Genomic DNA, 94,921 nt, shown 5'->3' on the forward strand with positions numbered 1-94,921 from the left:
CCCCCGCCCAGGCAACCCCCTGTCTCACCCGCCGCACGAACGCTAGCGTCGGGGCATGGGACTGCTCCGACGACGACGCTCCGCTCCGCCGACCGCGCGCGCCATCACCGCGCCCGACCTTCCGCCCCTCTCGCCACGCTCCCGCCTCGCCGCGCTGTGGACCGACGGCTTCGGCACGCTCGCGACGCGGGCGCTGCAGATCATCGTCGTGGTGGCGCTGCTCGCGGGGGCGATCTGGGGCATCCGCTCGTTGACGGTGGTGGTCATCCCGCTGCTGCTCGCGCTGATCCTCGCGTCGGCGTTCGCTCCGGTGATGGGTGCGATGCGACGCCGAGGGGTGCCGGATGTCGCGGCCACCCTGATCACGCTGTTCACGATCCTCGTGCTGCTCAGCCTCGTCGGTTGGCTGATCGTCTGGGCCGTGCGGGACCAGTTCGACGAACTGTCGACGCAGGCGCAGAGCGGGTTCGAGCACTTCCTGGAGTGGATCGCGACACTGCCGATCGCGATCGACGCCGCGCAGATCGATGACTGGCTGACCGCCGCGCGCGGATTCGTGACGAGCGCGCAGTTCGGTTCGGGCGCGCTCGCGGGCGTGAGCGCGGTCGCGACGTTCCTCACCTCGCTCGTGCTGCTGGTGGTCGTGCTGTTCTTCTTCCTGAAGGATGGCGCGCGCATGTGGAGCTTCCTGCTGCGCCCCTTCGAGGGAGCGCACTACGCGCGGGCGCGCCGCATCGGCACCAAGACGGTGTCGGTGCTCGGGTCGTACGTGCGCGGCACGGCGGCGGTCGCGGCGGTCGACGCGGTGGGCATCCTCATCGGCCTCCTGATCCTGCAGGTGCCCCTCGCGATCCCGCTGGCGGTGCTCGTCTTCCTCCTCGCGTTCATCCCGATCGTGGGGGCGACGCTCGCGGGCATCCTCGCGGCTCTGGTCGCTCTCGTCGCGAACGGCTGGGTCAACGCCCTGCTCGTCGTCGGCGTGGTGGTGCTCGTGAACCAGCTGGAGGGCAACTTCTTGCAGCCGGTGCTCATGGGGCGCTCCATGAGGCTGCACGCGTTCGTCGTGCTCATCGCGTTGACGGTCGGAACGGTGCTCGGCGGCGTGATCGGGGCTGTGCTCGCCGTGCCGATCACGGCGGTCGTGTGGGGGGCGGTGCAGGTCTGGGACGGCCCGCAGCTGCCCGCCCGGTGGGCGCGGGCGAAGGCGAGGTGACTGTGCGCTACGACGTGCCGGCGCCGATGCTCGCCAAGGGTGTCGATGCGATCCCGGATGCCGCGGACCTCTCGTTCGAGCCGAAGTGGGATGGTTTCCGCGTGCTCGCCGCGTGGGACGGCACCGAGGTCGAGCTGGCGTCACGTGGCGCGAAGCCGCTGACCCGCTACTTCCCCGAGATCGTCGATGCGCTCCCCCGGGTGCTGCCCGGCCCGTGCGTGATCGACGGCGAGCTGGTCGTCGCGACCGGGGAGCCGGGTGCACAGCGGCTCGACTGGGAGGCGCTGAGCGCCCGCATCCATCCGGCGGCGTCGCGTGTCACGCGCCTCGCCACGGAGACCCCCGCGATGCTGATCGCGTTCGACCTGATCGCGGAGGACGACGACCCGCTGGTCGATGCGCCCTTCCGTGAGCGCCGCGCGCGGCTCGAACGGATGCTGGCCGGGGTGGGGCATCCGGTTCATCTGACCCGCACCACCCTCGACGCCGATGTCGCCGGTCGCTGGCTGGCCGAGTTCGAGGGGGCGGGGCTCGACGGTGTCGTGGCGAAGCGGCTCGATGAGCCGTATGCGCCGGGCAAGCGCACGATGCTGAAGATCAAGCATGCGCGCACGGCCGATGTCGTCGCGCTCGGCTACCGCGTGCATGCGTCGGGCGCGGGCGTCGGGTCGCTGCTGGTCGGACTGTACGGCGATGACGGCGAGCTGCGGCAGGTCGGCGGGGTGTCGGCGTTCACCGCCGCGCGCCGGCTCGAGCTCGTCGACGAGCTCGAGCCGCTCGTCGAGCGCGACGCCGACGGAGAGGTCGTGACGGGTGCGGGCGAACGGTCGAGGTTCACCGGTTCGAAGGATGTCTCGTTCGTGCGCCTGCGGCCCGAGCGCGTGCTCGAGGTGCGCTACGACCAGCTCGAGGGAGCTCGGTTCCGGCATACGGTGCAGTTCGAGAGATGGCGTCCCGATCGGGATGCCGCGTCGTGCACCTTCGCGCAGCTCGAGCAGATCGCGGCGTACGATCTCGCCGCCGTTCTCGACTGAGCGCCGCGCGAGCGCTGCCCCCGTTACCGCCGAATCCACGGGTGGGCGTCGAGTCCACGTCATTCCGTCGCAGGTGAAGCAGGGATTCGGCTCGCGCGAGTGGATTCGGCAATAGGGGGCGGGGTGCGCCCGCGGGTCAGTCCTTCTTCGCGCGGCTGGGCTGCACGCGCGGCGGCTCGCCGGGCATCTTGGGGAACTCGGGCGGGAACGGAAGCTCGCCAAGCCCGGCCTCGAGGTCGCGCTGCCACCAGTCGAGAAGCACGTCGATGCGACCCGGCGCGGCCGCGAACCCTTCCCAGGGGTCGCCGACCGCGGCGAGGCGCTCGGGCACGCTCTGCACGGTGAAGGTGTGCGGGTCGAGACCATCGAGCTCGTCCCACCGCAGCGGCGTCGACACCGTCGCGGCCGCCGTCGCGCGCGGGCTGTAGGCACCCGCCATCGTGCGGTCGCGGTTGGCCTGGTTGAAGTCGACGAAGATGCGCTGCCCGCGCTCTTCCTTCCACCACGCTGTCGTGACCTGGTCGGGGAGCCGTCGTTCCAGCTCGCGCGCCACCGCGATGACGGCGTGGCGCACATCCAGGAACTCATGCGTCGGCTCGATGGGACAGAAGACATGGATGCCGCGGTTCCCGCTCGTCTTCAGCCACGCCGTCAACCCGGCGTCCGCGAGCAGCTCGCGCAGCACGGGCGCGACGGCCGCGGCCTCGCGGAAGCCGGTGCCTGACTGCGGGTCGAGGTCGATGCGCAGCTCGACGGGGAGGTCGGGCGCCGCGGCGAGCGAGGCCCACGGGTGGAAGACGACGGTGTTCATCTGCGCCGCCCACACGACGGCCGCGGGCTCGGTGAGCACGAGCTGCGGGTGCACCCGTCCGCTCGGGTAGGTGACGTCGACCGCTTCCACGTACGCGGGGGCGCCCTTGGGCGGATTCTTGGAGAAGAAGCTGTCGCCGTCGATGCCGCCGGGAAACCGCTCGAGCGACACCGGGCGCTGCCCGTTCGCCTCAAGGAAAGGCCCCGCCACGGCGATGAGGTATTCGGCGAGCTCCCGCTTGGTGATGCCCGATTCCGCCCAGATGACGCGGTCGGGGCTCGACAGCGAGATCTCCCGATCGCCGTGGGGCCCCGGGACGATGAGGGTCAGTCTGTCGCCGGACATGGCCTCACCTTAGGGCGCATCGCGCGGGAGCGCCGGGACCTTAGGGCGCATCGAGCGCGAGTACGGCGGCGAGGTCGGTGCGGGTGAGGGAGATCCACGGTCCGGCCGGATCCACAATGACTCCGGTGATGCCGTCGTCACTGCGCAGCGCGGCGCCGAGCTGCGGGCCCGTGATCTGCACGGGCTCGTCGCCGCGGCCGAGCGCGATGAGCTCGAGCGGGTGCGAGAACACCTCGATGTAGCGGGTGCCGTCTTCGGTGTGCACCTCCGCGATGCCCATGTCGCCCGACTCGGTGGTGCGGGCGGCGAGCCACAGGGGCGCGCTGACGAGCACACCGGCGACGGCGGCGGGGGTGGCGGCATCCCGAGCACCGAGCAGCAGGGTCTTGACGGCGAGCTCGGGGTCGAGGTCGACCAGCGCACGCTCGAGCAGCTGCCGCGGCAGGATCGCGGAATGCGGAGTGGAGGCGTGGTCGATCGCGATGCCCGCGAAGTCATCGGTGAGCACCTCGTTCAGCACCTCGATCGCGGGCTTCGAGACGGCGGATGTGTCGGTGTCGCCGTCGGCATTCACGGCGTCTCGCAGCGCCTCGCCGCCTGAGAAGACGAGCGCGAACCGCTCGTCGCCGCGGGTCGCGATCGACAGCGGCAACTCCTTGCCCGCGTCGACGAGGGCGCGGGCGTCGCCCTTGACCCGCAGGTAGAGGTGCCCCTGCAGCAGCTGACGGGCGACGTTCATGAGCTGGGGCGCCGGCGCGTCGGCGACCAGGGCGGCGAGCGCCGCCTTGAGCAGCACGTTGTCGGGCATGCCGGGCACGGCCTCGGTGACGGCGGGCATCTCGGGCGAGGGCAGCGTGAAGGGTGCCGGCGCCGGAACGGCGGCCGGCGCGGCGCCCGGCCCACCGAACGTGGAGATCGAGATCGACACTTCGGGAACGGCGTCGGCGATGGAGGCTGCTGCGGCGGCCGCGGTGATGTCGCCCTCACCGGAAGCGGTGCCGTCGGTGGTGTTGCCGGCAGCAGTGCCGACAGCCGATGCGGCGGCGATCTCGCCCGTCGGCGCGGGGGCCGCGACATCCGTCGATTCGGAAGCGGCGTTCGGCGCGGGGCGTCGGGAGAAGAGGGCCATGGGCACAGCCTACGTCGGGGCTCGGACGGGCCCTATCGGTGGTGTGGACAGTTGTGGGCGCGGCGGCCGACGGCCGGTGAACGCGTCAGATCTTCTCGATCGGCGCGATCTTGACGAGCAGCTTCTTGGCCGCCCCCGAGTCGAAGCGCACGTGCGCGATGCGCTTCGCGCCCTCACCGGTGACCGCGTCGACGCGTCCCTCGCCGAAGTCGTCGTGACGGATGCGGTCGCCCGCCGCGAGTTCCATGTCGCCGTTGTCACGCACTTTCGCGGGCACCTTGTTCGCGAAGCGGTCGAGCGAGGTGGACTTCGGCAGGAGCGCGGGGGTGTCGTTGCGGAATCCGCCGCGGGAGCCCGAGCCGCCGCCGAACCGGGGCGGAGCCTGGCGCACGAGGTCGGCGGGCGATTGGCGCCAGTCGACGAGGTCGGCGGGGATCTCCTGCAGGAAGCGGCTCGGCACGGCGGAGGCGATCTCGCCGAACTGCGCGCGGGTCATGGCGAGGGAGAGGTAGAGCCGCTTGCGCGCGCGGGTGACGCCGACGTAGAAGAGGCGGCGCTCTTCGGCGGGGCCGCCGGGCTCGCCGGCCGAGATGCGGTGCGGCAGCAGGTCTTCCTCGACGCCGGTGATGAAGACGGCGTCGTACTCGAGACCCTTGGCGGTGTGCAGGGTCATGAGCGAGACCGAGCCGGAGGCGTCGTCGAGGTCGTCGGCGTCGGAGACGAGGGCGACCTCGGCGAGGAAGTCGATGACGGTGCCGTCGGGGTTGTTGCGCGCGAACTCGCGGGCGACGGCGACGAACTCGTCGAGGTTCTCGACGCGCGCCTCGTCTTGCGGGTCGCGGCTCATGCGCAGCGCGTCGAGGTAGCCGCTGCGTCCCAGCAGCAGCGAGAGCCCGTCGGCGACGGCGGTGGGCGGGGCCACTTCGCCGGTGGCGGGCAGCATGATCTCGGATGCCGCACCCAGCACGCCGTGCAGATGGGTGATGGCGGTCTGCAGCTTGGGGCCGACGCCGAGGTCGCCGGCGTGGCCGAGTGCCTCGCGGAAGGTGATGCCGCGGTCGGCGGCGAAGCGGCTGATGGTCTCGATGGAGACGTCGCCGATGCCGCGCTTGGGCTTGTTGACGATGCGGCGCAGCGCCATCTCGTCGGCCGGGTTGGCGACGGCGGTGAGGTAGGCGAGGGCGTCCTTGATCTCGGCGCGCTCGTAGAACTTGGTGCCGCCCATGATCTTGTAGGGCACGGCAGCGCGGATGAGGATCTCTTCGAGCGCACGCGACTGGGCGTTGGTGCGGTAGAAGACGGCGACCTGGGAGTAGTCGACGCCGCTGCGGTGGATGGCCTCGATCTCGTCCGCGACGAACTGGGCCTCGTCGTGCTGCGAGTAGCCGGTGTATCCGACGATGCGCTCGCCGGCGCCGGAGTCGGTCCAGAGGTTCTTCGCCTTGCGGTCGAAGTTGTGGCCGATGACCGCGTTGGCGGCGGAGAGGATGTTCTGCGTCGACCGGTAGTTCTGCTCGAGCAGCACGACGCGGGCGCCGGGGAAGTCGCGTTCGAACTCGCTGATGTTGCGGATGTCGGCGCCGCGGAACGCGTAGATCGACTGGTCGGAGTCGCCCACGACCGTCAGCGACGCGCCCTCGAGCTCGGGCGCGTGCTCGGGTTCGAAGATCATCATGCCGCCACTGGAATACGCCTCGGCGGCGCCGACGACGGGGCGGGTGAGCTCGTGGATGAGTGCGTACTGGGCCGCGTTGGTGTCCTGGTACTCGTCGACGAGGATGTGCCGGAACCGCTTGCGGTAGGCGTCGGCGACCGCCGGGAACGCGCGGAAGAGGTAAACGGTCTGCGCGATCAGGTCGTCGAAGTCGAAGGCGTTTGCCCGCTGCAGCGCGCGCTCGTAGTCGCCGAAGAGCTCGGAGAAGAGGCGTTCGGCGGGGTCGGAGAGGTTGGCCTGGCGGGCGAAAGCCGCGGCATCCGTCAGTTCGTTCTTGAGGCGGGAGATGCGGCCCTGCACGCCCGCGGGGCTGAGTCCGAAGCGCTCGGCCTCGCGGTCTTTCACAAGGCGCTTGATGAGCGCGCGGGAGTCGCCGGAGTCGTAGATCGTGAACGACGAGGTGAAGCCGAAGTTCTCGGCCTCGCGCCGCAGGATGCGCACGCACGCCGAGTGGAAGGTCGAGATCCACATGCCGCGGGCGCTCTCGCCGACCAGCTGGCCGACGCGTTCGCGCATCTCGCCGGCGGCCTTGTTCGTGAACGTGATCGCGAGGATCTGACTCGGCCACGCCTCGCGGCGACGCAGCAGCGACGCGATGCGGTGCGTGAGCACGCGGGTCTTGCCCGACCCTGCCCCTGCCACGATCAGCAGCGCCGGTCCGCGGTAGGTCACGGCCTCGCGCTGCGGGGGGTTGAGCCCCTCGAGCAGGTCGTCGTCGACGCCGCCGGTGCCGCCGGGAACGACGACGGGAACGGATGACTCGACCATGGGCTCCCAGTTTAGAGGGGGCGGCGGACAGGCGATCCGGTCACGCAGGGTCATCCTCGGCAATAGTGCGAGACACGCCTTCCGGATGTCGCGGCCCCGGGTTAGCGTGAGGTCATCGCGGCGATCCGGGCGGTCCCGGGCACCGGCTCATACCCGGTCGTGTTGCGGGTTCGACTCCCGCCGTCGCGTCTATGCCGCCGGGCACCTCAGTCGGTGTCGACCGACCCGCCGCTGAGCACGTAGTAACGGTCGAAGAACTCCGTCAGCCGTTCGATGACGCGCTGCTTCTTGTCACCGTGGCCTCCGGCAGCGGCGAATCGCGAGAGCGGCGGAAGCAGCACCGTGAGCGCGGTTCCTCCCGTGCGTATCTCGCCGTCCCGGAAGGCGGCCCGCATGAATTCGCGCGTCTCGTCGGCGCGAAGGTGCTCTTCGTCGATGATCTTCGTCAGGTCTTCGTCTTTGCGCGCGACGATGAACTCCGCCCACTGGTCTTGCACCGAGGTCTGCAGCGAGACCCGCGCGACGAAGTCTTCGATGAGGTCTTTCTTGTTCCTGAGGGTGGGGCTCGCGTCGACGGAACGGAAGATCTCGGCACGGATCTCCTTGTCGTCGCCGTCACCGCGTTCGTCGCGGTACTTCTGCACCAGCAGCAGGATGTAGTCAACGTTGATCTCGACCTGCTTGATGAGTTCGATCTCGAACACCACATCGTCGATGATCGATTCCCGGTCGGCGCGGCGTTCGCGCCGCAGGTCGGCGTAGAGGTCGAGGTAGATGCTGCGGTAGTCCTGGTTCTGTCGGGGTGTGAGGATCTCGTTGCCGGCGAACTCGTCGAACGACGTGAGGATGTTCAGCAGCCGCAGGATGCCTCCGAACAGCGTGATGAAGTCTTTCTGCGCCGCTTCGCCGACGATCGGCGAGCCGAGCGGGAAACGCGCCAGCAGCTCAGACACCTTGTCTGCGTAGTCGGTGTGGTACTCGCCGTACGGCTTGAGCACGACGGTGCCGCGAGCCGTCTTGTTGCCGAAGAGGGCGATGGCGTCGTTGGTCTCTTGCTCGAGGTCGCGGAAGCTCACGATGTTGCCGTAGGTCTTCACCGAGTTGAGGATGCGGTTGGTTCGCGAGTACGCCTGAATGAGCCCGTGCGTGCGCAGGTTCTTGTCGACGAACAGGGTGTTGAGGGTCGTCGCGTCGAATCCCGTGAGGAACATGTTCACGACGATGACGAGGTCGATCTCCCGCTGCTTGAGGCGCAGTGAGAGGTCTTTGTAGAAGTTCTGGAAGCGGTCGGCCGACGTGTCGAACGAGGTGCCGTAGGTCTGGTTGTAGTCCTGGATGACGTCCTCGAGAAACGCCCGCGCGTCGCCACTGAGCGCGCTGGTGTCGAAGCCTTCGTCGTCGAGCACGTCGTCGACGGCCTCGTTCACGCCGTAGGAGTAGATCATTCCGATCTTGAGTCGGCGATCGGGAGGAAGTTCTTCCTGTCGCTTCTTGAACGCGTTGTAGTAGATGCGCGCCGCGTCGATGGATGCTGTGGCGAAGAGGGCGTTGAACCCCTTCACACGCCGCTCGCCGAGCGAGTAGAACTCTGACCGCTTGGTTTTCTGGTCGAAGTGTTGCAGCGTGTAGTCGACGACCTGGGTGATGCGCTCCTGCGCGAGCAACGCCTTCTCGGTGTCGATCGCAGAGACCTGTTTGTCGACGATGGCGCCGACCTTGACGGTGTTGACGTAGTCGATACGGAACGGCAGCACGTTCTTGTCGGTGATCGCGTCGACGATCGTGTAGGTGTGCAGCTTGTCGCCGAACGCCTGCTCGGTGGTCTTGAGTTTCGGGTTCCCGCCCGAGCCCGCATTGACCGCGAAGATCGGCGTGCCGGTGAATCCGAACAGGTTGTACCGCTTGAAGGCGCGGGTGATGCCGGTGTGCATGTCACCGAACTGCGAGCGGTGGCATTCATCGAAGATGATCACGACGTGGTCGTTCGTGACCGCATGGCCCTTGTTCGCGGTGATGAAGGTCGACAGCTTCTGGATCGTCGTGATGATGATGCGCGCGTTGGGGTCTTCAAGCTGCTTCTTCAACACGGATGTCGACGTGTTGGAGTTCGCTGCTCCCTTCTCGAACCGGTCATACTCGCGCATCGTCTGGTAGTCGAGGTCTTTGCGGTCGACGACGAAGAGCACCTTGTCGACGCCGGCCATCCGTGAGGCGAGTTGCGCCGTCTTGAAGCTCGTGAGTGTCTTGCCCGATCCGGTGGTGTGCCAGATGTAGCCGCCGGCGGCGATCGTGCCGAGCGTCTTCGAGTTGGTCGCAATGTCGATGCGCTGCAGAATGCGTTCCGTCGCGACGATCTGATAGGGGCGCATGACCAGAAGCAGCCGGTCGGCGGTGAGCACGCAGTAGCGAGTCAGCACGTTCAGCAGCGTGTGCTTGGCGAAGAAGGTCTTCGCGAAGGCGGTCATTTCCTGGATCGGCTTGTTCTGCGCGTCGGCCCACCACGACGTGAACTCAAACGAGTTCGACGTCTTTCGGTCCTTCGTCCGCTTACCGCTCTCGCTGATGTGCTGCGTGCGGGTGGTGTTCGAGTAGTACTTGGTGAGGGTGCCGTTGCTGATCACGAACAGCTGCACGTACTCGAAGAGGCCTGAGCCTGCCCAGAAGCTGTCACGCTGGTAGCGGTTGATCTGGTTGAAGGCCTCACGGATGTCGACGCCTCGCCGCTTGAGCTCGATGTGCACCATCGGCAGCCCGTTCACGAGCAGAGTCACGTCATAGCGGTTGGCAAACTGTGCGCCGCCCTCGCCCTTGCCGATCTCGTACTGGTTGATGACCTGCAGGCGGTTGTTGTGGATGTTCTGCTTGTCGATCAGCGTGATGTTCTTCGTTGAACCGTCGTCGCGCTTCAGGAGCTGAACGTGGTCTTCCTGGATGCGTACGGTCTTCTCGGCGATGCCATCGTTCTTGCCGGCGATCTTGGTGGTGAAGAAGTCCGCCCACTCGGCGTCGGAGAACGAGATGCGGTTGAGCGTCTCGAGCTGAGCGCGCAGGTTCTCGACGAGCTGAGCCTCTGAGGTGATCGGAAGGTACTCGTACGCTTGAGCCTCCAGGAGCCGGATGAGCTCGTGCTCGAGGGCGGACTCCGATTGGTACACAGCCGACGTGTTCGCGTCGGGCGTGTACTCGGCGACGACGGTGGATTCGGCGGAGACTGCGATCGGTTCATACTTGCGAGGTAATGCTTCGCTCATGCCGCCGCCTCCTTAAACATGAGCAGCCTGTCGCGGTAGTACTCGTACTGCTTTCGACGCACGTGAATCTCGGCGGGCAGTCCGGACCTCAAGCTGTTTGCAAGCGCATCAAAGCGGTCGAGGAGCGCAATCACGCGTTCCTGCCTGTCGATCGAAGGCACAGGGACCTTGATCAGTTCCAGTACGTTGGCATTGAACTGCGGTTGCCCTCCGGTGCTCACGAGCGCATTCGCCTGGTCCCAGTACGCATCGCTCTGCGTGAAGTGCCAGTAGAAGGCCGGGAGAAGTGTTCCTGCTTTGAATCGGATGCGGATGAGGAATGACGCATAGACGGCGGGTTCTGCAGATTCGTAGAGCATTGTTTTCCCGAACGTCGCGCCAGTTCGTGCCATGAAGATGTCTCCGGGTCGTGCGACATATTTCTCGGCCGACGCGTCAACATCGACGTACTTCGGTGCTTCAGGGGATAGCTTCCCCCATGGCGTTATGTCGGTGATCCGTAGGAACCGATGGCTTCCTGTAGCAGCCGCCTTTTCCGTGTACCCGTACTTGAAGTCGGCGATCTCTCGAAGTGCCACGACGGGCGCATCGCCATCGGCTGCGAGAAGTGTGTCTCGGTAATACCCAAACTGGCGTCGCCGCGCTTCCAGCTCCGCTTCCAGCTCCGCTTCCAGCTCCGCTTCCAGCTGAGCGAACTGGTCCAATATTCGCACGATCTCTCGCTGCACCTCGAGCGGCGGTACCGGAATTCGCGATCGCTCCAATTCACGAGAGGAAAGGTGTTTGACCGTTGAACCCATGATTGCGGCATGGATCCGGTCGAGTTCACCTTGAATCTGATAGAACACGAAGTCGGGCAAAATCGAAGCATCGAAATCTTCAATGCGACATACGCGCTGATTTAACAGTGCCCGGCCATGAGTCCACCTCGTGACGCGGAAGTCGCCATCCATCCCTACGAGAATGTCACCATTGGCCACAAGCCATCGATCATCGAATTTGCCAGAATAGAACGTGTTCGAAAACCCGGAGTTCACATCACGGATGCGAACAATTGGAACACCCTTACTGTCAGTGTTGAACCACTCTGAACGGAACGCATAACCACTGAAAACCCGGCATAATTCCCCCAGCGCCCTATATTCCACACCACCCGGCGCGAGCTCCGCCAACAGCTCATCAACCCGACTCACTCCGCACCCCCTGCAATCATGCGCACGATCAGAGCGATCATGAGGTCCTTCTCCTTCGGATCACTCATCGCCACCATGAGGGTGATCGCGGCAAGGGCGTTGTTGGCGATGCGCGGGCGGCCCGTGGCATCCGTCAGCGCGCCATTGCGTGCGAGAAAGGTCACGAACAGGGCCGCGGCGCTGCGCTTGTTGCCGTCGGACAGTGGGTGGTCCTTCACGACGAGGTAGAGCAGGTTCGCGGCCTTCGCCTCGACCGTCGGATAGATCTGCTCTCCGCCGAAGCCCTGATAGATCGCGCCGATCACCCCACTCAAGACTTCGCCACGTTCGTTTCCGAGCAAGCCGTCACCGGGGAACTCCGCGGCCACCCTCGAGATGACAGCGCGGGCCTCGTCGATGGTGAGCGTCCAGCCCGGCAGCACACCGGCATCGGTCTCGATGCTGCCTTCGTCGTAGTCACGCAACAGGGTGAGGCCGGGCACGTACTCGGCCAACACATCTGCGACGCCGGCGACAAGCTCGTCGCCGGAGCGCGCGAGAATCTGCACGATCGCGCCAAGCTGTTCGAGGCGCTGCTCGTTGAGCGCATACCCCGTCACGAGGTAATCCCGCAGGCGCTCGGTCGCCCAGATCCGGAACTGGGTGGCCACCTTGCTTTTCACCCGGTAACCGACAGAGATGATGAGGTCGAGGTTGTAGAACGGCAGCTCGCGGGCGACCTGCCGCGAACCCTCGAGGCGAACCTGTCGGAAATTCCGACAGGTTGCCGACTCCTCGAGTTCACCCTCGTCGTACACGTGCTGGATGTGCTCGACGACGTTCGAACGCGACGTCTCGAACAGCTCCGCGATCTGCTGCTGGCTCAGCCAGACGGTGTGCGCGTCGAACCGAACGTCGACCGCCGGCGAACCATCGGCCCGCTGGTAGAGAACGACCTGCCCTGCGGGCTCATCTGCCATCGGCGTCGCCCTCGAGGTCGGCGACGATCGCGTCGATGGAGAGGCGCAACTCTGCCTGCCGAGCGACGATCCGCGCGATCTCCGCGTTCAACTCGCGGATGTCCACGACCTCTCTCGTGTCTTCCTGCTCGACGTACGACGACACTGCGATGTTGTAGTCGTTGGCGGCGATGTCTTCGGCGGAGACCAGAGTGGCGAAGTGATCGACGTTCTCGCGGGCATCGAGTGCGGAGACGATGGCCTGCTGGTTGTCGGGGGTGAGCTTGTTCTTGTTGCCGACGCGAGAGAACTGATCGGACGCATCGACGAACAGCACCGCGTTGTCGGCCTTCGACTTCTTGAGCACGATGATGCACGTCGCGATCGTCGTACCGAAGAAGAGGTCGGGCGGCAACTGGATGACCGCGTCGACGTAGTTGTTGTCGACGAGGTACTTGCGGATCTTCCGCTCGGCTCCCCCGCGGTAGAGCACGCCCGGGAACTCGACGATCGCGGCGGTGCCGTTCACCGCCAGCCAGCTGAGGATGTGCATCGTGAACGCCAGGTCGGCCTTCGACTTCGGCGCGAGCACACCTGCGGGCGCGAAGCGCTCGTCGTTGATCAGCAGCGGGTTGGCGTCGCCCTCCCACTTGATCGAGTAGGGCGGATTCGACACGATCGCCTCGAACGGCTCGACATCCTCATGCTGGGGATCGAGCAGCGTGTCGCCGAGCGCGATGTCGAACTTCTCGTAGTTCACATCGTGCAGGAACATGTTGATGCGGGCGAGGTTGTACGTGGTCAGGTTGATCTCCTGGCCGTAGAACCCACCGACGTTGTCGACGCCGAGCACCTTGGCGAAGGTAAGCAGCAGCGACCCCGAGCCGCACGCCGGGTCATAGACCCGGTTGACCCGCGTCTTGCCGCTTACAGTGATTCGGGCGAGCACCTCCGACACCTCCTGCGGCGTGTAGTACTCACCACCGGATTTGCCGGCCTGCGAGGCATACATCTGCATCAGGTACTCGTACGCGTCACCGAAGAGGTCGATCGTGTGATCGTCGAAATTGCCGAGCGGAAGCTCGCCGATTGCGTCGAGCAGCTTCACGAGTTTCTCGTTGCGCCGCGCAACCGTGTTGCCCAGCTTCGAGCTGTTCACGTCGAGGTCGTCGAACAGACCCTTGAGGTCGACTTCGCTGGGGGTGCCGACAGCAGACCCTTCGATGTTCTTGAAGACGCGTTCGAGGGTCTCGTTGAGGTTGTCGTTGCCGACCGCTCGCGCGCGCACGTTCGCGAACAGCTCGGACGGGAGAACGTAGAAGCCCTTCTCGGCGACCGTGTCGGCCCGGCCGTACTCGGCTTCCGCGTCGGACAGGGTGGCGTAGTCGAAGCCGTGTGCGCCCGCGTCGCGCTCTCCCCGGTTGATATAGGCCGTGAGGTTCTCCGAGATGAACCGATAGAACAGCATGCCCAGCACGTAGCTCTTGAAGTCCCACCCGTCGACCGAGCCACGCAGGTCATTCGCGATGCGCCAGATCGTCTTGTGCACCTCGGCGCGCTGCGCTTCCTTGGTCCCCACCATTCCTCGAGCGTACCGAGGGCGGACGGCGCTCCCCGCTAGCCCCGCGCGAACCCCACCCCGAGATCCGCGTGGTCGACGAACACCCCGTCGACCCCGCTCCCCCAGATCTCGCGCCACTCGCCGCGCCAGTCGCCGAACGCCGCGTCGCCGCCGCCGCGCCGGAACCGCTCCGACAGGAACGCGTTCTCGGGCCGCGCGGTCCAGGTGAACACGGCGAGGCCGCGGGCGTGCGCGTCGGCGACGACCTGTCGGCGCGCGGGGTCGAGCAGCAGCGCCTTGTCGACGCTGATGCCGTCGAGCTGACCGGCGAGCGCGGCGAGACCGTCGGGGGTCAGCTGCGACGCGTAGGTGGCGGCATCCTCACCGTCGGCGGCGATGAGATCGGCGGCGGCGCCCTCTGCCTCGACGAGGTACACGTACGACGCGGCGACACCCCGTTGCTGCAGCGCCGTGAGCACCCCCTGCTCGAACGACTCGATGACGACCGGGCCGGAGAACCCCGCCGCGGCGAGATCGCGGGCGACGAGCGCCGCGAGGTCCCACCCGCGCGCGGCGAAGTGGGCGGCGTGCTTGACCTCGATCACGATGCCGACCTCGCGACCGACACGATCGGATGCCGCGGCCACCAGCGCGAGAAGATCAGGCAGCCGCAGCATCGGCTCGGCGCCGTCGAACCGCGCCGACGCCTCGCGCAGCGCGGGGATCCTCTCCCGGCACCGCAGCGTCGCCAGCTCCGCCCACGTGAAGTCATCGGTGAACCAGCCGTCGAGCTCGATCCCGTCGATCACCCGCCGGGTGCGGCGGTCGGCGAACTCGGGGCGGGTGGCGACATCCGTCGTCTCACCGATCTCGGCGTCGTGACGCACCACGAGCGCGCCGTCGCTCGAGACCACCACGTCGGGCTCGACCGCGTCGACGCCCGACTCGATCGCGAGCAGGTACGACGAGCGGGTGTGCTCGGGGCGATAGCCGGGGGCGCCGCGGTGCCCGATGATGATCGGCCCGCCCTCGGGGGTGCGGTCGAAGGCGGCGAGCAGGCGTTCCCGGGGTGACACGCGCTCAGGGTACTCGTCGCACGTGTCGCGCGAGCGCTCAAAGCGCACTCACAGGGTCTCCCTTCGACCCGCGAGATTCCGGGCGTTATCGTGGAAGTGCGGCACCGTGCCGCCACCTGACATTGGAGTGTGATCCGGCGATGGCCTCGTCCAACCCCGCGTTCAACAACCCCGCCTTCCAAGACCAGAGCGCCGTGCGCGCTCGCGGCGGACAGCCCGCCGGCGGTGTGGGTCTGACCCCGCCCCCCGCGACGACGGATGCCGCGACCACCGCGCACCTCGAGGGCGTCTACGCCTCCCCGTCCGCCGACGCGGTCGCGACCGGGCGCATGACGATCGAGGACACCGTCCTCAAGACGCTCTCGCTCTTCGCGATCCTGCTGGTCGCCGCCGTCGCCGGCTGGATCTGGACGATGGCCCCCGTCACCGCCGCGAACCCGGCGCCCTCGATGGCCCCGTGGCTCATCGGCGCCCTCGGCGGCTTCATCCTCTCGATGGTCGTCATCTTCACCTCGCGCAAGAAGGTGCGTCCGGCGCTGATCTTCGCCTACGCGGCGTTCGAGGGTCTGTTCGTCGGCGGCATCTCGGCCTACTTCGAGTTCATCTGGCCCGGCATCGTGCTGCAGGCGACCCTCGCCACCCTCGCGGTGGTCGGCGTCACCCTGGCGCTGTTCGCGAGCGGCAAGATCCGCGCCTCTGCCCGCGCCACCAAGATCTTCCTGATCGCGATGGTCGGCTACCTGGTCTTCTCGCTGCTGAACGTGCTGCTGATGGCGTTCGGCGTGCTGAACTCCTCGAACGGCGGCGGCTTCGGCCTGCTTTCGAGCGTGCACATCGCGGGCATCCCGCTCGGTCTCATCATCGGTGTGTTCGTCGTGATCCTCGCGGCCTACTCGCTCGTGCTCGACTTCGACTCGATCCAGCAGGGTGTGCGCAACGGCGCTCCCCGCCAGTTCGGATGGCTCGGCGGCTTCGGCATCATGGTCACGGTCGTCTGGCTCTACCTCGAGATCCTGCGCATGCTCGCGATCCTGCGCGGCAACAACTGACGCGAGTCTCCACGAAGGGGTCGTCCCGCGGGACGGCCCCTTCGTCATGTCCGGATGCCGCGCCGCGCCGCCTCTCCGCCGGCCTCGGCGTGAGCCCGCGGTGGCCTCAGCCCGCCCAGCCGTCACGCTGCCTCGGCGTCAGTCCGCGGCACGCTCCAGCGCCCGCCGCACGATGTCCGCCCATCGCGGCATGACCGCCTCGGGCGTATAGTCCGCCGCGACCTCGCGCCCGCGGGCGGCCAGCGCGGCGCGACGCGCGGGGTCGCGCAGCAGCGACGCGACGGCCTCACCGAGAGCCGCGGCATCCGCATCGTCGACGAGCACCCCGGCGCCCGTGCCGAGCAGCTCCCGCGGCCCGTACCGCACGTCGTAGCTGACCACCGGGCAGCCGTGTCCGAGGGCCTCGAGGGCAGCGAGCCCCTGCCCCTCGAACGCCGTGGCCTGCACGAGCAGCGCGGCCCGCTCGAGCACCGCGCCGGGTTCGGTCGTCGCACCGTGGAAGACGACGGATGCCCCGTGCCCGAGCTCGTGCGCGAGGGCCTCGAGCTCGGCACGCAGCGGGCCGTCGCCGACGACGTCGAGCACCGCGCCCGGCACCGCCTCGCGCACGATCGTCCAGGCACGCAGGATGTCGGCGACCCGCTTGCCGGGCGCCAGCCGCCCGAGCACGACGACGTGGTCGCTGGCGCGGTCGGCGTCGGAGGCATCCGCCACGGGCACGGCGTTCGGCACCGCCGCGTCGCCCGGCCGCGACCCGAACCGGGCCGTCACATCGGCGAGCTGGCGGGCTGTCGGCCAGACCACGGCGGCGAAGCGCGGGGCGACGGCGAGCCAGCGCCGCCACAGCGCGTTGACCGGGGCGTCGGCGTCGTAGGGCGGCTCGAGATGGGCGGTGTGCACCGTGTGCACGAGCGCGACACCCGCGGGCAGCCGGTCGACCAGCAGCTCGCCGAGCTGCCGGGACTCGCACACCAGTACGACGGGCAGCCCGTCAGCGGCTCGCACGCCGGCGACGACATGGGCGATCCACGCCGCGTACAGCGCGCCGAACCCGTCGACGATGCCGGCGCCCGGCACCACGATGGGCGCGGTGCTCAGGTGCCAGTCCGGGTCGTGCACGACGGGCAGCTCGGCGACGACGGCGCCGTCGGGGGCCGTCACCGCCCGGTACTCGAGCACGTCGTCGCGTTCACCGGGGCGTGCCGCGGCGCGCAGCCACGCGGCATCCGCCACGACATCGTCGAACAGGTTGCGGAACAGATCCGCGGATGCCGCATCCCCCCGCGCCACGAACGTCGCCCGCTGCGCGGCGTGGTCGGCCACCGTGCCGGGATCGACGGTGAGCAGCAACGGCGGGCGCGCGCCGGCGGCCGCGAACTGCCGGGCCCGGGCGAGCGTCGCCACCGTGTAGCCGCCGTCGAGCCCGGGGATCAGGCGCGACGACAGCACGAGGTAGTGCGCGTCGGGGAACTCGGCCACGGCTCAGCCCGCGGCGGCCAGTCGGAACACGGGGAACCCGGGCGCGATCTCGGCCAGCTGCGCGTCGGTGGCGTTCTTGTCGACGCCCTCGAAGAACCGGCCGACCTCCCAGCCCCACGCCCGCAGGTACTCCCGCAGGACGGGGGTCTTGTCGGCGTCGGCGACCTCGCTCGCCGTGAACGGCTCGACCCGCCGGCCGTGACGCAGCTCGCCGGTGCGGGCGACCCGCAGGTTGCGCACCCACTGCGCCTCGCCGCGCGGCGCGACGAGGTAGCGCTCACCGCCGACGCGCAGCGGGTTCACGGGGGTCGTGCGCCACTCGCCCGACGAGCGCCCGCGCACCGCGAGCACGCGGGAGCCCGCGAGCGGCAGCCCGATGCGCGTGAAGAAGCCGACGGTGCGGTTGAAGACCTCGTCCGACGCGGTCGGCTTCACATAGCGCACGAGCCCACTCCCCTTCAGCCGCCGACGCGTCGGGCGGCCACACGGCGCACGCCCGCAGGCGCGCGCCTCACTCCCACTCGATGGTCCCCGGCGGCTTCGACGTCACGTCGAGCACGACGCGGTTCACGTCGCGCACCTCGTTGGTGATGCGGTTCGAGATGCGGCTGAGCACGTCGTACGGCAGACGCGTCCAGTCGGCGGTCATCGCGTCCTCGCTCGAGACGGGTCGCAGCACGATCGGGTGGCCGTAGGTGCGGCCGTCGCCCTGCACGCCCACCGAGCGCACGTCGGCGAGCAGCACCACCGGGCACTGCCAGATCTCGCCGTCGAGGCCCGCGCGCGTGAGCTCCTCGCGAGCGATCGCGTCGGCGTCCCGCAGGATCTCCAGACGCTCGCGCGTCACCGACCCGACGATGCGGATGCCAAGCCCGGGGCCCGGGAACGGTTGACGACCGACGATGACCTCGGGCAGCCCCAGCTCGCGCCCGATCGCGCGCACCTCGTCCTTGAAGAGGGTGCGCAGCGGCTCGACCAGCTCGAACTCGAGGTCGTCGGGAAGCCCGCCCACGTTGTGGTGGCTCTTGATGTTCGCGGTGCCGGTGCCGCCGCCCGACTCGACCACGTCGGGGTAGAGCGTGCCCTGCACGAGGAACTTCACCGGCTCGCCCGACGACTCGGCCTCGGCGACGAGCGCCGCCGCGGCCTGCTCGAAGGTGCGGATGAACTCGCGCCCGATGATCTTCCGCTTCTGCTCGGGGTCGCTCACGCCGTCGAGCGCCGCGAGGAACGTGTCGGCCGCGTCGACCGTCACGAGCCGCACGCCGGTCGCCGCGACGTAGTCGGTCTCGACCTGCTCGCGCTCGTTCTTGCGCAGGAGGCCGTGGTCGACGAACACGCACACGAGCTGCTCGCCGACGGCGCGCTGCACGAGCGCCGCCGCCACGGCCGAGTCGACACCGCCCGACAGGCCGCAGATCACGCGGGCCGAGCCCACCTGGGCGCGGATCTTCTCGACCTGCTCGGCGATGACGTTTCCGCTGTTCCAGTCGGCGGGGAGGCCCGCCGCGGTGTGCAGGAAGTTCTCGATGACCCGCTGGCCGTAGTCGGAGTGCTTGACCTCGGGATGCCACTGCACACCGTAGAAGCGGCGCTCGTCGCTGCCGAACGCGGCCACCGGCGTCGCCGACGTCGAGGCGAGCACCGTGAAGCCCTCGGGGGCGCGGGAGACCTGGTCGCCGTGACTCATCCACACGTTCTGCTCGACCGGCTGACCGGCCAGCAGCACGCCGCCGTCACCCGTGACCGCGGCATCCGTCGCGCCGTACTCGCGCAGTCCCGTGTTCGCGACCTCGCCGCCGAGCGCCTGAGCCATCACCTGGAAGCCGTAGCAGATGCCGAGCGTCGGCACCCCGAGGTCGAACACGCCCGCGTCGAGGCTCGGCGCCCCCGGCTCGTACACCGACGACGGGCCGCCCGACAGGATGATGCCGACCGGGTTCTTCGCCGCGATCTCGGCGGCCGACGCGGTGTGCGGCACGATCTCGCTGTAGACCCCGGCCTCCCGCACGCGGCGGGCGATGAGCTGGGCGTACTGGGCGCCGAAGTCGACGACCAGCACGGGGCGCTGGTCGGTGGTGGTCGAGTCGGTCACACGGTGCCTTCCGGAAGGGGCGAGGATGCGTCGGCGGCGGCCTTCTTCGCGGCGGCGGCGTCTTCGCGGGCGACGAGATAGTGCTTCACATCACGGGCGACGATGGCCTCCATGATGAACGAGAGGAACGGCACCACACCGCCCGCGGCGAGCATGAGGAAGCGCCAGAACGGCCACCGCATGAGGCTCCACACGCGGAAGCAGCTGAAGAGATAGACGACGTAGAACCAGCCATGGGCGATGAGGATGCCCAGCGACAGGTTGAGTCCGGTGCCGGTCGACTTTCCGAAGGCGTCGAGCGGCTGGAAGGAGAGGAAGCCGGCGTTGCCGCCGGCGAACAGCTCGAGGCCGAATCCGTACTTGATGATCATCTCGGTCACCAGCAGCAGCAGCATCACACCGGTGATGGCCGAGCAGACCTGGTAGAACACGAGCGAGCCGCGGATGGCCGGGAACGAGGCGAGCTTGGGTCCGGCGGGCATGAGCCCATCCTACCCGGGCGGGATCAGGCCTCCGCGGGCAGCTCGTCGTCGTCTTCGCCGCCGCCGGTGAGCTCCTCGACCTCGCGCTCCCAGGCATCCTTCGCGAGGCGATACCAGAGGTAGAACGCGAAGCCGGCGAAGATCGCCCACTCGGCGGCGTAGAAGATGTTGAGCCAGTTCACCGAGGTGCCGCTGTCGACGGCGGGCGAGTGGATGGCATCCAGCCCCGCCGACGGCGTCTGGGCCGTGATGTAGGCGCGATACACGTTCAGGCCCGCGACGTCGTGCCAGCGCCCGAGCAGGGCCGCCGGCGACATACGGCTCAGCTCGAACGGGTCGCTCTTGGTCGCCGAGACGACCGGTCCCTCGTCGGCGATCACGCGCCCGGTGACATCGACGCGCGCCGTCGGATCGGCGGTCGCCTGGGCGTTGAGAGCGGATGCCGCGGCATCCGCCTGATCCTTCGACGTCGTGAAGCCGAGTGCCACCGCGACCGACGTGGGCTGGGCGACGTCGGCGATGCGGAGCTGCCCGGAGACCCAGTAGCCCTCGGTCTGGTCGTTCAGCCGCGAGGTGATGACGATGAAGTCACCCGGCACGTACGAGCCCGATACCTCGACGCGCTGACCCGCGAGCGGGTCGGGCAGGGCGACGCCCGGCTTCGTCACATCGGCGAGGGGCTGCACCTGCTCGCTCGCGCCCGGTGCGACCGGGCTGGTCGACAGCGCCCGTCCGAGCTGCCACTGCCCGAGCCACGCGAACACGCCCGCCACGACGAGGCACAGCAGGAGCATCGCGATCCACCGCGGGCGCAGCATGACCTCCCGCAGCGTCGGCGGGAAGACCTGCGGCGCATCGGCCTCGGCGGACGGGGTGACGGGTGCGCTCATCAGCTGCCGTACGGCGCGACCACGACCTCGACGCGCTGGAACTCCTTGAGGTCGGAGTAGCCGGTGGTCGCCATGGACTTCCGGAGCGCTCCGATGAGGTTCGTGGTGCCGTCGGCGACCGAGGCCGGGCCGTAGAGGATCTCCTCGAGGGTGCCGACCTGCGCGACCTTCACGCGGTGGCCGCGCGGGAGCTTCGGGTGGTGCGCCTCGGGTCCCCAGTGGAAGCCGAGCCCCGGGGCATCCGTCGCGCGCGCCAGCGCGACCCCGAGCATGACCGCGTCGGCGCCCATCGCGAGCGCCTTGACGATGTCGCCCGAGGTGCCGACACCGCCGTCGGCGATGACGTGCACGTAGCGGCCGCCCGACTCGTCGAGGTAGTCGCGACGGGCGGCGGCCACGTCGGAGACCGCGGTCGCCATGGGCGCGTGGATTCCCAGGGTCGCCCGGGTGGTGGATGCCGCGCCGCCGCCGAAGCCGACGAGCACGCCGGCCGCACCCGTGCGCATGAGGTGCAGGGCCGCTGTGTAGGTCGCGGCGCCGCCGACGATGACGGGCACGTCGAGGTCGTAGATGAACTTCTTGAGGTTCAGCGGCTCGGCAACGCTCGAGACGTGCTCGGCCGAGACCGTCGTGCCGCGGATGACGAAGAGGTCGACGCCGGCCGCGACCACGGTCTCGTAGAGGTCCTGCGTGCGCTGCGGGGTGAGGGCTCCGGCGACCGTGACGCCGGCCGCCCGAATCTCGGCCAGCCGCGCGCTCACGAGCTCGGGCTTGATGGGCTCGGAGTAGAGCTCCTGCATGCGGCGGGTGGCGTCGCACTCGTCGAGCGCCGCGATCTCGGCCAGCAGCGGCTCCGGGTCGTCGTAGCGCGTCCACAGACCTTCGAGGTCGAGCACGCCCAGCCCGCCGAGCTGTCCGAGCATGATCGCCGTGCGGGGGCTGACCACCGAGTCCATCGGGGCGCCGAGCACCGGCACCGTGAAGGGGAAGGCGTCGATCGTCCAGGCGGTCGAGACATCCTCAGGGTTGCGGGTGCGCCGCGACGGCACCACCGCGATGTCGTCGAAGGTGTAGGCGCGACGCGCACGCTTGGAGCGACCCAGCTCGATGTCCATGCTCACCCCCACAGCCTACCGGCGACGCCCGCGAGCGCCGATGCCGGTGCGCGCGCTGTCGCCGGGCAGAACGGGTGCCGCGGCCACCTCGGCCGCGACGGCATCGACGAAGACGCGGGCCGCACGGCTCGCACCGGGGCGCACCGCGATCAGCAGGCGCCACTCGATGCGCTCGTCGAGCGGGCGCAGGGCGAACCCCGCGCCGCGCGGCGCGTCGGGGACGAGGTAGCGCGGCATGGCGGCGACGCCGAGCCCGGCCGCCACGAACTCGGGGATCTGCGCGACGTCTCCCACCTCGACGATCGTGCGACGCGCGAGACCGCGGGCGGCGAGCGCGGCGTCGAAGACCGACCGCTGGCCGAACCCTGCGGGCGAGTCGACGAAGTCCTCCTCGGCGAGGCGCGCAAGCGGCACGGTGCGGGACGCGGCGAGGGGGTGGTCGGCGGGCAGCACGGCGACGAACTCGGACGCGATGAGGCAGGCCCGGTCGGCCACAGCCTCGGTCGGCTCGGCGCCGAGGAAGGCGACGTCGATGCGCCCTGCGGCGAGGTCGGCTCCGAGACCGGCGGAACCGGTCGCCGACGGCGAGAGGTGCAGCTGCACGCCGGGGTGTCGGGCGCGGAACGTGCCGAGCACGCGGGGCAGCGCCCCACGTACGAGCACGTTGGTGAGGATGCCGATGCGGAGCGTCCCGCGCAGCTCGCCGTCGTCGGCGACCTCATCGCGCAGCAGCGCCCACTCGTCGAGCAGGCGGCGGGCGCGCGGCAGGGCGACCTCGCCCGCCGGGGTCAGCGCGACCCGATGGGTGTCCCGCTCGAACAGGCTCGCGCCGACCTCGCGTTCGAGGGCGCGCACCCCCGCCGACACCGTCGACTGCGCGGCGAACAGGCGCGCCGCCGCCCGACCGAACCCGCCCTCGTCGACGACGGTGACGAAGTACTCGAGCTGACGCAGGTCCATGGCGGGAGCCTAGCGCCGTCATCGTTCAGAACGATCACCCTCATCGGGAACGTTCGTTTCCATCGATGTCCGATCGCGGTCACACTGGAGTCATGACCACGACCGCCGACATCCCCGTCATCCGCCTGCGCACGCCCGGCGTCTCGCACCGCACCGGGTTCTGGGTCGTGGCGCTCGGGTTCCTCGCGACGATGGCCTTCACGACCATCCCCACCCCGATCTACGCGTTCTACGCACGCGCCGACGGCTTCGCGACCTGGGTCGTGACCGTCATCTTCGCCGCCTACGCCGTGGGCGTCCTCGCCGCCCTCTTCCTCGTCGGGCACATCTCCGACTGGGTGGGACGGCGCCGGATGCTGCTCCTCGGCGTCGCGCTGCAGCTCGTCGCCGCGGGGCTCTTCCTCGTCTTCCCGCACGTGGCGGGCCTGATCATCGCCCGCGTGGTGTCGGGCTTCGGGATCGGCGCGATCACCGCGACGGCCTCGGCCCACCTCGTCGAGCTCGACGCGGCCGCCCGGCCCGGAGCCGGCCCCGCGCGAGCCACGACCGTCGCCACGGTGCTCAACACCGGCGGCCTGGCGCTCGGCCCGCTCATCTCAGGTGCCCTGGTCACCTGGCTTCCGGGCCCGACCGTGACGCCCTACCTGCTCTTCGCCGGCCTCCTCGTGCTCGCCGTGCTCGGCATCGCGCTCGTGCCCGAGACCGTGGTGCGCCAGAGGGAGCGTCCCGCGTACCGCCCGCAGCGGGCGGCCGTGCCGCCGGAGGGACGCCGCGACTACACGGCCGCCGCCATCGCGGGCTTCGCCGGCTTCTCGGTGTTCGGGCTGTTCACCTCGCTCGCCCCCGTCGTGATGACCCAGGTCATGCACGAGCCCGCGCCGCTCGCGGGGGGAGCCGTGACCTTCGCGGTGCTCGCGGCATCCGCTCTCGCCCAGCTGGTGTTCGGACGCCTGAGCTCGCTGCGTCAGCTGGTGCTCGCCCTCGTGCTCGTCGTCGCCGGGCTCGCCGCCCTCGCGGTCGGCGTGCTCACTGCGACACTCGCGGTCTTCGCGGTCGGCGGCGTCGCCGCGGGCGCGGGCGTCGGACTCGTGTTCCGCGCCTCGATGATGACGGCGGGGCGCCTCGCCGCCCCGGAGCGCCGCGGGGAGGCGCTCGCAGGCATGTTCCTGGCGTCGTACCTCGGACTCGCGGTGCCCGTGCTCGCGATCGGCGCCGCGCTCGTCTTCGCCCCGATGACGCCCGTGCTCGTGGTGTTCGCCGCGGCCGTGGCCGTGCTGGTCGTGGTGGCCTCGTTGCCGCTCGTGCGGCGCGCGGCTCAGGCCTGACGACCCGCGCGGGTCACCAGGCCTCGTCGACGCGCGGGGCGAGGCCCAGCACCCGGGCCTTGTCGGCCGGGAAGCACGCGTCGAACAGCTCGGTCACCCGCGAGTCCACGTCGTAGTCGTCGGCGAGGCGCATGCCGATCATCGTGTTGATGAGCATGCCGTGCGCGAGGAACCCCTGCGCCTGCTCGGCGGTGAACCCGAGCGAGCGCAGGTACTCCCACACCTGGGCGAAGCCGTCGCGGGCGACCGGCCCGATGACCGGGTGCGCGCCCAGGAGGAACGCGTGCGTGAGGGTCTGGTGCAGGCCCCGCACCTCGAGCAGGTCGATGTAGGCGCGGCCGAGCCGGTGCTCGAGCGTGTCGTTGGTGACCTCGGCCGCCGCCCGGAACCCCGCCAGAAGCTGGTCGAGCGCGGCCGTGCAGGCAGCGACGAACAGATTCTCCTTGCTGCCGAAGAGCCGCACGACATAGGGCTGAGAGACGGATGCCGCGCGCGCGACATCGTCGGTCGTGGCACCGACGTATCCCTTGGCACCGAAGACGGCGAGCGCCGCGACGATGATCTGCGAGCGCCGCTCCTCAGAGCTCAGGCGCCGTTCGGGCTCATCTGTCGGGGTCACGCTTGACAGGTTATCAGTCGATTACTACAGTCGGCCGTATCGAAGTAATCATTCGATTACAAACGCGGGTTCTCCGGGTGCCACGCGCGCCGGAACAGCCCTCCACGCACCTCCCCCACCGCTCCCCGACCAGAAAGGCCGCACCATGAGCCTCGCCCCCGCCGTGCGCCGCCGCCCCGCCGCACTCGTCATCGCCGCGGCATCCCTGCCCATGTTCATGGCGACCCTCGACAACCTCGTCATGACCAACTCTCTGCCGGTGCTGCACAAGGATCTCGGCGCCAGCGTCGAGCAGCTGCAGTGGTTCGTGAACGCGTACACCCTCGCATTCGCCTCGACGATCCTGCTGGCCTCCGCGCTCGGCGACCGCTACGGCCGCCGCACCGTCTTCACGATCGGCATCGCCGTGTTCGGTATCGGCTCGATCTTCGCCGCCCTCTCACAGGACCCCGGTCAGCTCATCGCCGCGCGAGCCCTGCAGGGATTCGGCGGCGCGGGCGTCATGCCGCTCTCGCTCGCCCTCATCACCGGCGGCGTCGCCGACCGGCTGCGCCCGCTCGCGATCGGCATCTGGGGCGGGATCGCCGGTCTCGGCGTCGCGGTCGGCCCCCTCGTCGGCGGGGCGGTCATCGAGGGCTGGAACTGGCAGACGATCTTCTGGATCAACATCCCGGTCGCCGTCATCGCCCTGCCGCTCGCGATCTGGGCGCTGCCGAACCAGCGCGGCGCCCGCGCCCGCATCGACGTCGTGGGCACCGTGCTCGCCGGCGCCGGGGTGCTCGCCCTCGTGCACGCCATCGTGCGCGGCAACGACGACGGCTGGTCGACGTTCTCCGTCCTCGGCGAGATCGTGCTCGGATCGCTGCTGGTGATCGCCTTCCTGGTGTGGCAGTGGCGTTCGCGGAGTCCGCTCGTGCCGCTGCGGCTGTTCCGCGACCGATCGTTCTCCCTCACCAACGCGGTCGGCTTCGCGTTCAGCTTCGGTACGTTCGGCTCGATCTTCATCCTCATCCAGTACATGCAGGTCGTGCGCGGCTCGACCCCGCTCGAGGCGGCCGTGCAGACCACGCCGTGGACGCTCGCCCCGATGGTCGTCGCACCCCTCGCCGGGCTCATCGCCCCGCGGGTGGGCACCCGCATCCTGCTCGTCACCGGACTCGCCGCCCAGGGCGTCGCCCTCGGCTGGCTCGCGCTGATGATCTCGACCACGACGCCCTACATCGACATGGTCGCGCCGTTCGTGCTCGCCGGCGTCGGCATGGGGCTCGTGTTCGCGCCGTCGGCGACAGCCCTGCTGTCGACGCTCGGCATCGCCGACCACGCCAAGGCGTCGGGCGTCAACTCCACCGTGCGCGAGATCGGCGTCGCCCTCGGCACCGCCGTCATGACCGCGATCTTCGTCGGCGCCGGCGGTCAGCTGCGCCCGGACATGTATGTGGATGCCGCGCGCCCCGCTGTCCTCACCGGGGCGGCCGTGCTGCTGGTCACCGCCGTGCTCGCCCTGTTCCTGCCCGCCGGCCGCGGCACGCCGGCGACGGCCGCGGAGAGCAAACGGGAACTCGCGCACGCGGCCTGAGCCGCGGCATCCAGCCCCTCATCGAGGCGCCGGACGCAGGAAGTTCACTTCTTGTAGTTCGGCGCCTCGACGACGATCTGCACGTCGTGCGGGTGCGATTCCTTCAGGCCCGCCGCCGTGATGCGCACGAAGCGGCCCTTGGTCTTGAGCTCCTCGATCGTGCGCGCCCCGACGTAGAACATCGACTGACGCAGACCACCGACGAGTTGATAGGCGACGGCGGCGACCGGGCCGCGGTAGGCGACCTGGCCCTCGATGCCCTCGGGGATCAGCTTGTCGTCGCTGGGCACGTCGGCCTGGAAGTAGCGGTCCTTCGAGTACGACGTCTTCTTGCCGCGGGTCTGCAGCGCGCCGAGCGAGCCCATGCCGCGGTACTGCTTGAACTGCTTGCCGCCCTGGAAGACGATCTCGCCCGGCGACTCGTCGGTGCCGGCGAACAGCGACCCGATCATGACGGTGTCGGCGCCCGCGACGAGCGCCTTGGCGATGTCGCCCGAGTACTGCAGACCGCCGTCGGCGATCACCGGCACGCCCGCCTCGCGGGCGGCGAGGGACGCCTCGTAGACGGCCGTCACCTGCGGCACGCCCACACCCGCCACGACGCGGGTGGTGCAGATCGAGCCCGGCCCGACGCCGACCTTCACGGCGTCGACACCGGCGTCGATGAGCGCCTGAGCGCCCTCGCGGGTCGCGACGTTGCCGCCGATCACGTCGATGTGCGCGAACGTCGGGTCGGCCTTGATGCGCCGCACGATGTCGATGACGCCCGCCGACTGGCCGTTGGCCGTGTCGACCACGAGCACGTCGACGCCCGCGTCGCGCAGGGCCTCGGCGCGCTCCCACGCGTCGCCGAAGAAGCCGATCGCGGCGCCCACGCGGAGGCGACCCTGCTCGTCCTTGGTGGCGAGCGGGTACTTCTCGCTCTTGTCGAAGTCCTTGATGGTGATCAGACCCGCAAGACGCCCGTCGGCGTCGATGAGGGGCAGCTTCTCGACGCGGTGCTTGGCGAAGGCGGCGATCACGTCGCCCGCACTCACGCCCACCGGGGCCGTGATGAGGCCCTCGCTGGTCATCACGTCGCGCACGAGGGTCGAACGGCGCTCGAAGCCCGACACGAACCGCATGTCGCGGTTGGTGACGATGCCCACGAGGCGGCGGTCGTCGTCCACGACCGGAAGGCCCGAGATGCGGTAGGTCGCGCAGAGCGCGTCGACCTCCTCGATCGTGGCGTCGGGAGTGGTGGTCACCGGGTCGCTGATCATGCCCGACTCGCTGCGCTTGACCCGGTCGACCATGGCCGCCTGGTCCTCGATCGAGATGTTGCGATGCAGGATGCCGAGACCCCCCTCGCGGGCGACCGCGATCGCCATGCGAGCCTCGGTGACGGTGTCCATCGCGCTCGAGATGAGCGGGGTGGCGACCGTGATGCGGCGCGTGACCCGCGAGGACGTGTCGGCCTCGCTCGGGATGACGTCGGTGTGCCCGGGCAGCAGCAGGACGTCGTCGTAGGTGAGTCCGACGAAACCGAAGGGGTCGTGCTGCTCCATGCGTGCTCCCATGCGGCGCCCGGTCGGGGCGCGATCGTGGCGGCGAGGGCGGAGGGTCATCCCGCCTGATGATTCTAAGCGGCGCGGGACGGGCTGTATTCCGCTCGCGCGCGTGTACGCGCCCGCTCGCGCGCGCGAGCGGCGACGGCACTCGGGTGTCGCGAGTCGCGCGATCGGCCAACGCGAGTCATACTGGGCGGCACGCGACGACGAGGCCGCGTGGACGGAGATATCGGTTCGGTGACGATGCCGGACCGAAACACCCCTGACATATGCGACTCCTAGTCTCTCGGACGTGCATCCGCGCCACCCGGCGCGCCTGCCCAGCTACGACCCGTGGAGGACGATGACCGTGCAGTTCGCGCACAGGTTGCTCTCATCGCGACGACGACTCGCCGGCATCGGCGCGCTCGTGCTCGCGCTCGGGGTGCTTCTCACCCTGCTGATGCCCGCCCCGGCCGCCCACGCTGCGACCACCTGCTCCGCCGATGCGACGACAGCCTGCATCCAGGGCACGATCCGCACCAGCGACGGCAAGCCCGCGAGCGGTGTGAAGCTGTCGATCGCCGGGCCCGCGGCATCCACCCCCGACACGACCACGGATGACTCGGGCCGCTGGGTGTTCGAGGTGACCGCCGCCGGTTCCTACACGGTGACCCTCGACAAGACCTCGCTGCCCGACGGCCAGTACGTCTCCGGCGCCGACACCCGCACGGTGCAGGTGTCGCTGCACTCGGACTTCTCGGCGATCTTCTCGCTGAGCGATTCTGCGGACGGCGCGACCACGACCGACACCGGGTTCGACTGGCAGCGGTTCTGGCAGCAGTTCGTGCAGGGCGTGCGCCTGGGCCTCCTCCTCGCCCTCGCCTCCCTCGGCCTGTCACTCATCTTCGGCACGACCGGCCTCAGCAACTTCGCCCAGGGCGAGATGGTGAGCCTCGGCGGCGTGCTGGCCTGGTTCTTCATGTCGATCCTCGGCAACAACCTGTGGCTCGCGGGGCTCGCGGCCGTCGTGGTGATGGCCCTGTTCGGCTGGGCGCAGGACGTCGTGCTGTGGAAGCCGCTGCGACGCAAGCGGCTCAGCCTCACACAGCTCATGATCGTGTCGATCGGTCTGTCGATCGCCCTGCAGTACGTGCTGCAGCTGTGGATCGGCGCCGGCACCGTGCGCATCGACCTCGCCACACCGGCGACCGTCACGATCTGGGGCATCACCCTCACGATCCAGTCCTACGTGTCGATGGGCATCGCGATCGTCGCGATCGCCGCGGTCGGGCTCGGCCTCATGTACACCCGCTTCGGCCGCGCGACCCGCGCGGTGTCCGACAACCCGGCGCTGGCGTCGGCGTCGGGCATCGACGTCGACCGCGTCATCCGGGGCGTGTGGATCATGGGATCCGGACTCGCGGGTCTCGCGGGCGTGCTGCTCGGCCTCGTGCTCAACGGCGTGAACTGGCAGACCGGCGGCCAGCTGCTGCTCCTCCTGTTCGCCGCTGTCACCCTCGGCGGACTCGGCACCGCGTTCGGCGCCTTCGCGGGTGCCATGGTCATCGGCCTCATCGTCGAGCTGACCAACATCTGGCTGCCCGGCGACCTGAAGTACGCGACCGCCCTGGCGCTGCTCATCATCATCCTGCTGTTCCGGCCGCAGGGCATCTTCGGCCGCCGCGAGCGGATCGGCTAAGGAGGGTTCTGATGGACTTCTGGGTTTCCCTGCTGCAGCAGCTCACCGAGAACGCGATCGCGCCGGTCACCGCGGCGTACGTCATCGCGGCGATCGGTCTCAACATCCACTTCGGCTTCACCGGTCTCATGAACATGGGCCAGGCGGGCTTCATGCTCCTCGGCGCCTACGGGTTCGCGCTGACGATCATCTACGGCGGCGGGTTCTGGCTCGCCGTGCTCGTCTCGATCCTCGCGTGCGTCGCGTTTGCGGCGATCCTCGGCATCCCGACGCTGAGACTGCGCGGCGACTACCTCGCCATCGTCACGATCTGCGCGGCCGAGATCGTGCGCATGGTGGGCCGCCTCGCTGCGCTCGCGCCCATCACGGGTGGCTCGACGGGCCTCGTCGGACCCACCTACCGCGGGCCGTTCACCGACCTGTCTCCGCTGGGCACCGGGTCGACCACCATCCTGTGGTTCACGTACCCGAACACCGACCCGGGGTCGGGCAACGACTGGTGGACGCGCATCGTCTCCTGGGGCCTCGTCGCCGTGCTGCTCGCGCTCACCTGGCTCGCGATGCGCAGCCCGTGGGGTCGCGTGCTCAAGGGCATTCGCGAGGACGAGGACGCCGTGCGCAGCCTCGGCAAGAGCTCCTACGCCTACAAGATGCAGGCGCTCATCATCGGCGGTGTGCTCGGCGGGCTCGGCGGCATCCTGACCGTGCTCCCCGCCTCCGTGCAGCCCGACGGCTTCAGCCGCACCCTCACATTCAACCTGTGGACGATCATGCTGCTCGGCGGCGCCGCGACGATCTTCGGTCCGCTGCTCGGCGCGATCATCTTCTTCGTCGTGCGCATCGCGATCGTGCAGATCATGGGCGAGTTCATCCCGACCTCCATCCTCAACACGCAGCAGACGCAGGCGCTGTCGTGGGTGTTCATCGGCGTCGCGCTCATGCTCATCGTGATCTTCAGACCACAGGGCATCCTCGGAAAGAAGAAGGAGTTGAGCTTCAATGCCTGACCTCGGCCCCGTCACCACCGCGATCCGCACGCAGCTCGGCGGCGTCGAGGAGACCCCCGGCGCCACGAAGCCCGACCCGATCCTCGTCGTCGACAACATCGTGCGCCGATTCGGCGGCATGACCGCCGTCAACGTCGACCACCTCGAGGTGCAGCGCGGCGCCATCACGGCCCTCATCGGTCCGAACGGCGCGGGCAAGACGACGTTCTTCAACCTGATCACCGGGTTCGACCGCCCCTCCACCGCCAAGCGGCTCATCGGAGGTCCGTCCTCGGATGCCGCGGCCCGCTGGTCGTTCGACGGTCGCACCCTCGGCAACACCGCGGCATCCAAGGTCGCCCGTGCCGGCATGGTGCGCACCTTCCAGCTCACCAAGGCGCTCTCGCGCATGACGGTGCTGGAGAACATGCTGATCGGCGCGAAGGGCAACCCCGGCGAGAACCTCGCCGTCGGGCTCATCCCGGCGCTGTGGTCGAAGGCCGAGAAGGCGAACATCGCCAAGGCCGACGAGCTGCTCTCCCGCTTCAAGCTCGACGCGAAGCGCGACGACATGGCCGGCAGCCTCTCGGGCGGGCAGAAGAAGCTGCTCGAGATGGCGCGGGCGCTGATGAGCGACCCGCAGATGATCATGCTCGACGAGCCGATGGCGGGCGTGAATCCCGCACTCACCCAGAGTCTGCTCGAGCACATCCAGGCGCTGCGTGAGGACGGCACGACGGTACTGTTCGTCGAGCACGACATGCACATGGTGCGCCACATCTCCGACTGGGTCGTCGTCATGGCCCAGGGCGAGGTCGTCGCCGAGGGCGCGCCCGACAAGGTCATGAAGAACCCCGCCGTGATCGACGCCTACCTCGGCGCCCACCACGACACGGACCTGGGCGACGACGACGCGCTCACGACCGGACTCATCGAACAGATCGAGCAGGCCGCCGAAGCCGAGGCCGAGGCCGAGGAGGAGTCGCGATGAGCGAGACCACCGCCACCCCCGTCGTCAAGGCGGACAACCTCATCGCCGGCTACCTGCCGGGGGTGAACATCCTCAACGGATGCACCCTCGAGGCCTACCAGGGCGAGCTGATCGGCATCATCGGCCCGAACGGCGCCGGCAAGTCGACCCTGCTGAAGGCACTGTTCGGACTCGTGAACGTGCGCAGCGGCTCGGTGACCCTCGAGGGTCGCGACATCACCAACAACAAGGCCAATCAGCTCGTGCAGGCCGGCATCGGGTTCGTGCCGCAGACGAACAACGTGTTCCCCTCGCTCACGATCGAGGAGAACATGCAGATGGGCATGTTCCTGCGCCCGAAGCAGTTCGCGAAGCGCGTGGCCGAGATCTGGGAGCTCTTCCCGGTGCTCGGCGAGCGCCGCAAGCAGCGCGCCGGGTCGCTCTCGGGCGGTGAGCGCCAGTCGGTCGCCATGGCCCGGGCGCTCATGATGAACCCGAAGGTGCTTCTGCTCGACGAGCCGAGCGCCGGGCTGTCGCCGGTGCGTCAGGACGAGACGTTCATCCGCACCCGCGAGATCAACAAGACGGGCGTCACGATCATCATGGTCGAGCAGAACGCCCGCCGCTGCCTGCAGATCTGCGACCGCGGCTACGTGCTCGATCAGGGCCGCAACGCCTATGAGGGGACGGGTCGTGAGCTCGCGAAGGACCCGAAGGTGATCGAGCTGTACCTCGGCACCCTCGCCACCGATGTCGAGGCCGCCGGCAAGTAGGCGAGTCGACTCAGCGCGGGGTCGCGCGGCGGATCACCAGATAGCCGCCGAACGCGCAGGCGAGGGCAAGACCCAGCAGAAGGGTGAACTGCCCGACGATCCCGATCGCGGCGAGCCAGCCGAACAGCTCGGCCCAGCCCTGCAGGAGCGTGACGACCGTTCCGGCCACGAGCAGCGCCGCCGTCGCGCCGAACGCAAGCACCATCATCCCCGGGATGCGCCAGCGCATGTAGACGGTCGTCGCGCCGGCGCCGATCGACAGGACGAGGAGCTGGAGCGCGAAGGTCGTGTAGAAGTCGGTCAGCCAGCCGTTCTGCCCGTACCAGAGCGCGTCGAACATGTGGACGCCGAGCCACCAGCCGCCCGTCGCCTTCTCGACCTGCACGAGGGCGGCCGTGAGCGCCGCCATCTCCGCGGACACGAGCACGAACATGACGAGGGTGCCCATCCAGTAGTCACGCCGGGTCGAGCCGATGCCGAGTGCGAAGGAGAACGTGAGCCCGACGGCCTGCACCCCGACCACCACCAGGTACCACTGGGGCGACAGCACGGCCCAGCTGTAGCGCATCCCCTCGATGTCGATCCCCCCGGCCACGCTCCGGATGATCAGGCCGACGACCATCGAGACCACCCAGGCGCTGCCTGCGATGACCCATGGCATGCCGAAGAACACGGCGGGGTTCACGGCGTGCAGACGTACGGTGCGCCAGATCGGATTGCGCCGCATGCGACCGGCGCGAGGCAGCGCCGATCCGACGACGGTGAGCGCGTTCATGCGGCTTCCCTCCGGTTCGGGGCGTCGGGGCTCGCGAGATCGTCTCCGGTGAGGTGCACGACGAGCTGCTGGAGCGACACCGGGGCGAGCTCGAGGCCGGAGTGCGCGGCACGGGCTCGCGCGGCCGCGTCGAGGCGGCCGTCGATCGTGACCGACGCGAGCCCGCCGAGACGCTCCCGCCCGATGATCGTGTAGTCGGCGGCGAACGCGTCGACCGCGGCGGCCGGCCCCGCCACCGCCGTTGCGGAGCCGCGCAGCTCATCCGCGTCCTGGTCGAGCAGGATGCGCCCGCGATCGATGAGGACGACGTGTTCGAGCATGCCGGCGACCTCGTCGATCAGATGGGTGGAGAGCACGACGGTTCGCGGGTGCTCGGCGTAGTCCGTCAGCAGCCGGTCGTAGAAGATCTGTCGCGCCACCGCGTCGAGACCCAGATACGGCTCGTCGAAGAACGTCAGGTCGGCACGGGAGGCCAGCCCGACGACGACGCCGACGGCGGACAGCTGCCCCCGCGACAGCTTCTTGATGGGCCGGCGGAGGGGAAGCGCGAAATCGGCGATGAGGCGGCTCGCGAAGTCCGCGTCCCAGTTCTCGAAGTACCAGGGAGCGACTGAGAAGACATGCGCCGGCGTGAAGCCCTCGGGGTACCGCTGCGATTCGGCGATGAAGCACAGACGACGCAGGACGTCGCCGCGTTCGACCGGCGAGCGGCCGAAGACCTCCACCGAGCCGCCGTCGGCGAAGATCTGCCCCGTGAGCAGTTGCATGAGCGTCGTCTTGCCGGCGCCGTTGCGGCCGAGGAGGCCGTAGATGCGATTCTCGGCGAACTCGACGTCGACGCCGTCGATCGCCGCGAGCTTTCCGTAGCGCTTCACCAGCCCGCGGGTGCGGGCGACTGCGGCGGTCATGAGGCGATCCTTACGTCGGTGTTCGCGGCGGCGGCGCACTCGGCGCGCACCAGGTCGATGAGCTGGTCGGCCTCGATGCCGAGTGTCGAGGCCTCGACGATCAGGGGACGCACGAATTCGTCGGCGAACGATCTCCGCCGACGGCCCGCGACCCGTTCGCGGGCTCCACTCGTCACGAACATCCCGATCCCGCGACGCTTCTCCACGATCCCGGCGTCGACGAGCATGTTCACTCCTTTGAGCGCGGTGGCCGGGTTGATGCGAAGGAACCCGGCGAGCTCGTTCGTCGACGGGATCTGCGCGTCCTCCGCGAGCAGGCCGGCGAGGATCTGGTTCTCGATCTGCTCGGCGACCTGCACGAAGATCGGGCGCGTCTCATCCATCCGGTACCCGCCCTCCCGACGTGCTCACATGGTTCATTACTTGAGTAACTAACCAATCATGCAGAGCTCCGCGTGTCAAGCGTGGCGCGGCGACGGCGGGCACGCGAAAGGGGCGGGTGCTCGCGCACCCGCCCCTTCGCTGTGATCAGGAGATCAGTTGGTCGAACCCTGGATCGACTTCTGGAACACCGGGACGTTGGTCGCGTCGAACTTGTAGATGCCGATGAAGGCGCTCGACGGGTCGTTCTCGGAGTTGAACGGGCCGATGCCCGCCTTGCCCGTGTACTGGATGTCCTTGCCGGAGTTCAGCAGGGCGAGGCACGAGGCGTAGTCGGCGCACTTCTCGCCACCGTTGACACCCGAGACCGCGGCGAGGTTCGCCTGGATCGTGGGGCCGTCGGTGCCCTTGCCCTTGTCGGCGGCGAGCGCGGCGAGCACGATCGCGTCGTAGGACTCGGGAGCGTAGGAGAAGTCCTTCAGGTCGGCGTTCGCCGAGGTCTTGTAGAAGTCCACGAGACGCTGCTTGAAGGTGGCGTCGGGCTGAGCACCGGGGATCGTGCCCTGCGCACCCGTCAGGGTGTCGGCCGCGAAGGTGGTGCTGTAGTCAGCCGTGTTGCCGTCGACCATGTAGACCTTCGACATGTCCCAGCCCTGAGCCTTGAGCTCGGGGACGATCGACTTGGTCTCGTCGAACGCGAGGATGGCGATCGCGTCGGGCTTGGCGGCCAGAACCGCCGAGACCTCCGACGAGAAGGTCGTCTGACCGGGAGCGAACTCCTGGCCCTTGCCCTTGGCGCCATAGACGATCGAGCCGCCCGCCTTGGTGACGGTGTCCTCGACGACGTCACGCAGGCCGGTGCCGTACGCGTCGTTGAATACGAGGAAGCCGAGCTTCTGCACGCCGTCGCCGACGATCAGGTTGCCCAGCGCGGAGCCCTGCACGGTGTCCGGCGGAGCGGTGCGGAAGTAGTAGCTCGAGTAGCCGGACAGCGCCGTCGCGGTGTTCGCGGGCGAGAGCTGCACCTTGCACTTGGAGGTGATGGTGTCGACGAAGTTCAGCGTGACGCTGGACGACTCGGCACCGAGCACGACCTGCGCGTCGGAGCTGGCGATCTGGGCGGCCGAAGCGGTCGAGACGGAGAGGTCGCTCGACGCGCCCGAGTCGGTGATCGGGCCGACCTGGACAGGCTGGCCGAGCACGCCACCGGCGGCGTTGATGTCCTGCACGGCCAGGCCGTAGCCGGCCTCGGCGGGCGGGTTGAGGTACGCCAGCGAACCCGTCTGGGGCAGGATCGTCGCGATCTTGAGCGGGCCGGTGCTCGGGGTGCCCGGCTTGCACGCCGCAGCGGGGTCGGCGTGCGTGGAGGCCGAGGCGCTGGCGCTGGAGGTCGGCGTGCTCGAGCTCGAGCACCCCGCCAGCACGAGCGTCGCGGCACCCGCGAGGGCCGCAGCCGCCACGAGGGCCTTCTTGGGATGAACCATGGTGGCTCTGTCCTTTCGTGTGGGCGCGGCGCACGGGAGCCTCTCCCCCGCGTCCGCTTGCGCGAAAACGTATCCCCGTTGTGTCACGAACATGTTTCACTCATGAAGACGTGATCTTTCCGCGACGAAATCGTTATGAAAGGCGTGTGAGAGGCACGATCTCGTCGGTGAAGAGCCGCGGGGATGCGGCATCCGCTCGTCTGCGGTGTGCCGCCGTTCAGGTGAGCTCGGCGACGTCCGAGGCGCCGCGAGCGCGCCGCGAACGGCGCCCGGCGACGACGGAGTCGACCGAGAGCACGGCGAGCGCGAGCCACACGATGCCGAACCCGACCCAGCGCTGCGTCGTCATCTGCTCGCCCATGAGCAGCCACCCGGTGAGGAACTGCAGGATCGGCGCGATGAACTGCAGGAGGCCGACGAGAGTGAGGGTCGCACGACGGGTGCCGGCGGCGAACAGGAGCAGCGGCACGGCCGTGACGATGCCCGCCGAGACGAGGAGCAGGGTGTGACCGACGCCCGCCGTGCCGATCGTCAGACCCGACGTCGCGGACACGATCGCGAGCTCGACGACGGCGATCGGCACGAGCCAGAGGGACTCGAAGGTGAGTCCGCTGACGGCGTCGACGCTCGGGCCGATGCGCTTCTTCACGAGGCCGTAGACGCCGAAGGACAGCGCGAGGGTCACGGCGATCCAGGGGAACTCGCCGTAGCCGGCGACGATCACGCCGACGGCCACGACCGCCAGACCGATCGCCGCCCACTGCACCGGACGCAGCCGCTCGCGCAGCACGATGACGCCGAGCAGCACCGTCACGATCGGGTTGATGAAATAGCCCAGGCTCGTCTCGATGATGTGGTGGCTGAGGGTGCCGATCAGGAACACCTGCCAGTTCACGAAGATCAGCAGACCCGCGAGGGCGGTGAGGGCGAGCAGACGCGGCTGGCGGGCGATCGCGACGATGCGACCCCACGACCGCGTGACGAGGATGAGCAGCGCGCAGAAGACCAGCGAGAAGACGATGCGCCAGCCGATGACCTCCCACGCCGACGCCGGCGCGAGCGCCGCGAAGTACAGCGGCAGGAAGCCCCACATGAGGTAGGCCGCGGCCGCGTAGAGGCCGCCCACGGTGTTGCGGCGGGCGGCGTCGGCGGGGCTCTCGGGGGTCACCGATCCACCCTATTCCCGCCCCTCGACGTGGCGACCGCGCCGGCCGCGCGCAGGGCGCCAGGCTCCGCACGATTCCCGCCACGGTTCACCGCGCGTGCGGCGGGAACGACGAAGGGTCCGGATGCCGCGGCATCCGGACCCTTCGGAAAGTCGATCAGCGAACGACGACGGCAAGGACGTCGCGAGCCGAGAGCACGAGGTACTCGTCGGCGCCGAACTTGACCTCGGTGCCGCCGTACTTGCTGTAGATCACGCGGTCGCCGACGGCGACGTCGAGCGGGATGCGGTTGCCGTTGTCGTCGATGCGACCCGGGCCCACAGCCACGACCTGGCCCTCCTGGGGCTTCTCCTTGGCGGTGTCGGGGATGACGAGCCCGCTGGCCGTGGTCTGCTCGGCCTCGACCTGCTGGATGACGATGCGGTCCTCGAGCGGCTTGATGGAAACCGACACGGTGTACCTCTTTCTTGGACGGAAGACTCGTTAGCACCCACATACCGAGAGTGCTAACGCCAGTGTAGGCAAGTGCTGGCACTCATGCAACGCGAGTGCCAGAAGACGTCATACGCCGTCGCGCTCGTCGCGGGACGCTCCGGCCTAGGCTGGCGGGATGCGGATGGACCAGCTGCGCGCCGTGCTCACCCCCGAGGGGCTGCGCCGGCTCGACGAGCTGGGGCCCCTCGCCACGACCGACGACACCGCCCGCGCGGTGAGTCGCCTGCGGACCGAGGGCCTCGACCCCGACACCGTGACCGCGCTCGTCTCGCAGGCGCACCTGCGCGCCCGGGGCGCCGCCAAGTTCGGCGACCTCGCCGCCGGCATGCTCTTCACCCGCGCGGGCCTGGAGCAGTCGACACGCCCGGTCGTCGCCGCCCGCCATGCCGCCCGATTCCGCGACGCCGGCATCGGGCGCGTCGCGGACCTCGGCTGCGGCATCGGCGGCGACAGCCTCGGCTTCGCCGGGCTCGGGATGTCGGTCCTCGCCGTCGACGCCGACGAGGTGACAGCGGCTGTCGCCGCGTACAACCTCGCCCCGTTCGGCGATGCCGTCGAGGTGCGTCACGCCCGCGCCGAGGACGTGGACCTCGGCGGCGTGGACGCCGTGTGGCTCGACCCGGCCCGCCGCGTCGCCGGTCACGACGCGCAGGCGCGGGTCGCGGCATCCGAGTACACCCCCTCGCTGGAGTGGGTGTTCCCGCTCGCGGCGCGCACGAGCGCCGGCATCAAGCTCGGGCCCGCGCTCGATCGGGCCGAGATCCCCGCGGATGCGGAGGCGCAGTGGATCTCGGTGGACGGATCGACCGTCGAGCTCGTGCTCTTCACCGGCACGCTCGCCCGCGACGGCGTGCGCCGGGCGGCACTCGTGATCCGCGGGGAGCGCGTGCACGAGATCACGGCGGCCGGGGACGCTCCCGACGTCGACGCGCGCCCGGTCGGCGCCTACCTGCACGAACCCGAGGGGGCCGTGATCCGCGCGCGCCTCATCGGCGACGTCGCGCGGGCGCTGGAGGCGGGCACGATCGACCCGCACATCGCCTATCTGACCTCGGATGCCGCGCTCACGAGCCCGTTCGTGCAGAGCTTCCGCGTGCGGGACGAGCTCCCCGTCGCGACGAAACCGCTCGCGAAGGCGCTGCGCGCCCGCGGCATCGGCCGCCTCGAGATCAAGAAGCGGGGCGTCGACGTCGACCCGGCAGCGCTGCGTCGCGCGCTCGCGCTGCGAGGCGATGAATCGGCCACTCTGTTCGTCACGCGCATCGGCGACCGGCGGGTGGCGCTGCTCGCCGACCGCGTCGGCGACTGAGCCGCGGGCGCCGGTCGCGACGTCGGCGGGCGAGGGGACCCTCGGCGAGGGACCGTCAGCCGAGCGCGCCGGAGGCGACGACCGCCCAGGTCAGCCACGCCGCACTGTAGAGGATCGACCCGGCGCCGAGCGCGATCGCCCAGATCGCCATCGCATGCCCCGGGGACGGACGCCGCCGGGCCGCGATGCCGAATCCGACCGCGAGCACGCCGAGCGGCAGCATCCATCCGACGACCAGGGAGGCGCCGAGCGCGATGATCGCGGTGGCCAGGCCGAGCGCCGACAGCGGCACCGGATGACGCACCGCCGGCGCCGGCGCCGGCACGTCGAAGACCGTCTGCTCGTGCACGGGCTGCAGGGCGGCGACATCGACGGGCGCCGTGAGCTCGCGCGAGAAGCCGCCACGGTGAGCGCCCGGAAGCGCCGCACTCGCCGGCGGTGTCACCACATCGGGCGAGGGCGGTTCGACCGCGTCGGCACCGTGTGCCGGGAGCGGCCACGCCCCGCCGGCCGTCGCGGCGGACCGGTCCTCCGGGGCCCCCGCGCGCTCGCCGCTCACGCGGGCACCCCCTCGGCCACCTGGATCTCGGTCACCGGCAGCGTCGAATCCGCGCCGAAAGCGAGGGTCGAGGGTGCGCGGCCCGAGGCGATGAGCTCGGCGGCCAGCGCCGCGATCATCGCGCCGTTGTCGGTGCAGAGGCTGAGCGGGGGGATGCGCACGGTGACCCCGGCAGCCTCGGCCCGCGCCGTCGCGACCTCGCGCAGCCGCCGGTTGGCGATCACCCCCCCGCCGAGCAGGAGCCGGGGCACGTCGAACCGGGCGCAGGCGTCGAGGGCCTTCGTCACGAGGACATCGACCACCGCTTCGCGGAAGGATGCCGCGATGTCGGGCACCGAGGCATCCGCTCCCTGCTGCTCGACATAGCGCGCGACGGCCGTCTTCAGCCCCGAGAACGAGAAGTCGTAGCGGTGCTCGTGCAGATCGGACGCCCGCGACAGCCCGCGCGGGAAGCGGATGGCGTCCGGGTCTCCGGATACCGCGGCCCTATCGATCTCGGGACCGCCGGGGTAGGGCAGCCCGAGGATGCGGGCGATCTTGTCGAACGCCTCGCCGGCCGCGTCGTCCATCGTCTCGCCGAGAAGCTCGACGTCGCTCGTGAGGTCGCGCACGAGCAGCAGCGAGGTGTGCCCACCGCTGACCAGCAGCGCGACCGTGGGGTACTCCAGCGGGGCCGCGTCTTCGGCGAGGATGTCGGCGGCGATGTGCCCGACCAGATGGTTCACGGCGTACAGCGGCACGCCGAGCCCGGTCGCGAGCCCCTTCGCGGCCCCGATGCCGACCATCAGCGCACCCGCGAGGCCCGGGCCGCTCGTGACGGCGACCGCGTCGAGGTCGGCGAGCGTCACGCCCGCCTCGGCGAGCGCGGCGGCGATCGAGGGCTGCAGCGCCTCGAGGTGGGCGCGGGCCGCGACCTCGGGCACGACGCCGCCATAGCGGGCGTGCTCGGCCATCGAGCTCGCGATCGTGTTGCTCAGCAGGGTGCGGCCGCGCACGATGCCGATGCCGGTCTCGTCGCAGCTCGTCTCGATGCCGAGCACGAGGGGCTGGTCCCGGTTCACGTGCACCACGCTCCCCGGGCGGTATCGGCGGGGCCCTCACCGGCGGCGGGGCTCTGTGCGGCGGCCGTGTCCTCTGCGGCGCCGCGCCAGGCGGCGACATCCAGGCTCATCACGATCGCGTCGACGTCATCGGGCTGGTAGTAGCGGGGGCGCCGACCGACCTCGACGAAGCCCTCCGAGCGGTACAGCGCCTGTGCGACCGGGTTGTCGTCACGCACCTCGAGGAACACCTCGGCGACGCACCGCGCGGCGGCCTCCGCGAGCAGGTGCCGCAGCAGCGCCCGCCCCTGACCCCGCCCGCGCGCCGCGCTCTCGAGCGCGATGGTCTGGATGTCGCCGTCGCGCCCGCCCTTCGGCGCGCGCAGCCCCGCGTAGCCGATCAGACGGCCGGCCTGCTCGACGACGTAGTAGCGCCCGTGCGGCGAGCGCAGCTCCTCGCGCATCATCGGCTCGCTCCACGCGTCGGTGGGGAACGCCGCGTGCTCGAGTGCCATGATGGCGGCGAGGTCGTCGAGGGTCGCGTCGCGGATCACGCCGTCACCCGCTTCGGGGCGCCCGGCAGCGTGACATCGGGCGAGCGCAGGTAGAGCGGCTCGTCGCCCGTGAGCACGCGCGACGCGGCGACCGCCCGGGAGCCCGCGAGCGCGAGCAGCGCCGCCGGGATGGATGCCGCATCCTCGCGTCGCGCGCCCCGCTCGGCGAGGGTCGCGTCGAGGTCGTCGCGCGGCGCGAGTGCCGCGTCGCCGAGCCGCACCGGCAGCCCGTCGTCGTCGAGTCCCTCGTAGACCGAGTAGGCGAACTCGCGGCGGCGCGCGTCGGTGACGACGGCGAAGCGGCCGGCATCGTCGCCCGCGATCGCGGCGCGCAGCAGGATCGACAGGGCGACCGCGTCGTGACTCGGAACCGCGATCACGGGAAGGTCGCGGGCCAGCGCGAACGTGCGCGCGGCGGCGATGCCGATGCGCAGGCCGGTGAAGGGCCCCGGTCCCATGCCGGCGACGACATGCGTGAGGGCGGTCGGCGCAGGCGCGTCGACCCGCGCGCCGATCGCGGCAGTGACGGATGCCGCGGCCAGCGCTCCGGCGAGCAGATCGCCGATCACCTCGGCATGGCCGAGCGGATTCGCACTCGTCGCCTCGGAGCGCACCACCCCGTCGGCGTCGACGACGGCGACGGCCGTGCCGAGCGAGGTGTCGATGCCGAGGATCACCTCTCTAGGGTATGCCGCCACCGGCACGTCCCGGGGATCGCGGCCCGTCGCACGGCCGGGCGGGCAGACGGGCGGGCGCCGCGATCAGGGACGGCGGGAGATCGTCACGGTTCGCGGGGCGTCGGCGTCGAGCTCGTCGGTGCGCCTTGATGCGTCGCCGCACATCGTGTCGGCGCCGCGGCCGCCGGTCGGACGCTCGATCTCGACCTCCCACCAGGCGTCCGTGAGGGCCTCGACCATCCCGCGACCCCATTCCACGATCGTCACCGACGAGGCGAGGTCGAGGTCGAGGTCGTCGAGCTCGGCGGCCGAGCCGAGGCGGTACGCGTCGACGTGCACGAGGGGGGCACCGCCGACGAGGGAGGGGTGCGTGCGGGCGACGACGAAGGTCGGCGACTGCACCGGACCGCGAACGCCGAGGCCCGCGCCGATCCCGCGGGTGAGGGTCGTCTTGCCGGCGCCGAGGGGGCCGGTGAGCACGACCACGTCGCCGGGGCGCAGCGCCTCGCCGAGCGCGCGGCCGAGCGCCTCCATGTCGGCGGGCGCCTCGATGCGGCGTGCACCCAGGAGTGCGTCGGGAACGCTCATCGCGTCGCCGTTCGCCGGGGAACGCGCGGGCCGATGCGGGTCACGACCTCGTAGTTGATCGTGCCGGCGGCCTGCGCCCAGTCGTCGGCGAGCGGGGCGCCGTAGGTCGGATCCCCGAACAGCACCGCCTCGTCGCCCACCGCGACCGGGTGGTCGCCGACATCCACGACGAACTGATCCATCGCGATACGCCCGGCCACCGGGAACCGGCGGTCGCCGATGACGACGGGACCGACGCCGCTCGCCTGACGCGGCACCCCGTCGGCGTAGCCGAGCGGCACGAGGGCGAGGGTCGTCTCGCGGTCGGTGCGGTAGGTGTAGCCGTAAGAGACGCCGTGCCCCGCCGGCACCCGCCGCACGGCCGCGATCGCGGCGCGCAGCGTCATCGCGGGCCGCAGCCCCAGCTCGGCGGGCGAGCGGTAGCTGAAGGGCGACAGTCCGTAGATCCCGAGCCCGATGCGCACGGCGTCGTAGCGCGACTCGGGGAGATCGATCGCCGCCTGCGTCGCCGCGAGGTGGCGCACGCGGGGGGTGAGACCGGATGCCGCGGCCACCGCGAGCGACTCGTCGAACCGCGCGATGGCCTCGCGGTCGTCGTCGGGCGACGTGTTGGAGATGTGGCTGAAGATGCCGACGACGTGCACGCGCCCGATGCGCTCGAGGCGCTCGGCCTCGGCGAACACGCTGCGCTGCGCCTCGGGCGGGATGCCGTTGCGGGCGAGTCCCGTCTCGACCTTCAGGTGCAGGCGGGCGGGGCGCTCGCCGGTCGCCGCGGCCGCGGCCCGGTTCAACTGGTCGAGATCGGAGATGCCGAGCTCGATGTGCGCCTCGACCGCGCGGCCGAACGACAGTCCCGGGGCGTGCAGCCACGCCATGAGCGGCGCATCGATGCCACCGCGACGCAGGGCGAGCGCCTCGTCGACGTCGACGACGCCGAGACGGGTCGCCCCGCCGTCGAGCGCGCCCTGGGCGGCGCGGACGGCGCCGTGACCGTAGCCGTCGGCCTTCACGACCGCGATCACGTCGACGCCGGTGCGGCGCCGGAACGCCCTCACATTGTCGGCGATCGCCTCGGTGTCGATCACCGCCTCACGCATGGTTCCCGCCGGCAGCGTCATGATGCCCCCTCCCCCGGCTCTCCCCAGCCCTCCGCGACCACGTACGCGGTCGCGAGTCCCGCGTCGTGCGACATCGACAGGTGCACCGCGGTGATGCCGCGTGCGGCCACCGTCCGCGCGGTGTCGCCGGTGAGCGCGAACACGGGTTTGCCGGAGGTCTCCGACGCCACCTCGATCTCGGTCCAGTGCACCCCGTCCGAGCCGCCGAGCGCCTTGATCAGCGCCTCCTTCGCGGCGTACCGCGCCGCGAGCGAACGCGGCTTCAACACCCGCTCGGCAGGCGAGAAGAGCCGCTCGAGCAGCCGCGGGGTGCGCGAGAGGGATGCCTCGAACCGCGGCACGTCGACCAGGTCGACGCCGATCCCCACGATCATCCCCCGCGCCTCGCGCTCACTCGACCGTGACGGACTTCGCGAGGTTGCGCGGCTGGTCGACGTCCAGTCCCTTGGCGCTCGCGAGCCCCATCGCGAAGATGTGGAGCGGGACCACGGCGAGCAGCGGCTCGAACAGCGGACCCGCCAGCGGGATGTGCAGCACCTCGTCGGCGAACGGGAGGACCGCGGCATCCCCTTCTTCGGCGATGACGATGACCCGGGCACCGCGGGCGCGGATCTCCTGGATGTTGGAGACCACCTTGTCGTGGATGACCGACGAGCCGCGCGGGGAGGGCACCAGCACGAACACGGGCTGGCCGGGCTCGATGAGCGCGATCGGGCCGTGCTTGAGCTCGCCGGCGGCGAAGCCCTCCGCGTGGATGTAGGAGATCTCCTTGAGCTTGAGAGCGCCTTCGAGGGCGATCGGGTAGCCGACGTTGCGGCCGAGGAACAGCACCGAACGGGTGTCGGCCATCCAGCGGGCAAGCTGCGTGGTGCGGTCGTGCTCACGGTCGAGCACCCGCTGGATCTTCTCGGGGATCGCCTCGAGCTCGAGGACGTGCTGGGCGATCTCGGTCGGCGAGAGCGACCCGCGCACGCGCGCGACGTGGAGGGCCAGCAGGTAGAGGGCCGTGATCTGGGCGGTGAACGCCTTCGTCGAGGCGACGGCGACCTCGGGGCCGGCGTGCGTGTAGACGATCGCGTCGGACTCGCGCGGGATCGTCGCGCCCTGCGTGTTGCAGATCGACAGGGTCTTCGCCCCGCGCTCGCGGGCGTACTTGACCGCCATGAGGGTGTCCATCGTCTCGCCGGACTGGCTGATCGAGACGACGAGCGTGTTCGCGTCGAGCACCGGGTCGCGGTAACGGAACTCGTGCGACAGCTCGACTTCGACCGGCACGTTCGCCCACTTCTCGAGCGCGTACTTGCCGACCTGCCCGGCGTAGGCGGCCGTGCCGCAGGCGATCACGACGATGCGCGACACCGAGGCGAACAGCTCATCGAGACCGTCGAGCTCGGGGATCTCCACCGCGCCGTGACGGATGCGGCCGCGGAGCGTGTTGGCGACGGCCTCCGGCTCCTCGGAGACCTCCTTGGCCATGAACGACGACCAGCCGCCCTTCTCGGCAGCCGAGGCGTCCCAAGTGACCTCGAACGGCTCCACCTCGACCGGCTCGCCGTGGAAGTCGGTGACAGTGACGCCCTCGGGCGTGATCGCGACGATCTCGTCCTGGCCGATCGCGAGGGCGTGACGGGTGTGCTCGACGAAGGCCGCGACATCCGACCCGAGGAAGTTCTCGCCCTCGCCGAGTCCGATGACGAGCGGGGAGTTGCGGCGGGCGCCGACGACGAGCCCGGGCTGGTCCTGGTGCATCGCGAGGAGGGTGAAGGCGCCGTCGAGCTTGGCGACCGTCGCGCGGAACGCCTCGACGAGGTCGCCCGTGGCGCGGTATTCGCGGCCGAGCAGCACCGCGGCGACCTCGGTGTCCGTCTCGCTGCGGAACGTGTAGCCGTCGGAGAGGAGGTCGGCCTTGAGGGCGGCGAAGTTCTCGATGATGCCGTTGTGGATGACGGCGAGCTTGTCGTCGTCGGCGAGATGCGGGTGTGCGTTCGCGTCGGTTGGGCCGCCGTGGGTCGCCCACCGGGTGTGGCCGATTCCGGTCGTGCCGTCGGGCAACGCATGAGCGGTGAGGTCGTCGCGCAGCACGCTGAGCTTGCCGGCCCGCTTGCGCATGCCGAGTGTGCCGTCCTCACCGATCACGGCGACGCCGGCGGAGTCGTAGCCGCGGTATTCGAGGCGGGCGAGACCCGCGATCAGGATGTCCTGGCTCGGCCGCGGGCCGACATAACCGACGATTCCACACATGCCGACAATCCTAGGGTCGCCGGCATGTGCGGAATCCGTCAGCGCGGCTCAGCCGCCGGTGCGCGAGGACGACCCGCCGGTGGTGCCGCCCGTGCGGGTTCCGCCCGTGAACGAGCCGCCGCCGAATCCGCCGCCCGAACCGAAACGGCCGGTCGAAGTGCTCGAGTTGCTGGGCAGCGTCGCCTGGTTGTCGGCGAGGACGACCTGCTGTCCGATCTGCAGCCCGCTGACGATCTGCGCCCAGCCGTCGCCCACGGCGCCGACCTGCACCGATACCGACGAGGTCGAGTCGGATCCGCTGAGCACGATCGCCGTGGCCGTGTTGCCGGCCAGACCGCTCAGCGCCGACGTCGGCACCCGCAGCGCGTTGGTGGCGGATGCCACGGTCAGCGCGACGACCGCCTGGGATCCGGTCGCCAGCGCGATCGGAGGGTTGGCGACCGTCACGACGGCGGGATAGGACGGCGTGGAGGCCGTGGACGAGACGGGGAGAAGGCTCACGGTCTCGACGCTGCCCGTGAGGGCCGTCTGGGCACCGTCGGGCGTGACCTGCGCGGCGAGACCCGACTTCACGAGCGACATGTCGGAGATCGGCACGTCGACGGTGATGTCGGCGTCGCCCGCCGCCGAGATGATGACCGCCTCGCTGGTGGTGGCGGTGTCGCCGACCGAGAACGGGATGCTGGCGACCACGCCGCCGACCGGGGCGACGAGAGTCGCATCGGCGAGGTTGGCCTGCGCCGTCGAGACGGCCGACTGATCCTGCAGCACGGCGACGGCGGCGGACGCGACGCGACTCGCCTGCGCGGCGGCCTGCGATGTCGAGGACGTGGTCGACGTGGTCGACGTGCTCGAGCCTGTCGCGCCGTGGCTGGACGTCGAGGACGTCCCGGCGCTCTTCGACGCCTGCACGATCGTCGCGGCGGCCTGGGAGATCGCCGCGCTCGCCTTCGCGATGGCGGTCGTGCACTGCTGGATCTCCGCCGGCGTCGGGACTGAGGGCGATGCCGAGGGGCTGGGGGTGGGCGTCGGGGAATCGGTGGGCGTCGCCGACGGGCTCGGGCTGTCCGTGGGAGCGGGCGTGGCGGTCGGGGAATCGGTCGGCGCCGGCGAGCTCGACGGGTGCGGCGCGGCCGGGGCGAGCAGCGCGGCGCACGCTGCTCCCTCCGCCTTGACCGCGGCATCCATCGCGGTGATCGCCGCCGTGAGCGCGGACGTCGATCCGGACGATCCGCCCGCCGCCGATCCGCCGGAGGAACCCGACGACGATCCGCTCGCGGTGGTGCCACCGGAACCACCCGAGGCGCCGCTCGTCGTGGTGCCCGACTGCGCAGACTCGAGCGTCACCTGGTCGTTGGCGAGCTGCGCCTGCGCGGCCAGCAGCGCCGACTCGAGCGGCGCCGGGTCGATCGTGGCGAGGGTCTGCCCCTCGGTCACCGTCTGGCCCACCGCCACCGGAATGCTCGTCACGGTGCCCGACGTCGCGAAACCGACCGAGGTGTCGCCGAGCCGCTGCACCGTGCCCGTGAGGGTGAGCACCTGCGACACGGCACCGGTGGACACCGCCGCCGTGCGATAGCGGTCGGAGCCGGTCGAGGCCTGCACGGCCACGACCGCGCCGCCCGCGGCCACGATCACGATCACGGCACCGACGGCACTGCCGATGATCCAGGTGAGACGTCGACGCTGTCGCGTGGGAGACATGGGGAATTCTTTCTCGTCAGGCCCGCCGGATCCGACGCGCGGGATGCGCGATCGGGCCGGCGGGCTGTGTCATCGACGGCGAGGTCAGGAGTTCGAGCCGGAGGAGCCCGAGGAGCCGGACCCCGAACCGGAGCCGGAGCCGGAGCCGGAGCGACCTCCGAAGCCGCTCGAGCACGTGCCGTTGACGGGCTGGCTGACGGTGAGCGATGTCGCCGTCAGGGCGCCGGTGTCATCCTTCGTTCCGGTCGCGGTCACGCAGACGCCGACCGCCACATCGCTCGCGGTCCCGGATGCCAGCTGGGTGTAGGTCGTCGAGGAGGACGTCGTCACCGTCACCTGGGTCGACGAGCCGCCGCCCCGCGCCGCCTCGGTCACCACGAACGATCCGTTCGAGAGCGACGCGATCTGTCCGAACGCACCGAAACCACCGAAGCCGCCGGTGCGCGGGGTCGCACTGCCCGATCCGGATGCGGGGCCGCCCGACCCGCCCTGTCCGGCTCCGCCGCCGGCGCCGCCACCGAACCCGGCGGTGCAGGTCGACCCGCCGCTGGAGGTGATCTCCACCGAGGCCGCGGCGACCTGCGTCGCCGGCGTGGCGGACCCGCTGGACCCACTCTGATCCGCACGGACGACGACGCAGTCGCCGGTTGCGAGAGCCGTGGCATCCGCGCTCTTCTGCACCTCGAAGGTGGTCGACCCCGTCCACGTGACCGCCGTCTGCGCGGTGCGCGTCTGCACCTGCGCCGTGCTTCCGTTCAGCGCCGCGACCTGCCCGCTGACGCCCGGGATGCGGGCCGCGCGGCTGCTCGAGGGAGCGGGGTTGGGGGCGGCGTTGCCCGAATCGGTGGCGCCGGCGGCCGAGCAGGCCGACAGCACGATGGCGGCGCCGGCGAGAACCGCCAGCAGACCGGTCTTGGAGTACCTCATGTCATTCGCTCCTCAGCGCGTCGATCGGCGCAAGGCGCGCCGCTCGTCCCGCGGGGTAGACCCCCGCGACGATTCCGATAATCAAAGAGACCAGCAGGGCGCCCAGCGCGACCGGCAGGGAGAGCAGCACGGGCTGGCCGAGCACCGCAGGAAGGGTGAGCGCGCCGATCGTGCCGAGCGCGATGCCCAGGAGCCCGCCGATGAGGCCGAGCACGCTCGCCTCGACGAGGAACTGCCGCAGGATGGCTCGCGGGGTCGCACCCAGCGCCTTGCGCAGACCGATCTCGCGCACCCGCTCGGTCACCGACACGAGCATGATGTTCATCACGCCGATGCCGCCGACCAGCAGCGAGATCGCCGCGATGCCCGCGAGGAGGATCGTGAGGATCTGCGTCGTGGAGGTCGCGGTCTGCAGCAGCGAGGCCTGGCTCGCGACCTGGAAGTCCGCGTTCGAGGCAGTCACCCCGTGCTGGGTCAGCAGCGCATTGTCGGTCTCCTGGTAGGCCGCCGACAGCGCCTGCGTGCTCGCCGCCTCGACATAGATGGAGGAGATCGTCGAGCCGCCCGAGCTGGAGAAGATCGACGCCCACGTGGTCGACGGCACGACCAGCTGATCGTCCTGGTCGCCGCCGACGGTCGAGCCGGCGGTGTTCAGCTCGCCGATGATCGTGAACGGGATGTTCGCGATCGTCACCTGCTGGCCGACCGGATCGCGGAACCCGAACAGATCGGATGCGGTCGTGGACCCGATCACGGCGACGCGCGAGAGGTTGTTCAGATCGTCGTTCGTGAAGAACCGGCCCGACACCACCGACCGGGCGCGCACCGTCAGCCACGTCGGCGTGGTGCCGACGATCGAGGTGGTCCAGGTCGAGGTTCCGGCAACCGCCAGCTGAGAGGTCGTCGACACGGGCGCGACGGCCCCGATGTCGGGCGCGACCGTGGTGTTGGCGAGCAGCGCGGCATCGGCGGAGGTGAGCGTCGAGGCCGAGCCGGCACCGCCGCGCACTCCGCCGACACTCGTCGTGGAGCCGGGAGTGACGACGAGCAGGTTCGAGCCGAGAGAGTTGATCTGCGCGGCGACCTGCTGCTGCGCGCCCTGTCCGAGGCCGACCGTCAGCATGACCGCGGCGATCCCGATGAGGATGCCGAGCACGGTCAGCGCGGAGCGCATCCGGCGGTGCCGGATCGCGTCGAGCGCCGTGCGCAGCGTCTCCGCCCAGTTCATCGTTCGTCTCCGATCGAGGTGGGGTGGTCGGGCAGGTCGGTGGGGGACGGAGCGGATGCCGCGTGCGCGCCCGCCGCGGGGACGATCGCCGCCGCAGCCAGCACGCCGTCCGGGTCTTGCAGCTCGCCGTCGCGGATGCTCACGGCGTACGCGGCACGGTCGGCCACCTCGTGCTCGTGGGTGATGACGACGACGGTGCGCCCCTGCTGATGCAGCTCGTCGAAGAGGGCGAGGATGTCCTCGGTCGAGACGCTGTCGAGGTTTCCGGTCGGCTCGTCCGCCAGGATCAGGCTGGGCTTCGTAACGAGCGCCCGGGCGACCGAGACGCGCTGCTGCTGGCCGCCGGAGAGTTCGTTCGGGCGGTGGTCGATGCGACTGCCGAGCCCGACGCTCTCCAGCGCCTCGATGGCCCGCCGCTTGCGCTCCTCCCGCCCGACACCGGCGTACACGAGCGGCAGCTCCACGTTGCGCCAGGCGGTGAGGCTCGGCAGCAGGTTGAACTGCTGGAAGACGAACCCGATGCGCCGGTTCCGGATCTCGGCCAGCTGCGCCTCCGTGAGGGTGGACACATCGTCGCCGGCCAGACGGTAGGAGCCGGAGGTCGGGATGTCGAGGCATCCGAGGATGTGCATCAGCGTCGACTTGCCGGAGCCCGACGGGCCCATGACGGCGAGGTAGTCGCCCTCGCGCACGGTCAGGCTCAGGCCCCGCAGCGCCTGCACCTCGATGTCGCCGATGACGTACGACTTGCGCACGTCGTCGAGCTCGATGATCGGTTCGCCGAGCATGTCAGTTGCCGCCCGAGGTCGAGGATCCGGATCCCGAACCCGCGCGGCCGGAGCCACCCGTGCCGGAGCCGCCCGCGCCGCCCGAGCGACCCGAGCCGCCGGTGCCGCCGAAGATGCTGGAGCCGCCCGATCCCGATCCGGTGCGGAACGACTGCGTGACCGGCACCACGACCTCCTGACCCTCCGCCAGACCGTTGGTGATCTGCGTCTGGGCCCCGAAGATCTGGCCGAGGGTGACCTGCACGGTCTGCTGCGACCCGTTGTCGCTGACGGTGACGACCGTCTGGCCGTTCTCGGTGCGCACGGCCGCCGTCGGGACGGTGAGCACGTTGTCGAGCTCCTTCGTGATGATGTTCACGCTCGCCACCGTGCCGGCGTACAGCCCGGTCGGCGAGCCCGTCAGCGCGACGGTGACCGGGAACTGGGCGACACCCGCGGTGCTCGAGGTCGACTGCACGCCGATCGACTGCACGGTGCCGAAGATCGCCTGGGTGGCGCCCGTGGGCGTCACCTGCGCCTGCATGCCTGTCTTGATGTTCGCGAGGTCCGCGTTGCTGACCGTGGTGGAGACGACCCATGAGGCGGGCGAGATGACGGTGATGGCCGCCGCCGAGCTCGTCGGCGTGCTCGAGGTCGACGACGTCCCGGTGCTCGTCGAGGTGCGCGACGCCGACGAGCTGCTGGAGGCCGAGGAGGTCCCGCTCGACCCGATCTGGGCACCGACCGACACGTTCACCGCGGCGACGACGCCGGCGATCGGAGAACTGAGCGTCGCCTGGCTGACGGCGGTCTGCGCGAGCTGCAGCTTCGCCTGCGCCGAGGCGACCTGAGCGGATGCCGCGGCCACCTGCGCCGAGGTGCCGCCGGCGGCGGCCGTCTGCTGGGTCTCGGCCTGGTTGAGCTCCGCCTGGGCGAGGGTGACCTGGCTCTGCAGCTGAGTCGGGTCGATGGAGGCGAGCGCCTGACCGGCCGTGACCGTCTGCCCGACCTGCACGTCGACGGCCGTGACGGTGCCGCTGGAGGAGAAGGTGAGGTTCGCGACCGTCGCCGGCTCGATCGTGCCCGACGCCGAGACGCTCTGGTCGTACGTGCCGACGGCGGCCGCGACCAGGCGCTGGGTCGCCGCCTTCGGCGAGAGGAAGAACACCGCAGCCGCGGTGCCCGCTCCTGCCACGACGACGACGGCCACGATGGTGATGATGACTGCCGGCCTGCGCCACCAGCGACGCGAGCGCGGAGAGCGCTTCTTTGCCATGCCTCGGTCCTTTCGAGTGAATCCTCGACGAGGCTAGGAGTGCTCGGCTGGGCTGGCGGGCGGTTGCGCTATGCCGTCTCTATGGATTCGCCTCGCGGGCGAGATCCGCGTGATGACGCGGATCTCGCGGCATCCTGCCGTGTTTTTCGGCACCGTCAGCGCGCATTGCTATGAGATCTTCAGAGTTCTCAGTGCGTCGCCCCACCGCGTGTCGGACGGCGCCCTCAGAGCTTGCGCAGCAGCACCGACTCGACCGCGTGCGAGCGATCCTTGCGCAAGACGAGGCTCGCCCGGTGACGGGTGGGGAGCACGTTCTCGATGAGGTTCGGCAGGTTGATCTCGGTCCAGTACCCCATCGCGCGCTCGACGGCCTCCGCATCGGACAGGGACGCGAACACGTTGAAGAACGAGGACGGGTTGCTGAACGCGCCGCGACGCAGGGCGAGGAAGCGGTCGGTGTACCACTGGGCGATGTCGTCGGGTTCGGCGTCGACGTAGATCGAGAAGTCGAACAGGTCGCTCACCGCGACGTCGTTGGGCGAGGGCGGGGGCTGGAGCACGTTGAGACCCTCGACGATGACCACATCGGGTCGGTGCACGGAGATGTGGGCGTCCGGGACGATGTCGTACCGCATGTGCGAGTAGAACGGCGCCTTGACCTCCTCGGCGCCCGACTTGACGGCGCTGAGGAAGTCGACGAGGCCGCGCCGGTCGTACGACTCCGGGAAGCCCTTGCGGGCCATGAGGCCGCGTCGCTCGAGTTCCGCGTTCGGGTAGAGGAACCCGTCGGTGGTGATCAGCTCGACGCGGGGCGTTCCCGGCCACCGGCTCATGAGCTCACGCAGAAGGCGCGCGATCGTGGACTTGCCGACCGCGACGGAGCCGGCCACGCCCACGACGAACGGCGTCGTCGTGTCGGGCTCCCCGAGGAAGGCGCTCTCGTCGGCGCCGAGCCGCTTCGTCGCTGACGCGTAGAGCGAGAGCAGCCGGCTCAGCGGCAGGTAGACCTCGCGCACCTCGGTGAGGTCGAGGCGGTCGCCGATGCCGCGCAGCTGCACGACCTCCGCCTCGGTCAGCGGCTGCTCCATGCCCGCCGCGAGTCGCGACCAGTCCGCGCGACCGATCGCGCGGTAGAGCGTGGGCGCGAGGGTCTCGGGCGAGGCATCGTCGACGGGCACGGGGTCAGCCTAGCGGCGCGGGCCGGCGGCCCCCGCTGCGCTAGCATCCGTGACAGGAGCGCACCGGAGCCGCCGAAGGGAGGCTATCGATGCGTGAACGGCGGGTGGTCGTCATCGCGGCCATCGCGATGGGCGTGGCGGTCGCGCTCGCCCTCGCCGGGTTGCCCCTCTACGTCTTCCCCTCGCACCCGGCGGTAGCGCGGGCGGACCTCGTCTACGTGATCGGGCCGCCCACTCCGGCCCGCATGGCGGACGCCCAGAAGCTGCTCGACGAGGGCGTGGCATCCCATCTGCTGGTCTCGGTCGGCGGGGGGATGCCGGCGTCGACCGTGCCGGAGTGCGCGCGCCCCGACGTGACCTGCGCCACGCCCGAACCGTTCACCACGAAGGGCGAGGTCGCCCTGCTGCAGGCCTACGCGCGCGATCACGCCGCGCAGAGCGTCGTGGTGCTCACCTTCACCCCCCATGTCGCCCGTACCCGCTACATCTTCGGACGCTGCTATGCGGGCGACGTGACCGTCGTGCCCGTCGAGGAGCGCCTCGATTTCGGGCAGTGGGTGTATCAGTACCTCTACCAGTCGACGGCGTTCGTGAAGGCATGGCTCCTCCCGTGCGCCGAGCCGATGAGCGCGGTCCCCACGCCGGTCGCGACGGCGGGGTAGAGTCTCGGCGCTCCGCGACGGCGGGCGGGCGCCGGATAGGCTGACCGCGTGCGACTCGGCGTTCTCGACATCGGCTCGAACACCGTCCATCTGCTCGTCGCCGACGCCCACCCGGGCGGCCGCCCCTTGGCGTCGACGAGCACGCGCACGGTGTTGCGACTCATGCGCTTCCTGACCCCCGACGGATCGATCAGCGAGGAGGGCGTCGCCGCCCTCGAGCAGGCCGTCGCGGACGCCGCCCGGGTCGCCCGGGAGCAGGGCGTCGACGAGCTGCTGGCGACCGCGACCTCCGCGGTGCGCGAGGCGACCAACGGCGACGGGGTCATCGCCCGCATCGAGGCGGCCCTCGGACAGGAGCTGCAGGTGCTCGGGGGCGAGGTCGAGGCGCGGTACACCTTCCTCGCCGTGCGCCGCTGGTTCGGCTGGTCGGCGGGACAGGTGCTGCTGTTCGACATCGGCGGCGGGTCGCTCGAGATCGCGGCGGGCGCCGACGAGCTGCCGGAGGCCGCGGCATCCGTGCCCCTCGGCGGCGGACGCATGACCGTCGAGTTTCTGCACGACGACCCGCCCGGAGAGGACGCCGTCGAGCGGCTGCGCGCACACGCAGAGCAGACCCTCGACCCCGTGCTCGCACCCTTCCGCGCCCTCGCGCGCCCCGACCACGTCGTCGGGTCGTCGAAGGCGATCCGCTCGCTCGCGAAGCTGGCCGGCTACCCCGTGCCGGGCTGGTCGGGCATCGAGCGGATGCTGCTCCCCCGCGCCGCGCTCGGCTCGTGGATTCCGCGGCTCGCGCGCATCCCCGCGTCCGCCCGGCAGGAGCTGCCGGGCATCACCGCCGACCGCACGTTCCAGATCGTCGCGAGCGCCGTCGTCGTGCACACCGCGATGCGTCTCATGGACGTCGACGAGCTCGAGGTGAGCCCGTGGGCACTGCGCGAGGGCGTGCTGCTTCGCTACATCGAGTCGATGGCCTGGAGCTGAGCGGGACTCAGTTCTCGAGGCGCTCGCGCACCACGTCGGCGAGGGTGGCCGCGATGCGCTCGGCGGTGGCGGCATCCGCCGCTTCGACCATCACGCGTACGAGCGGCTCCGTACCCGACGCCCGCAGCAGCACCCGGCCGGTGTCGCCCAGCTCCGCCTCCGCAGCCGCGACCGCGGCCGCCACCTGCGCGTCGGCCACGCGGGTGCGATCGACGTCGCGCACGTTCACCAACACCTGCGGGTAGACCGTCATTGTCGATGCGAGCTCGGCGAGCGAGCGTCCGGTGCGCGCCATCTCGGCGACGAGGTGCAGACCGGTCAGGAGGCCGTCACCCGTCGTCGCGAAGGCGCTCATGATCACATGGCCGGACTGCTCGCCGCCCAGCGAGTAGCGGCCCTGGTTCATCGCCTCGAGCACGTAGCGGTCGCCGACCGCGGTCTGCAGGACTCGGATGCCGCGATCGGTCATGGCCCGATGCAGGCCCAGGTTGCTCATCACGGTCGCGACCAGGGTGTCGTCCGCGAGCGCGCCGCGTTCCTTCATCGCGACCGCGAGGATCGCCATGATCTGGTCGCCGTCGACCACACGCCCCGCCGCATCGACAGCGAGGCACCGGTCGGCGTCGCCGTCGTGGGCGATGCCGATGTCGGCGCCCAGCCGCACGACCTCCGCCGCGAGCGAGTCGAGGTGGGTCGAGCCGACGCCCTCGTTGATGTTGAGCCCGTCGGGGTCGGCGCCGATCACCGTCACACGGGCGCCCGCGTCGCGGAACGTCTCGGGCGAGACTCCGGATGCCGCGCCGTGCGCGCAGTCGAGCACCACATGGAGGCCGCCGAGGCGATGGGGCAGCGAACGCAGCAGGTGCAGGACGTAGCGGTCCTCCGCGTCCGCGAAGCGGCGGATACGACCCACGCCGGCGCCGGTCGGCTGCAGCTTGGGGCCTGCGAGCGCGAACTCGATGCGCTGCTCGACGTCGTCGGGGAGCTTCACACCGCCCCGCGCGAAGATCTTGATGCCGTTGTCGGGCGCGGGATTGTGCGACGCGGAGACCATCACGCCGAAGTCGGCGTCGGTGTCGGCCACGAGGAACGCGGCCGCCGGGGTCGGCAGCACTCCGGCGTCATCGACGTCGACGCCGGAGGAGGCCAGACCGGCCGCGATCGCCGCCGCGAGGAACTCGCCGGAGATGCGCGGATCGCGCGCGAGCACCGCGCGTGGGCGTCGCCCCGCGGCACGCCGCGCCTCGGCGGAACGGCCCTGGCCCAGGACGACCGCGGTCGCCTGGGCCAGGGTGAGAGCAAGATCGGCGGTGAGGGGGCCGTTGGCCAGCCCCCGCACGCCGTCCGTGCCGAACAGCGCCATGGAGCGGATCAGCGCTTCGAGTACTGAGGAGCCTTGCGCGCCTTCTTGAGACCGGCCTTCTTGCGCTCCTTGACGCGAGCGTCACGCGAGAGGAAGCCGGCCTTCTTGAGGGTCGGGCGGTTGTTCTCGGCGTCGATCTCGTTGAGCGCGCGCGCGATGCCGAGGCGCAGCGCGCCGGCCTGGCCCGAGGGGCCACCGCCCTGGATGCGGGCGATCACGTCGTAGGCGCCCGCGAGGTTCAGCACCGTGAACGGGTCGTTGATGAGCTGCTGGTGCAGCTTGTTCGGGAAGTAGTCCTCGAGCGTGCGGCCGTTGACCGTGATCGAGCCGGAGCCCGGCACGAGACGGACGCGGGCGATCGCCTGCTTGCGGCGGCCGACGGCCGCACCCGGCACCGAGAGAACGGGGCGGGGGGCGTCGACGACCACGTCGGCCGGGGTCTCGGTCGAGTAGTTGTTGTCGGTGGAGTCCTGGATGTTCGCCACGAGTGTGTCCTTTGGGTGAGCGGCGCTTACTGGGCGACCTGGTCGAAGGTGTAGGCCTTGGGCTGCTGCGCGGCGTGCGGGTGCTCGGCACCCGCGTAGACCTTCAGCTTGGACAGCTGCTGACGACCGAGGCTGTTCTTGGGGAGCATGCCGCGGATCGCCTTCTCGACGGCGCGGACGGGGTTCTTCTCGAGGAGCTCGGAGTAGGCGACCGCCTTGAGACCGCCCGGGTAGCCCGAGTGGCGGTAGGCGAGCTTCTGCTGGAGCTTCTGACCGGTGAGGGCCACCTTCTCTGCGTTGACGACGATGACGAAGTCGCCGGTGTCGACGTGGTTCGCGAAGGTGGGCTTGTGCTTGCCGCGGAGGATCGCGGCAGCGTGCGAGGCGAGGCGGCCGAGCACGACGTCGGTGGCGTCGATGACCAGCCATTCACGCTGGATCTCGCCTGCCTTGGGGGTGAAAGTGCGCGTCACAGTTGTGCTGCTTTCTGTATCGAACGGAGAGGTTCGTGAATCCCGCTCCGGGGTGCTTGTGCGAGGGATGTTCGCGCAAGACGCCAGTGGAGGGCTCACGTTCGCGGTGACGCCCAGCAAGGCGCACCAAAGGGAGAGTCTACGTCATCGGGATGCCGCGGCCAAATGCCGGTGCGCAGATCGCTGCGCACCGGCATCCGGTCATCAGGCGCTGCGGCGCCTGCGCACCCACAGCAGGAGCCCGCCGACGAGCAGCAGCAGTCCGCCGCCGATCGGCACGAGCACGTTCATCGCGGCACCGGTGTAGGCCAGCGGCGGCTCGAACTCGTTCTCCACGACGATCGACGAGTCGTCACCCGTGAGGGTGATCTGGGCGCTCGCCGACGTGGTCACCGTCGTGCCGACATGGATGCGGGTCGCCGTGGCACCGCCCGTGTCGGTCTCGGTCAGGTCGCACACGGTGCCGATCGGGACATCCGAGATGGTCAGCGTCGCCGCCGCCGTCCCGCCGATCTGCGCGGTGACGTCGCGCAGTGTGACGCCCGCCGGATACACCGTGCTCGTGTAGGTGCACACGACATGCACCGGGAAGGTGCGGGTGATCCCGATCGACCCGAGTCCGCTCAGCTCCTTCGAGATGACGACCGGGGCGACGTCGAAGGCGTTCGTGAACGCCACCGTGCTCTGGTCGGCGGCCGACACGTCGGGCAGCGGCGAGAGGGTCGCCGTCGTGCCCGTCACCGCGGGCTGCGTCACGCCACCCTCGGTGACGGCCACCGTCGTGCGCGCGGCGCCGGCGGCATCCGTCTCCGTCACGCGGCAGTCGGCGCCCTCGGGAAGACCCGTCCAGGTGAACGAGCCGCCTGCGGCGATGCTCTGCGTCAACGGCTCGGTCGCAGCCACCGCGGCCCCGTTGAACGTGCAGGCGAGCGCGACCTGGAACGGCCCGTAGGTGAGCGGATGCCCCGTGGCATCCGTCGCCTGCGAGTCGACCGTCTTGGTGACCGTCACCTGCGCCAGTCGGAAGGTGTTCTGCACCTGGAGCGCGGGCTGCGCCTGATCGCCGACCGAGAGCACGGTCGGGTCGGTCGCGACGGTGAAGGTGTAACCCGTCGCCGCGTCGGCCAGCGGCGCGCCCGTCGCGGACTGGATCTCACTCAGTCCCGCGCCGCCCGCGTCGGTCTCCCGGAGGATGCAGGAGGATCCGCTCGCGATGCCCGTGTAGTCGGCCACGGGGGACGCCGCATCGACGATGCGCGTCGCCCCGCCGGGCAGCACGACCGACTCGCCCCCGCGCGTGCACGCGAGGTCGAACGTGAACTGCGCGGTGCCGTACGTCGCCGCCCCCGCACCGGCGAAGGTCTTCGTGACCTGGACGGAGCCCGTCAGGTACCAGTTCGTCAGCGCGACGGTGGCCAGACCGCTCGTGGGGATCGTGACGACGCCCGTCGTCGTGTCGGTTCCGTCGTTCGGCGTGATGACGACCGCGTCGGCGCCGAGGAGCGCGTTCTCGGTCACATCGCACGTGGAGCCCGCGAGGATGCCGGTCACGGACGCCGTCCACGCGCCTGACGCGCTGAGCGTGCGGGTGGTGTCGACGAGCGTCTGCCCGTTCAGCGCGCACACCACGTGCGCGGTGAAGGACTGAGTCTCACCGAACTGAGCCGCGCCGCCCCCCTCGAACGACTTCGTGAGCGTGAGCCCGGCGACGTCGTAGAGGTTCTCGAACGACACGGCGTTCTGGGTCGCCCCACCGGCGCCGTTCGGGCTCAGCTCGGGGATGTCCGCCGTGCGCGTGGCCTGGTCGGTGGTCGGGGTGACCGTCGGGTTCGTGACGTCGACACTCGTGACCGTGCTTTGCGCCGAGAGCGGGTCGGTCTCGGTCACGGTGCAGTGCGCACGGGCGGGCAGGTTCGTGAACGTGCGCGATCCGCCGTCATCGAGCGTGAAGGTGGTGCTCAGCACGCTCGCGCCGTTGAAGGTGCAGTCCACCGAGAAGCCGAAGCCCGTGGGGATCGGGAAGCCGGTGCTCGCGGTGACGGTCTTCGACACCGTGAGGCTCGCGTAGTCGTAGACGTTCGTCACTGTCTGCAGCTGCAGGGGCGTCGTGCCGGAGACAGCGGTGATCGACGCGGGACTCACCGAGGACGCCGCCCCCGAGTTCGACTCGACGAACGCACAGTCCGCACCCCACGGGAGCCCGCCGACGGTGACCGGAACGTTGGCGGTCAGAGCCGGCACCGTCGGCAGCGACGCCGAGGCGACGCTCACGCCGTTCGATGTGCACTGCAGCGAGCCGGAGAAGGTCGTGGGCACCCACGACTCCCCCGCGGCATCACCCGTGACGGTCTTCTCGATCGTGATGCTTCCCGAGGCGAGCGCCGCGCCGACGACAGGCACCTCGAACGGCAGCAGCGTGACCGAGGAGCCGCCCGCGGTGTAGGTGGCCCCGGTCATCGCCGAGTTCCAGGCGATGGGGTTGGTGCCGCTGTTGACCGCTGCCGGCGGGGCATCCGTCGGGAAGCTGAGGGTGAACGTCTCCCCCGGTCGCAGCGCGTGTCCGCCGCCGGCGAAGTCGACGACCGCGTAGATCGCCGTCACCGTGCTGAGGTCGACCGACGAGTCGAGCGGCTTCCAGTACCCCGGCGGGCAGCTGCCCCCCGGGTTGAGCACGTCGTCGCAGAGCGCGGTGCCGGGCGTCACGCTCGAGTAGTAGTAGGTCGCCGTCGCGCCCGGCGCGACCGCGGCCTGCAGGGTCGGCAGCGCGCTCAGGGTCGGGTGCCATTCGGTCGTCGCGGACGGCAGCGTGATGCCGCTCGCGCCGGAGTTGGGCAGGTACAGGATGCTCGAGACGGTGTCGAGCGAGTAGGTGCCCTGGTTCGTGTACTGCCCGCGCCAGGTGTTCACGGCTCCGGGCTTGGTGATCGGCGCACAGTGCCCGGAGTAGAAGCCGTCGCTGGTCGCGTCGGCGCTCGAGCAGGGCGTGGAGTTCGACGAGGTCACGCCGAGGCTCGCGTCATCGGCACGAACCTCTTGATACATCCCGAGGTTCGCGAGCGGCAGCACGCTGACGGCGGCCGACGTCGAGCAGGTGTCGCTGGGCGGACCGGTCAGGTTGCACTGGTCGAACTGGCGCTGGCCGTCGAGCGAGTAGGTGTTCGTGATGACCTGGCCGGCGAGCAGACCCGGGCGCAGGCGCATCGGGAAGCTGATCGTGTACGTCTCGCCGAGGCCCAGCGCGGTGCCGGACGCGAACGAGAAGCGGATCGCGATCGGCTCCGGCGTCGAACCCGTCGAGTACGTCACGTGCACGGTGACCTGCGACGGATCCACCGGCACCGACGTGTACGGCGCGCCGGGGGCGGTGCCGCCCGTGCGGGCGAAGGTGTAGGACGACGCGTTGGTCGGATCGACGCCCGCGGGGAACACGTAGTCGGGGGCACCCGCCACCGCCGTTCCCACCGGCAGCGTGTCGGTGATGACGGGGTCGATGATTGGATACTGACCGTTGTTTGTGGTCGCCAGTCCCACCGTGAAGGTGGTGGCGGGCTGCATCGTGCCGGACGGGGTCTTCACGAGGCGGGCTTCGGTGGGCAGATGCAGGAAGTGCATGGTCGCCGATGCGGTGTCGACCGCGTCGACTCCGTTGCCGGGCACGCCGCTGGCACGGGCCTCGACACTGTTCGGGAAGCTGCCCGCGGCGGTCGTGCCCGGCGCGGGGCTGTTGCCCGCCAGATCGGTCGGCACGGGACCGCCCGTGACGAGCGCCGTGCGGCGCTGGATCGAGACGGCCGCTTTCAGTGTGGGCGTCGCGGGGTTCTCGAACAGCAGCAGGGCGGCTGCCGGGTCGTTGACGGATGCCGCGGCGACCCGCTGATACGTGAAGCGCACGCCCTGGATCGCGCCGTAGGTCACGAGGCCGCCGCCGGCGAGGGTGGCCGTGCTCGATGCGGTGCCGCCCGGGAGGGCGGTGCGTGCCTGCGCGGCGGACTTCCACGCGGTGCTGGCGGTGCCGACCACGGTCTGCCAGGTGCCGCCGGTGAGCGTCAGGGAGTTGTCGGGGGCGACCGCGTAGGTGCCACCGGTGAGCACCTCGACCATGACCCGGTTGGCCGGGCTCGCGATCGCGAAGGTGGAGGCGAGACCGGCGAACGAGTACGCGTTGAAGAACGCGGGCGACTGGTCGGTCAGCTGCACCTGGTTGCTGCGCGCGGTTCCGCCCGGCGTGCCGGCGATGTTCATCGTGAACGTGTCGGACTCGTTCTCGTACTGCTGGCTGTCCGGGGCGAAGCTCTTCGCGGCCGTCACGGTGCGGGTCTGGGTGTTGGTGATCTGCATCGCCGCGCTGTCGCAGTCGATGACCGTGTTCGGTGCCGGGCTCGGTGTGACCGGCGAGTCCGCGCAGGTTCCCGCGGTCTCGATCGACGGGTCGGCGAGCTGGCCGATGAGCGTGTTCGGCACGCTGCCTGCGGCGACCGCGGTCGCCGGGTCGGAACGGTACGTCTCGCGCAGCTGCAGGTCGATCACGATGCGCAGACGCCCGTTGGTGTTGCCGGAGGTCGTCGGCTGGATGCGCCCGGTGCTGGTGGCGGAGATGCCGACCACGTTCACGAGATCGGCGGCGGTCAACGCGGTGGCCTGCGCGATCGTGTACGGGGACGAGGTCGTGCCGTCGGCGTAGGTGAGGATCAGCTCGGTCGCGGTCGCGCCCTGCGGTGCGGTCACTCCGGCGATGTCCGTCAGCGTGAACGCGTCGAACGCGCTGCCCGCGAAGGCGGCGTCGCCGGGCAGCACTCCGGGTGACGGCTCCGTCGCGGTGATCGAGTTCACCAGCTGCGGGCCGTTGTTGGTGACGTCGAGGGTCGCCCGCGTCGACGGGTAGTCCGCGGCGGGCGTTCCCGACGGCGGCACGCCGATCGGACCGCCCGACCAGGTCTTGGTCGTCGTGATCGTCGCCGTCGCGTTCAGCAGTGCGATGTCCGCACCGTCGGTCGTCGAGAAGCCGTCCGCACAGACGCCGGCGACGAAGTCGGTGAGGCAGGCGTCAGAGGTCACCGTGTTGTGGATCTGGCCGGGCGTCGACGTGTTGTACAGGTCGTTGTAGAGCACCGGCGTCGTGCCGTCGGAGCGCAGCACGTCGCGCAGCTGGAAGGTCAGCGTGATCGGGCGCCGGTTCTGCGTCGCCGTCACCCCGCTGCCCACGGCAGGCTGGGTGAGCGAGCCCGGCGTGAGCACAGACGCCCGGTTCGGGCTCTCCTCGAACAGGAAGCGCACGCCCGTCGTGGTGGAACGCTCACTCGCACTCAGCGTGTACCCGGGGAAGACCGTCGAGCCCGACGTGGGGCCGTCCCACGAGGTCGCGCCGGAGATCGTGACGGGAGTCCACACCCCCGTCTGGCCGTTGAACAGCTCCACGGCGGCGAGCGTGTCGTAGGCGATGGCCGGGTCGGAGGTCTTCGTGATCGGCGCGATCCGGGTGAGATCGAACGTGTTGAAGAACGAGGTGCCCAGCGACGCCGAGGTCGCGGGCCCACCGGCCGCGCCGGTCTCGGTGACGTACTGCTGGGCGATGCCGGTCAGCCCCCCCGTCGACCAGTTGAGGGTTCCCGTCGCGGTGGCCTGCGTACGCTCCGTCAGCGCGATCGGGTTGAGCGACTTGTCGACGAGGTCGGGGCCTGTTCCGCTCCCTCCCCCGAGCGGAACCAGGTTCACGACGGCGCACGGCGAGGTGTTCGCCGTCGTCGCCGAGAGCGCGGGGCTCGTCGCCGAGGCATCCGCCGATCCGCAGTTCGCGCGCTGCACGACGTCGGTCGTGCCCGATCCCGGTCCGGGGATGGTCGCATTGGTCGGCACCGACCCGATCGGGGTCGAGCTGGACCGGGTCACGGCCCGAGTGGTGAAGGTGATGTTCGGCTGGAAGGTCGAACCCGGGGCGAAGCTCTGCCCACTCAGCGCGTCGTAGACGAAGCGGAGCCCGGTGATAGACCCCGACAGTGAGGAGGGGATGTCGATCGTGCGGTACTGCGGCGGAGCGGTCAGGCCGATCGCTCCCGGCAGGTTCGTCCACACGCCCGGCGCAGTCTGGTACTGCACGGTGAGGCTGGCGTTCCCGGGGATGCCGAGCTGCGTGAGCTGGGTGGCGTCATACAGGTCCCACCAGTCGGCCGACAGCGCGTCGGAGTCGGTCACGACGACCTGGGTGGGGTTCACCGTCGTCGCCGGGAATCCGGCGACCGTCGCGGGAATCTGCGCGATGAACTGCTGGCCGGCGGTGAGGTATCCCTGACCCGGCGTGATCGTCTTCGCGACGGTCACGCCGAGACGGTCACCGTAGATTGAGAGCGTGTCCTGCGCGTGGGCCGTCGCCGTGCGAGAGGGGTCGTCGACGGCGACACCGGTCACATCGACGGCGTTGACCACGTCGGTGCGGTCGGGAAGCGGCGTGGGACGCGAGGTGTTCGCGATGAACGGCAGCTTCGCCTCGGCGCCGGGGACGATCCCGCCGGTGGCCGTGGAGGAGAAGGTGACCGTGAAGCCGACGACACGCGTCGCGACATCGGGGGCGGGGATCGTGTCGGCCGTCGTGGTCGAGAGGGGCGCCGAGGTCGTGTTGTCGGAATACGTGTAGACGATGGTCGCCGAGGTGGCGCCGTCGGGCCACTGCACACCCGTCGTGCTCGTGCCGACCTGCCCGAAGCCCGCGAAGGTGAGCTCGTCGGCGAGCGGGTTCGGGCTCGTCGTCGCGGCGCCCGGCTCGGTGATCGACAGGGAGCGGAGCCCGACGGTCCCCGCGTTCGTCGCGCCGAGGCGCACCGTGGTGGGGTCGCCGGCCTTGACCTGGTCGGCGTCGAAGGTCTTCGCCGCCGTCACCTGCAGTCCGTACGGGACGATCTGGTAGTTCTTGCTCACGAGCGGCGAGTTCGCCGTGAGCGTGCCGAGCGTCGCGCTCGCGGTGATGCTGTTGCTCACGGTCGTCGCCGGCAGGCCCGCGACGTTCGCGCGCTGGGCGAGGGCGATCGCGGCGACTCCCGCAGCGCCGCGCTCGATGGCGGCCGCAGTCGCGCCGGTGTAGGTGAAGCGCACGCCGTAGACGTCCGCCGGGTCAGGCGCACCGGTGGCTGGGTAGACCGGCGGACCGGCGCCGGTGTAGACGGTGTGCCACTGGCTGTCCAGCGACGAGTAGACCTCGGCGGTGACGCCGGTCGCGCCCGCGGGCAGGGTCATCGCGCCGAACCCGGTGAAGGCGAGGTAGTGGAACGGGCTCGTCGCGCCGGTCGGCGGGTTGCCGGGCCCGGCCGGATCCTGCACGACGAGGCTGTCGGCGGGGCCGTTGGTGGTGTTCGTGCCGGTGAGCGTCAGGGTGGTCGTGAGCCCCGGGGTGTTGAAGTTCTGGGTCGGGGAGAACGACTTGTCCGCCGTGGCTGCAGGGGTCTGCGGCACGACGGGAGTGACGGTCGCGGTGCTCGACTTGGGGTCGGCGTTCGCCGAGGCGATGTTCGCGGTGTTCGGAATCGTCGTGCCGTCGATGGTCCACGGCGCGTTCGGCGACACCCGCACCTGGATGTCCATCTGGTACGACCCCAGCGGCAGTCCGGTCGACGCCGATGGAGTCTGCACGGCGGCGGTGAAGGCCAGCACCACCTGGGTGCGGTCTCCGACCGCGGAGGTCGTGACGGTTCCGGCGGCGGTGCCCGGGAACGAGCTCACACCGACGTAGTCGATCCACTCGGGCAGCAGGTCGGTGATGGTCGTGGTGTCACATCCGGTGACGCCCGTGATCGAGGTGCCGCAGCTGAAGTCGAGCCGATACGAGAACGACGTGCCCGGCGTGAGCGGCGTGCTCGGGAGGATCGCCGTCTTGACGATGCCCTGCGAGGCGTTGATGGTGGCGGCCTGCGCGGGCGCGGCGATCGCGACGAGGCCCGCGGCGATCACGACGACACTGACGGATGCCGCGGCCACCGCGACCACACGACGACGGAAAACAGAGAACAGGCGCACCGAGACACCCCCCCAATAGGCGCGACGGCTCGCGACACACATCGTCGCTCGTCATCACGTACGGCGCACGCCCGTCTCGGGTGACGAGCGGCGAAGGCCCCCGACATGCGTGAGCCGACCCCCCTGAGCAAAGTTGCGGCGCCCGGAGGGGTACCCCCTCACTATCGCACAGGTTTGCCGGATCGGCACGTGCGCTCAGGTGTGCCGGATCGGCACGTGCGCTCAGGTGTGCCGGATCGGCACGTGGCGGCGCGTCGGGAGGCGTCATGCGGCGACCGGGCGCCATCCGCCATCGCTAGACTCGCGTCGGATCGCGGCGGGAAGGGGCGGCTGCAGTGATCGAGATCCTCGTGGTGTGCACAGGCAACGTGTGCCGTTCGCCGTACGCGCAGCTGGTGCTCACCGAGCGGCTGCGGGGGCTGGACGTCGTGGTCTCCAGTGCAGGCGTTCGCGCGCGCACCGGCGCGACGATGACCCCTGAGGCCGTCGACCTCGCGGTCGCCGCGGGCGTGCCCGAGGAGGCCGCCGCGGCGCACGCGGCGGTGTGGCTCACCGAATCGCACCTGCGCACCCCGGACGTCGTGATCGGGATGTCGCGGGAGCACCGCCGTGCAGTCGTGGAGCTGGCGCCGTCTCGGCTGCGGTCGAGCTTCACCGCTCGGGAGCTCGCTCGGCTGGCCGCCGCCGTGGGCGACGACGGCCTGCGCGCCGCGGCGGCCGCCGCGGGCTCCGTCCCCGCCCGCCGTGTCGAGGCGATGCTGGCGCGGCTCGCGACCGCGCGCGGTGAGGTCGAGCCTCCGGTCGATCTCACCGAGGACGATGTGATCGACCCCATCGGGCGGTCACGCGCGACCTACGAGCGGGCGGCGGCGGAGATGGGCCCGGGGATCGACGCGATCGGCCTGCTCGTCCGTCTCGCCCTCGAGGCCTGAATGCTCACACCGATGCGCCGAGCGAGCGCTCGACCGCACGCCAGCCGTCGGTGAGCACGGCGAAGCCCGCCTCGCAGACGCCGACGGGGTCGTCGCTCTCGCTCGCGAGGATCTGGATCTGCAGCACGAACCTGCTGTAGGCGCGTACCTCCGGCGACGGTTCGTCGACGCCCGCGTCGGCGGCGATCACGGCTGCCAGTGCGTCTTCATGGCGCAGCCACATGCGTGCCGCGTAGTCGCGCAGAGCGGGGGTCGCGTTGAGGAACTCCATGAACCGGCGCGACACCGCATCGCCGTGCTCGACGACGTTCGCCGCGATCTCCGCGAGGTAGAAGTCGTGCAGCGCCGTGTGGACGGAGACGCCGGGGCCTCGGTCCCGCACCGAGGCGATGAGCTTGTCGCGCTGCTCGTCGTCCTCGTCGAAGACGAGCGCCTCCTTCTGCGGGAAGTGTGCGAACACCGTCGTCGGCGAGACATCCGCGGCATCGGCCACTTCGCGGATGCTGACGTTCGCGAACCCGCGCTCGAGGAACAGCATGGTGGCGGTGTCGGAGATCAGCTTGCGCGTCGCGCGCTTCTTTCTTTCGCGCCGGCCCTCCGGCGCAGGGGAACTTTCGCGCCGACCCCCCGGCGCAGGGGAATTTTCGCGCCGACCCTCCGGCGCAGGGGAACTCTCCTGCCGACCGTCCGGCGCGGGGGAACTCTCGCGCCGGCCCGGCTGCTCAGACGTGCTCATGCCGCCAGTCTAGCCAGATCGAGTTCGAAACTGTATTGACAACAAAACTGGTATCAATACAGTTATCGCATGACCTCCTCCTCGACCAGCCCGAGCAGCGACCGCCGCGCCTGGATCATGCTCATCGTCCTGACGATGCTGACCACCGCCGGCATGACCGTCGTGCTCCCCGTGCTCCCCTTCGTCGTCCTGCGCTACGTGTCCAACGAGAGCGACCTCGCCGTGTGGGTCGGCGTGCTCGAAGCCGTCAACGGCCTCTGCGCCTTCCTCATCGCACCCTTCCTCGGTCGCCTGTCCGACCGCTTCGGTCGCCGACCCGTCATCATCGTCGCCGCGCTCGGCGCGGCCGTCAGCATGATGCTGTTCGGCATCGGCGGCGCTCTCTGGGTGCTGCTGTTGGCCCGCGTCATCCAGGGCGCCACCGCCGGAGACCTGCCCGCTCTGTTCGCGTACCTCGCCGACATCACCCCGCCCGAGAAGCGCGCCCAGCGCTTCGGCCTGCTCGGCGCCCTCTCCGGCATCGGCACGATGGTGGGGCCGGCCGTCGGCGGCCTGCTCGCCGCGATCAGCGTCGAGCTGCCCGTCTTCCTCACCGCCGCGGTGTCGTTCGTGATCGCGCTGCTGTGCATCTTCCTGCTGCCCGAGAGCCTGCGCCCCGAGAACCGCATCGCCTCGATCCGCGTCGCCGACCTCCACCCGTTCGCCGTGTTCCGCGAGGCCTTCGGCCGCCGCGAGCTGCGCGGCCTCATGATCGGCTTCGCGCTGCTCGCGCTGCCGTTCGGCATGTTCGTGAACAACTTCAGCGTGATGGCCTACGACTCCATCGGCTGGGGTCCGACCGCGATCGGCTTGCTCATCGCCGCGGTCGGCATCGTCGACATCATCGTGCAGGGCGCCCTGCTCGGCGTGCTGCTCCCCCGCATGGGCGAGCGCGCGGTCATCGTCAGCGGCATCATCGGCCAGGCACTGGGACTCGCGGCCCTCGCGCTGGTCGCCTCGGTGCTCGCCCAGCCGTGGGTGTTCATCGCCGGATCGCTCCTGCTCGCCGCGGGGCAGGGTGCCGCGCAGGCCGCGATGGACGGCGCGATGTCCAACGCGGTCGGCGCCGACGAGCAAGGCTGGCTGGGCGGCGCGACGCAGTCGCTCAACGCCGCCATGAGCACGGTGGCGCCGCTCCTCGCCGGCGCCCTCTACGCCGTCGTGAGCCACGCGGCGCCCTACTGTCTGGGGGCGCTGCTCATGGTCGTCGCCGCGGTCGTCATCGCCCGGGCCCGCTTCACCGATGCGGCTCGCCTCCCGCGTGCGGCGTCGCCGAGCGCCGTGGATGCCGCGGCCTGACCCGCACTCCTGACGCCGGCGCCCACCCGCGGTGACGCGGCGACGGGCGCCGCGACTCAGGCGGCGATGCGCGCCGGGTCGGGCTGGGCGGTCACGAGGATCGGGAGGTGATCGCTGAGCCCCTGCGGGAGTGTGCGGATGTCGGCGATCGTGAACCCCGACGAGGTGGCGAAGTCGTAGTGCCCGCGGAAGAACCGGTAGCGCGTGTAGGTGCGGGAGTCGCTGAGGCTCAGCTCGTAGCCCTGGTCGCGCACGCGCTCGCCCAGCTTCTCCTTGAAGACGGGGTAGTTGTAGTCGCCGACCATGAGCGTCGGCAGTCCCGGGCCGAGGTCGGCGAGCTCGGCGAGCGCCGTGCGGATCTGATGGCGTCGCAGCGAGTTCAGCGCCGTGAGGGGGGCGGCGTGGAACGAGGCGACGAGCAGCTCGCTGTTGTGGTCGATGTCGCGCAGGCGCACCCCCAGCATCCGCTCTTCGGCGGGCTTGAGCACCATGTCGTGCAGCGACTTCTTCAGCGAGATGGCGCGCACCTCCTGCAGCCGGAACGTGCTCTCGCGGAAGTAGACCGCGAGACCCAACCGGTTGCGCTGGGTGGCGTCGGCGAGCACGAGGCCGCCGAGGCGATCGGGGAGGTCGGTGGTGTCCGCCTCCTGCAGGCACAGCACGTCGGGGTCGTGCTCCGCGACGCGGTGGATGAGCTCGCCGGCGGCCCGGTGCTTGCGCAGGTTGTAGGAGATGACCTTCATCGTGCTTCCACGATAGGCCGGTGCCGGCGCGGCGCCGGGCGCACGGTGGATCTCACAGGGTTCGCTCATGCGTCGCCGAAGGACGCGCTCAGTCGAGCTCGCGGCGGGCACGCGTCTGGTCGGCGCGCGCGGCGAGCAGGTCCTCGGCGGGGTAGCCGACCTCGGCGAGGGTGAGCCCGTGGGCAGCCAGCACGGGGAACGCGCTCGTGCGCACCGCCTCATCTCGCAGCCGCACGAGGTCGTCCGGCGCGAGGCGCCCCTGCCCGACCGCGACGCAGGCGCCGACGAGGGCGCGCACCATGCTGTGACAGAAGGCGTCCGCGCGCACGTGCGCGACGAGCGTGCCGGTCTCGTCGCGCCGCCACGAGTAGTCGAGCAGCGTGCGGATCGTCGTGGCCTCCTCGCGCGGCTTGCAGTAGGCGGCGAAGTCGTGGAGCCCGATGAGGGCGCGGGCCGCGGCATCCATCGCCTGCTCGTCGAGGCGTGCCCGCACGAAGGTGGTGCGCGTGCGCTCGAGCGGGTCGTAGCCGGTGACCTCGTCGGCCACGCGGTACGTGTAGCGGCGCCACACGGCCGAGAAGCGGGCGTCGAAGCCGTCGGGGGCGATCGAGGTGCGGTGCACGACGACATCGGGGGAACGTCCGAGCACGCCGGTGATCTTGCGGGCGAGCTGGTCGACATCGCCCCGCCCGGCGTCGAGCCGGCGGTGCTGGATCTCGTCGAGGTCGAGGTGCGCGACCTGTCCGCTCGCGTGCACGCCCGCGTCGGTGCGTCCCGCGACCACGAGGCGCGGCTCGCCGCCGAGCACGCGCGCGACCGCACCCTCGAGCACGCCCTGCACCGTGCGCAGACCCGGCTGGCGCGCCCAGCCCGAGAAGTCAGCGCCGTCGTAGGCGAGATCGAGACGGATGCGCACGCCGAAATCCTAACGAGCGGCTGCAGACACGCCCCGGCGCCCGCTCGGGCCGACACGCCGACGCTCGAACCCCGTCGCACCGCCGACGTAGACTCGGTGGCCGACCCCGGAACCCCACTCCTGATGTCTGTCACACCTCCCCCCGCCCCCGCAGGCCGTTTCGACGGTCTCGACGGCATGCGCGCCCTCGCGGTCGCGCTGGTCGTCGCCTATCACGTGTTCCCGGGCGGGCCGTTCGTCGGCGGCTTCCTGGGCGTCGACGTCTTCTTCGTCATCAGCGGCTTCCTCATCACGTCGCTCCTGACGAGAGAGAAGGATGCCACGGGCCGCATCTCGCTCGCAGGGTTCTGGCGCCGTCGCGCCCGCCGCCTGCTGCCCGCGCTCGTGCTGGTCGTCGTGGTGTGCGCAAGCATCGCACTGGCGGTGGGGGGCGACATCCTCACCGACCTCGGTCGCCAGGTGCTCGGGGCGGCGACGTTCAGCTACAACTGGCTCGCCGTCGCCGCGGGAGGCGACTACTTCGCGCAGACGGCCCCCGAGCTGTTCCGCAACCTGTGGTCGCTCGCCGTCGAGGAGCAGTTCTACGTGCTCTGGCCGCTCGTGCTGCTGCTCGGCGTGCTCATTGGGCGACGCGCGGGCCGGTTCGCGATCGGGCGTCGCCGTGCGGGCATCGCCGTCGTCATGGCCGCGGCCGTGGCATCCGCGGTCTGGATGGCGGTGCTCGTCGCCTCGACCCCCGGGGATGCGGCCGGCGGAGCCGGCGACGCCGTCACCGGCGGGGCCAGCGGCGGGGCCATCACCCGCGCGTACTTCGGCACCGACAGCCACGCATTCGGGTTGCTGCTCGGCGCCGCGCTGGCACTCGCGCTCCCCGCCGTGCGCGCCTCGGCACGGCCGTGGGTGCGGAGGCGGGCGACGCGCGGCATCCTTCTCGTTGCGGGATCGGTCGCCGCCGCGGCACTCGTCGCGCTGGCGCTGCTGCCGGAGACCGCCACGGCATGGACCTTCCCTGGGGTTCTCATCGCCGCGAGCGCGCTGACGGGTGTCGTGATCCTCGCGTGCACGTGGCCGGGCGCCGTGCTCGGACGCGCCCTCGACATCCCGTCGCTGCGCTGGATCGGCGTGCGATCGTACGCGATCTATCTCTGGCACTGGCCGATCATGGTGCTGCTGACGGCGTCGCTCGCCCGTTCGGGCACGGGCGGCGCCGACGCGAGCATGCCGTGGCAGCTCAGTGTCGCCGCGCTCGTGTTCACCCTCGTCGCCGCCGACCTCTCCCTGCGCCTGGTCGAGACGCCGGTGCGTCGCGACGGATTCCGCGCGAGCATCCGCAGATGGGGCCGCGCGCTGAGGGGCACCGCGTGGCGGCGGGCGGGGGCGGCACTCGGCGTCGTGGTCACGGTCGCACTCGTGGCGGCGACATCCACCGCGGTCGCCGTCGCACCGACGCGCTCCAGCGCCGCCGACGCGATCGCCGCCGGCGAAGCCGCCGTCGACGCGGGCACCCCGACGCCCGGCGCGAGCGCACCCGCGGGTGCCGATCCCGCCGCGGCGACGGTCTCCCCGGTCGCCCCGAGCGTGGCCGCGACGAGCCCGCCGATCCCGGGCAGTCAGATCACCGCGATCGGCGACAGCGTGATGCTCGCCTCTGCGCCGAGCCTCATGGCGACGTTCCCCGGCATCTCCGTCGACGCGAAGGTCTCCCGTTCGATGTACGCCGCGCCGGGCATCCTCTCGCAGCTCGCCGCCGACGGGGAGCTGCGTCCCTACATCGTCATCGGACTCGGCACGAACGGCGCGATCAGCCAGAACACCCTCGACGAGATCGTGCGGATCGCCGGACCCGACCGTGCCGTCGTGCTCGTCAACGCGTTCGCGCCGCGATCATGGATCCCCGGCGTCAACGACGAGCTGCGCGCGTTCGCGCGCCAGCATCCGGGCGTCTCGCTCGCCGACTGGTACGACGCGATCTCGCCGCACGTCGACCTTCTCGCGGGCGATCAGATCCACCCCGGCGGAGCCGGCGGGCGCATCTTCGCCGGGGCGGTCGAGGACGGCCTGTCCCGCGCCGACGCCGAACGCCAGCAGCTGAAGCGGCTCGGGGCGCTCCGCGAGCTCGCCGGGGTGCTGTGCGCCGGCGCGTGCGACCTCGACAACGGCTGAGCGCGTCGCGGCGCCGCATAGACTGGCCCCGCGACGGCAGCACCGTCGCGGAGAGGGGACACCGTGCAGGCGACGGCTCGACGTGCGACCGGGGCGATGATCGCCCTGACTCTGGCCGCGGGGCTCACGGGCTGCGGCATCGCACCGTGGGCCGGCCAGCAGAACAGCACGCCCTCCCCCACGATGACGACGCCGTCGGCCGTGCCGACGCCGGTGTCCAACGACCTCTCGAGCGGCTCGACGCAGCGCACGGTGAAGAGCGGTTCGGTGACGGCCACCGTCAACTACTGGTCGACACTGTCGATGGATCGCTGGAAGGCCGGCGCGCTCAAGCCGATCTCGCTGTCGCTGACCACGACCGTCGACCCGAACGACGGCCAGAAGGTCTATCTGCAGTCGGCGACCATGACCGCGATCCCGCAGGGCTCGAACGGCGAGACGTTCCCCGCGCTGAGCCCGCAGTCCGACACGTCGACGGTTCCGCCGGGCTACCTCGCGCTCTCGCCGTACAGCTACTCTCAGACCTTCACGATCGGCGAGGTCCCGCAGGGAGCGACCTCGGTGCAGATCCAGTTCACGTACGACTTCCTCGTGCAGACGACGCCGACCTCGAGCGAGTACGCGAAGCAGACGGGCAGCGATCTGCTCTCGGTCGCCATCGCGCAGGGCTGAGTCAGGCCACCGGTTCCGTCACGCGGACCCATCGGTCGCCGCCGTCGGCCGATGCCCGTGCGGCACCCGCGCGGGCGTCGCGCAGCAACGCTTCCATGTCGTAGCCCGAGACGTCCACGCTCGACCATCCGACACTGACCGACAGCTGCACGGCGAGTGGTCGCGACGTGTCGAGACGCGACACCTGTGCGCGCAGGTCGTCGAGCGCCGACTCGATCGCGATCGGCGGGCGCATCAGCAGCACGTACAGGTGCCCGGGCGAGGAGACCGCGATGTCGGCCTCGCTCGGGATGCTCGCGCGCACATCGCGTTCGACCGTGTCGACGATGCGCCAGAACAGGCTGCCGCCGGCGGCGATCCGCAGGTCGTCGACGTCGTCGAGGCGGATGGAGAGCACCGACCAGGCCCGCTCGCCCCGGTCGGCCGCCCGCGCGAGCTTGTCGCCGCCGCCGGCGATGAACGCGGCGAGCCCCGTCGGGACACCGGATGCCGCGGCCCCGCGCCCGACCGCGAGCCACAGCAGCGTCACCAGGGCGCAGACGATGTAGATCATCGCGCCGACGCTGTCGAGCACCCGCAGGATGCCGAGGTCTTCGGGGCCACGCGGGCGGGCGATGATGCTGTGCACGAGGTTGCCTGCGGCCACGACGGTCACGGCGCCGGAGATGAGGGCGAGCGGGAGCAGCATCCCATCGGCACGTTCGGGAATGCGGCGAAGCTCGATGATGCTCAGCAGCGCGAACACCCCTGAGACGGCGTAGGCGGCGGCGAACGCGAGGCCGAACCACTCGTCGGGCACGACCGCGAGCACGGATGCCGCGAGCGCCACGTAGAGCACGGGCACGGCCCAGCCCGAGCGCACGCCGCGCCACGAGCGCAGCCCCGACCAGATGAAGATGCCCGCACCGAGGGAGATGCCGAGCGAGAGCCGCCGCAGCGACTCCTCACCGGCACTCTCGGCGTACATCCCGAGGTAGACGCCCGCCGCTCCCGCGACGAAGACCAGCATCCATTGCAGCGTCGCGGGATGGGGACGACGCACGTAGCCGAGGCCCGTCATCAGCACGAGAGCGAGGGTCGCGAGGGTGGCCTGGCCGACGGCGAGTCCGTAGGCGACCGGGTCGTTCATATGAGCACCCAGGCGTCGGAGAGCGGGATGCGCATGCGCACCAGCGTGCCCTTCCCCACCGTGCTCTCAAGACCGATCTCGCCGCGATGGGCGACCAGGATCTCCCGCACGATCCCCATGCCGAGCCCCGTGCCCCCGACCCCGCTGTCCTGCGCGGAGCGGGCACGGAAATACGGCTCGAACACGTGCCCGAGGTCGTCGGCGTCGATGCCCATGCCCGTATCCGAGACCTCGATGAGCGCGGAGTGCTCGACGGTGCGCGCCACGAGCCGCACCGATCCGTCGGCGCCGGTGTACTTGATCGCATTGCTGAGCACGTTGTCGATGACCTGGCGCAGCCGGAACGCGTCGCCGTCGACGAGGAGCCCGCTCTCGATGTCGGCGGTCAGTCGCACCCCGCGGGCCTCCGCCGTGGGAGCGAACGACTCCAGCGAGAGCCGCAGCAGCTCGGTGAGATCGACCGCCGTCCACGCCGGTTCGGCCGAGAATCCGCCGCGGGCGTGGGTCAGCAGCTCGGCGATGAGCGCGTCCATCCGGGTGGCCGCGCCCGAGATGACGCGCAGATGCTCGGCGAGCTGGGGCGCGTCATCGACGTCGTCGAGGGCGAGCTCGGTGTGTCCGGCGATCACGGTGAGCGGGTTGCGCAGCTCGTGCGAGACGACGGTGGCGAGCTTCTCCCGCGTGCGCTCGGACTCGATGAGCGCGGTGACGTCGTGCACGAGGTAGAGGATCGTCGTGTCCTCGTCGAGACCCGCCGGGAGCACCCGGGTCGAGACGCTGAGCGCGCGCCACTCGCCCTCGCCGTCGAACAGCCAGACGCGCTCGTCGTCGAGGGTCTCGCCCCGGCGCGCGCGGGTGAGGGGGCGCCGGCTCTGCGGGATGGCCGTGCCGCCCTGCTCGTCGTATTCGACCGCCGCACCCGGCTGATCGATGTCCTCGGGGTCGAGTCCGTACAGACGCACGAGGGTCTCGTTGAGGGCGAGCACCTGGCCGCGCGCCGACAGACGCGCCACCCCGATGTCGAGGGCGTTGAACATCTGCGAGACGCGGCGCCGCTGCGCCGAGACCCCGTGCAGCGAGTCCTGCAGCTTCGCCGTCTGGCGGCGCAGCAGCTGCTTGAACGCGCGGGTCTGTCGGGCGCTGATCGAGGTCGCGAGCGCGAGGAAGGCGAGCGAGAGGAAGGCGACGATGTAGGCGACCATCGTGCGGCTGTCGGCGTCGGTGAGCATCGCCGACAGCAGCATCGTCGCGCCGATCCCGCCGACACCGAGCATGATCGCCCAGATCGAGAAGAAGGACCCCAGCCACACCACGGGGAACGCCCACAGGAAGTCGAGCGCGAAACCCGCATCCCACTGCATGACCCCGATCGCGAGGATGTCGAGGAACGGAACCAGCACGACGATCGGCCGGCCCACCCGATGCCAGGGGAACACCAGGGTGACGACCGTGAGGCCGATGACCCCGCCCGCGCCGATCGCGAACGTGCCCGTCGAGAACTGGGCGGGCTGCAGGGCCAGCATGACCAGCACCACGACGAGGACCACGGCGCACAGCAGCAGCTGCGACTGCCAGATCGAGCGCGTCCGCGCGCCAGTCACGACCCGAGGCGCGCCGACAGGCACCCTCAGGCGGCGATCGGGTTCACCGTCCCCAGCGGACATGTGGTCGAGTGTAGCCATGGCCATTGCGTATACTCGTGACGCCCGGGGTGGTACCGAACGATTCGTCCCGAGCGTGGTTGCGATCTTTTCGCCCGGAGAGAGCGATCCCCATCCCCACGGTCCGAGAGCTAGGGAGTGTCATGGGTCGTTCGTTGCGTCGCTCCACTCGGCTGGCCGTCGCCGTCGCCCTCTCCGCCATCGTGGTCGCCTCTGCGACGGGGTGCGCGCAGATCGTCGATGCGATCAACGCGCTGTCCGGTCGCAGCACCACGACCGTCGTGCCGACCGCCGGACCCTCCTCGAGCCCGTCGGCGTCGCTGCTCTACAACTCGGTGTTCACGAGCGACGGCTCGGTGCAGCTCGATACCGATCTATCCGACAGCCTGGTGCTCGAGCTCAACGTCTGGGCTCAGGACCCGAAGAAGACGCAGGAGTGGACGCCGAGCAACGACAAGCACTTCGGGTTCGCGGTGAACGTCTACGACAAGCGCGTCGACGACAAGGCCGTGCTCGCGCAGAAGCGCAGCGTCTACCTGTCGTCGATCACGATCTCCTCGCAGACCGCGCAGACCTCCGGACAGGTTCAGTCTCCGTTCCAGTTCAGCACCGACCCGCGCACGATGGTGCCGAGCGACACGCTCCGCTCCGACAAGGGCCTGCTGCTGAACACCTACCAGGGCGGGTTCCTCGTTCCCGACACGGTGATCCACCAGCTCCCCGGCGACACGTACGGGCTCACCCTGTCGTTCACGATGAACGTGTGGGTCGAGGGGCAGGCGAACACCGACACCTCGTTCGGCCAGCAGTCGGTGTATGAGGCCGTTCCGATCGCGATCTTCCAGCAATAGCCCGCCCTAGACGGCGGCAGAGGAACGCGAGCGCGGATGCCCCACCGCGGCGTCTTGCGGAAATCTTGCGGAAAGTCTCTGATTTCCGTGCCCACGGGCCCTCCCGACCTTGCGGATCGCGGGGCATGATGGGTTTTACACGGCGTGAGTCGTGCATTCCCCCATCGCGAGAAAGAGGTCCCGTTGGCTGAGTACCGGCCCACGCCCGCGCCACAGTCGACCGCTGTGACCGGTTACGACCCGACCTACCCCTACCCGGGTGGCGCCGGCTACGCGCCCGCCCCCGGGTACGCTCCGGCCCCCGGCTACGGAGCACCCGCCTACGGCGCGCCCAGCTACGCACCGGCACCGGGCTACCCGGCCGACGCCTCGTACGGAGCCGACCAGTTCTCCGAGGACTTCACCGCCGTGCTCGAGGACGGCCAGACGCGTCGCTCCACGATCGGCTGCGTCATCCCGGCGTACAACGAGGAGGAGTCGATCGCCGACGTCATCGAGGGTCTCCTCTCGCAGACGCGCGTGCCCGATGTCATCCACGTCGTGATCAACAACACGACCGACCAGACGGCGAAGATCGCCGCGGAGTACGCGGGACCCCACGAGATCACGACCGACCTGGGCGAGCAGTTCACCGAGGTGTTCGTGCACGACATCGGCAAGAACCCCGACAAGAAGGTGGGCGCCCTCAACTACGGCTACTCGCTCGTCGAGGGCTGCGACTTCCTCCTGGGCGTCGACGGCGACACGATCGCCCACCCGAAGGCGGTCGAGTACCTCGAGACCGAGGCGATGGGCGACTCCCGCATCGGCGGCATCTCGGCGATCTACACGATCGACGACCGGCCGATCAAGGGCCTGCTGGCGAAGTTCCTCATCGCCGGTCAGCGCACTCAGTTCGCCGCCTTCAATCTGCAGAACCTGCTGCGCGGACGCAACATGGCGGTGCTGGGCGGTCAGTTCTCGATCTTCTCGACGAACGCCCTCCGCGACGCGATGAAGGCCAACCACCAGTCGACGCCGTGGGTGAAGGACAGCGAGGTCGAGGACTCGCTCCTCTCGCTGCAGATCAAGAGCGCCGGCTACCTGACCAAGATCAGCCCGTACGCGCGCGCGTACGTGGGCGGCATGACGACGCTGCGCGGCTACGACGCGCAGCAGGTGAAGTGGACGTACGGCGCCATCGAGCTGATGTGGCCCGGCCAGCGCGGCGACACGAAGGGACAGCCCTTCCACCCCAACCTGCGCCTGCGCTGGTTCGAGAACTTCGGCATGCTGACGAACCTGTTCGTGCGCGTCGCGTTCATCACGCTGCTCGCCGCGTCGCTGTCGATCAACGCGTTCGTGTTCTCGGCGTTCTGGCTCATCCCGCCCGTGGTCGCCATGCTGCTGAACCTGCGCATCGCGCGCACGATGAAGTACTGCGACAACCGCGACGTGCTCTTCGCGGTGCTGTTCTTGCCGGCGGAGATGTTCATGTGGGTACGCATCGGCCACTTCCTCCGTTCCTGGAGCCGCTTCCTCTCGAAGAAGAAGGTCGACAACTGGGCGATGCAGGCCAAAGCGGAACGCGGCGGCGGCTCGCTCGGCTACTGGGTGCCGGCGATCCTCCTGATCGCGGTGCTGATCGCCTCGGCCGCGATCTGGAGCATCCTGGGCCCGGTCGCGCAGTCGTCGATCCTGTGGGTGGGATGGCCCATCGTCGGTGTGGTGACCGTGCTGCAGACGCTCCTCATGTTCAGCAAGCTCGTGCGCCGTCACCACGGGTACAAGGTCTGACATCCCGCGAAACGCGCGGGGGCGGCATCCATTCGGATGCCGCCCCCGCGCGTTTCTCTGCACGTCAGGGCGCGAGCAGCTCGGTCGTGAGGCGGTAGCCGACGCCGCGGACGGTCTCGATGTAGCGGGGGTTCGACGGGTTGTCGCCGAGCTTGCGGCGCAGGTTCGTCATGTGCGCCTCGACTGCGCGCTTGTCGGCCTCGCCGACGTAGTAGGAGGTCACGTACGACTCGCCGCGCAGCACGAGGGTGAGGTCGGCCTTGCTGCGCACGCGACGTTTCGACTCGAGGAGGGTCGCGAGCAGGTCGAATTCGGTGCGGGTGAGCTCGACCTGCTGCCCGCCGATGAGCACGATGCGCGTCTCGGGGTTCAGCTGGAGGTCGCGGTGGGTGATCCAGTAGCCGCCACCCGGCGCGGGCATCCCCGGACGGGCGAGCTCCTGCGACGGGTAGACGGGGACGATCGCCTGCGTGGGCGGTGCCGCCGGCACGACGACGGGATATGCCGGGGGCTCCGCCGGGTAGGGCTGTGGTTCGGCGTAGGGCGGCGCTTCGACCGGTTGGGGCTCGACGTAGACCGGCGCGGCCGGCTGGGGCTCGACGTAGGCCGGAGCCACCGGCTGGGGCTCGACGTAGGCCGGGGCGGCGGGCTGCGCCGGGGCGGCGGGCGTCGCCCACGAGGCCGGGGGCAGGTCGCCCTCGGGTGCGCCGGGCGGGGTCGGGAAGGCGGACGCCGCGGGCCGGGCGCCGGGGAACGACGGGCCGACGCTCTCCTGCCGGATCGCCGGGGGCGTCGCACCGTCGGGGCGCGGTCGGCGCAGGAGCGCCTCGATGCGCGCACGGAACTCGCGCGGACGGAACGGCTTGACGATGTATTCGTCGGCGCCCGCGCCGAGGCCCAGCACCACGTCGGCCTCGTCGGCGAGGCCGGTGAGCATGATGATGTAGGAGTTGCTCTTCTCGCGGATGCGACGGGCCGCCTCGAACCCGTCGATGCCCGGCATGTTCACGTCGAGCGTCGTGATGAGGGGCTGGTAGGCCAGCACTGCACGCACACCGTCGATGCCGTTTCCGACGGAGACCGTCGAGAATCCCGCGGCCTCGAGCACCTCGACGAGGAGGTGGCGGACGTCGGGGTCGTCCTCGACGATGACGGCGGTCTTCTGCCCGCCTTCAGGTGTGCTCATTCAGGTGGCCTTCGCGTGGAGGAACCGGAGGGACACGCGTCGGTCACCCCGCGGGCCCCCGAGCGCTTCGTCATTGTTCCACAGTTCTGTTACAGCCCTGAGAAGCCGGAGCGTGGGTCCGGCGACACGGCGTGCGTCATTTCACCAGCCCCTGCGTGAGCGCGACCGCTCCCGCAGGCCACCAGACACCCGCGTCGGGTCCGCCGTTGCACGTGCCGTCGCTCTCGCCGGGGGGCTTGATCCAGAGGTTGGTGTCGACGACGTCGTCACCGTAGGTTCCGCCCTTGTCGCCAACGAGGCGACCCGCCGGGTTGCACCACTGGTTGTCGCTCGTGGGCCCGGCGCCGTTGCGCGAGGTGTCGACGATCGCGTGACCCGTCCCGAGGGCGGCGGCGACGGCATGGGCGTAGCTGAACTCGTTCTGGGTGGTGTTGAAGTTCGACACGTTCGTCGCGAACCCGCGCACCTTGTCGAGCACGCCGACGCTCTTGATCAGGTCGGCCATCTGCGCCGCCGGAAGCCACGACGAATGTCCGCCGTCGAGGTAGATCCAGGTGTTGGTGCCCGCGATCACGTCGACCGCCCCGCGCAGTTGGGTGTCGCGGTCGCTGAGGTTGCCGCATTGCGGCGCGAGCGCGAGGCTGTCGGGTTCGAGGATGACGATCTTGCGCAGGTCGGATGCCGCGGCGAGCGCCTGACCGATCTGGGTCGTCCAGGTGACATAGTCGGCTTCGTCGAGACCGCCGGCGGAGTGGTTTCCGCAGTCACGGCCCGGGAGCCCGTAGACGACGACGGCGAGGGACGCCTTCTGCGCGCGCGCCTCGGTGGCGAGGTGGGCGACACGGTCGTAGACCTCGCCGATCGGATCCTGTTCGGGGGTGAGCCAGTAGGCGGTGGGCTGGGCGGCGAGGTAGGCGGCTGCCGCCTGTTCGGCCGAGCCGGGCGTCTCGGCGGCGGCGGCCTTGGCCGCCTTGGACTCGTCGGGAGCGACGATCGTGGTGCCCACGCGGGGCGGCTGTGCAGACACGGTGTTCACCAGGGTGGTGACGGCGATGCCGGCGATCGCGAGGCCCGAGAGCACGACGACCACGACGAGCGCGATGGCGGCGATGATCAGGCCGCGGATCCACTTCTGACGTCGCGTGCGGGGAGCACGGGGCGCGCGTGTCCGGCGCGGGGCACGGCGACCGCGCGGAGCGGCGGCGGGGGCATGCGACGCAGAGGCGTTCACCGAAGCGGCGTTCGGGGCAGGTGCGTCCGGCGCAGCGGCGTCGGACACGAGGGCGTGCTCCGGCGCCGATTCCGCGGCGTCGCTGGAACGGCTCGATGCGCTGTCGTCGACGGCCGGGCCGGTGACCGGCACGGCAGCGGTGTCGACGCGCAGCACATAGGCGTCGCGGTTCGCGACGATGCGCCGAGCGTCCTCGTTGGTCGCGGCGTCGGCGGAGGCGGAGGGGGCATCCGCGGGGGCGCTCTCCGCGGCCGGCGCCGACCCCGCGGCTTCCTGCAGACGTCGTGCCGGGTGGGACGCGGGATGACGCGGGGGCTTCGGCGCGCAAACGATCGGTGTCGGGTGCGCGGCGTCGGGCGCGTCGACCGGATCTGACGCGTCGGAGCCGTCGTGCGGCGGAGTGCTCACCTGGCGACTCTATCGAGTGATCCCCGGCGGGCGCCCGGGACGCTGCGATCACCCGACACGCGGGGGCCGCTCGCACCGGGGTTTACCCGGTCATCGACCTCGCCCACCGCCGGTGCCGGGGATACGCTGAGGGCACGAGCGAAGGGGCGGCCATGACTGGTGCGATCGTGGTGGGATTCGTCGATGCGACGGTGTCGGGACATGCCGGCGACTGGGCGGTGGCCCGAGCGGCGGCGACGGGCGGAGCGGTCGAGCTGCTCGCGATCGTCGGCGGCGCCGTCGGCGCGGTCGGCGAGCAGCAGGTGCTGGACGCCGCACTCGCGCACGCGACCGACGCGGTCGCCGCGGAGGCGGCCCGGCTCGGCGCAGGCGGGGTCGCCGTGTCGACGCGCGTCGACCACGGGAATCCGGTCGCCGCGCTGGTGGAGGCATCCGCTCATGCCGCGCTCGTCGTGATCGGCGGCGAGTCGCGGGGATCCGGTCGGCGCGGACTGCACGGGGCGCGCATCGCCGCCGCCGCGCACTCCCCCGTCGTGGTCGTTCCCGCCGCCGACGCCGCCGGATCGGGTGTCGTCGTCGGTGTCGACGGCTCGGATGTCTCGGATGCCGCGATCACGTTCGCCGCCGCCGAGGCCGCGCGGCTCGGCGAACCGCTGCGCGTCGTGTCGGCGTGGACGCCGGTCGCCGTGCCCGGCGATTTCGGGGTGTACCCCGACCTCTACCTCACCGATCTCGCGGCGATCGCGACCGCGAACGTCGACGCGGTGGTGCAGCGGGTCGCGTCGGCCCACCCCGACCTCGCCGTGACCGGCGACGCCCTCGAGGGCGACCCGGCGACCGCGCTCGAAGAGGCCGGCGCCGGTGCGGCGCTGCTCGTCGTGGGCTCTCACGGGCGGGGCGCGTTCGCCCGTTTCGTGCTCGGTTCGGTGAGCGAGCACGTGGTCGGCGCCCTGCCGACGGTCACCGCCGTCGTGCGCTGAGCGTCGTCATCCGTCATCGGACACATTCTGGACACACCGCGTCAGTAATATCCGCGGTATGGGGATCCCTGACGAAGGTCGGAAGCGGCCGCCGGTGCGGCCGGCGACCGTGCTGATGTATGTCGGTGTTGCGCTGCTGGCCGTGGGCGTCGCGGTGCTCGTGTGGGCGGCGTTCGCCTACTACGGCAGCTACGTGCGGTGACGCGCGCACCCGCCGGGCCCGCCGGCCGCGCGGAGCCTCAGTGCCCGCGTGCCGCGAGGTGCGCGCGCACCCGGTCGAGCACGTCGTCGGCCACCGGGTAGGTGTGCTCGGCGCTCGGGAACTCCCCCGCGCGCACCTCGGTCGCGTACGTGGCGATGCCCTCGGCCATGGCGTCACCGAGCGCCGCATACTGCTTGACGAACCGTGCGGTGCGCCCGGCGGTGATGCCGAGAAGGTCATGGTGCACGAGCACCTGGCCGTCGGCGGCACCCGCGCCGATGCCGATGAGGGGGATGCCGAGGGCTCCGCGGATCTCGGCGACGACCGCCGCGGGCACAGCCTCGACGACGAGAGCGATCGCCCCGGCCGCCTCGACGTCGAGCGCCTCCTGAGCGACGCGGAGGGCGGTGTCGACCGTGCGGCCCTGGGCGCGCAGTCCTCCGAGCGCGGTCGCGGTCTGCGGCGTGAGACCGATGTGCCCGACGACCGGGATACCGGCCGCGACGATGGCGCGGATGCGCGACAGCCGCGCCGGCTGCCCGCCCTCGAGCTTGACGGCGTCGGCGCCCGCCTCCTTCACGAGCCGGAGCGAGGAGGCCACGGCCTGCTCGTCGCTGAGCTCGGTCGCCCCGAACGGCAGGTCGACGACGACGAAGGCCGTGCGCACGGCACGGCGCACGGCACGCGCGAGCATGAGCATCTCGTCGAGCGACACGGGCGCGGTGCCGTCGTAGCCGAGGACGACCTGGGCGGCCGAGTCGCCGACGAGGATCATGTCCACCCCGGCGCGCTCCGCGGCACGCGCGGACGGATGATCGTAGGCGGTCACCATGACGATCTGCTCGCCGGCGGCGTGCATCTCGGCGATGCGGGCGAGGGTGACGGGCGGGCGTTCGGTCATCGAGGGCTCCCGGTGGGTGCGGCGACCGGACGGTCGTCGAGGATGTCGCTGCTCACCGTCACGGGCGCGAGCACGACGTTGTCGAGCAGTCGCACGGCCCCCACGCGGGCTGCGACGACGAGCACCGCGTCGCGGTCGAGACGGTCGAGCTCGGCGAAGCCATCGCTGTCGACGACGGCGAGATAGTCGGGGGTGAGACCGGCGGCGTCGAGCTCGTGCGCCGCGATCGCGCGGAGAGCCGCGGCATCCTGCTCACCGTCGGCGACGGCTCGAGCGGCGGCGGCCAGCGCGCGGGGCAGGGCGAGGGCACGGACCCGGTCGGCGGGAGTCAGCCGCACGTTGCGGCTCGATCGCGCGAGGCCGTCGTCGTCGCGCGACGTGGGCACGACGACGATCTCGGTGGGGATGCCGAGGTCGCGCACGAGCCGTCGGACGACGGCGACCTGCTGGGCGTCCTTCTGCCCGAAGTACGCGGTGTCGGCGAGCACGGCGAGCAGCAGCTTGCTCACGATCGTGGCGACGCCGTCGAAGTGGGCGCGGCCGCGCACGGCGCCCTCGAAGGTCTCGGTGAGGGGTCCGGCGATCGACACCGTGGTCGCGAAGCCGGTCGGGTACATCTCGGCGGCGGTCGGCGCGAAGACCACGTCGACGCCCGCGGCGCCCGCCTTCGCGAGGTCGTCGTCGAGAGCGCGGGGGTAGGCGTCGAGGTCGGCCTGCTCGGTGAACTGGGTCGGGTTCACGAAGATCGTGAGCACGACCGTGGCCGCACGCGCGCGGGCTGCCGTGACGAGCGACAGGTGACCTTCGTGCAGGGCGCCCATGGTCGGCACGACGGCGATCGGGGCGTCGCGGCGCGGGGCGAGGGCCGACCGCAGCTCGGCGAGCGTCGTCGCGACGATCATGCCGGGGCCGCCGAGGTGCGCGAGCGCTCGGCGAGCGCGCGCGTGGCATCGACGAGCGCATCGAACAGCGCGAGCTGCTCGGGGGCGCGCTCGGCGATCGCGGCACGCTGGCGGGCGACGGTGTCGTCATCGCCCCGGGCGACGGGACCGGTGAGGGCGGCCGGCGCCCCCAGCGCCGACCAGTTGTCGACGGCGGCGCGCACGAGGGGTACGAGGGCGGCGCGGTCGATGCCCGCGGTCGACGCAAGCTGCTCGGCGAACGCCTCGACCGTCACGAGGAAGTTCGCCGCGATCGACGCGGCCGCGTGGTACGCCGCCCGGTCGTCGGGGGCGACGGCGACCGGCGACATCCCGAGCTTCGCGGCGAGCCGATCGGCGACGGCGAGGGCGCGCGGAGTGCTTCCGGCGAGCGCCGCGGTGACGCCGGTGAAGCGGGCACCGGCGGAGGTGACGGTCATGAGGGGGTGGATGCTGAACGACTCGTGCGGGGTCAGCGGAGCCAACCCCAGCGCACCGGAGAGGTGCCCGACGAGCGGGCCGGGGGCGATGGCGGCAGCGGCCTCCGCGATCGCGTGGTCGGGCACCGCGAGGAGCACGATGTCGGCGCCCGACCCGGTGGCACCACGGGGTTCGGGGCCGGCCGCGGTGACCCCGATCTCCGCGAGAGCGGCGATGAGCGCCCGGCCCATTCTGCCGTCGCCGACGACGGCGATGCGGCCGAGGGCGGCGTCGCCTGCGGGGTGCGGGTGAGTGCGGGACATCCGCGTACACCGTACCCCTCGCACACCGGGGCCGGGCCGTGAGGCTAGTGCCCCGTCGTCACCGCCCGGTCGCCCCGGGTCTTCACCAGGCTCGCGACCGTCGCGACGGCGATCGTGGCGGCGATGAACAGCAGCGAGAACCAGATGGGGATCTCGGGGATCCACTCCACGGGGTGGCCGCCGTTGATGAAGGGCAGCTCGTTGACGTGGAGCGCGTGGAAGACGAGCTTCACGCCGATGAAGGCGAGGATGACGGCGAGCCCCTGCGCGAGGTAGACGAGGCGCTCGAGCAGTCCGCCGATGAGGAAGAACAGCTGCCGCAGGCCCATGAGCGCGAACGCGTTGGCGGTGAACACGATGTACGCCTCGTTGGTCAGCCCGTAGATCGCCGGGATCGAGTCGACCGCGAAGATCAGGTCGATGAAGCCGATCGCGATGATCGTGAGAAGCATCGGGGTGACGAAGCGCTTGCCGTCGAGGCGCACCGTGAGCCGGTCGCCGTGGTAGTCGTCGGTGACGGGAAGGTGGCGGCGCACGAAGCGCATGAACGCCCCGTTGGCGGGGTCGGACTCGTGGTTGCCGAACGCCTGCTTCCAGGCGAGGAACAGCAGCAGCGCACCGAAGATGTAGAACACCCACGAGAGGTTCTCGATGAGCGTTGCGCCGATCGCGATGAAGCCGCCGCGCAGCACGAGGGCGATGACGATGCCGATCATCAGCACCTTCTGCTGGTACGCCTTCGGCACGGCGAAGCCGGTCATCACCAGGAGGAAGACGAAGAGGTTGTCGATCGACAGCGCCTTCTCGGTGAGGTAGCCGGCGAAGTACTCCCCGCCGTATGTCCAGCCGGAGACCACGCCGATGCCGACGCCGAACAGGAGTGCGAGCCCGATGTAGAAGGCCGACCAGCGGGCGGATTCGCCGATGGTCGGCTCGTGGGGCTTTCGCACGTGGGCGAAGAACTCGTACACGAAGAACGCGATGGTGACCGCGATCGTGATGATCCAGACGAGGGGGGTGACGTTCACAGGGAACTCCAGAGGGTAGGGCGGAACACGGATGTCGCCAAGGTCTCCTCCACCCCGGGTGCGGGGCCGACGGGCCGGGATGCGTCTGCGCATCCGTATTGACGGGTCCGTCGCGTGGGAGTACTCCCCCTGTCGTGGTCGAGTCTAGGGCACCCGGCCTGAACGGATGCCACGGCCGCTCGCGTGAAATCTGTGTGACGGGACCTCGCCTCGGGTTGACCGTCGCCGCGCGGCCGGGTGAGTGTGGAGCCATGGCGGGGGGTACGGCGGAGCACTGGCGATCGGGTCGCCTCATCGCGGTGGCCGTATGGGTCGCCGCTGTCGCGCTCGCGGCGGAGACCGCGTGGCGGCTGTTCGCCGGCGTCGTCTACGTGCATCGCTGCGCGGGCTGCGACGGAGCCGCGGTCGAGCGGGCGGCGAGCTCGTACGCGATCGCCGTCGTGCTTCTGCTCGCTGTCGGCGCGTCGGTGCAGACCTTCGTGCGACGGTTCCGGACGGTGCGGCTGTGGGTCCCGCCCGTCACGCTGGCGCTCGTGATCGTCGCCTCGTTCATCGCCTACGTCGAGTCGAACGGCGGATTCGATGCGTCCAACTTCGGTGTGCGGATCGGACTCGCGCGCAGCGCGGTGTGATCGGGCGGAGGGCTCGCGCGGACCCCTCCGGCCCCCAAGATCGCCTCGCGGAGGGATCCGCGCGAGGCGGAACGGTCGCACATCTCCCCGCGTGACGTCAGCGGCAAGGTTGCGGGGCGACCCACGCAGTGAAACCTCTGCCATCTCAGCCCGCGGGCACCGCGTTCCGTCGTCCGGTTTCGTTCGGATTCGACCGGATCGTTCCGTTCCTCGGTGGCTTCTGGGCGGCGGCGGTGCGATTGCTGTGGACGCGCAGCCACAGGGCGAACGCCTCGAGGCGGGCCCGCTCGGGACCCGCCTCGAGGCGTTCAGGTCGGACTTACGGTGCGGGCGTCGTGGTGAGCGCGCCGTAGAGGGCCGGGGTGGTGCGGGCGTGGGTGGCCTGCTCGAACGCATAGGCGAGTCCGAGCAGAGGACCCTCGGTGAATGCCGGGCCGACGAACTCGAGGTTGACGCCGGCGCCGGGGATCGACTCCGTGCTCGACGCCTGACCCATCGGAACCGTGACCGCCGGCAGTCCCGTGTTGGGGCTCAGGCGCATGTTGGTGCCCTGCGTGCCGTAGGGGTTGCCCGACGGGTAGATCATCGCCGACAGGTTGTTGTCGGCCATGAGCTGCGTGACGTAGGTCTTGCCCGTCGCGAGCGCGACCGTGTGCGTGCCGGTCGGGCCCGCCCAGTCCTGGTAGGTCTGCTCACTGATCGCGGCGCGCTGCACGTACGTCGACCGGCGCGATGTGACGTAATTGCCGCCCGTGATGATGTCGTTGAGCGTGCGTGCCGCGACGCCGGGTGCGAGATGCGTCGCGATGTAGGTGTTGAGGTCGTGGGTGAACTCGTTCGTCGACCCGCTGCTCTCGTTGAGCACGGCACTGAACTGCGACGTGGACGCGATCGGGACGATCGTCGCACCCTTGCTGCGCAGCACGTCGAGGGCGTTGTTCCAGAGGCGCACGGTGGTCGCATTGGAGCCGACCATGCTCGCGACGTAGCCGATGCGCACACCCTCGAGGGAGTCTGCGTCGAGGTACGACGTGTAGGAGTCGGGCACGAGACCCACCTGGGCCGAGGTCGCAGGGTCGGCCGGGTCGACGCCGGTGACGGCGTCGAGGGCGATCGCGGCATCGGTGACGGTGCGGGCCAGCGGGCCGCCGGTGTCCTGCGAGAGCGCGAGCGGGATGATGCCGTCGCGGCTCGTGAGCCCCACCGTCGGGCGCACCCCGACGAGCTGGTTGTAGGTCGAGGGCACGCGGATCGATCCGCCGGTGTCGGTGCCGAAGCCGATCGCCGCGAGGTTCGCCGAGATCGCCGCGCCGGTGCCGCCGCTCGAGCCGCCCGCGGTGCGGGAGGTCGAGTAGGGGCTGGCGACGAGGAGCGACGAACCGGGGTTCTGGAAGGAGGAGAACTCCGACACGAACCCGTAGGCGAACTCGTCGAGGCTGGCCTTGGCGAGGATGACGGCGCCGGCGCTGCGCAGGCCGGTGACCATGGCGGCATCCGCCGTCGTCTGATTGTTGTTCCAGCAGCCACAGCCACCGGTCGTGACCATGTCGGTCGTGTCGTAGTTGTCCTTCAGCACGATCGGGATACCCAGGAGCATGCTCGTCATGCCGTGCGCGGCGCGTTCGGCGTCGGCCGCACGGGCGGCGTCGAGCGCGACGGTGCTGGTGGTGATGATGGAGTTGAGCGGGCGCCCGTTGCCCGCAGGGTCGACCTTGACGCGGTCGTACGCCGCGATGCGGTCGAGGTAGTCCTGCGTGAGCTTCACCGAGGTGAGCACGCCGGCGTTCATCGCAGCCTGCATGTCGACGGTGGTCGCCTCGACCAGTGTGAAGGGCCCGTCGTCGTAGATCATGCGCTGCGAGAGGCCCGCGAGGTCGGCGACGGTGATCTTGTCGTCGTGGTCGAGGTCGATGACGGATGCCTCGGCCCAGCCGGCGTCGGTCGAGGTGCGGCCGAGCCACCCGGCGGCGACATCGAGGTCGGCCGTCGTGACCTGCTCGTCGCCGGTCAGGTCGAGCACGGAGTAGAAGGGCGCGAGGAGCAGGTGACCATCGCTGGTCGTCGGAGCGGGGGCGGCCGTCGCGGCCGGAGCGACGAGGAAGGTCGCCGCGACGCCGACGAGGGCGACCCCGACGAGCGACGCGCGGGACGTGTGACGCACGCGGGAACTCCTTTGATCGAGGGGGATGTGGGTCGAGGGGGTGCTCACGCTCATCGCTGCACCGCCTTGCGGCGGGCGGCGAGGACGACGCCGAGGGCGACGAGGGCGAGGCCGCCCGCGCCGAGAACGATCCAGGCACCGGTCGTGCCGCCGGTGTTGGCGAGGTCGTCGTCGGTCGATGCGGCCGACCCGGCGACCGACGGGGTCGGGGTCGGGGTGGCCGTGGCGGTCTCCGACGGCGTGGGCGTCGGAGTGGGTGCCGGCGTGATCGCGGTGACGACCGGGGTGACGGCGGTCAGCGAGGGCGAGTCGGTCACTGCCGCGGTGCCGACGAGGGTGAGCGAGGTCAGGGCGATCGTCGCTGCGCCGCCGGCGCGGGCCGTGAAGGTGAAGGTCACGAGCGTCTGCGCGCCGGAGAGGGCGGGGGACGTGCCGAGTCGCGTCGAGGTGAAGGTCACGACGCCACCGGATGCCGCGGAGGTGCCGTAGCCGCCGGCCGGGAAGACGGCCGACGACCCGTCGTAGCTCAGCAGCGTCGGGTCGTAGGTGATGCCGAGGTCGTAGGCGAACAGGTCGGTCGATGCGTCGACCGCGACGCTGACAGTGACGGTGTCTCCCTCATCGACCGTTGCGGGGGCCGTGAGGGTGATGACGCCGACGGTCGGCACGGATGCGGCGTTGGCTGCCGGGGCGATGCCGAACGCGACGCCGAGGACGGCGGCGAACGACATCAGGAGTGCGGTCGTGCGCGCGAGGCGCCGAGAACGCACGGCTGCTGTGGTTGCAGGCATGGGTGAGCGAACCCTTCAGTGGAGTGATGTGCGAGTACGACGCGCTCACCCCCAAGATCGGCGCGCTCAGTTGGTGCTGAGGTTCCCCATGGGGATCTTTCAGGTTCGAGATTTCTCGGACGACACTGTCCGGTTTCGGAATTGTTTCCGATGAATGGAATGCCCGATCAGAGGCCGGTGGCGAGCTCCTTGAGCCAGGCGGCGAGGTCGGGGCCGAGGTCGTCGCGGTCGAGGGCGAGCAGCAGGTTGGACTTGAGGTAGTCGAGGCGGTCCCCCGTGTCGTAGCGCCGACCGCGGAAGATGACGCCGTAGACGGGTCCCGCGATGCTCTCGTCGGCGGCGAGTGCCTTGAGGGCGTCGGTGAGCTGGATCTCGCCGCCCTTGCCGGGCGTGGTCTCCTCGAGCACCTCGAAGATCTCGGGCTTGAGCACGTAGCGGCCGATGATGGCGAGGTTGCTGGGTGCGTCGGCGGCGGCGGGCTTCTCGACGAGGTCGACGACCTTGACGAGGTCGGCGTCGTCGGTGGCCTCGACGGCGGCGCATCCGTAGAGGTGGATCTGCACCGGGTCGACTTCCATGAGGGCGATGACGGTCGCGGACTTCTGGGCGGATGCCTCGATCATGCGGGTCAGCAGCGGGTCCCTGGCGTCGATGAGGTCGTCGCCGAGGAGCACGGCGAAGGTCTCCTGTCCGACGTGACGGCGGGCGCGCAGCACGGCGTGCCCGAGGCCGAGCGGGTCGCCCTGCCGAACGAAGTGGATGTCCGCGAGACGACTGGCCTCCATGACCTTCGCGAGTTTCGCGGCGTCGCCCTTGCGCTCGAGGGTGTGCTCGAGCTCGGTGACGCGGTCGAAGTGGTTCGCGAGCGCGTTCTTGTTGCGACCGACGACGACGAGCACGTCGTCACTGCCCGCCGAGACGGCTTCCTCGACGACGTACTGGATGGCCGGCTTGTCGACGACGGGCAGCATCTCCTTCGGCATGGCCTTGGTGGCCGGAAGGAAACGCGTGCCGAGGCCGGCGGCCGGAATGACGGTTTTGATCCCCATGAGCGCGAACCTAGGGGGGCCATGTGAACGGGCTGTTACGCGGGGCGAACGATGACGCGAGGATGCCGCGGCCCACCGCTCAGAGGTCGATGAGGTCGAGTCTCGTGGCGATGGCCATGGCCTCGGCGCGACCGCGCGCGCCGAGTTTGCGGTAGACGGAGGACAGCTGCGACTTGACGGTGCTGGGGGTGACGAACATCGCCGCGGCGATCTGCGAGATCGAGTCGAAGGTGAACAGCGCCTGCAGCACCGCCGATTCGCGGGTGGTGAGGACCGGTGGTGTGGCGGTCATCGGGCGGTACGGGGCGAGGTCGACGGTGGCACGGGACATCCGCTCACGGGAGGGCTCGTCGAGGGCGGCCGCGATCTGCGCGATGAGCCAGGTGGGCACGAGGGCGAAGAGTCGGCGGAGCGAGCTGAAGGTGGCGAGGCGAGCGGCGATCGTGCACTCGCGGGGATCGAGCTCGTCGCCGAGGGCGACCGCCCAGAGCCGCAGGAGGAGCGCTTCGCCTCGTTCTGCCATGGCGGTGCCGGGTCGGGCGAGCACGGCGCCGGTGATGCGCAGCGCATCGGCGCGGGCGTTCTCGTGCAGGGCGAGGCGCGCACGGGCGAGGTCGACGAGGGTGGTGGGGGGAGCCGTGGCGACGACCGCGTGGGCGCGGGGTGCGTCGTCGAGGTCGACGAGGGCGGACACCATGAGCCAGGTCATCGCGGACGCGGCGAAGGGGGTGGTGGCGTCGTGGCAGTCGAGCGCGAACTCTGCGGTCTCGAGCGCTCGGAGCGGTGCGCGGGCGACGAGGGCTTCGCGTCCGCGCACGAGGGCGACGAGCGGCCACAGGTCGGTGGCGCTCTCGATGGGTGGCAGGTGGAGGCCGGCGGTGAGCTGCGGGTGCGAGACGGATTCGACGGCGATGAGTCCGCGGGCGACGTCTCGCCACTCGCCGGTGACGGCGCCGGCCAGCGGGGCGGCGGGGATGGCTTCTCCGACGGCGAGGTAGTGGCGGGCGTCGCGCAGGTTGCCCCGGAGCGCGTGCGCCACGGCCGATTCGAACTGGATGCGCTGTACGAGGGTGGGCGCGGCGGTCGCGTGGGCTCCGGCGGCGGCGAGGGCGCTGAGCGCGGCGGTGGTCTCTCCGGAGGCGAGGTGGACGAGCGCACGTTGCTCTTCGACGATCGCGCGGGACAGCGGCAGCGGGGGCTCGGGGTCGCTCAGGGCGGTGTCGATGTGGTGGAGGGCGGCCGCGGCATCCCCTGCTCGCCGGTGTTCGATGAGGCCTCGAAGCCGTCGGATGCTGGGGCTGGGTTCGTCGCCGGCGCGCGCGGGTGGGGCGCCGGGGATGTCGTAGAGCAGGTCGGCGCCGATCACGTCGATGGCGAGGGCGCGGAAGCCCTGGGCGAGCGGGAGCGCGTCGGGCTGGGAGCGGATGAGTGCCGCGAGGTCGGTTCTCAGGCGAGCCGGGTCTTCGAACAGCAGGCGCCATGCATCGTGCCGCAGGCGGGTTGCGAGATCGTCGGAGGTGGTGCGCGCGTCGACGGTCATGCCGACGCGTCGACGTGACGGCGCGTCGCCGGTAGAGAGAGGGGGAGGTCCATGCCACTACAAATCTGGCGCGCTGAGACGCGACCATCAGGTCCATTACGACCCGAACCGGTCCAAATGTGGACGAATTCGGTTGAAATCCGTTCCCCGTGCACGGGTGAGCCCGCCCCCGCTCCCAGACTAGGTCCCACGTGCGGTCCTTTTCGTCACGGCATCCGATGAATTCGACGGATGCCGCGGCCCGGGCCGTGACGCATCACTGATTCCGCTGGGGAGGGGGCTCGGTGGTCGACATCGTGGCCTCGGTGCTGGATGCGATCAACGCGCGTGACGAGCGTGCGTTCGTCGCGTGCTTCGTCAGCGACGGCGCGATCGTCGATGGCGACGACCGGTTCGCGGGCGCCCGCCAGTTGCGGCTCTGGTTCGACACGGAGGTGCGCCGGCCGGATGCGGTCGTGTCGATGCTGTCGCGGTCGCGGTCGGATGACGTGGACGTGCTCACGTGGGAGTGGGACTGCCGCTCTTTCCATGACGAGCGGGTGCAGTTCTGCACGCTCGCCCTTATCTCCACCCGGCGCGACCTGGTCGCGTCGATCGAGTTCCGCGCTGCGCGCTCATGGCCGAGCGACCCGTCGCGACCGCGACCATTGGACGGATGACTGGAGGACCCGCTGTGACGTACGACCCGATCGTCGGTATGACTCGAGGTTCCCGGCGGGGTGGCCCGCCGCGCCGGCCCGGCCACTCGTGGTGGGCGTATGTGATGGTGGCGGTGATCGCGGTGGGGGTGGCGGCGCTGGTGTATCTCGCGGTGACGCACGACTACACGTTCAGCCCGGAGGGTGACTCGGCGACGTCGGCGCCGGTGCACTGACGCGCGCGTTCTGCGGGGTGGCGGTCAGAACGGTGCGGCGGATTCGTCGTGTCGAGGATGCGCGCGCGAGCCAGTGTCGCCGGGTGGATCGGGCGTGAAGGTGACGGCGTGCGCGCCGGCGCCGGCGGGGTGGTCGAGGTAGGTGCGGCCACCCGGTGAGGTCCATTCGAGGATGCCGCCGGGGTGCTGTCGCACTGTCCATGGGGTGAATTGCTTCATCGAGTGGTGCCGTTGGCAGAGGTGGGCGAGGTTGGATGCCTTGGTTTTGCCGCCGAGCGCCCAGTCGGTGGTGTGGTCGACTTCGCAGCGCACGGCGGGGACGCGGCATCCGGGGAATCGGCAGTGCTGGTCGCGGGCGCGAAGGTAGCGGTCGAGGGCGGCCGGTCGTTGGTAGGTGTCGACGGCGAGCACCTGCCCGGTGATGGGGTGGGTGAGCACGCGTTCCCACGGGCAGCGGGTGGCGCCGGCGAGCCGGCGGGCGGTGTCGGCGTCGAGGGGGCTGCGGCCGGCGAGTTCGGCGGAACGGTCGTCGTCGCCGAGCAGGGTCGCGACGGGAACGACGACCTGCACTTTGGCTCGGATGGCTCCGAGCGCGCCGGGGCCGTCGTCGGTGCGGGTGGGGTCGGCGCTCGGCGCGGCGGTGAGCAGCATGTCGGTGACGAGGTCGGCGCACACCTGGTCGATGGAGCGGGTGTCGGCGGCATCGACGCACGAATGGGCGTCGACGTCGGCGCCGGCGTCGACATGCGCCCGCGTGTCGATGAGCATGCGGGCCTGCTGGGTGAGCCGGTCGTACACGGCGTCGGCCAGCAGCGTCGGTGTCGTGACGATGAGGTCGGACATTCCTTCGCCGCGCGCGACCACGCGCACGCAGCGCTCGGCGCGCGCGTCGACGTGGCGTTCGACGAGTGATCGCGGGTGCATGTCGTCGGCGAGCTGTTCGAGCAGTCGGCGGAGCCGACCCGGGCTGTGGTGCGTCGCGAGGGCCGCGGCATCCGTATCGAAATCGGCGCGTGCGTCGATCGGAACGATGGCGCCGCAGTCGACGATGGTGCGCACGTGAGCCCGGGTGATGTCACCGGCCTCCCACCGGGAAAGGGTGGCCGGGTAGTGCTCGACGAGTTCGATCGCGTCACCGATATCGCGCTGCACCGAGCGGTCGGAGCGCCGGGCGACGGCGCCGATCTCGGCGGACAGCGACCGCAGCACCATGTCGTGCTCGCGCACACGAGTGGGGGTGTCGGCCGTGAGGTCTCGCACCAGACGGCCCGCGGCGGCGAGCGCCCGCATCCGCTCGGCCTCGGCACGGGCGACGATGCGCTCAGCGAGGTCGATCGCGCCCACCACGTCGTTCCACGCGCGCTGATCAGCGGCGAGAAGGGTGGTGGCGGATGTGGAATGCATGTTCCCATTGTCGCGTGGGGGTGCGACATTTCATTCGGTTTTGTCTTCGAATGGGAAAACTTCTCGACGCCGGGCGATTGTGGAGGAAGCTTCGTTTCGAGCGCCTCTGAGCGACGCCCCGGGCCAGAACCTTGCGCGTGATCTCCGCCCCGAAGAGATCAGGAATCCGCCTCGTGTCGCCCGACATCCCGAGGATCACAGCCTCGCCCGCACGAACACCGTGGAGCCGCACCCCGGGAGGGAGCGGCATCCGCTCAGTCAGGTTGCGGGCGCGGTGCGACGATGCCGGCGCGCAACGCGGTGGAATCTGGAGCCGGCGGCGGACAAGGGCTCGGAGTCAGCGCGGTGCGGTGCCGAAGCGGACACAGACGGCACGCCAGTCCGCGCGCGGGTACACGCGCGCGACGCGGACCCCTCCCCGCGGAAGGCGCCGCACACGCTCGCCGATGCGGTGGCGACGCGACGCGGGATCACGGCTCGGGCGTCGAACACGAGAACGCTGCGCGGCATCGGTGCGCACCGTCGAACCTCGCGACGGGTCGTCGCTCGGCGGGGTGTTGACTCGGGGCGCCCTGTGACACCCACGCGCCGCCCTCCGGCGACGCGACGCGTGACTGGGACGGCTACGGCCGCCCCATCCCGTAATACGTCCATCCGGCCGCGCGCCAGACCGCGGCATCCAGGCACTTGCGGCCGTCGATGATGATGCGGCCCTCGGTGAGAGTCGACACGAGCTCGGGGGCCATCTGCCGGCGATATTCATCCCACTCGGTGACGACGATCACCACGTCAGCGCCGCGCAATAGGCAGGAGCCGATTCGCGACGCCGACAGCCCGCCCGCTGCTCGCGCCGCTACTAAGTCCCGCTACTGTGTGGGCGGGACTTGCAGACCGATGACGTCACGAGAATCGCCGGACTGTCGCGCGTCAGACTTAGTGGCAGGGCTGTTAGTTGAGTCCTGAACGGAGAGTCCGACATGGGAAGACCACCAGTGATCCCGGTGGAGAAGAAGACGCGGATCGTGTTGAGC

General features: G+C 70.5%; 81 protein-coding genes and 1 tRNA gene. 24 read left to right on the forward strand and 58 right to left on the reverse strand.

All coding sequences use genetic code 11. From position 1 onward, the window contains the following. Positions 1-55: 55 nt before the first annotated feature. Positions 56-1,213: an AI-2E family transporter gene (locus tag FFS51_RS09640; protein WP_137878201.1), complete on the forward strand. Its 1,158-nt coding sequence runs from the start codon at positions 56-58 to the stop codon at positions 1,211-1,213. Positions 1,214-1,215: 2 nt separating this feature from the next. After that, positions 1,216-2,247 (forward strand): ATP-dependent DNA ligase, encoded by a 1,032-nt coding sequence (locus tag FFS51_RS09645; protein ID WP_249352706.1) that lies wholly within the window; start codon positions 1,216-1,218, stop codon positions 2,245-2,247. Positions 2,248-2,383: 136 nt separating this feature from the next. On the opposite strand, the gene ligD is transcribed toward FFS51_RS09645, so the two are convergent. The 3 genes from ligD to FFS51_RS09660 form a co-directional block, all read right to left on the reverse strand. Beyond that, entirely contained in the window at positions 2,384-3,403 is a 1,020-nt protein-coding gene (gene ligD, locus FFS51_RS09650; RefSeq protein WP_045246635.1) for a non-homologous end-joining DNA ligase, read from the reverse strand. Positions 3,404-3,443: 40 nt separating this feature from the next. Continuing rightward, positions 3,444-4,532, reverse strand: a complete 1,089-nt coding sequence (locus FFS51_RS09655) for an SseB family protein (protein WP_048809335.1) — start codon at positions 4,530-4,532, stop codon at positions 3,444-3,446. Positions 4,533-4,617: 85 nt separating this feature from the next. After that, positions 4,618-7,014 carry an ATP-dependent helicase gene (locus FFS51_RS09660; RefSeq protein ID WP_045246634.1) on the reverse strand — a complete coding sequence of 799 codons (2,397 nt, stop codon included), beginning with the start codon at positions 7,012-7,014 and terminating at the stop codon, positions 4,618-4,620. Between the two features lie 116 nt (positions 7,015-7,130). Between FFS51_RS09660 and FFS51_RS14700 the strand changes: the two genes are divergently transcribed. After that, positions 7,131-7,203, forward strand: a tRNA-Met gene (locus FFS51_RS14700). 17 nt (positions 7,204-7,220) lie between these two features. Here the strand turns inward: FFS51_RS14700 and FFS51_RS09665 are convergent. From FFS51_RS09665 to FFS51_RS09685, 5 genes are read right to left on the reverse strand one after another with little or no spacing between them, the layout of a single operon-like run. Continuing rightward, entirely contained in the window at positions 7,221-10,265 is a 3,045-nt protein-coding gene (locus FFS51_RS09665; RefSeq protein ID WP_137878202.1) for a type I restriction endonuclease subunit R, read from the reverse strand. Beyond that, positions 10,262-11,458 carry a restriction endonuclease subunit S gene (locus FFS51_RS09670; RefSeq protein ID WP_137878203.1) on the reverse strand — a complete coding sequence of 399 codons (1,197 nt, stop codon included), beginning with the start codon at positions 11,456-11,458 and terminating at the stop codon, positions 10,262-10,264. Before FFS51_RS09670 ends, FFS51_RS09665 begins: the two co-directional genes overlap by 4 nt. Then, positions 11,455-12,417, reverse strand: a complete 963-nt coding sequence (locus tag FFS51_RS09675) for a virulence RhuM family protein/type II toxin-antitoxin system death-on-curing family toxin (protein ID WP_137878204.1) — start codon at positions 12,415-12,417, stop codon at positions 11,455-11,457. Before FFS51_RS09675 ends, FFS51_RS09670 begins: the two co-directional genes overlap by 4 nt. Then, a complete protein-coding gene (locus tag FFS51_RS09680; protein WP_137878205.1) occupies positions 12,407-13,978 on the reverse strand; it encodes a type I restriction-modification system subunit M in 1,572 nt (523 codons plus the stop codon). The genes FFS51_RS09675 and FFS51_RS09680 overlap by 11 nt, the downstream gene beginning before the upstream one ends. Positions 13,979-14,013: 35 nt before the next feature. Continuing rightward, a complete protein-coding gene (locus FFS51_RS09685) occupies positions 14,014-15,033 on the reverse strand; it encodes a glycerophosphodiester phosphodiesterase family protein (RefSeq protein WP_249352699.1) in 1,020 nt (339 codons plus the stop codon). 140 nt (positions 15,034-15,173) lie between these two features. Between FFS51_RS09685 and FFS51_RS09690 the strand changes: the two genes are divergently transcribed. Continuing rightward, the gene (locus FFS51_RS09690; RefSeq protein WP_137878206.1) at positions 15,174-16,082 is read left to right on the forward strand and encodes a Bax inhibitor-1/YccA family protein; all 909 of its coding nucleotides are present in this window, start codon (positions 15,174-15,176) and stop codon (positions 16,080-16,082) included. Positions 16,083-16,220: 138 nt separating this feature from the next. On the opposite strand, the gene FFS51_RS09695 is transcribed toward FFS51_RS09690, so the two are convergent. The 7 genes from FFS51_RS09695 to FFS51_RS09725 all read right to left on the reverse strand — a co-directional run bounded on the left by FFS51_RS09695 (position 16,221) and on the right by FFS51_RS09725 (position 23,103). After that, the gene (locus tag FFS51_RS09695; RefSeq protein WP_137878207.1) at positions 16,221-17,561 is read right to left on the reverse strand and encodes a glycosyltransferase; all 1,341 of its coding nucleotides are present in this window, start codon (positions 17,559-17,561) and stop codon (positions 16,221-16,223) included. Positions 17,562-17,564: 3 nt separating this feature from the next. Next, positions 17,565-18,005 (reverse strand): nitroreductase/quinone reductase family protein, encoded by a 441-nt coding sequence (locus FFS51_RS09700; RefSeq protein ID WP_212742806.1) that lies wholly within the window; start codon positions 18,003-18,005, stop codon positions 17,565-17,567. 67 nt (positions 18,006-18,072) lie between these two features. After that, complete coding sequence (guaA, locus tag FFS51_RS09705) at positions 18,073-19,656, reverse strand: glutamine-hydrolyzing GMP synthase (RefSeq protein WP_045246630.1); 1,584 nt, start codon at positions 19,654-19,656, stop codon at positions 18,073-18,075. After that, positions 19,653-20,138 carry a DUF3817 domain-containing protein gene (locus FFS51_RS09710; RefSeq protein WP_045246629.1) on the reverse strand — a complete coding sequence of 162 codons (486 nt, stop codon included), beginning with the start codon at positions 20,136-20,138 and terminating at the stop codon, positions 19,653-19,655. Before FFS51_RS09710 ends, guaA begins: the two co-directional genes overlap by 4 nt. 23 nt (positions 20,139-20,161) lie before the next feature. Then, positions 20,162-21,028 carry an SURF1 family protein gene (locus FFS51_RS09715; protein WP_431463271.1) on the reverse strand — a complete coding sequence of 289 codons (867 nt, stop codon included), beginning with the start codon at positions 21,026-21,028 and terminating at the stop codon, positions 20,162-20,164. After that, positions 21,028-22,143, reverse strand: a complete 1,116-nt coding sequence (locus tag FFS51_RS09720) for a GuaB3 family IMP dehydrogenase-related protein (protein WP_056206024.1) — start codon at positions 22,141-22,143, stop codon at positions 21,028-21,030. The genes FFS51_RS09715 and FFS51_RS09720 overlap by 1 nt, the downstream gene beginning before the upstream one ends. Positions 22,144-22,158: 15 nt before the next feature. After that, positions 22,159-23,103, reverse strand: a complete 945-nt coding sequence (locus tag FFS51_RS09725; RefSeq protein ID WP_137878209.1) for a LysR family transcriptional regulator — start codon at positions 23,101-23,103, stop codon at positions 22,159-22,161. A gap of 92 nt (positions 23,104-23,195) precedes the next feature. Between FFS51_RS09725 and FFS51_RS09730 the strand changes: the two genes are divergently transcribed. Next, entirely contained in the window at positions 23,196-24,428 is a 1,233-nt protein-coding gene (locus FFS51_RS09730; protein ID WP_249352700.1) for an MFS transporter, read from the forward strand. 13 nt (positions 24,429-24,441) lie between these two features. Here the strand turns inward: FFS51_RS09730 and FFS51_RS09735 are convergent, their stop codons facing one another. Next, entirely contained in the window at positions 24,442-25,047 is a 606-nt protein-coding gene (locus FFS51_RS09735) for a TetR/AcrR family transcriptional regulator (protein ID WP_137878211.1), read from the reverse strand. 145 nt (positions 25,048-25,192) lie between these two features. Here FFS51_RS09735 and FFS51_RS09740 point away from each other — a divergent pair, with 145 nt between their 5' ends. Further along, the gene (locus tag FFS51_RS09740) at positions 25,193-26,623 is read left to right on the forward strand and encodes an MFS transporter (protein WP_137878212.1); all 1,431 of its coding nucleotides are present in this window, start codon (positions 25,193-25,195) and stop codon (positions 26,621-26,623) included. A gap of 44 nt (positions 26,624-26,667) precedes the next feature. Here the strand turns inward: FFS51_RS09740 and guaB are convergent, their stop codons facing one another. Then, entirely contained in the window at positions 26,668-28,170 is a 1,503-nt protein-coding gene (guaB, locus tag FFS51_RS09745) for an IMP dehydrogenase (RefSeq protein WP_137878246.1), read from the reverse strand. Positions 28,171-28,465: 295 nt separating this feature from the next. Between guaB and FFS51_RS09750 the strand changes: the two genes are divergently transcribed. The 4 genes from FFS51_RS09750 to FFS51_RS09765 are packed head-to-tail and all read left to right on the forward strand — an operon-like array spanning position 28,466 to position 32,583. Continuing rightward, positions 28,466-29,854, forward strand: coding sequence for a branched-chain amino acid ABC transporter permease (locus tag FFS51_RS09750; RefSeq protein ID WP_327037314.1), 1,389 nt, complete (start codon positions 28,466-28,468; stop codon positions 29,852-29,854). An 11-nt stretch (positions 29,855-29,865) separates the two neighbouring features. Further along, entirely contained in the window at positions 29,866-30,861 is a 996-nt protein-coding gene (locus FFS51_RS09755) for a branched-chain amino acid ABC transporter permease (RefSeq protein WP_056206027.1), read from the forward strand. Continuing rightward, a complete protein-coding gene (locus FFS51_RS09760) occupies positions 30,854-31,831 on the forward strand; it encodes an ABC transporter ATP-binding protein (protein ID WP_137878213.1) in 978 nt (325 codons plus the stop codon). The genes FFS51_RS09755 and FFS51_RS09760 overlap by 8 nt, the downstream gene beginning before the upstream one ends. Beyond that, positions 31,828-32,583 (forward strand): ABC transporter ATP-binding protein, encoded by a 756-nt coding sequence (locus FFS51_RS09765; protein ID WP_045246619.1) that lies wholly within the window; start codon positions 31,828-31,830, stop codon positions 32,581-32,583. Before FFS51_RS09760 ends, FFS51_RS09765 begins: the two co-directional genes overlap by 4 nt. A gap of 10 nt (positions 32,584-32,593) precedes the next feature. On the opposite strand, the gene FFS51_RS09770 is transcribed toward FFS51_RS09765, so the two are convergent. The 6 genes from FFS51_RS09770 to groES all read right to left on the reverse strand — a co-directional run bounded on the left by FFS51_RS09770 (position 32,594) and on the right by groES (position 37,750). Beyond that, positions 32,594-33,358, reverse strand: coding sequence for a hypothetical protein (locus tag FFS51_RS09770; protein ID WP_137878214.1), 765 nt, complete (start codon positions 33,356-33,358; stop codon positions 32,594-32,596). Beyond that, on the reverse strand, positions 33,355-34,266 hold the full coding sequence (locus tag FFS51_RS09775) for an ABC transporter ATP-binding protein (RefSeq protein ID WP_056206030.1): 912 nt from the start codon (positions 34,264-34,266) through the stop codon (positions 33,355-33,357). Before FFS51_RS09775 ends, FFS51_RS09770 begins: the two co-directional genes overlap by 4 nt. Further along, positions 34,263-34,649: a GntR family transcriptional regulator gene (locus FFS51_RS09780; RefSeq protein ID WP_056206032.1), complete on the reverse strand. Its 387-nt coding sequence runs from the start codon at positions 34,647-34,649 to the stop codon at positions 34,263-34,265. Before FFS51_RS09780 ends, FFS51_RS09775 begins: the two co-directional genes overlap by 4 nt. A gap of 153 nt (positions 34,650-34,802) precedes the next feature. Further along, positions 34,803-36,131: an ABC transporter substrate-binding protein gene (locus FFS51_RS09785; RefSeq protein WP_056518710.1), complete on the reverse strand. Its 1,329-nt coding sequence runs from the start codon at positions 36,129-36,131 to the stop codon at positions 34,803-34,805. A 217-nt stretch (positions 36,132-36,348) separates the two neighbouring features. Then, positions 36,349-37,299 carry an EamA family transporter RarD gene (rarD, locus tag FFS51_RS09790; protein WP_249352701.1) on the reverse strand — a complete coding sequence of 317 codons (951 nt, stop codon included), beginning with the start codon at positions 37,297-37,299 and terminating at the stop codon, positions 36,349-36,351. A 154-nt stretch (positions 37,300-37,453) separates the two neighbouring features. Then, positions 37,454-37,750, reverse strand: a complete 297-nt coding sequence (gene groES, locus FFS51_RS09795) for a co-chaperone GroES (RefSeq protein WP_045246613.1) — start codon at positions 37,748-37,750, stop codon at positions 37,454-37,456. Between the two features lie 157 nt (positions 37,751-37,907). Between groES and FFS51_RS09800 the strand changes: the two genes are divergently transcribed. Continuing rightward, positions 37,908-39,101: a THUMP-like domain-containing protein gene (locus FFS51_RS09800; protein ID WP_137878215.1), complete on the forward strand. Its 1,194-nt coding sequence runs from the start codon at positions 37,908-37,910 to the stop codon at positions 39,099-39,101. 55 nt (positions 39,102-39,156) lie between these two features. Here FFS51_RS09800 and FFS51_RS14705 read toward each other — a convergent pair whose 3' ends face one another. The 14 genes from FFS51_RS14705 to coaA all read right to left on the reverse strand — a co-directional run bounded on the left by FFS51_RS14705 (position 39,157) and on the right by coaA (position 52,958). After that, the gene (locus FFS51_RS14705) at positions 39,157-39,660 is read right to left on the reverse strand and encodes a hypothetical protein (RefSeq protein WP_171006157.1); all 504 of its coding nucleotides are present in this window, start codon (positions 39,658-39,660) and stop codon (positions 39,157-39,159) included. Then, positions 39,657-40,727 carry a tRNA (adenosine(37)-N6)-threonylcarbamoyltransferase complex transferase subunit TsaD gene (tsaD, locus tag FFS51_RS09810; RefSeq protein ID WP_431463274.1) on the reverse strand — a complete coding sequence of 357 codons (1,071 nt, stop codon included), beginning with the start codon at positions 40,725-40,727 and terminating at the stop codon, positions 39,657-39,659. Before tsaD ends, FFS51_RS14705 begins: the two co-directional genes overlap by 4 nt. Then, on the reverse strand, positions 40,718-41,254 hold the full coding sequence (rimI, locus tag FFS51_RS09815) for a ribosomal protein S18-alanine N-acetyltransferase (RefSeq protein WP_431463272.1): 537 nt from the start codon (positions 41,252-41,254) through the stop codon (positions 40,718-40,720). Before rimI ends, tsaD begins: the two co-directional genes overlap by 10 nt. After that, positions 41,251-41,931: a tRNA (adenosine(37)-N6)-threonylcarbamoyltransferase complex dimerization subunit type 1 TsaB gene (gene tsaB / locus FFS51_RS09820; protein WP_137878218.1), complete on the reverse strand. Its 681-nt coding sequence runs from the start codon at positions 41,929-41,931 to the stop codon at positions 41,251-41,253. The genes rimI and tsaB overlap by 4 nt, the downstream gene beginning before the upstream one ends. A gap of 84 nt (positions 41,932-42,015) precedes the next feature. Then, on the reverse strand, positions 42,016-42,519 hold the full coding sequence (gene tsaE, locus FFS51_RS09825; protein WP_137878219.1) for a tRNA (adenosine(37)-N6)-threonylcarbamoyltransferase complex ATPase subunit type 1 TsaE: 504 nt from the start codon (positions 42,517-42,519) through the stop codon (positions 42,016-42,018). Then, complete coding sequence (alr, locus tag FFS51_RS09830) at positions 42,516-43,637, reverse strand: alanine racemase (protein ID WP_171006158.1); 1,122 nt, start codon at positions 43,635-43,637, stop codon at positions 42,516-42,518. Before alr ends, tsaE begins: the two co-directional genes overlap by 4 nt. Next, a complete protein-coding gene (locus FFS51_RS09835; RefSeq protein WP_137878220.1) occupies positions 43,634-44,011 on the reverse strand; it encodes a holo-ACP synthase in 378 nt (125 codons plus the stop codon). The genes alr and FFS51_RS09835 overlap by 4 nt, the downstream gene beginning before the upstream one ends. 16 nt (positions 44,012-44,027) lie before the next feature. Further along, positions 44,028-45,878 (reverse strand): glutamine--fructose-6-phosphate transaminase (isomerizing), encoded by a 1,851-nt coding sequence (gene glmS / locus FFS51_RS09840; protein ID WP_045246607.1) that lies wholly within the window; start codon positions 45,876-45,878, stop codon positions 44,028-44,030. Between the two features lie 48 nt (positions 45,879-45,926). Further along, complete coding sequence (locus tag FFS51_RS09845; RefSeq protein WP_137878221.1) at positions 45,927-47,582, reverse strand: permuted SH3 domain-containing protein; 1,656 nt, start codon at positions 47,580-47,582, stop codon at positions 45,927-45,929. Between the two features lie 84 nt (positions 47,583-47,666). Continuing rightward, positions 47,667-48,509 (reverse strand): DUF5666 domain-containing protein, encoded by an 843-nt coding sequence (locus FFS51_RS09850; RefSeq protein ID WP_137878222.1) that lies wholly within the window; start codon positions 48,507-48,509, stop codon positions 47,667-47,669. Between the two features lies 1 nt (position 48,510). Next, positions 48,511-49,737, reverse strand: coding sequence for an ABC transporter permease (locus tag FFS51_RS09855; protein WP_045246286.1), 1,227 nt, complete (start codon positions 49,735-49,737; stop codon positions 48,511-48,513). Then, positions 49,734-50,525, reverse strand: coding sequence for an ABC transporter ATP-binding protein (locus FFS51_RS09860; protein ID WP_082486256.1), 792 nt, complete (start codon positions 50,523-50,525; stop codon positions 49,734-49,736). Before FFS51_RS09860 ends, FFS51_RS09855 begins: the two co-directional genes overlap by 4 nt. Before the next feature lies 1 nt (position 50,526). Then, complete coding sequence (locus FFS51_RS09865) at positions 50,527-51,780, reverse strand: efflux RND transporter periplasmic adaptor subunit (protein WP_137878223.1); 1,254 nt, start codon at positions 51,778-51,780, stop codon at positions 50,527-50,529. A 224-nt stretch (positions 51,781-52,004) separates the two neighbouring features. Next, positions 52,005-52,958: a type I pantothenate kinase gene (gene coaA / locus FFS51_RS09870; protein WP_045246281.1), complete on the reverse strand. Its 954-nt coding sequence runs from the start codon at positions 52,956-52,958 to the stop codon at positions 52,005-52,007. 89 nt (positions 52,959-53,047) lie between these two features. Here coaA and FFS51_RS09875 point away from each other — a divergent pair, with 89 nt between their 5' ends. Both FFS51_RS09875 and FFS51_RS09880 read left to right on the forward strand, forming a co-directional pair. Then, on the forward strand, positions 53,048-53,620 hold the full coding sequence (locus tag FFS51_RS09875; RefSeq protein WP_137878224.1) for a YdcF family protein: 573 nt from the start codon (positions 53,048-53,050) through the stop codon (positions 53,618-53,620). 48 nt (positions 53,621-53,668) lie between these two features. Beyond that, positions 53,669-54,601, forward strand: a complete 933-nt coding sequence (locus FFS51_RS09880; RefSeq protein WP_137878225.1) for a Ppx/GppA family phosphatase — start codon at positions 53,669-53,671, stop codon at positions 54,599-54,601. A 7-nt stretch (positions 54,602-54,608) separates the two neighbouring features. On the opposite strand, the gene glmM is transcribed toward FFS51_RS09880, so the two are convergent. The 4 genes from glmM to FFS51_RS09900 form a co-directional block, all read right to left on the reverse strand. Further along, complete coding sequence (gene glmM, locus FFS51_RS09885; RefSeq protein ID WP_137878226.1) at positions 54,609-55,964, reverse strand: phosphoglucosamine mutase; 1,356 nt, start codon at positions 55,962-55,964, stop codon at positions 54,609-54,611. An 8-nt stretch (positions 55,965-55,972) separates the two neighbouring features. Continuing rightward, a complete protein-coding gene (rpsI, locus tag FFS51_RS09890; protein WP_056206062.1) occupies positions 55,973-56,449 on the reverse strand; it encodes a 30S ribosomal protein S9 in 477 nt (158 codons plus the stop codon). Positions 56,450-56,475: 26 nt separating this feature from the next. Further along, complete coding sequence (gene rplM / locus FFS51_RS09895; protein ID WP_045246273.1) at positions 56,476-56,922, reverse strand: 50S ribosomal protein L13; 447 nt, start codon at positions 56,920-56,922, stop codon at positions 56,476-56,478. Between the two features lie 204 nt (positions 56,923-57,126). Continuing rightward, the gene (locus tag FFS51_RS09900) at positions 57,127-64,923 is read right to left on the reverse strand and encodes a DUF5979 domain-containing protein (protein ID WP_212742807.1); all 7,797 of its coding nucleotides are present in this window, start codon (positions 64,921-64,923) and stop codon (positions 57,127-57,129) included. A gap of 335 nt (positions 64,924-65,258) precedes the next feature. On the opposite strand from FFS51_RS09900, the gene FFS51_RS09905 reads away from it, so the two are divergent. Continuing rightward, positions 65,259-65,855 carry an arsenate reductase/protein-tyrosine-phosphatase family protein gene (locus FFS51_RS09905; RefSeq protein WP_137878228.1) on the forward strand — a complete coding sequence of 199 codons (597 nt, stop codon included), beginning with the start codon at positions 65,259-65,261 and terminating at the stop codon, positions 65,853-65,855. A 4-nt stretch (positions 65,856-65,859) separates the two neighbouring features. Here FFS51_RS09905 and FFS51_RS09910 read toward each other — a convergent pair whose 3' ends face one another. Then, positions 65,860-66,414, reverse strand: coding sequence for a TetR/AcrR family transcriptional regulator (locus FFS51_RS09910; RefSeq protein WP_283205735.1), 555 nt, complete (start codon positions 66,412-66,414; stop codon positions 65,860-65,862). Between the two features lie 246 nt (positions 66,415-66,660). Between FFS51_RS09910 and FFS51_RS09915 the strand changes: the two genes are divergently transcribed. Next, on the forward strand, positions 66,661-67,929 hold the full coding sequence (locus FFS51_RS09915) for an MFS transporter (protein WP_249352703.1): 1,269 nt from the start codon (positions 66,661-66,663) through the stop codon (positions 67,927-67,929). A 56-nt stretch (positions 67,930-67,985) separates the two neighbouring features. Here the strand turns inward: FFS51_RS09915 and FFS51_RS09920 are convergent, their stop codons facing one another. Next, complete coding sequence (locus FFS51_RS09920) at positions 67,986-68,672, reverse strand: endonuclease/exonuclease/phosphatase family protein (protein ID WP_045246268.1); 687 nt, start codon at positions 68,670-68,672, stop codon at positions 67,986-67,988. 88 nt (positions 68,673-68,760) lie between these two features. Then, a complete protein-coding gene (gene truA / locus FFS51_RS09925; protein ID WP_056206069.1) occupies positions 68,761-69,588 on the reverse strand; it encodes a tRNA pseudouridine(38-40) synthase TruA in 828 nt (275 codons plus the stop codon). Positions 69,589-69,711: 123 nt separating this feature from the next. Between truA and FFS51_RS09930 the strand changes: the two genes are divergently transcribed. Together FFS51_RS09930 and FFS51_RS09935 are read left to right on the forward strand one after the other, a co-directional pair. Beyond that, entirely contained in the window at positions 69,712-71,751 is a 2,040-nt protein-coding gene (locus tag FFS51_RS09930) for an acyltransferase family protein (RefSeq protein WP_137878230.1), read from the forward strand. Between the two features lie 96 nt (positions 71,752-71,847). Beyond that, entirely contained in the window at positions 71,848-72,423 is a 576-nt protein-coding gene (locus FFS51_RS09935) for a hypothetical protein (protein WP_045246296.1), read from the forward strand. Between the two features lies 1 nt (position 72,424). On the opposite strand, the gene FFS51_RS09940 is transcribed toward FFS51_RS09935, so the two are convergent. Next, positions 72,425-73,552: a hypothetical protein gene (locus FFS51_RS09940; protein WP_045246265.1), complete on the reverse strand. Its 1,128-nt coding sequence runs from the start codon at positions 73,550-73,552 to the stop codon at positions 72,425-72,427. After that, positions 73,549-75,153: a sensor histidine kinase gene (locus tag FFS51_RS09945; RefSeq protein ID WP_052671979.1), complete on the reverse strand. Its 1,605-nt coding sequence runs from the start codon at positions 75,151-75,153 to the stop codon at positions 73,549-73,551. The genes FFS51_RS09940 and FFS51_RS09945 overlap by 4 nt, the downstream gene beginning before the upstream one ends. Positions 75,154-75,356: 203 nt before the next feature. On the opposite strand from FFS51_RS09945, the gene FFS51_RS09950 reads away from it, so the two are divergent. Beyond that, positions 75,357-76,064 carry a hypothetical protein gene (locus FFS51_RS09950; RefSeq protein ID WP_045246262.1) on the forward strand — a complete coding sequence of 236 codons (708 nt, stop codon included), beginning with the start codon at positions 75,357-75,359 and terminating at the stop codon, positions 76,062-76,064. A gap of 225 nt (positions 76,065-76,289) precedes the next feature. Then, positions 76,290-77,840 carry a glycosyltransferase family 2 protein gene (locus FFS51_RS09955; RefSeq protein WP_084603768.1) on the forward strand — a complete coding sequence of 517 codons (1,551 nt, stop codon included), beginning with the start codon at positions 76,290-76,292 and terminating at the stop codon, positions 77,838-77,840. 64 nt (positions 77,841-77,904) lie between these two features. On the opposite strand, the gene FFS51_RS09960 is transcribed toward FFS51_RS09955, so the two are convergent. Both FFS51_RS09960 and FFS51_RS09965 read right to left on the reverse strand, forming a co-directional pair. Next, positions 77,905-79,026: a response regulator transcription factor gene (locus tag FFS51_RS09960; RefSeq protein WP_137878231.1), complete on the reverse strand. Its 1,122-nt coding sequence runs from the start codon at positions 79,024-79,026 to the stop codon at positions 77,905-77,907. Between the two features lie 136 nt (positions 79,027-79,162). Continuing rightward, positions 79,163-80,665, reverse strand: a complete 1,503-nt coding sequence (locus tag FFS51_RS09965; protein WP_249352704.1) for a glycoside hydrolase family 6 protein — start codon at positions 80,663-80,665, stop codon at positions 79,163-79,165. A 152-nt stretch (positions 80,666-80,817) separates the two neighbouring features. On the opposite strand from FFS51_RS09965, the gene FFS51_RS09970 reads away from it, so the two are divergent. Together FFS51_RS09970 and FFS51_RS09975 are read left to right on the forward strand one after the other, a co-directional pair. Then, on the forward strand, positions 80,818-81,645 hold the full coding sequence (locus FFS51_RS09970) for a universal stress protein (protein ID WP_137878232.1): 828 nt from the start codon (positions 80,818-80,820) through the stop codon (positions 81,643-81,645). Positions 81,646-81,703: 58 nt separating this feature from the next. After that, the gene (locus FFS51_RS09975) at positions 81,704-81,847 is read left to right on the forward strand and encodes a hypothetical protein (protein WP_048809466.1); all 144 of its coding nucleotides are present in this window, start codon (positions 81,704-81,706) and stop codon (positions 81,845-81,847) included. Between the two features lie 37 nt (positions 81,848-81,884). Here the strand turns inward: FFS51_RS09975 and panB are convergent, their stop codons facing one another. Genes panB through FFS51_RS09995 form a run of 4 tightly spaced genes read right to left on the reverse strand, consistent with a single transcriptional unit; the run spans position 81,885 to position 85,439 of the window. Continuing rightward, positions 81,885-82,748 (reverse strand): 3-methyl-2-oxobutanoate hydroxymethyltransferase, encoded by an 864-nt coding sequence (gene panB / locus FFS51_RS09980; RefSeq protein ID WP_137878233.1) that lies wholly within the window; start codon positions 82,746-82,748, stop codon positions 81,885-81,887. Continuing rightward, a complete protein-coding gene (gene panC / locus FFS51_RS09985; RefSeq protein ID WP_137878234.1) occupies positions 82,745-83,650 on the reverse strand; it encodes a pantoate--beta-alanine ligase in 906 nt (301 codons plus the stop codon). Before panC ends, panB begins: the two co-directional genes overlap by 4 nt. Next, positions 83,647-84,411 carry a Rossmann-like and DUF2520 domain-containing protein gene (locus FFS51_RS09990; protein WP_137878235.1) on the reverse strand — a complete coding sequence of 255 codons (765 nt, stop codon included), beginning with the start codon at positions 84,409-84,411 and terminating at the stop codon, positions 83,647-83,649. Before FFS51_RS09990 ends, panC begins: the two co-directional genes overlap by 4 nt. Before the next feature lie 44 nt (positions 84,412-84,455). Next, the gene (locus tag FFS51_RS09995) at positions 84,456-85,439 is read right to left on the reverse strand and encodes a TerC family protein (protein WP_137878236.1); all 984 of its coding nucleotides are present in this window, start codon (positions 85,437-85,439) and stop codon (positions 84,456-84,458) included. Between the two features lie 251 nt (positions 85,440-85,690). On the opposite strand from FFS51_RS09995, the gene FFS51_RS10000 reads away from it, so the two are divergent. Further along, entirely contained in the window at positions 85,691-86,071 is a 381-nt protein-coding gene (locus FFS51_RS10000; protein WP_045245951.1) for a hypothetical protein, read from the forward strand. A gap of 319 nt (positions 86,072-86,390) precedes the next feature. Here FFS51_RS10000 and FFS51_RS10005 read toward each other — a convergent pair whose 3' ends face one another. From FFS51_RS10005 to FFS51_RS10020, 4 genes are all read right to left on the reverse strand, one after another. Then, entirely contained in the window at positions 86,391-88,286 is a 1,896-nt protein-coding gene (locus FFS51_RS10005) for an amidase family protein (protein ID WP_212742808.1), read from the reverse strand. After that, positions 88,283-89,023 (reverse strand): cohesin domain-containing protein, encoded by a 741-nt coding sequence (locus tag FFS51_RS10010; RefSeq protein WP_137878237.1) that lies wholly within the window; start codon positions 89,021-89,023, stop codon positions 88,283-88,285. The genes FFS51_RS10005 and FFS51_RS10010 overlap by 4 nt, the downstream gene beginning before the upstream one ends. Before the next feature lie 167 nt (positions 89,024-89,190). Then, positions 89,191-90,072 (reverse strand): UTP--glucose-1-phosphate uridylyltransferase GalU, encoded by an 882-nt coding sequence (gene galU / locus FFS51_RS10015; protein ID WP_137878238.1) that lies wholly within the window; start codon positions 90,070-90,072, stop codon positions 89,191-89,193. 79 nt (positions 90,073-90,151) lie between these two features. After that, positions 90,152-91,612: a LuxR C-terminal-related transcriptional regulator gene (locus FFS51_RS10020; protein WP_137878239.1), complete on the reverse strand. Its 1,461-nt coding sequence runs from the start codon at positions 91,610-91,612 to the stop codon at positions 90,152-90,154. 284 nt (positions 91,613-91,896) lie between these two features. Between FFS51_RS10020 and FFS51_RS10025 the strand changes: the two genes are divergently transcribed. Then, positions 91,897-92,271, forward strand: coding sequence for a hypothetical protein (locus FFS51_RS10025; RefSeq protein WP_137878240.1), 375 nt, complete (start codon positions 91,897-91,899; stop codon positions 92,269-92,271). 14 nt (positions 92,272-92,285) lie between these two features. Continuing rightward, complete coding sequence (locus FFS51_RS10030) at positions 92,286-92,486, forward strand: hypothetical protein (RefSeq protein WP_137878241.1); 201 nt, start codon at positions 92,286-92,288, stop codon at positions 92,484-92,486. Positions 92,487-92,510: 24 nt separating this feature from the next. Here FFS51_RS10030 and FFS51_RS10035 read toward each other — a convergent pair whose 3' ends face one another. Next, complete coding sequence (locus FFS51_RS10035) at positions 92,511-93,890, reverse strand: HNH endonuclease (protein ID WP_137878242.1); 1,380 nt, start codon at positions 93,888-93,890, stop codon at positions 92,511-92,513. 623 nt (positions 93,891-94,513) lie between these two features. After that, entirely contained in the window at positions 94,514-94,693 is a 180-nt protein-coding gene (locus tag FFS51_RS10040) for a UDP binding domain-containing protein (RefSeq protein WP_349303923.1), read from the reverse strand. Between the last annotated feature and the right edge of the window lie 228 nt (positions 94,694-94,921).

The sequence above is a fragment of the Microbacterium sp. 4NA327F11 genome (genome assembly GCF_005503465.1).
Taxonomy (GTDB): Bacteria; Actinomycetota; Actinomycetes; order Actinomycetales; family Microbacteriaceae; genus Microbacterium; species Microbacterium ginsengisoli.

What these genes read in the sequence shown, in the direction of transcription:
- FFS51_RS10035 (WP_137878242.1), bottom strand. Translation starts at nt 93,890, where the DNA reads ATGCATTCCACATCCGCCACCACCCTTCTCGCCGCTGATCAGCGCGCG.
- FFS51_RS09760 (WP_137878213.1), top strand. Translation starts at nt 30,854, where the DNA reads ATGCCTGACCTCGGCCCCGTCACCACCGCGATCCGCACGCAGCTCGGC.
- FFS51_RS09715 (WP_431463271.1), bottom strand. Translation starts at nt 21,028, where the DNA reads ATGAGCGCACCCGTCACCCCGTCCGCCGAGGCCGATGCGCCGCAGGTC.
- FFS51_RS09770 (WP_137878214.1), bottom strand. Translation starts at nt 33,358, where the DNA reads ATGAACGCGCTCACCGTCGTCGGATCGGCGCTGCCTCGCGCCGGTCGC.
- FFS51_RS09680 (WP_137878205.1), bottom strand. Translation starts at nt 13,978, where the DNA reads ATGGTGGGGACCAAGGAAGCGCAGCGCGCCGAGGTGCACAAGACGATC.
- FFS51_RS09865 (WP_137878223.1), bottom strand. Translation starts at nt 51,780, where the DNA reads ATGGCAAAGAAGCGCTCTCCGCGCTCGCGTCGCTGGTGGCGCAGGCCG.
- FFS51_RS09730 (WP_249352700.1), top strand. Translation starts at nt 23,196, where the DNA reads ATGACCACGACCGCCGACATCCCCGTCATCCGCCTGCGCACGCCCGGC.
- FFS51_RS09785 (WP_056518710.1), bottom strand. Translation starts at nt 36,131, where the DNA reads ATGGTTCATCCCAAGAAGGCCCTCGTGGCGGCTGCGGCCCTCGCGGGT.
- FFS51_RS09855 (WP_045246286.1), bottom strand. Translation starts at nt 49,737, where the DNA reads ATGAACTGGGCGGAGACGCTGCGCACGGCGCTCGACGCGATCCGGCAC.
- FFS51_RS10000 (WP_045245951.1), top strand. Translation starts at nt 85,691, where the DNA reads ATGGCGGGGGGTACGGCGGAGCACTGGCGATCGGGTCGCCTCATCGCG.
- ligD (WP_045246635.1), bottom strand. Translation starts at nt 3,403, where the DNA reads ATGTCCGGCGACAGACTGACCCTCATCGTCCCGGGGCCCCACGGCGAT.
- FFS51_RS10005 (WP_212742808.1), bottom strand. Translation starts at nt 88,286, where the DNA reads ATGAGCGTGAGCACCCCCTCGACCCACATCCCCCTCGATCAAAGGAGT.
- FFS51_RS09920 (WP_045246268.1), bottom strand. Translation starts at nt 68,672, where the DNA reads ATGAAGGTCATCTCCTACAACCTGCGCAAGCACCGGGCCGCCGGCGAG.
- FFS51_RS09975 (WP_048809466.1), top strand. Translation starts at nt 81,704, where the DNA reads ATGGGGATCCCTGACGAAGGTCGGAAGCGGCCGCCGGTGCGGCCGGCG.
- FFS51_RS09640 (WP_137878201.1), top strand. Translation starts at nt 56, where the DNA reads ATGGGACTGCTCCGACGACGACGCTCCGCTCCGCCGACCGCGCGCGCC.
- panB (WP_137878233.1), bottom strand. Translation starts at nt 82,748, where the DNA reads ATGACCGAACGCCCGCCCGTCACCCTCGCCCGCATCGCCGAGATGCAC.
- FFS51_RS09720 (WP_056206024.1), bottom strand. Translation starts at nt 22,143, where the DNA reads ATGGACATCGAGCTGGGTCGCTCCAAGCGTGCGCGTCGCGCCTACACC.
- FFS51_RS10010 (WP_137878237.1), bottom strand. Translation starts at nt 89,023, where the DNA reads ATGCCTGCAACCACAGCAGCCGTGCGTTCTCGGCGCCTCGCGCGCACG.
- FFS51_RS09835 (WP_137878220.1), bottom strand. Translation starts at nt 44,011, where the DNA reads ATGATCGTGGGGATCGGCGTCGACCTGGTCGACGTGCCGCGGTTCGAG.
- FFS51_RS09940 (WP_045246265.1), bottom strand. Translation starts at nt 73,552, where the DNA reads ATGAACGACCCGGTCGCCTACGGACTCGCCGTCGGCCAGGCCACCCTC.
- glmS (WP_045246607.1), bottom strand. Translation starts at nt 45,878, where the DNA reads ATGTGTGGAATCGTCGGTTATGTCGGCCCGCGGCCGAGCCAGGACATC.
- FFS51_RS09655 (WP_048809335.1), bottom strand. Translation starts at nt 4,532, where the DNA reads ATGGCCCTCTTCTCCCGACGCCCCGCGCCGAACGCCGCTTCCGAATCG.
- alr (WP_171006158.1), bottom strand. Translation starts at nt 43,637, where the DNA reads ATGACGCTGCCGGCGGGAACCATGCGTGAGGCGGTGATCGACACCGAG.
- FFS51_RS09725 (WP_137878209.1), bottom strand. Translation starts at nt 23,103, where the DNA reads ATGGACCTGCGTCAGCTCGAGTACTTCGTCACCGTCGTCGACGAGGGC.
- galU (WP_137878238.1), bottom strand. Translation starts at nt 90,072, where the DNA reads ATGGGGATCAAAACCGTCATTCCGGCCGCCGGCCTCGGCACGCGTTTC.
- FFS51_RS09780 (WP_056206032.1), bottom strand. Translation starts at nt 34,649, where the DNA reads ATGGATGAGACGCGCCCGATCTTCGTGCAGGTCGCCGAGCAGATCGAG.
- FFS51_RS09950 (WP_045246262.1), top strand. Translation starts at nt 75,357, where the DNA reads ATGGGTCGTTCGTTGCGTCGCTCCACTCGGCTGGCCGTCGCCGTCGCC.
- FFS51_RS09845 (WP_137878221.1), bottom strand. Translation starts at nt 47,582, where the DNA reads ATGTCTCCCACGCGACAGCGTCGACGTCTCACCTGGATCATCGGCAGT.
- FFS51_RS09930 (WP_137878230.1), top strand. Translation starts at nt 69,712, where the DNA reads ATGTCTGTCACACCTCCCCCCGCCCCCGCAGGCCGTTTCGACGGTCTC.
- FFS51_RS09850 (WP_137878222.1), bottom strand. Translation starts at nt 48,509, where the DNA reads ATGAGGTACTCCAAGACCGGTCTGCTGGCGGTTCTCGCCGGCGCCGCC.
- FFS51_RS09960 (WP_137878231.1), bottom strand. Translation starts at nt 79,026, where the DNA reads ATGAGCACACCTGAAGGCGGGCAGAAGACCGCCGTCATCGTCGAGGAC.
- FFS51_RS09665 (WP_137878202.1), bottom strand. Translation starts at nt 10,265, where the DNA reads ATGAGCGAAGCATTACCTCGCAAGTATGAACCGATCGCAGTCTCCGCC.
- FFS51_RS09990 (WP_137878235.1), bottom strand. Translation starts at nt 84,411, where the DNA reads ATGTCCCGCACTCACCCGCACCCCGCAGGCGACGCCGCCCTCGGCCGC.
- FFS51_RS09765 (WP_045246619.1), top strand. Translation starts at nt 31,828, where the DNA reads ATGAGCGAGACCACCGCCACCCCCGTCGTCAAGGCGGACAACCTCATC.
- FFS51_RS09800 (WP_137878215.1), top strand. Translation starts at nt 37,908, where the DNA reads ATGCGGATGGACCAGCTGCGCGCCGTGCTCACCCCCGAGGGGCTGCGC.
- FFS51_RS09660 (WP_045246634.1), bottom strand. Translation starts at nt 7,014, where the DNA reads ATGGTCGAGTCATCCGTTCCCGTCGTCGTTCCCGGCGGCACCGGCGGC.
- FFS51_RS09775 (WP_056206030.1), bottom strand. Translation starts at nt 34,266, where the DNA reads ATGACCGCCGCAGTCGCCCGCACCCGCGGGCTGGTGAAGCGCTACGGA.
- FFS51_RS09690 (WP_137878206.1), top strand. Translation starts at nt 15,174, where the DNA reads ATGGCCTCGTCCAACCCCGCGTTCAACAACCCCGCCTTCCAAGACCAG.
- FFS51_RS09710 (WP_045246629.1), bottom strand. Translation starts at nt 20,138, where the DNA reads ATGCCCGCCGGACCCAAGCTCGCCTCGTTCCCGGCCATCCGCGGCTCG.
- FFS51_RS09915 (WP_249352703.1), top strand. Translation starts at nt 66,661, where the DNA reads ATGACCTCCTCCTCGACCAGCCCGAGCAGCGACCGCCGCGCCTGGATC.
- panC (WP_137878234.1), bottom strand. Translation starts at nt 83,650, where the DNA reads ATGATCGTCGCGACGACGCTCGCCGAGCTGCGGTCGGCCCTCGCCCCG.
- FFS51_RS09970 (WP_137878232.1), top strand. Translation starts at nt 80,818, where the DNA reads ATGACTGGTGCGATCGTGGTGGGATTCGTCGATGCGACGGTGTCGGGA.
- glmM (WP_137878226.1), bottom strand. Translation starts at nt 55,964, where the DNA reads ATGGCGCTGTTCGGCACGGACGGCGTGCGGGGGCTGGCCAACGGCCCC.
- FFS51_RS09755 (WP_056206027.1), top strand. Translation starts at nt 29,866, where the DNA reads ATGGACTTCTGGGTTTCCCTGCTGCAGCAGCTCACCGAGAACGCGATC.
- tsaE (WP_137878219.1), bottom strand. Translation starts at nt 42,519, where the DNA reads ATGAGCGTTCCCGACGCACTCCTGGGTGCACGCCGCATCGAGGCGCCC.
- FFS51_RS09675 (WP_137878204.1), bottom strand. Translation starts at nt 12,417, where the DNA reads ATGGCAGATGAGCCCGCAGGGCAGGTCGTTCTCTACCAGCGGGCCGAT.
- FFS51_RS09740 (WP_137878212.1), top strand. Translation starts at nt 25,193, where the DNA reads ATGAGCCTCGCCCCCGCCGTGCGCCGCCGCCCCGCCGCACTCGTCATC.
- guaB (WP_137878246.1), bottom strand. Translation starts at nt 28,170, where the DNA reads ATGGAGCAGCACGACCCCTTCGGTTTCGTCGGACTCACCTACGACGAC.
- FFS51_RS09935 (WP_045246296.1), top strand. Translation starts at nt 71,848, where the DNA reads ATGATCGCCCTGACTCTGGCCGCGGGGCTCACGGGCTGCGGCATCGCA.
- FFS51_RS10020 (WP_137878239.1), bottom strand. Translation starts at nt 91,612, where the DNA reads ATGACCGTCGACGCGCGCACCACCTCCGACGATCTCGCAACCCGCCTG.
- FFS51_RS09875 (WP_137878224.1), top strand. Translation starts at nt 53,048, where the DNA reads ATGCGTGAACGGCGGGTGGTCGTCATCGCGGCCATCGCGATGGGCGTG.
- FFS51_RS09860 (WP_082486256.1), bottom strand. Translation starts at nt 50,525, where the DNA reads ATGCTCGGCGAACCGATCATCGAGCTCGACGACGTGCGCAAGTCGTAC.